Below are 112711 nucleotides of genomic sequence, written 5' to 3'. Positions count from 1 at the left end.
TCAGTCGGCTGGCTTAACGGCGCTTGGCCATGGCTTCGATAAAACGGTCGAACAGCGGCGCCACATCGGCTGGGCCGGGGCTCGCTTCGGGGTGACCCTGGAAGCTGAAGGCGTCCTTGTCGGTCCGCTCGATACCCTGCAGGGAACCGTCGAACAGCGACTTGTGGATGGCGCGCAGGTTGCTTGGCAGCGTGGCCTCGTCCACGGCAAAACCGTGGTTCTGGCTGGTGATCATCACCACACCAGTTTTCAGGTCCTGCACTGGGTGGTTGGCACCGTGGTGACCGTGACCCATTTTCAGGGTCTTGGCGCCGGAGGCCAGGGCCAGCAGCTGGTGACCGAGGCAGATGCCGAATACAGGGATATCGGTTTCCAGCACGTCCTTGATCGCAGCAATGGCGTAATCGCACGGTTCGGGATCGCCCGGGCCGTTGGACAGGAATACGCCATCGGGATTCAGCGCCAGTACATCGCTAGCTGGAGTCTGCGCCGGCACCACAGTCACACGGCAACCGCGCTCGACCAGCATGCGCAGAATGTTCAACTTAACGCCGTAGTCGTAGGCAACCACGTGATACGGCAGCTCGCTGGCCGGGATTTCCGGGTGGCTGTCGTTTTCCAGGTTCCACACGCTGGAGCGCCATTCATAGCGCTCGGTGCAGCTGACCACTTTGGCCAGGTCCATGCCTTTCAGGCCGGGGAAGCTGCGTGCCAGCTCCAGGGCTTTTTCGTCGGTGGCGTCATCGCCGACCAGAATGCAGCCGTTTTGCGAGCCTTTCTCACGCAGGATGCGTGTCAGGCGGCGGGTATCGATACCGGCGATGGCGACGGTGCCGTTTTCCTTGAGGTATTCATCCAGTGGCTGCTTATTGCGCCAGTTGCTGGAGGTCAGCGGCAGGTCACGGATAATCAGGCCAGCTGCCCATACGCGGTTGGACTCGGCGTCTTCCGGCGTGGTGCCGGTGTTGCCGATGTGCGGATAGGTCAAGGTGACAATCTGCTGGGCATAGGAAGGATCGGTAAGGATTTCCTGATAGCCGGTCATGGCGGTGTTAAAAACCACCTCTCCAATAGTCTGGCCATCGGCACCGATGGCCTCGCCGCGAAAAATACTGCCATCAGCAAGAGCCAAAATGGCAGGTTTAAGGGCTGGCTTACTCAAGAAAACCTCCGAAAATTAAATCGTGAAGCAAACGCAGATTGTAAAAAAGCGGGATGACGTATCGACCGTCACCCCGCTTTTTTATCTGATTCATTCTGCGCAACTTTAGTGGACACACTAAAGCAGAAAGCTTACAGGAAAGTGCCTTTTTGGTCCACCGCCAGTTGCGCTTAAGACCCAGGCAAAAAGCACTCCTGCGACAGAATGCCCCAACTCAACATCAATTCAGCCCCAGAACGTCCTGCATGTCGTACAGACCAGGCTTGCGCTCCTGCAGCCACAAAGCCGCGCGCACCGCGCCTTTGGCGAAGGTCATGCGGCTGGATGCCTTGTGGGTGATTTCCACGCGTTCGCCATCGGCGGCGAACAGCACAGTGTGATCGCCGACCACATCACCGGCGCGCACCGTGGCAAAACCGATGGTTTCGCGCTCGCGAGCGCCGGTCTGGCCTTCGCGACCATAAACGGCGACTTTCTGCAGATCACGCCCCAGGGCATTAGCCACGACTTCACCCATGCGCAAGGCGGTGCCGGACGGCGCATCAACCTTGTGGCGGTGATGGGCTTCGATGATTTCGATATCCACATCACCACCCAGCACCCGCGCCGCAGTGTCGAGCAGTTTCAGGCAGAGGTTGACGCCGACACTGAAGTTGGCGGCAAACACGATGGAAATCTGCTTGCCCGCTTCAGCCAGCAGCTGCTTTTCTTCCGGGGAAAAACCGGTGGTGCCGATCACCATGGACTTACCGGCCTGACGGCAGATTTCCAGGTTTTTCAGGGTCACCGATGGATGGGTGAAGTCGATCAGCACATCGAACTGATCAAGCACCGCAGTCAGATCGCCGGACAGATTGACGCCAATCTTGCCCTGCGCCACCAGCTCACCGACATCCGCCCCGACCAGGCTGCTGTCAGCACGATCAATCGCCGCGCTCAGGCTTGCGCCATCGACTAGCTGCACGGCTTCGATCAGGGTCTTGCCCATGCGCCCGGCGGCGCCCATCACAGCAATACGTTGCATAGCTATCAGCTCCAAGCTGTCGCCACAGGCTGCAGCAGCCGCTCAGCGACCGCGCAGCCTGTCAGCGGGATTTACAGGTCGCCAAAGAAGCGCTTAACGCCTTCGAACCAGCCATTGGCTTTCGGCGAATGCGAGCTGTCGCCTTCCAGGGTCTTGCGGAACTCGTCGAGCAGTTCGCGCTGACGCTTATCCAGGTGCACCGGGGTTTCCACCGCCACCTTGCACATCAGATCGCCTGCACCGCCGCCACGCACGGGCGCCACGCCCTTGCCACGCAGGCGGAACATCTTGCCGGTCTGCGTACCTTCCGGAATTTTCAGCTTGACCCGACCATCCAGGGTCGGCACTTCCAGCTCGCCGCCCAGGGCCGCATCGGCAAAGCTGATTGGCACTTCGCAGTACAGGTGCTTGCCGTCGCGCTGGAAGATCGCGTGCTCGCGCACATTCACCACCACGTACAGGTCGCCCGCCGGGCCGCCCATGGCACCCGCCTCGCCTTCGCCAGACAGACGAATGCGGTCGCCGGTATCGACGCCAGCCGGCACTTTCACCGACAGAGTCTTGTGCTCCTCTACCCGGCCATGGCCGTGGCAGGAGCCGCACGGGTCGGTGATCATCTTGCCGCTGCCGTGGCAGCGCGGGCAGGTCTGCTGCACCGAGAAGAAGCCCTGCTGCATACGCACCTGGCCAATACCGCCACAAGTGGTACAGGTCACCGGCGTGGTGCCCTTCTTCGCGCCCGAGCCATCGCAAGGTTTGCAATTGACCAGCGTCGGTACGCGAATGGTCACCGTAGTGCCACGCACCGCTTCTTCCAGATCCAGCTCCAGGGTGTAGCGCAGGTCACTGCCGCGCTGCGCGCCGCCCCGTTGACCGCCACGACCACCGCCGCCGAAGAAATCACTGAATACATCGCCGAAGATATCGGAGAAGTTCGCCCCGCCCGGGCCGCCACCACCGCCACCCATTTGCGGGTCGACACCGGCGTGGCCGTACTGATCGTAAGCCGAACGTTTGGCCGCATCGGAAAGCACTTCGTAAGCCTCGTTGGCTTCCTTGAACTTCTCTTCGGCGGCTTTATCGTCCGGGTTACGGTCGGGGTGATACTTCATGGCCAGACGGCGGTAGGCTTTTTTCAGCTCCGCTTCGCTGGCGCCGCGCTCGACACCGAGCACCTCATAAAAATCGCGTTTAGCCATAAGTCTTCAACACCTTTAAATCGTCTACTCCAGACACGCCAACGCGGGAGCAAGCTCCCGCGCGGCGGATCATGCCGAACGCGACTCGCGTCACGCCCGGCCAGAGCGGCATAAGCTTGCGCCTATTTATTTGTTGTCTTTGACCTCTTCGAACTCAGCGTCGACCACGTCGTCGCCTGCGTCCTTGGCTTGCTCAGCACCCGGGGCTTGCGCACCTGGCTGCGGCTGCTCGGCGTACATCTTCTGCGCAAGCGGTGCGGTCACTTCAGACAGCGCGGTCATCTTGGCGTCGATTTCAGCCTTGTCGTCGCCCTTGATCGCCACTTCCAGCGCGCTCAATGCGGTTTCAATTGCAGTCTTCTCGTCAGCAGTGGCCTTGTCGCCAGCCTCGGTGATCATCTTGCGGGTGGCGTGCACCAGCTGATCGCCCTGATTGCGTGCGGTCGCCAGCTCTTCGAACTTGCGATCGTCCTCGGCATTGACTTCGGCATCACGCACCATCTGCTGAATTTCTTCTTCAGACAGACCGGAGTTGGCCTTGATCACGATCGACTGAGTCTTGCCGGTGGCCTTGTCTTTCGCGCCGACGTGCAGAATGCCGTTGGCATCGATATCGAAGGTTACTTCGATCTGCGGTACGCCACGCGGAGCTGGCGGAATCTCGGCCAGGTCGAATTTGCCCAGGGACTTGTTACCGCTGGCTTGCTTGCGCTCGCCCTGCAGCACGTGAATGGTCACGGCGCCTTGGTTGTCGTCAGCAGTCGAGAACACTTGCGATTTCTTGGTCGGAATCGTGGTGTTTTTCTCGATCAGCGCAGTCATCACGCCGCCCATGGTTTCGATACCCAAGGTCAGCGGGCTGACGTCGAGCAGCAGCACGTCTTTGACGTCGCCCGACAGTACCGCGCCCTGGATAGCAGCACCCATGGCTACAGCTTCGTCCGGGTTGACGTCTTTACGCGCTTCTTTACCAAAGAAATCGGTTACCAGCTTCTGCACCAGCGGCATGCGGGTCTGACCGCCGACCAGGATCACATCGTTGATCGCGCCGATGTCGATACCGGCGTCTTTCAGCGCGATACGGCAAGGCTCGATGGTGCGCTGCACCAGGTCTTCAACCAGCGACTCCAGCTTGGCGCGGGAAATCTTCACGTTCAGGTGCTTAGGACCGGTGGCGTCTGCAGTGATGTACGGCAGGTTGACGTCGGTCGACTGGCTCGAGGACAGTTCTATCTTGGCTTTCTCAGCGGCTTCTTTCAGGCGCTGCATGGCCAGCGGGTCACCCTTGAGGTTCATGCCGCTTTCTTTCTTGAATTCGTCAACGAGGTAGTCGATCAGACGAATATCGAAGTCTTCACCGCCGAGGAAGGTGTCACCGTTGGTGGCCAACACTTCGAACTGGTGCTCGCCGTCAACTTCAGCAATTTCGATCACGGATACGTCGAAGGTACCGCCACCCAGGTCATAAACGATCACGGTGTGGTCGCCCTTGGCCTTGTCCATGCCATAGGCCAGCGCAGCAGCGGTCGGCTCGTTGATGATGCGTTTTACATCCAGACCAGCAATACGGCCGGCGTCTTTGGTCGCCTGACGCTGGCTGTCGTTGAAGTAGGCCGGCACGGTGATCACCGCTTCGGTCACTGGCTCGCCGAGGTAGTCTTCGGCGGTCTTCTTCATCTTCTTCAGAATTTCAGCCGAGATTTGCGGCGGCGCCATCTTCTGGCCGTTCACTTCAACCCAGGCGTCACCGTTGTCCGCCTTGGCGATCTTGTACGGCACCATTTGGATGTCTTTCTGCACGACGTCTTCTTCAAAACGACGACCGATCAGACGCTTAACCGCATACAGGGTGTTGTGCGGATTGGTCACGGCCTGACGTTTGGCCGACTGGCCGACGAGGATTTCACCGTCGTTGGCATACGCGATGATCGACGGCGTAGTACGCGCGCCTTCAGCGTTTTCGATAACTTTAGCGACACCGTTTTCCAGAACCGAGACGCACGAGTTGGTGGTCCCCAGGTCGATACCAATAATTTTGCCCATCTTCACTCTCCCGAAACTTTGATAATCCCGCCGCTGATCGTTGCCAGCGGCGGTAGCACTAAAACGCTTGACTGTTTAATGGGGGCAGCTCGGCGAATTTCAAGCCTGCTCATCGATCGATGGCGGCGCTTCTACCGGCGCCTTGCTGACCACCACCATGGCGGGGCGCAGCAGACGACCATTGAGCATGTAGCCCTTCTGGAACACTTTAAACACGCTGTTAGGCTCGACGCTGGTGCTTTCCTGCATCGCCATCGCCTGATGGTGCTCGGCGTTGAACGGCGCGCCATGCGGGTCAATGGCTTCCAACTGGTGACGCTTGAGGGTGTCGCCGAACAGCTTGAGCGTCAGCTCCATGCCCTCACGCACTGCCTTGATCGCCTCATCATCCGGATTCGACAGCTCAAGGCCGCGCTCCAGGCTATCCACCACCGGCAACAAGTCGTTGGCGAATTTCTCCAGAGCGAATTTGTGCGCCTTCTCTACATCCTGCTCGGCGCGGCGGCGCACGTTCTGCAGATCGGCAGCCATGCGCAGCGACTGATCCTGCGCAGTAGCCAGTTGCTCTTCCAGCGCTTGCACGCGGGCAACCAGGTCATCGCCCGCAGCCGCTTCGGCAGCTGTTTGTACATCGGGGTTCTGCGTATCCAGGGTCTGTTCGTCAGCCATGCGTCTCTCCTCTTATAAATCCGACGCGAGCCTCAACTCACGTACCTGACCGCTATATGGGGTCAAAAAATCTGGTTTCAAGGACAGCAGACGGATTGTCAGCCCACAAAAAAACACTGTATAAATAACCAGACATGAACTTGGGAGGCCCTCGCCATGCTGGTGCACCTGTCCGTACACAACTACGCCATCGTTGAACACCTTGATCTAGAGCTGGACGCCGGCATGAGCGTAATCAGCGGGGAAACCGGTGCCGGCAAGTCGATCATGCTCGACGCCCTCGGCCTGACCCTGGGTGATCGCGCCGATAGCGGCGTGGTGCGCCCCGGCGCAGACAAGGCGGACATTCTCGCCAGCTTCGACCTGCACGACATCCCCGAAGCCCGCGCCTGGCTGGCCGAGCGTGATCTGGACAATGACGGCCCGTGCATCCTGCGCCGAGTAATCACCGCCGAAGGCCGCTCGCGTGGCTATATCAACGGTTCGCCCTGCCCACAAGGTGACCTCAAGGCCCTGGGCGAGCTGTTAATCGACATCCACAGCCAGCATGAGCACCAATCCCTGCTCAAACCCGACACCCACCGCCGCCTGCTCGACGAATACGCCGGCAGCCAGGAATTGGCGCGCCAGGTGCAGCTCGCCGCGCAGCGTTGGAAGCAGACCAAGAACGAGCTGGAGCGGGTCTCCAGCATCGGCGACGAACAGCGCGCGCGTCATCAACTGCTCAGCTACCAGCTGGAAGAGCTCGACAATCTGGCCCTAGGCGAAGACGAACTGGACAACCTGGAACAGGAACACAAGAACCTGACCAACGCTGAAAGCCTGCTCAGCGCCTGCCGCCTGGTGATTGAGCAATGCAGCGAGAATGACGCCGGCAACGTGCTGTCCGCCCTGACCAGCAGCCTGAATCGCCTCAGCGCTTTCCAGGGCCAACCCGGCGCACTGAGCGAAGCCACCAACCTGCTGGCCAGCGCGCAAATCCAGGTGGAAGAAGCGGTCGGCGAGCTGAACCGTTTTCTCGACCATTTCGACGCCGACCCCGAACGCTTGCAGCAGATGGAAGAACGCCTGGACGCGATCTACACACTGGCGCGCAAGCACCGCATCCAGCCAACAGAGCTGGGCGCCATGCAGCAACAACTGTTCGAGGAACTGGAAAGCCTCAACGCCGACGATCAGGCCGCCGAACGCCTGAGCGACGAACTCGCCGCCTTCGAACGGCACTACCAGGAAAAAGCCGCGGAGCTCAGCACCCTGCGCAACAACGCCGCCAGTCAGCTGGCCAGCGCGGTCGAGCAGGAAATGCAGACCCTGGGCATGCCTGGCGGCCGTTTCAACATCAAGCTCAGCGCCAACAGCAACAGCGAGCCGCACCCCAACGGCCTGGAACAGCTGGAGTTTCTGGTCAGCGCCAACCCTGGCCAACCGTTGAAAGCCCTGGCCAAAGTCGCCTCGGGCGGTGAGCTATCGCGCATCAGCCTGGCGATTCAGGTGATCACCGCACAAACCTCGCGGGTGCCGACGTTGGTATTCGATGAAGTCGACGTCGGCATCGGCGGCCCCACCGCCGAAGTGGTCGGCCAGCTACTGCGCCGCCTCGGTGAACGAGGCCAGGTACTCACCGTCACCCACCTGCCGCAAGTTGCCGCGCAAGGCCACCAGCACCTGTTCGTGCACAAGGTGCGCGAAAGCGATGCCACCCGCACCGCAGTCAGCAAACTGAGCCCGGCACAGCGGGTCGAGGAAATCGCGCGCATGCTCGGCGGCGTCGACCTCACCGAAGAATCCCTGGCCCACGCCCGGCAGATGGTTGGCAGCGCCCAGGCCTGATTGCCCAGGCCGTAGAAAGCACAAAGGCGACCCGAGGGTCGCCTTTGTTATGCCTGCTGCATCAATCAGGTTTTCTTGCGCACATACAGCACAAGATTGTGATCGACCAATTCGAAACCGTGTTCTTTGACGATTTCCTTCTGGCGTTTTTCGATCTCGGCGTCGAAGAACTCGATCACCTCACCAGAGTCGACACAGACCATATGGTCGTGATGGCCGCTGTCCGCCAATTCGAAGACCGCATGACCGCCATCGAAGTTGTGGCGAACCACCAGACCTGCCGCTTCGAACTGGGTCAGTACGCGGTACACGGTGGCCAGACCTACGTCGTCACCCGCCTCCATCAGTGCCTTGTAGACATCTTCAGCACTCATGTGACGCTGACCGGCAGAGTCGAGCATTTGCAGTATCTTGACCCGTGGCAGGGTCACTTTCAGGCCAGCCTTGCGTAGTTCGCTATTTTCAACCATGGTCTGCTTTCTCACGGAAGCGGCTTCGCAGCTTCCTTTATTGCGGGTATGATCCGGGGTTATATTGCCCAGCCAAGATAGTGGAAGTCGCCCACCGATGCAAAAAACCAAACTCCTGCTGACCAGCCTCACCCTTACGGGGCTACTCGCACTCGCCGGTTGTTCATTCCCCGGGGTTTATAAAATCGACATCCAACAGGGCAATGTCGTCACGCAGGACATGATAGACCAGTTGCGCCCGGGAATGACCCGCCGGCAAGTGCGGTTTATCATGGGTAACCCCCTGCTCACTGACACCTTTCACGCCAATCGTTGGGATTATCTGTACAGTATCCAGCCGGGCGGCGGTAAGCGCCTGCAGGAACGCGTCAGCGTGAACTTCAACGCCGATGATCAACTGGTCGGCCTGTCTGGCGACTTTATGCCCGGCGTCAGCCGCGACCAGGCCATCCTGGGCGAAGACAGCGGCGTTACCACCCCGCAAGCCACTCAGCAGCCGCAGGTTGAAGAGAAACCCGCTCCAGGCTCGCTGCTTGAACAGATTCAGCGCGAAGTGGACGATGTGAAAGTCGTACCCGTGCCGACCCCAGAGCCCCTGGAAAGCACACCGCAGTAACATTTGCTGATAAAAAAGCCCGGACATGTCCGGGCTTTTTTATGCCTGCATCTCTGCAAATCACGCTTTCAGCACTTACTGTCCGGCATCTTCTGCCTTGGCTTGCGCCGCTTTGGCCGCACGCTGCTTGCGTACTTCTTTCGGGTCGGCAATCAGCGGACGGTAGATCTCCACCCGTTCACCGTCTTCCAGCACACGCTCATCGGGCTTGCTCACCGCCTTGCCAAAGATCCCCAGCGGACTGTTGTGCAAATCCAGATCGGCAAAGTGCGCCTGCATTCCGGACTGCACCGCCGCCTGCCGCACCGTGGTGCCATAAGGCAGGCTCAGGCGCAGCAGCTTCTGCTTGTCGGCCAGGGCGTAGACCACCTCGACCACGATATTCGGCTTATCCATAGAGTTGTTTAGCCCTTTGGCAGAATGCATCGACCAGGGTATTGGTAGCCTGATTGAACAGTGGCCCGAGGGTCGCCCGCACCAGCGGCCCGGCGTAGTCAAAGGTTAGATCCAGACTGATCTTGCAGGCCTTGTCGCCCAGCGCCTTGAACTCCCAGTGCCCATACAGCTGAGTAAACGGCCCCTCGACCAGGGTCAGCTTGATCATCTCGCCCGGCACTAGCGTGTTGGCCGTGACAAAGCGCTGGCTCAAACCGCCTTTAGCCACCGCAAGGCTGGCGCGCATATGCGTATCGCTTGACTCAAGCACTTCGCTGGCCGAACACCAAGGCAGGAATTGCGGGTAACTGGCCACATCATTGACCAGATCAAACAGCGCCCGCGCCGGGTAAGGCAACAGCGCCGAACGCTGAATATGAGTACTCATAACGCAACCACTTGGCTAAACAGGAGGCAGGCGATCATTTGCTCAGCTCTGCGATAAACACGATCAGCACGCCAATCGGCGCGACCACACGAATCAACCAATACACCACGTTGAACAGCAGCGGGTTTTTCATCGCCAGCTCTTCACGCACCGCCTCACGCTTAAGCACCCAACCGGCGAATATGGCGAATGCCAGGCCGCCGAACGGCAACAGAATGCGACTGGTCAGGTAATCGATGGTGTCGAAGAAATTCCGCCCACCCTCTGCGCCCCACTGAAACAGGTGGAAACCATCCTCACCGAAGACAAAGAACTTCGCTTCAGCCCCCACATTAAAGGACAGCACCGTGCCCATGCCGACCGCCCAGCAGAGGAACGCCAGCACGCTGGTCACCAGCACACGGCTGCGCTTGCTGCGCTCAACCAGGTAGGCCACCGCCGGCTCCAGCATGGAGATCGACGAGGTCCAGGCCGCGATCAGCACCAGAATAAAGAACAGCGTGCCCATCACCTGGCCAAAGGCGATATTGCCGAACGCCACCGGCAGGGTGACAAACATCAGCCCCGGCCCTGCGCCAGGCTCCAGACCACCGGCGAAGACAATCGGAAACAGCGCCATCCCGGCTGTGAGAGCCACCAGAGTATCGAGAATGCCAACGGTCAGAATGGTGCCGCCAATCGAGGCGTTCTTCGGCATATACGAGCCATAAACCATGATCGCGCCCACACCGACACTCAGAGTAAAGAAGGCATGGCCCATGGCGGCCAGCACGCCATCAAGCACGCGGTCCGGCTGGAAATCAAAGAGGAAATGGAAGCCCTGCATAAAGTGCCCAGTGGTCATGCTGTAACCCAGCAGCACTAGTAGCAGCACGAACAGCAGCGGCATCATGATCCGCAGACTGCGCTCAAGGCCGGCCACCACGCCACGGGCGATAACAAAGCCGGTCAGCAGCATAAACAGCGTATGCCACAGGGTCAGCCGCCATGGGTCAGCCGTCAGCGCACTAAACGCCGCGCCAGCCCCTTCGGCACTCACGCCGGCAAACTGCCCGCCGCCCATGCTGAGGATGTAATCCAGCGACCAGCCGGCCACCACGCTATAGAAAGACAGGATCAGCAAGGCGGCAACCATCCCCACCAGCGCCGCCCAGGACCATTTCGGCGAAGCACCCGACTCGATAGCCAGGGTCTTGAGGGTATTCACCGGGCTCTGCCGGCCGCGCCGACCGATCAGGGTTTCGGCGAGCATGATCGGCAAGCCGACCATAAAGATGCACACCAGGTACATCATCACGAAAGCCCCGCCGCCGTACATGCCGGTCATATAGGGGAACTTCCAGATATTACCTAGCCCGACGGCCGAACCGGTCGCCGCCAGAATAAACACCCAACGGCTGGCCCAGGCACCGTGTATCGAAACCTTATCGTTCGCCATGCTCGGCTAGCCCGCTCTATTGAAAAAAGATCGCGCATTGTCGGGGATTCGCCAGGGCGGCTCAAGCGCAGCCGACGCCGCGCAGCACCAGACGCCTGGCAAAGCTGATTTTGCCCTGCCGCACACATAGCGCCCGCGCCAGTGACTCCCTATAATGCGCGCCCTATGGCTAAACAAAAGAAACACCCGCAAGGCACCATCGCGCAAAACAAGAAGGCGATGCACGACTACTTCGTCGAATCCAGGTTCGAGGCAGGCTTGGTCCTGGCTGGCTGGGAAGTAAAAAGTCTGCGCGCCGGCAAGGCCCAGTTGGTCGACAGCTATGTGCTGCTGAAGAACGACGAGGCCTGGCTGATGGGCTGCCACATCACCCCACTGACGGCGGCCAGCACCCATGTGATCGCTGACCCGACGCGCACCCGCAAACTGCTGCTGAATAAACGCGAGCTGGACAAGCTGTTCGGCGCCGTACAGCAGAAAGGCTATGCCTGTGTGGCCATGTCGATTTACTGGAAGGCGCACCTGATCAAGTGCGAGATTGCCCTGGCCAAGGGCAAGAAGGACTTCGACAAACGCCACACCGAGAAAGAACGCGACGCCGACCGCGAAGTGCAGCGCGCTATGCGCAGCAAAGGCAAAGACGAGTAAATCGACTCTGCACTAATGAAAACGCCCCGCAATGCGGGGCGTTTTTGTTACTGCGCTCGACTCAGCGCAACTCGCTAAACGCCAGCTTAACGCCCAAGCCCACCAGCACCGCGCCCATCAAGCGATCAAACCAGTGCCCCATCCGCGCAAAGCCGGCACGCACCCGCTGGTGGCTGAATAGCTGCGCGACCATGCAGAACCACAGCGCCGTGGCCACCGCCAGATAAACGCCGTAGCCCGCCTGCACCGGCAGCGGCGTATGCGGATTGATCACCACGGTAAACAGCGACAGGAAAAACAGCGTGGCCTTGGGGTTCAGACCATTGGTCACAAAACCGGCAACAAAGGCCGCACGCGGCGTGCGCGCACCCTCACCCAGGCTCAACTCGGCGTCGCTCGGGCTGGCCGGCTTGGCCCGCAGCGCCCGAATGCCGATATACAGCAGATAGCCCGCCGCGAGCCACTTCAGAGCGTTGAACAGCACAATCGACTGCGACACGATCAAGCCGATCCCCAGCAGCGAATAGGCCACATGGATAAAAATCCCACAGCCCACACCAATCGCACTGAAGATGCCGGCACGCCGCCCGTGCGCCACACTCTCGCGCACCACAATCGCGAAATCCGGGCCAGGGCTGGCCACAGCCAGCAAGTGGATCAGGGCCACAGCTAAAAACTCGGTCCAGTACATGGGGCGGCTCCGCGACGTCGAAATGATTCTGTTAGGCTCGCCACCTTACTCCCCGCCCAAACCCGCAGGATAGATACAGCTGATGAGTAACAGTCACCGCGCCGTCTTTCTCGACCACAGTTCACTCGACCTGGGCGACCTCGACCTGTCCAGCCTGAGCGGCTGCTTTGCTGACCTGCAGCTGTATCCACACAGCACCCAGGCGCAAACCATCGAACGCCTGCAGGGCGTGCAGGTCGCGATCAGCAACAAGGTGCCGCTGAATGCCGAGGTGTTCGCCGCCTGCCCGGAGCTGAAGCTGGTGTTGGTGGCCGCCACCGGCACCAACCCGATTGACCTGGCCGCCGCCCGCGCCCATGGCGTCAGTGTGAGCAACTGCCAGGGTTACGGCACACCCTCGGTGGCGCAACACACCCTAATGTTGCTTCTTGCCTTGGCCACGCGCCTACCCGATTACCAGCAGGATGTTCGCGCAGGCCGCTGGCAACAGGCGCAACAGTTCTGCCTGCTCGATTACCCGATCGTCGAGCTGCACGGCAAAACCCTCGGCCTTCTGGGTCATGGCGAGCTGGGTGGCGCAGTAGTAAAACTGGCCGAAGCCTTTGGCATGCACGTGCTGCTCGGCCAGCTGCCAGGCCGCCCTGCGCGTGAAGACCGCCTGTCACTGGATGAGTTGCTACCCCAGGTCGATGCACTGACCCTGCATTGCCCGCTGAACAGCGACACCCTGAACATGATTGATGCCCGCGAACTCAGCCTGATGAAGCCCAGCGCCTTTCTGATCAACACCGCCCGCGGCGGCCTGATCAACGAACAGGCCCTGGCCGACGCGCTGCGCGCCGGCCACCTGGGCGGCGCGGCAACCGACGTGCTGACTCAGGAGCCGCCAAAAGACGGCAACCCCTTGCTCGCTGCCGATATTCCAAGGCTGATCATTACCCCGCACAGCGCCTGGGGCAGCCGCGAAGCGCGGCAACGCATCGTCGGCCAGCTCAGTGAAAACGCTTTGGCATTCTTCAACGGCGCGCCTATGCGCGTTGTCAGCTAAGCTACGCGACTTTTTTCGAGGAGCGTTTATGGACCCGCGAAGCGAAGTACTGCTGCGCCAAGCCGATCTATTCAACGGCCCGCTGCTGCTTGCCGGTTTGCCGGCGGATGACCTGCTCGGTCGACTCCCTGAAGCCCACGGCTGGAGCTGGCATGCCGGCGAGCACGCGCTGCTGGACGCCCGTTTCAGCAATCGCTGCCACTTTGGCACCCAGCCTGGCGAACGCGACTTCCAGGCAGCCGTGCTGTTTCTGCCGAAATCCCGCGAGCTGACCGAATACCTGCTCAATGCCCTGGCGGCCCGCCTCGGCGGGCGCGAACTGTTTCTGGTCGGAGAGAAACGCGCCGGCATTGAACGCGCCGCCAAGCAGCTGGCGACCTTTGGCCAAGCACGCAAGCTCGACAGTGCACGGCACTGTCAGCTCTGGCAAGTACGGGTTGAGCACGCACCCGCCACGCCGGATCTGCACAGCCTGGCGCAACGCTATGAACTGGCCCTGGCCGACGGGCCGCTGCAGGTACTCAGCCTGCCAGGGGTATTCAGCCATGGCCGCCTGGACGTTGGCAGCGCGCTGCTGCTTGAACACCTCGATGGCTTGCCAAGCGGGCATATCCTGGATTTCGGCTGTGGAGCCGGCGTGCTTGGCGCGGCGCTGAAACGCCGCTATCCGGACAGCCAGATCACCCTGCTGGACGTGGACGCCTTTGCCGTCGAAAGCAGTCGCCTGACCCTGGCCGCCAATGGCTTGCACGCTGAGGTGATCAATGGCGACGGCATCGATGCCGCGCCCACCGGGCTGAGTGCGATCCTCAGCAACCCGCCCTTTCACCAGGGCGTACATACCCACTACCAGGCCACCGAGCACCTGCTGCGCCAAGCCAGCCAGCACTTGGCCAACAAAGGTGAACTGCGCCTGGTCGCCAACAGCTTTCTAAAATACCCGCCGCTGATCGAACAGCACCTCGGTCCCTGCCAGACCCTGGCCGACGCCAAAGGCTTTCGCATCTACCGCGCCAGCAACAGCTAAACGGGGCTTGCCCTATCACGGATGCGCGGGCAGAATGCGCGCGTCCTAGGGGAGTAGTCTCCCGCGAGCGCCAGCTCGCCCGGCACGCGTCAACATACTTGTTCAGCAGAGCATGGCGCGTGCGACCCAAGGCCCTCTCAGAGAGGCCTGCGGTTTGACAAGACCTATGACACGCACACCTTACCCGGGGCGGGAAGGCTGTACGTGTCATAGCCATGTCGACCCGCCCCTTTAGGAAAGCCTGATGCTCGAATCCCTGTTTGTCCCCACCTTTATCGTTGCCTTGGCCGAAATCGGCGACAAGACGCAGCTGCTCGCTTTGCTGTTGGCCGCGCGCTTTCGCAAACCCTGGCCGATCATCTGCGGCATTGTGGTCGCCACCCTGGCCAACCATTTCGCCGCCGGTGCGATTGGCAACTGGGTTGCCAGCTTCTTCTCCCCCGCCACACTGAGCTGGACGCTCGCCGCCAGCTTTGTTGCCGTAGCGCTGTGGACGTTGATCCCCGACAAACTGGATGACGATGAAAGCTCCAAGTTCAAGCGCTACGGGCCGTTCCTGACGACCTTGATTGCCTTCTTCCTTGCAGAAATGGGCGACAAGACCCAGGTCGCTACGGTGATGCTGGCCGCGCAATACCCGCACTTTATCCTGGTGGTGATCGGCACCACCCTGGGCATGCTGATCGCCAACGTACCAGTTGTTCTGGCGGGCAATTTTGCGGCTGAACGCTTGCCACTGACGCTGATTCGCCGCCTGGCCGCCTGCGCCTTTGCCGCACTGGCCGTGTATGCGGGGTATCAGGCGCTGAAATTCAGCGGGCTGATTTGACATCAAGTTGACGCCAGGGCACTGGCGTTTCGGCCAATACCTCGGCTTCCAGACGGCTGCTACAGTGCGCAACATCCTGCCCACTCAGCCGTCAGGGAGACACCTATGTCACTGGATGATCGGAAAAAACTGGTTCGTCACCATATCGACCTGTCGTGGAACAAAGGCCGCACAGCCCTTGCCGAGCAGCTGCATAGCAAAGACTTTCTCTACAAAAGTTCGTTTATCGGCAGGCCGCTAACCAGCCCGGCATTTGCCCAGATGGTGCAGGACATCCGTCACGCCATGCCGGATCTGCAGGTGGTGGTCGAAGAATGCATCGCTGAGGGCAACAAGGTCGTCACCTGGAGCACCCTGATCGGCACCATCCAGAAGCCAGCGCTCGGCTACCCGCCCAGCGACAAAGTACTGAGCATTTCGGCCATGGCCTTCTGGACCATTACCCCGAGCAATGAAATTCAGGAAATCTGTACCATGTTCGACATGGAAAGCTTCCGCTCGCAACTGGGCCTGGCCACCCAGCCCTTTGCTGCCAAGGCATTGCCCTGAACAAATCACGCTCAACAAAAAGCCCCCAATCGGGGGCTTTTTGTTTACCGCGCTTTAGCGCGCCTGTTCATACAACGGCATCACCTTGGGAATCGCCGCCTGCAGAGAAGCGATTCGGCTGCTCGACGAGGGGTGCGTGCTCATAAACTCAGGCGGTGCACCTTCGCTGGCGGCGGCCATTTTCTGCCACAGGCTGACTGCGGCATTAGGGTTGTAGCCGCCACGGGCGGCCAGTTCCAGGCCGATCAGATCAGCCTCGTTCTCATTGCCGCGACTGTTCGGCAGCATCATGCCGTACTGCACGGCTGCATCGGCCAGGGCCAAACTGTCGGAGCCCAGACCGAGCAAGGCACCCGCGCCTTGCTTCGCCAGCTCGACACCATAGGCCTTGGACATCGCCTCGCGGCTGTGCTCGCGCAGGGCGTGGGCCATTTCGTGGCCCATGATCGCGGCGATCTCATCGTCGGTGAGCTTGAGCTTTTCAATGATCCCGCTGTAGAAAATGATCTTGCCGCCTGGGCCGCAATTGGCGTTCAGCTCAGGGCTCTTGATCAGGTTGACCTCCCACTGCCACTGCGCCGAATCCGGACGGAACAGCGGGGCATGCTTGATCAGGCGATCCGCAATGGTGCGCAGGCGTTTGGCGTTATTGCTGGTTTTATCCAGCACGCCCTTGCTGGACGCCTCGCCGAGGGTCTGCTGATAAGACTGCGCATACATCTGATTGACCTCTTGGGTCGAGAGCATGCTGAACATGTATTGCTTGCGCTCAACACCTACGGCGCCGCCGCTGGTGGTGTTCACCGCCTGGCAAGCGGTCAGTAGGCTGCAGAGCGCCAGGCTGGCCAGACGAAATGGGATATTCATGTCAGTTCTCCTTCACGACAGGGACCGTATGCTAGGCCGTGCATCAGGGCAAAACAACCCGCACAACTTGCGCTATGTCGCACAAGGCTCTTTGCTAGATACAGCGGCGCGCTAATGCTTTGAAGCTACGCTGCCGATAAGCCAGGGACAGGCGCAACTAACACGTTGAGGAGTCCCTATGCGATTCAAGTCGATCCAGTCCTCCGTGGCACTTATGGCGGGGGCCAGCATCCTGGCAGTAGTCGTCGCCCTGGTGCTCTACGCCCTGTTCGCCGGAGCGCGCACCCAGACCCAGGTGCAAGAACGCACCCAAGGCCTCTTAGAGGATGTGATCGACCAACGTCTGAACGCCCTGGCCAAAGCCCAGGTTGGCCAGCTGCAGCGCCAATTTGAACATCCCATGACGGTGGCCAAAGCCCTGGCCACCCTCAACAGCCAGATGGGCAGCACTAATGGCAGCCCAGGCATCAGCCTGACCCGCGAGGAACTGAGCAATCTGGTCGGTGTGTACCTCAAGGCCAACCCAGAACTACTTGACCTCTACATCGGCTGGGAACCCAACGCCTTCGATCAGGACGACGACCTCTACGTCAACCAGAAGGAAAACGGCTATGACCACACCGGCCGCTTTATGGCCTGGTGGTACCGTGATGGCGACCAGCTGAAGCTCGACGCGCTGACCGTGGAGCAGATGGAAGGCCAGGACGTGCAGCCCACCGGAGTGCGCACGGGCGAGTACTACCTGTGCCCCAAGGAAACCGGCAAGCCCTGCGTGATCGACCCGGCCTCCTACGACTTCGGCGGCAAGCAGGTACTGGTCGCGGCCTTCAATGCGCCAATCATGGTCAATGGCCAGTTCCGCGGCGTTGCCGGCAACGACCTGGCCCTGGACTTTATCCAGGAGCGGCTGAACATCGCCAAAGGCGAGCTGTATGACGGCGCCGGCGAGCTTGCCCTGATCGCCTCCAACGGCACTTTGATTGCTGCAACCCAGGACGCGACCCTGGTTGGCCAGCCGGCGAGCAAGGCCATCGACCCCGAACTGTTGAATCAACTCAAACAAAGCAGCAACGACCAGCCGATCAACAAGCTCGACGAACAACGCCAGCTACTGCAATTGCTGCTGCCGTTCCAGGTCGCCGGCACCTCGACACGCTGGACCCTGGCCATTGTATTGCCGACCAGCGCAGTGTTCGCCGACCTGACGGAACTGCAGACCGGCCTCACCAAACAGGCCGAAGCGGACACCCTGGGCATGGCCATGGTCGGCCTGCTGGTTGCAGGCCTTGGCATGCTGGTGATCTGGTTTGTTGGCTACGGCATCGCCCGCCCACTGCGGCAGATGGTCACCATGCTCGACGATATCGCCCAGGGCGACGGCGATTTGACCCGCCGCCTGGAGGTAAACCGCAGCGATGAACTGGGTGATATCGCCAAGGGCTTCAATACCTTTCTCGGCAAGCTGCAAAGCATGATTACCCAGGTGGTCAGCTCGGTGCAGAAAGTCAGCGACTCCTCCGAACACACCGCCGACATCGCTATCCGCACTAACACGGGCGTGCAGAAACAGCTGGCGGAGATCGAACTGGTCGCCACCGCCGTGCATGAAATGACCGCCACCGCCCAGGACGTAGCGCGCAACGCTACCCATGCGGCCGAGGCCGCCAACCATGCGGATCGCGCCGCCAATCAGGGCAAGCAGACGGTGCAGCACACCGCCGAGGCGATTGCCGCCCTGGCGCAGGAAATTGGTCGCGCGGTCACCGTGGTGCAAACCCTGGCCAAGGACAGCGAGAACATCAATGCCATCCTGGTAGCCATTCGCGGGATTGCCGAGCAAACCAACCTGCTCGCGCTCAATGCTGCCATCGAGGCGGCCCGCGCCGGGGAACAGGGCCGTGGTTTTGCCGTGGTGGCCGACGAGGTGCGCAACCTGGCGCAGAAAACCCAGAAGGCCACCGAAGAAATCCAGACCATGATCCAGCAGCTGCAACAGGGCACGCGCGACGTGGTCAAGGTGATGGAGGACAGTCAGGGCAAGACCGAGGTCAGCGTGCAACAGGCCAGCCAAGCCGCCGAGGCACTGGAATCGATCACTCAGGCGGTATCGGTGATCAACGACATGAACACCCAAATCGCCAGCGCCGCCGAGGAGCAAAGTGCGGTGGCCGAGGACATCAACCGCAACGTCACCAATATCGGCCAGGTGGCCAATGAAGTGGCCGGCGGCGCTGACGAAGCCAGCCAGGCCAGTGCCGAACTGACCAAGCTGGCCGAACAGCAGCGTCGGCTGATCAACCAGTTCAGGGTCTGATCTAGTTGCAACAAAAAGGGCGGACTGCCATAACAGTCCGCCCTTTTTCTTGCGCCCTGTTAATGGCCTAGGCCGGCGTCAGGCACTCAGGGGCATCGAGCTTGGGATCATTGATCAGGTTGGCCAGCACCCGCTCGCGCAACGCCGGTTGCGGGCTCGCCAGCAAGGCCTGCAACTCGGCCGCTGGGGTGTCGGCAGCCAACCAGGCAGCCTGGCCCGCCTCATCGAGAATCAGTGGGCGACGCTGACTGGCCGCCGCCTGAGTTACCACCGCAGCACTCAGGTAGACACAACCCTCAACGGGATAGGCTTCCCACAAAGCGGCGAAATACAGCGGTGTGCTCTCACCGGTGAGCCAGTACGGGCGCTTGCGCGCCGTGCCCCGCCACTCGTAAAACCCGTTGGCTGGTAGCAGACCGCGACGCAGGCGAAACGCCTCACGAAACATCGGCTGCTCGGCCAGGGTTTCCGCACGAGCTTGAGCCGGAGTTTTGGTCAGATCAGTCAACCAGGGCGGGGTCAGCCCCCAGCGCGCACGCGTCAGCTGGCGCTCGCCCTCGACGTTGCGCAGCAGCAGCACCTGGCTATTGGGCGAAATGCTCCAGTGCGGTAACTGATCAGCGGGAAAACCGGGAATCGCCGCAAATGCAGGCGTCCAACGGAACAGGGCATAACGTCCACACATGGAAAACTCGATAGCGTTCAGCAGTAAATGCACCGACCAGACGGCCAGCAAGCAGTAAGTCAGGTGCGCCGCCAGACTAGATTTAACAGAGCAGCGAGCCTTGAAAGCTTTCAGGCTCATCCGTCGGCAGCGGCAGCGCGGCATTGTACGCGGCGATCAGCTGTTGTGCGCTGTGCGCCTGGTCATCCTCAACCATCACCCCGAGCAAGCCGCAGGCGGGCAACTCGCCCACAGCACCAGCCAGGTGTTGCCCAGTGAGATAGGCGTCGATCCCCTCACTGGCCAACATCCCCAGCAACAGTTCGCCTTCCATCAGGTCCTGCGGCTCGTAGATTCGCTGCATCAGTCATTCTCCCCGCGCACGTCCAGGCTCCAGTCCTCGCCATCGGTCTGCAGCGAAAACACGATCGGCCGGCAGCACACCGGACAGTCTTCAATGTACTGCTGATCGCCGGCCGACAGGTCCAGCAGCGCCTCAACCTGCTCACCACAATAGGGGCATTGGTAGTCCTGGCTTTCCAGCATCGCTGTCTCCTTGTGACTTGGCGTTATAATCGCCGGTCTATAGCTGGCCCTGCAGTCGCGCACTATCCATTGTCACGCGCAACGACCAGCGCAGTAAGCATCTCCACAGCCACCCACAACAAGAGAGCATGATGGGCGAATTCGATGCCATCCGACCTTACGCCGACGCCGAAGTCCCTGCCGTGCTGGCGCGCCTGCTGGCCGATGATGCGTTTCTCGGCATCCTCACCCAGTTCCGCTTCCCGCGCCTGGCGGCACCTTTAGGCTGGCTGCTTAAACCACTTATAGCCTATCGCCTGCGTCTTGAGTTTCGCGACGTGAGTTCGGTGGCGCAATTGCAGACGCGCATCGAGAGCTATGTCGACCGCACCATTGAGCAGGCGACCGATGGCGTGAGCTATTCCGGCATCGAACACCTGCAGGCCGGCAAGGCCTATCTGTTCCTCGCCAACCACCGCGATATCGTCATGGACCCAGCGTTCGTCAATTACGCGGTGTACCACGCAGGCCTACCAACGCCGCGCATCGCCATCGGCGACAATCTGCTGCAGAAGCCTTTTGTCAGCGACCTGATGCGCCTGAACAAGAGCTTTATCGTGCACCGTTCGATCAGCGGGCGACGCGAGAAGCTGGCGGCTTACCAGCTGCTCTCGGCCTATATCAATCACTCGATCCGCAATGATGGCGAGTCGATCTGGATCGCCCAGGCCGAAGGCCGCGCCAAGGATGGTGATGACCGCACCGATTCGGCGATCCTCAAGATGTTCCATATGAGCCGCAAGGGCGAGCCGTTCGCCGAGGTGATCAACGCCCTGCGCCTGACCCCTGTATCGATCAGCTACGAGTACGACCCCTGCGACCAGGCCAAGGCCCGCGAGCTGTTTATCCGCGCCAGCAGCGGCAGCTACACCAAGGCAGCGGGCGAGGATGACCAGAGCATTGCCCTCGGCATCACCGGTTACAAAGGCCGCGTGCATGTGCACTTCGGCGCGCCGGTCAGCCAGGGGCTGGAGGACAGCAAGCTGCTGGCGGCGGAAATGGATCGGCAGATTCTCACGGGTTATCGGCTGTTTCCCGTGCACTACCTGGCCTATGCCATGTGGGCTGACCGCGACCCGGAGCTGGCCGTGCCCAGCGCTGCCGAACTGTTTCCTGCGGCAGAGCTCAGCACGGCGCAAAGCGAATGGCAGCGACGCCTGGACAACTGCCCGAGCGAGCAGCGGCCCTACCTGATCCTGCAATACGCCAACCCGGTGCGTAACCAGTACCGGATCAAGGCCGGTCTGCCGCTGTAGGCAAAGCGCAGCCCAAAAAAACGGCAGCCATTGGCTGCCGTTTTTTATTGCCCGAGAAACCGAGTTACAGCTGTGTGCTAAGCCAGGACAGCAGCAAGGCCGCCGCCAGGCAGGCATGACCGAAGCGATAAAAGAAGCGGTTCAGGCGCAGCGTCGGCTCACCAAAGGCATAGGCCTCGTCCGCCAGTTCATTCAACTGATTACCGGCCAGCAACCGCGCCAGGGCGCGCTGCTCGCGCATGCGGGTGGCCAGCAACAGCCAGGAGCCGGCCAGTGCAAAGAACAGCGCCAGCCCATTAAGCCACTGCCCAGGCTGACCTTCGATCAGCAACCAGAGCGCTTGCAACGACATGCTCGACCTCAACTTCTATAAGGCTTGCGATCAACGTCGCGCCTGATTATCAGCACACCCGATGCAGTCTCGGGCAGTCCAAATACGGCCGCGGAGTCTACCGAAGGTTGCCGCACTCGCGGCTCGATTCCGACGAATCGCAGCTGCTATGACCAAGCGGTCTAAACACTGTCATCTACGTGAGCTATGGTCTAACACTCGTCCCAACGCCTTGGCCAAAAAGGCTTCGAGCACGGTGACAGGTTTTAATCATCCATGGAGGAACGCACCATGCTGCACGCCCAACCGCAAGACCGCGACTACCTGATCGATTCGCTGGATGACGTGGAAGCCGTCATCGACGGGCTGTCTTTCAATGTGCAAGACGACCACTGGCTGGTCTACTGCGCCATGGGCGGCCACGAGCATTACGCCCTGCCTGATGTCGATACGCTGACCGGCATGAGCATGCCCGAGTTCTATAGCGAAGCTGCCTGAACGGCCGCAAAATGCAGATGTAAAAAAGCCCGGAATAGTCCGGGCTTTTTCATAACTGCGCCGAGGTTTACTGCGCGAGCATTTGGCCGATGGTCGGGTCCTTGAAGGCGCGGGTCAGGGCATCGCTCAACACATCGCTGATCAGTTTGGTGTTGGTCGCCTGATTCGGCGCCATGCCGAAGCGCTGGTTCAGTGACGCGCCGTAACGGCCGCTGTAACGACGGCTGCTGTTTTGCACATCAACGCGGAAGGTCGCGGTCATGTCAGCCTCAGTCACATACAGGCCTTCTTTCGGCGACTGGTATTTCAGCTCAGCCAGAGTCAGGGTCAGCTGCGGCGCGTTGTAGGCGTTGGCGCTTGGGGTAAAGCCGAGCAGACGTACGGCCGCTTCAGCCTGGGCCTGCAGCTTGGGCAGAACGTCCTGGCCGGTCACGCTGATAGCGCTGGTTTCCGGGTAAAGACCACCACGGGTGCCCAGCACGGGCGAAGGACGACCATCGGCCACCCGCACCACCACCGGCTGGCCCTGGCCAACGGCGGTCAGCGGGCTATTGAGTTTGGGTTGTGGGCTGAGTTGTTGCGGGCTGTGGGCACAACCCACCAGAGTAAGGCTGGCAACAGCCACCAGACCAAACAGCAGACGATGCAGCATGCTCAACTCTCCATAAATAAGGGGTAGAAGTGGCGCGCAGTATAACCAGCGCAGTAAATGCCTGACAGCGCTAGGACGTTTATCGCGCCAACAGGTTCCCGTAACGCCCTTGTCATGCGCATCAGGCATAAGACTTTAGTCTTCCCTGTTAGTGAGTGACCCGCCATGTTTTCACTGCGCAGCCTGCTCGCCCCACGTCGTCCGATGCGCTCATTTGCCCTGGTTGATGGGCAAGGCATCTGCCGCGCCCTGCGCCAGTCAGCCCAGGCGCCACAAGGCTCTGGCTGGATTGAGGTGCAACACAGCTGCATGAGCTGGCTCAATCGGCCGCTGCCAGCCGGCGTCAGAACCGTCCAGGTCACGCCATGCCTGCGCGTGCGGCAAACGCTGGCGGCCTGACCAGCGGAAGAAGAAAAGTCACACCAGGCGATCAATTTTCCTGCTTTGCCCTTATAATCGCGCCCCGATTATAAGGACGCCTCCTGTTCGGGCCCTGCCGTCACGCTGATGCACCATTCATCGGCCGCGCCCCAGAGAGTCGCCCACTTCGCGCTGCCTTCCGGCTGCCGCTTTTTCCCACTGTGAAATGCCATGCAGTTGCTGCAATGGTCGCTTCACGTCGTGGAAAAAGTTGGCCCAGGCTGACGCGTTTTGAGGTTCACGACTCCAAAAGAGCGTGAAAAAACGGTTTGGAAAACTTCACAAGAGTGTGGCGAAAATGAACGATCTCGCGGTTGGCATCTGCACCCAGAAGCCTGCTTCCTTCAACCCTGAGCGTCTCGCCGACTGCTGATTGGCTGTGTGCATACATAAGCTGACTAACGTCTATTGAGTGCTGGTTTGCGGAGAAGTGGTAATGGCGCAAAACGATTACGAAACAATGGATGTGGTGCTGGTTGGTGCCGGCATCATGAGTGCGACCCTGGCCGTACTGCTGAAGGAACTCGACCCGGCGATCAAGCTGGAAGTGCTCGAGATGATGGCCTCCGGAGCGATTGAAAGCTCCAACCCGTGGAACAACGCGGGCACCGGCCACGCTGGCCTGTGCGAGCTGAACTACACGCCGGAGTCGGCGGACGGTTCGATCGACATCAAGAAGTCGGTGACCATCAACACCCAGTTCGAAGAATCCAAGCAGTTCTGGGCCTATCTGGTCGAGAAAGGCCGCTTCGGTTCGCCCAAGTCGTTTATCAACCCGGTTCCACACCTGAGCTTCGTTCGTGGCCAGAAAGGTATCGACTACCTGAAGAAGCGCTTTGACGCGCTGACCGTGCACCACGCCTTCGCCGAGATGGAATACACCGAAGACCGCGCCACTATGGCCGAGTGGATGCCGTTGATGCTGCCGGGTCGCGACCCGAACGAGCCGATTGCCGCCACCCGCGTCATGGCCGGTACCGACGTCAACTTCGGCACCCTGACCAAGCACCTGCTCGACCACCTCGGCCAGCAGGCAGACGCCAAAGTCACCTGCAGCCAGAAGGTCGTCGGCCTCAAGCGTAATGCCGATGGCTGGCGCGTCAGCGTCAAGGATCAGCAGAACGGCAGCAGCCGTGAGATCCAGGCCAAGTTTGTCTTCCTCGGCGCCGGTGGCGCGGCACTGCCGCTGCTGCAGATGTCCGGCATTCCGGAAGGTAAAGGCTTTGGCGGCTTCCCGGTCAGCGGCCAGTGGCTGCGTTGCGACAACCCGGAAGTGGTCAAGCAGCACCAGGCCAAGGTCTACAGCCAGGCTGCGGTCGGCTCGCCGCCGATGTCGGTCCCGCATCTGGATACCCGCGTAGTGGATGGCAAGACCTCGCTGCTGTTCGGCCCTTACGCCGGCTTCTCGACCAAGTTCCTGCGTCACGGCTCCTTCCTCGACCTGCCGCTGTCGGTACGCCCGAACAACATCGGGCCGATGCTGGCGGTGGCGCGCGACAACTTCGACCTGACCCGCTACCTGGTCAAGGAAGTGCTGCAGTCCGAAGAACAGCGCCTGGAAACCCTGCGCGGCTTCTACCCTGAAGCCAAAGCCGAAGACTGGCGCCTGGAGATGGCTGGCCAACGTGTGCAGATCATCAAAAAGGACGCGAAGAACGGCGGCATCCTGCAGTTCGGTACCGAACTGGTGGCTGCAGAAGACGGCTCAATCGCCGCCCTGCTCGGCGCCTCGCCAGGTGCCTCGGTCACCGTGTCGATCATGCTCGACCTGATCCAGCGCTGCTTCGGCGCGCAGGTCAAATCAGAGCAGTGGAGCAGCAAGCTGAACGAGATCTTCCCAGCCATGGGCGCCGTTCTCGCCAGCGATGCCGAGCGTTACCGCGAAGTGCAGTCGCGCTCCGATGCGCTCCTGCAGCTGGAACAGACCGTCAGCGCCTAAACCGCGCTGCAATAAAAAACCGCCTCTCTGGGCGGTTTTTTATTGCTTGCCGAACGTGGTCAAGTCAGGCCGATGCAGCCATAGGGCGGAAGCTGAAGTAATGGCGCAGCGCATCGACCATCTCGACATAGTCGCCGGGCGGAGCGACCAGGGCGAAGCCGGAGTCATAGCAGCCAGGGCTGACATCCTCGCGAGACCATTGGCAGGTGGCGGAGAAATCGATGTAGTGCGGCGCATCGTGCCCGGGGATCTTCAGGCGCATGTCAAAACGCGCGCCCACCAGCAGCGGCAGCTGGCTGATCAGCATCAGCCCGTCCAGGGAGACGTTACCGATATAGCCCATGGGCTTGTCGGTGATGCGGTTGAACACCTTCAGGTAGTAGGGCAGCTGATGGCGTTCGATGCTGCGCTGAATATGCTTGGGCATAGTGGCAAATCGCTATAGATGGCCATTGAGTATGGCCTCACTACTGCGCTTAAACCAGTTTCAGGAACAGCGTTCAGACACCCGGCTCTGCAGTTGCTGACGAGCGGTATCGACCTGTTCATCACTGTAATAACTACGCTGCCCATCCGCCTCAGTGCGGTAATAGCTGCGTCCTTCGGGAATCGAGGCCAGTTTTTTGCGCAATTCGCGACACTCCTCGGCACGCTTGGCCTGGTTTTCCGCAGCGACCGCCGAAGCCTGCGCCTGCTCCTCGCGGCGCGCGTCGTAGAAGCGATTGGTGCGTTCTTCGCGCTCACGGGTCAGTTGGTCACGCTCAACCACCTGCGGTTTGACTTCGACCTTTTCGGCCCCTGCCGCCGCAGGGCGCTGGCCGAAATGCACCTGGCCGTTGGCATCGGTCCAGCGATAGATTTCCGCAGCAGCCAACCCGGGCAATAACAACAGGCACAACAAAACGCGCATGGATTCCCTCCCGTAAAGTCTCAGCTTACTGCCGAGTAGAGCCTTCTATGGCCTGTAACGACCAGCGGTCAGGGCTTGACCGGATTGACCTTGACCGCCACATCGACACTGTCATGCCCCAACTGACGCAGGGTATCCATACGCGCGCGAGCGCGGTAGGCGTATTCGCTGGCCGGGTAATGGGTGGTGATGAACTGATAGGTCTGCATCGCATCAACGAACAGCGCCTGACGTTCCAGGCACTGGCCGCGCAACAGGGAGATTTCCGGCTGCATATAACGCCGCGAGCGGCTGTTGCGCTCAGCCTTGGACAGCGACAGGATGGCCGCCTCGCACTCACCACGGTCGTAGGCCTCGTAGGCACTATTGAGGTGATGATCAAAAGAGTAACGGTTGCACCCCGCTACACCCACCACCAGCAGAACAATAAACAGTATGCGCATAAGCCTCTCCTCCGATGAGCAGTGTATCGACTGCTGGGGAAAATTCTGCAGCAACATATCCTCTGATGGGTAATGCCGCCAGCCACTTGGCCAGCGCCCGCACGCCTGACTAGACTGGCGCGCAACGGCCATTGCGCCCAGGAGCTGTCATGTCGTCTTCCTCTCGCCTGCTAGTGCTGCTGTGTACCGCCCTCTTGAGCGCCTGCTCGCCCACCACGCCACTGTTTATTGCGCAGATCACCACCAACGAAGTGGTCGAATACAAGACCCTGAAGAACAACCGCATGCTCGCGGCCATCGAGGATGAAGGCGACCTGCTGACCTACAGCGCCCAGGCCATCCGCGACGCCAAAAGCGAGCAGGCCGAGCAGCTGTACCTCACCGGTTACCGTGACGAGAAGCTCAGCGACGAGGTGCGTGCGATCTCGCTTTATCAGATCGGCTTGCTCTATATGAACCGCTTCAACGAGCAGCGCGACGACAACAAGGCGCTCAACTACTTCTATCAGGTGCTCAACCAGTTCCCCGCCAGCCGCGCCGCCGAACGGGCCGAGGCACGGATTGTGATGATCCGCGAACGGGCAGACGAGCCGGTGCACAAAACCTCGCGCGAGCTGCTCGCGCACTGGAAGCCCAATCAGCAGCTCGACCTTTACAAGCCCAGCCTCGACCCGGACATGACCCTATTGTCGCGCCGCGCTGTGCTGAAAAACCGCGTCGGTGAAGCCGAAGAGTTGTACCTGCTGGCCTTGAGCGACCCCGGTATTACTGCCGATATCAAGGAAAAGGCCCTCTACCAGCTCGGCCTGATGTACCTGGCCCCGGACAACCCGCAGGCCAGCCGCGACAAGGCCATCACCTACCTGCGTCGCCTGCTGGTGCAATACCCCGGCAGCGAGCTGAACAACAAAGCCGCCCGTCATCTGGACCAGGCACTCAATCGCTAGCAGGCCTGCCAAGGTAGTGCAGAGGAACAATGACTACAGCGTTGCGGCATAGTAGCCTCGTGCTCAGATGCAACTCAGGAGTCTGTGCATGACCTTTCGCCGCACCAAAATCGTTGCCACCCTCGGCCCATCCAGCAACAGCCCCGAAGTGCTTGAACAGCTGATCATCGCTGGCCTGGATGTCGCCCGCCTGAACTTCTCCCACGGCTCGCCCGATGAGCACAAAGCCCGCGCCAAGCTGGTGCGCGAACTGGCCGCCAAGCATGGCCGCCACGTTGCCCTGCTCGGCGACCTGCAAGGCCCAAAAATCCGCATCGCCAAATTCGCCAACAAGCGCATCGAACTCAAACTCGGTGACCGCTTCACCTTCTCCACCAGCCACCCGCTGACTGCCGGTACGCAAGACATCGTCGGCATCGACTACCCGGATCTGGTCAAGGATTGCGGCGTCGGTGACGAGCTGCTGCTCGACGACGGCCGCGTGGTGATGCGCGTCGTCAGCGCTACCAGCGATGCCCTGCACTGCGAAGTGATCATCGGCGGCCCGCTGTCCGACCATAAAGGCATCAACCGCCGTGGCGGCGGCCTGACCGCGCCAGCACTGACCGAGAAAGACAAAGCCGATATCAAGCTTGCCGCCGAGATGGAGCTGGATTACCTGGCCGTGTCCTTCCCGCGCGATGCCGACGACATGCATTACGCGCGCAAGCTACGTGATGAAGCAGGCGGCACCGCCTGGCTGGTGGCCAAGATCGAACGCGCCGAAGCAGTAGCCGACGACGAAACCCTCGACGGTCTGATCCGCGCCAGTGACGCGGTGATGGTGGCCCGTGGTGACCTGGGTGTGGAGATCGGCGACGCCGAGCTGTGCGGCATCCAGAAGAAAATCATTCTGCACGCGCGCCGCCACAACAAGGCGGTGATCACAGCGACGCAGATGATGGAGTCGATGATCCAGAACCCGATGCCGACCCGCGCGGAAGTCTCCGACGTGGCCAACGCCGTGCTCGACTACACCGATGCGGTGATGCTCTCGGCGGAAAGCGCCGCCGGCGCCTACCCGCTGGAAGCGGTGCAGGCTATGGCGCGCATCTGCCTGGGCGCGGAAAAGCACCCGACCAGCAAGACCTCCAGCCACCGTATGGGCACCGAGTTCGAGCGCTGCGACGAAAGCATCGCCCTGGCGGCCATGTACACGGCCAACCACTTCCCCGGTGTGAAAGCGATTATCGCGCTGACCGAAAGTGGCTATACCCCGCTGATCATGTCGCGCATCCGTTCTTCTGTGCCTATCTTCGCCTTCTCTCCGCACCGCGAAACCCAGGCCCGCGCGGCCATGTTCCGCGGCGTCTACACCGTGCCGTTCGACCCAGCCGCCTTGCAACCGGCGGAAGTCAGCCAGGCCGCGGTGGACGAGCTGCTCAAGCGCGGCGTGGTGCAGGCCGGTGACTGGGTGATCCTGACCAAGGGCGACAGCTACCACACCATCGGCGGCACCAACACCATGAAGCTGCTGCATGTAGGTGAAGCACTGGTGTAAGAGCCTGTTTATGATCTGCTGCGCGTCGGCCCTGCTGCGTTAAAAACAGGCTCGGAATGCTCATGTACAAAAGTACACTCCGCTTCCTCGCCTGTTTTTGCCTTGCAGGTCTCTAGCTCGCGAGATCGTAAAAAGGCTCTAGGCTACCCAGCGCAACGAAAAAGGCCGCTCAATCGAGCGGCCTTTTTGTTTGCCTCAGGGCATCAGGCGAACTTGCTGAAATCCGGCGTGCGCCGCTGCATAAAGGCAGTCAGCGCTTCGATAGCTTCTGGCGAGCGCAAACGCTGGCCGAACAAGGCGCCCTCCTCCTCGATAACCCTACGCAGTTGCTCGCGATCCGGCGCACGCATCAGGCGTTTGCTGTCAGCCACTGCTGCCGGTGCCAGTTGGTGAAAGCGCATCGCCATTTCCCGAGCCTTGGCCAGGGTTGCCGCGCCGCTATCCAGCGCCTGATTGGCGATGCCCCAGATTGCGGCCTGCTCACCGGTAAAGCTCTGCCCGAGCAGCAGCAGTTCGGCAGCGCGGGCGTGGCCGAGCAAACGCGGCAGGATCAAGCTGGAACCGTATTCAGGACACAGGCCAAGGTTGACGAAGGGCATCTTCAAGGTGGCATCGCGGCTGACATACACCAGGTCGCAGTGCAGCAGCATGGTGGTGCCGATGCCCACCGCCGGTCCGTTGACCGCGGCCACCACTGGTTTGCTGAACTCGAACAGCGCCTGCATAAACTGGAACACTTCACTGTTCAGGCCAGTCGGCGGCGCCTTGATAAAGTCGGCGACATCATTGCCGCTGGTAAAGCAGCTCTCGCCGCCGCTGATCAGCACAGCGCGCACGCTTTTATCCTGATCAGCCTGCACCAGCACTTCAGCCATGCCGCTGTACATGGCGCGGGTCAGGGCATTCTTCTTGTCAGGGCGGTGCATGCGCAGGGTCAACAGCCCTTGTTCACGCTCAACCAGCAGGTGCTCGCTCATCATCAATCCTCACGGCAGGCCACCCGCGAGCTGAGAACCTGAACGGCTAGCGCGCGTGGGGCAAAAAGACGTCAGCGAAAACCTGGCTACGCGGTAAACCCGCCAGATACAGGCGGCGCGCAAAGGTTTCGACGCTGTCGGGGTGGCCGCAGAGTAAGGCGATGGTTTGCCGTGAAACAAGGCGCAGTTCGGCCAAAGCAGCCGGCAACTCGGCCGCAACCAGCAGCTCAACCTGCAGCTGAGGATGGCTGGCCGCCAAAGCCCACAAGGGCTCAGCCAGGTAATGCGCGGACGCATCATGGGCCAGGTGAATAACCCGGATCGCGCCTTGATGATCCTGCCGTAGTGCCTCGCGCAGCACCCCGTACAGCGGCGCCAGCCCGGTACCGGCGGCCATCAGCCAGAGCGGGCGGGTTTGCCAGTCCGGGTCATAGTGCAGCGCCGCACCGCGCAACTCGCCCAAGCGCAGACCGTCGCCGGGCTGAAATGCCCGCGCCGCCGTGGCAAACGCGCCGCCCTGACGGCAATCGATATGAAACTCCAACCAAGGATCATCGCCCGGCACGCTGGCCAAGGAATATGGCCGGGCAATGCCGTCCTCAATCCAGAGTTGCAGGTGCTGGCCGGCGCTGTAGCGCAGCGGCCGCTGTGGGGCCAGCCGCAGGCGCAGCACATCGCTGCTGAGCCAATCACAACTGTGAATAACGGCAGGGGCCGCATCGCGCAGCGGGTCGAACACCTCGATCTGCACATCCTCGACCACCCGACACTGGCAAGCTAAGCGCCAGCCCTGCTCACGCCGCGCAGCGTCCAGGGCTTCCGGTTTGCCATCGAGCAATTCGCCGCCCACGCAACGCACCAGGCAGGCATGGCAACTGCCGGCGCGGCAGCTGTAGGGCACGGCGATGCCGGCAGCCAGCAGGCTGTCCAGCAGGTTACTGGCGGGGGCGACCTCAAGGCAGCGATCAGCGGCCCGTAACTCAGGCATCCACATCCTCCCAGGTCGCCGCGCAACGGTTACGCCCGTCGCGTTTGGCCTGGTACAGCGCCTGGTCGGCACGTTGCAGGGCTTCGTCGAGATCATCGTGCACGGTCAGCAGGGTCATGCCGATGGACACGCTCAGGCTGGCTACTTTCACACCCAGCGGCTCGGCGCGGCTAAAGGCCTCACGCAGGCGCTCGCAACAGGCGGTGAACTGATCGGCTTCGGTATTGGGTAACAACAACACAAATTCCTCACCGCCGTAGCGGGCTACCACATCACCATCGCGCAGGCAGGCGCGGGCGACGGCGGCGAACGTCTGCAGAACCCGATCCCCGGCGGCGTGGCCATGGATATCGTTGATCCGCTTGAAATGATCGAGATCGAGCAGCGCCAAACCATGCTGGCGCCCGTTGCGCAGTCCTTCCAGCTCACGGCTGGCCAGGCGCAGGAAGTGCCGGCGATTACACAGACCGGTCAACTCATCGGTGGCGGCCAGGTCTTCGAGCTGACGCATCATGCCACGCAGCGTGTCCTGATGCGCCTGCAGGGCAAAACGCCGTTGGCGCATACGCTGACGCATGGCCTGGGCGTAACTGGCAAACAGACATAGCCAGACCAGCACCACCGCCAGCACGCACGCCTGCATCAGCGCCACACGCGGTTCGCTCAGCTGCAGGGTATAGGCTTCATACAGGTTCAAGCCGGCAAAGCCAAAGAAGGCAAACAGCGCACAGCGAGCGAACACCCGCGGCGGCAACTGGAACACGCCGAACAGCAGAATCAGCAGATAGATCACCAGCATGCTGCCGCGCCCTTCGCTGAACAGCGACAACAGCACGGTCAGCCAAGCCAATGCCACCAGCACCTGGGGTTCAGTCAGGCTGGGGTCGGCTAAACGCAGATTGAAGTGGGACAGAAACAGCCCGAGAAACACCAACTGGCTAAGTGCAGCCAAGGCGGTGATGCTCAGAGCCGTTAAAGGCGATGCATGAAACAGTCCGGCAAATACGCCAATCCAGCACAACAGCCCGGTCAGCGCATAGGTCGCCACTGCCATGCCGAAACGTTTCAGCAGCAGGCTTTGCAGAGATCGCTGGGTTACCCGCTGGCTACTTAGGCTCATGGGTTTATGGGCTCCGTCCCATGCTGGCATCTAGCCGCCACTGTACCCCTGTGCTCAGACAATGCCTAGGCCGCGCCCAGGTCATTAGTCGGCTCAAATGGCCGATCAGCGACCATGGTCTGGGGCCGTACAGGTGTCCGCCTGACAGCGTGCGCGGTATACTGCCGCGCCTTTTTATCTTGTGCTTTGGCCTTGTCCTTTGACCTTGATAGCCCTGCGCCGGGCCGTGACCCAGCGCTGTTCGAAGTTCCTGCCCTACTCCTACCCCTACAAAAAGGAGCGCCAAGCATGACCGTGATCAAGCAAGACGACCTGATCCAGAGCGTCGCCGACGCCCTGCAGTTCATCTCCTATTACCACCCCGTGGATTTTATCCAGGCCATGCATGAGGCCTACCTGCGCGAAGAGTCCCCCGCCGCGCGCGACTCCATGGCGCAGATCCTGATCAACTCGCGCATGTGCGCCACCGGTCATCGGCCGATCTGCCAGGACACCGGCATCGTCACCGTATTTATCCGCGTCGGCATGGACGTGCGCTGGACCGGCGCCACCATGAGCGTCGACGACATGATCAACGAAGGCGTGCGCCGCGCTTACAACCTGCCGGAAAACGTCCTGCGTGCCTCGATCCTCGCCGACCCAGCAGGCGCACGGAAGAACACCAAGGACAACACCCCGGCCGTAATCCACTACTCCATCGTCCCTGGCGACAAGGTGGAAGTGGACGTCGCCGCCAAAGGCGGCGGCTCCGAGAACAAATCGAAGATGGCCATGCTCAACCCGTCCGACTCGATCGTCGACTGGGTACTGAAAACCGTGCCGGAAATGGGCGCTGGCTGGTGCCCACCGGGCATGCTCGGCATCGGCATCGGCGGCACCGCCGAGAAGGCTGCGGTAATGGCCAAGGAAGTGCTGATGGAGCACATCGACATCCATGAGCTGAAAGCCCGCGGCCCGCAGAACAAGATCGAAGAGATGCGTTTGGAGCTGTTCGACAAGGTCAACCAACTGGGCATCGGCGCCCAGGGCCTGGGCGGCCTGACCACCGTGCTCGACGTGAAGATCATGGATTACCCGACCCACGCCGCTTCCCTGCCGGTGTGCATGATCCCCAACTGCGCCGCCACCCGTCACGCCCACTTCGTGCTGGACGGCAGCGGCCCGGCCGAGCTGGAAGCGCCGGATCTGTCCGCCTACCCGGAAATCGTCTGGGAAGCCGGCCCGAGCGCGCGCCGCGTCGACCTCGACACCCTGACTCCGGAAGACGTGCAGAGCTGGAAACCGGGCGAAACCGTGCTGCTCAACGGCAAGATGCTCACCGGCCGCGACGCCGCGCACAAGCGCATGGTCGATATGCTGAACAAGGGTGAAGAGCTACCGGTCGATCTCAAAGGCCGCTTTATCTATTACGTTGGCCCGGTCGATCCAGTGCGCGAAGAAGTGGTAGGCCCAGCCGGCCCGACCACCGCTACGCGGATGGACAAGTTCACCCGGCAGATCCTCGAAAGCACTGGCCTGCTGGGCATGATCGGTAAATCCGAGCGCGGCCCGATCGCCATCGAAGCGATCAAGGACAACAAGGCCGTGTACCTGATGGCCGTTGGCGGCGCTGCTTACCTGGTCGCCCAGGCGATCAAGAAGTCGCGCGTGGTGGCCTTCGCCGAACTGGGTATGGAAGCCATCTACGAGTTCGACGTGAAAGACATGCCAGTTACCGTGGCGGTCGACACCAAGGGCGAGTCGGTGCATATCACAGGTCCAGCAATCTGGAACAAAAAGATCCACGACAGCCTGGCCGTCGAGATCAAGTAAGCCCTGTGGCAACCCCAACAAACCCGGCCACGTGCCGGGTTTGTTGTTTTTAGCGCTAGCGAACGCAACCTCAGGTTGAGCGGCCAGCCAGGCTGTGAACCACCCGGCAAGCTGCGCATAAATACCAACCATCCATCCCGCAACCCGCCGCCGAGTGAACTCCCCGCGCTCGCCAAGTGTCTGTCTGCTGTCGGCCCGCCGGGTGGATTGCATGGCCATTTGCCCAGCGAGCAGCTGCATAGCGCCACTCCATCCAGAGCGCCTAACTGCTCACGGCAATGCGCCTGGCCGGCCTTTATCGCACCCGCCTGAGGGTTTCGTTTAATTGCCATATGAAGATTGCCCCATGCCCCTATTCCGTCATCGCCCCGCCACCTTTACCCCTTTGCATAACCTGGCTTTCGCGGCCTGCCTGCTGGCAAGCGCCAGCGCCCACGCCGAAGAAAATGCCAGCAGCAACCGTTGGGTCAGCGACAGCCTGAACACCTATGTACGCAGCGGCCCAACCGACGGCTACCGCATCGTCGGCACCCTGGCCTCCGGGCAAAAGGTCACCCTGCTGCGCAGCGATGGTGACTACAGCCAGGTGCGTGGCGAAAACGGCAGCGCCGTATGGATTGCCAACCGCGACCTGCAGGACGTTCCCGGCCAGGCCGAGCGTCTGCCGCAACTGGAACAGAAAGTGGCGGAACTCAGCGCCGAACTGGAAGGCATCAACGACACCTGGAAAACCCGCGTGCAAGGCATGCAAGAAACCCTCGACTCGCGCAAAACCCTGATCGACGAACTGCAAACCGCCCGCTCTTCGCTGGATATCGAACTGAGCCGAGCCAACTCTGAGTTGCGCGAACTGCAAGCGCAGCTAGGCGAGGAAAACCAGCAGGTACTGATGCGCTATATGGCCTACGGCGGCGGCATCGCCGGTGGCGGGCTGCTTGCTGGGTTGATTCTGCCGACCATGCTGCGGGTAAGGCGTAAACGCAATGATCAGTGGGTTTAGAGAAACCTGCGGATATCTGAGACAAGAAGGCTCACGACAGTCTGGCGGTCGAGATTATGTAAACATTGCAGCTAGAACAACCAACCCGGCCTAGTGCCGGGTTGGTTGTATTTCAAGACCGGGAAAGCTGCGCTATAGCTAGGGAGTGTCAGGTACGGCAATCATGCTGCGGGGATAATAAATCCGCTTTCTTAATCAAGAAGATATATCAATCGGTTAGCTCGTTATAAAAAGCAGACTATGCCAATGCGGCCAGATCTTTATTGCTCGCGGTGTGCGTAATGGCATGATGAGCGCATCACTGTGCGGGAAGGAACAATCATGGCGAGGAAGGCGACACCACCGACTGCTGTACAACCCAAGATTTATCTAGATGCAGGGCAGTTGACGCGGGGAATAGAGCGGCTTCAACAGCGAATCGTGGATCTTGATGCATTCGACCTGAATACGATGCGGGGTGGGACCTCACCTGAGCTGCAGGCTCTGGAGCGTAGCATTGAGGATACTTTAGAGCGTTGCTTCGGAAGCAACACAACTGCCGCAAATCGGTACTGCGAAGCGTACAACCTCCACCTTCGTATGCTCATGTGGGTTTCTGGTATGCCCGACCCTGACTACAAAGGAGGCACACAGAAAAAGATTGGTAATGCGAAGGCATTGCTTGGGCAGGCAATCAATGCGCTGAAGGCGGATCTAGAGGATCTTGAACCCAACTCGCCTGTTGCCGCTCCTTCGCGCTCAACCACTCCTGGGGACTCAACCCGAATATTCCTTGTACATGGGCATGACGAGGCCGTTCGTGAAACGGTTGCACGTTTCCTTGAGAAGCTAGGTATTGAGGTGATCATCCTTCATGAGCAGGCCAATGGCGGTCGAACGATAATCGAGAAAATCGAGCATCACTCTGATGTAGGAATGGCTGTGGTACTGCTAACTCCTGATGATGTAGGGGGCAAGGTCGGAGGAGAACTAGAACCCCGCGTTAGGCAGAATGTCCTGCTAGAGCTTGGATATTTCATCGGGGCGCTGGGGCGCAACAAAGTTTGCGCCCTAAAGTCAGGCAATGTGGAGATTCCAACGGACTTTGCAGGCGTGGTTTGGACTCCGATGTCCGGTGAGTGGAGGACAGCTCTCGCTCGTGAGCTAAAAATCGCGGGTTATGAGGTCGATTGGAACAAAGTGATGGGCTAACCCTCGAATCACCGCGAACAGCTCGTAGGTTGGAAATCGTCGCAATACCCATGCTACGAGCTGTTCCAAGCTGAATGTATTAGCCAAATACTAGGCAACCACTCAATCATCCCGCGTCAGCACTTCCAGCAGCTCAATTTCAAAGATCAGATTGGAGTGCGGCTTAATATGCGCGCCGAACTGGCGTTCGCCGTAGCCCAGATGCGACGGCACGAAGAGTTTGCGCTTGCCGCCGACTTTCATACCCATCAGGCCCTGGTCCCAGCCCTTGATCACGCGGCCGGTGCCGATTACGCACTGGAAGGCTTTGCCACGGTCATAGGAAGAGTCGAACTTGCTGCCATCTTCGAGAAATCCGTGGTACTGGGTGGTGATCAGCGCACCTTTGACCACTTCCTTGCCGTCACCCAGTTGAATATCTTCGATCACCAATTCGTTGCTCATTAATCACCTCTTCTAGCAGGCCTGCTCACGGCCGGGTTTGCAGAAAACTCACTCGCCAGCCGGTTCCAGCACCGCCAACAGTTCGGATAGCCGCGCTTCCAGTTGCGCCAGCTCGGTGGCGGCAATCGGCGCCAGCAGCCGCGCTTCGTTGGCCACATGCGCGGTTACCGCGCGGTCGATCAGTTCCAGCCCGGCGGGGGTCAGCTGCACCAGCATGCTGCGTGCGTCGCTGGGGTTGGCTATACGACTGACCCAGCCTGCGGCTTCCAGTTGCTGCAGCTGCCGGGTCATGGTGCCGGAGGTGACCATCAGGGTCGAGAACAGGGTAGTCGGGGCCAGGCGGTAGGGCTCGCCGGAGCGGCGCAAGGTGGCCAGCACGTCAAATTCCCAGGCGGTCAGGCCAAAGCTGCTGAACAGTTTGTCCAGCTCGCGCCGTAGCAGCGATGCACAGCGGCCAAGGCGGCCGATCACACCCATCGGGCTGACATCCAGGTCCGGTCGCTCGCGGTGCCACTGCTGAAGAATTGCATCGACCGCATCCATCTGTCGTTGGACTGCCATTGGCTTACCCCTGAAAATTTATCTTGAATCCAAGACAAGTTACTATTAGCCTCGCATTTTATCTTGAATGCGAGACAAATGCATGGGCCGCTCAGCATCGCGTAGCACCTGGCTGGATGTGTTGATCACCGCCCTGGCGCCGGCCATCTGGGGCTCGACCTATATCGTCACCACCGAGATTCTGCCGCCAGACCTGCCGTTTACCGCCGCGCTGCTGCGCGCCCTGCCCGCCGGCCTGCTGTTGGTGCTGTACAGCCGCTATCTGCCCCGGCGCAGCGAGTGGCCGCGCCTGTTGGTGTTGGCGGCGCTGAATATCGGCTTCTTTCAGGCGCTGCTGTTTGTCGCCGCGTACCGCTTGCCGGGCGGCTTGGCGGCGGTGGTCGGGGCGATTCAACCGCTGCTGGTGATGGGCCTGGTGTGGTCGATGGATCGCCAACGACCGGCGTCCGTGGCGGTCGCCGCCAGTGTGGTGGGTATCGCCGGGATGGCTGCCCTGTTGCTGGCGCCGGGAGCCAGTTGGGACCCGATAGGCATTGCCGCCGCCTCTGTCGGTACCGCTTGCATGGCCAGCGGCACTTACCTGACGCGGCGTTGGCGGCCGACTGTGCCGCTGCTGGCCTTTACCGGCTGGCAGTTGCTGATTGGCGGTCTGTTCCTGCTGCCAGTGGCCTGGCTGATCGACCCACCGCTGCCGCAGCTAAGCCCGTTGCAGTGGCTGGGCTACACCTACCTGTCGTTGTTCGGCGCGTTGCTGGCCTATGTGTTGTGGTTTCGCGGCATTGCCCGGCTGGCGCCGGTGGCGGTGTCGTCCCTGGGTTTGCTCAGCCCGCTGGTGGCGGTGCTGCTCGGCTGGGCATTGCTCGGGCAGAGCATCACTGGCGTGGCGCTGCTGGGGTTGATTGCGGTGCTGGGCAGCATCCTGGCGGTGCAATGGGCCGCAGCGGCGACGCCGGCTGTTGCCGCGCCCCATGTTAAAGTCGCGCGCTGCACAACCACGACGACCCAAGGCGACAACTAGCGATTATGCAAAACCCGGCATTTACTGGCGAACTGGAAGACTGGACCACCCTGAACAGCAGTATCGGCTTCCCCGAGCTGCTGATCGGCAACGGCGCGAGCCTGGCGGTATGGCGCAAGTTCGCCTACTTCTCGCTATTCGACGAGGCGCAGACCACCCGCAATCGCCCGCTTAGCGCGACCGAGCTCAGCGTGTTCCGCGCCCTGGACACCAGCAACTTCGAGCAGGTGCTCAGCGCGTTGAAGAACAGCATCCGGGTTAATGCCGCACTGACCATCAACTCGTCATCGCCGCGCCATCGCTACTTTGCCATCAAGGAAGCGCTGATCCACGCCGTGCGCTCGGTACATATTCCCTGGAGCCAGATGCAGGCCGCCAGCCTGGCGCGGATCAATAGCGCGCTTGGCCAATACCAGACGGTCTATTCCGGCAATTACGACCTGCTCAACTACTGGGCCGTGATGCAGGCCCCAGAGGCGTTTGAAGATATGTTCCGCGGCGCGGATTCAACCTTCGCCCCCGGCGACTGTCAGCGCTTGGGCAATGCCACGCGCATGCTCTACCTGCACGGCGGCATGCACCTGGTGAAGAACATCGACGGCAGCACGCGCATTCTCAACTCATCGGAAAGCACCCTGCTGGCCAGCTTCGCCATCAACCAGCTGGGCGATATTCCGCTGTTCGTCAATGAAGGCAGCAGCGCGGACAAGTTCAAGGCCATCCGCAGTTCTGACTACTTGTCGTTCTGCTACAGCCAGCTGGCGCAGCCCAAGGACAAGCTGTGCATCTTCGGCCACAGCCTGGCCGCGCAGGACCAGCACCTGATCCAGGCCTTGCAGCAAGCCGAACTGAAAACCCTGGCAATATCGATCTACCCGCACAACCCGCTGTTTATCGCCCAGCAGAAGCAGCACTACGCCAGCCTGTTCGCCGAGCAGAATGTCGAGCTGCGCTTCTTCGATGCGCTCAGCCACCCGCTGGGTGACCCTGCACTGCGCATCTCAGCTACAGCTTAAGACTGGATCGCGCGCACCAAGGCCAACTCAGCCGGCGCACGGCGTTGGCTAAGGTAGCGCGTGCAACTGACGCGCAGAAAAGACGCGAAATTCACCACCTCACCGCGATACTCCATCACCTCGTCATACAGCTTGGTGATCAGTTGATTGGTGGTCATGCCGTCGACTTCGGCGATTTCGCGCAGGATGTCCCAGAACTGATTTTCCAGGCGCAGGGTAGTGACCACGCCACGGATGCGCAGCGAGCGGGCACGGGATTCGTAAAGAATCGGATCGGCTTTGACATACAGCTCGCACATAGCGGCTCCTCGACGACAGAGGCCTGCAAGCAGGCCCTCATACATGCGTAGCCCGGATGCAATCCGGGACCCTCATTTATAGACGCTCCCCGGATTGCATCCGGGCTACGGGCTTAAGCACATTACAGCGTGATCTGCGTGCCGAGCAGGCCAAGAAACGCCGCCAGCCAGTTGGGATGCGCCGGCCAGGCCGGAGCAGTGACCAGATTGCCCTGCACATGGGCCTGGTCCACGGCGATATCCATATAACGCCCGCCTGCCAGGGTGACTTCCGGGCCACAGGCCGGATAGGCACTGCATTCACGACCTTTCAGCACGCCAGCAGCAGCGAGCAATTGCGCACCATGGCAGACCGCTGCGATGGGCTTACCAGCCTTGTCGAAGGCCTGCACCAGCGCCAGCACCTGAGCATTCAGGCGCAGGTACTCCGGGGCGCGGCCACCGGGAATCAACAGGGCGTCGTAGTTTTCGGCTTTGACCTGGGCGAAATCGAAGTTGAGGGCAAAGTTGTGACCGGGCTTCTCGCTGTAGGTCTGCTCGCCTTCAAAATCGTGGATGGCGGTGCGCACGCTCTGCCCGGCGGTCTTGTCCGGGCACACCGCGTGCACCTGATGACCGACCATCAGCAGTGCCTGAAACGGCACCATCACTTCGTAGTCTTCGACGTAGTCGCCGACCAGCATGAGAATCTTCTTCGCTGCCATGTGCCTGCTCCCTTCAATGAATTGAGAAGCACAGAGTGTTATCCCGATCCGTCAGGCGCGGGTAATAACCCGGTACTACAGGGCAAAAAGCGAATCAGCGAGGACATGGAGCAAGGCAGGTTGTGGCTGGGCTTCAGCAAGAAGCCCAGCGCGGTGGCTGGATTATTCCAGCACCTCTTCATCACGCAGCAGCACATAGGTGCAGCCGGTGTCGTCTTCCAGGTAGTCGTGCACATAGAACATCACGACTTCCCCCAACCCCGGCTGGGCGGCCACATAGTCACCGATGTCCACGGTGAAATGGCCCTTGGAGCCCGGTTTGGCTTCGCACTCGATACGCGCATTGACGAACAGCTCAGGCGCGCTGTCGCCGAAATAATCTTCACGCTCTGCCGCGTCCCAGTCGGCCGGGGCCTCGAACGGGCCGCAGAACAGCACCTTGGCATCACCCAGATCCACTTCCTCGGCTTCCGGGTCCTGTTCATCTGCGCGGTAGACCGTGCAGTCCTGCGCTTCAGGGTTTTCCAGGATGGCCAGACGGGCCGCCAGTTGTTGCTCAGTATCCATAGGGGGCATAACTATCTCCGAGCGTTTGGCGTCTAAGTTCAGGGCAAATCAAACCTGCAGTCATCCTGCAAGTAGGGCTTCGCAGGCTATGGGCTGATGCGGTTGCAGCGCAAGCAATGAAATGCTCGCGGAACAACGCACAAAAGAATTTGCGACTTAATTTGCCGTTAAGCCTGGACACCGAAACTCGCACCCAAGTTCTCAGATGAGGTTCCTGTTATGGAGCTGCCTTGGGTGTATCACGACACTGCACTTGCACAAATTGGCCGCGAGCAGCCGCTCAGCCTCTATCTGGCCAACGCCACCAGCCCTCGCCGCGCTGGGATTGAAGCCTTTATCGGCGAGCGCTTCGCCGCTCAGCATCAGGCGCGCATCCGCCATTTCATGCCCTGCCTGCTCAGCCTGGAAGACCGCGACGGGCAACTGCTCGGCGCGGTGGGCCTGCGCAGCGCAGCCAGTGGCCCGCTGTTTCTTGAGCGCTACCTGCAGCAACCGGCAGAACAGGTGATTGGCGCCCGGCAGGTGGTGGGTGCGCCACAGCGCACACAACTGGTGGAGGTCGGCAATCTGGCCGCCGGCAGTCCGGGTGCCGCACGCCTGCTGATCGTCGCACTGACCGATCTGCTGGTGGCGCTGGGTTATCGCTGGGTGTGCTTCACCGGCACCTTGGCCCTGCTCAACAGCTTTCAGCGCCTGGGCCTGACGCCTTTGCCGCTGGGCCCGGCAAACCCCGATTGCCTGGGCAATGAACTGGCGGACTGGGGCAGCTACTACGCCAACCAACCGCAGGTAATGGCCGGCGATATCTACGCCGGCCATCAGCGTCTGCTGCAGCTGGGTGCTTACCCGCGCCTGGCCCACCAAGCCTTTTATGCCCTGGAGGACATGCCCGATGTGGCCTGCCGCTGAATTACTCTTCAATCGCCTAGCAGCCCTTGGCGACGCCATCGCTTTGCGTGAAGGCGACAGGCAGCTGAGCTACGCCCAACTGCTAAGCGAGGTCGAGCAGCGCAGTACGCAACTGCTGGCGCTTGGCGCGCAGCGGGTTGCCCTGGCCCTGGATAACGGCATCGACTGGGTACTCTGGGACCTCGCCGCCCTGCATGCCGGGCTGGTCTGCGTGCCCGTGCCGGGATTCTTTTCCAGCAGCCAGCAGACGCATGTCCTCGATAGCGCAGGCATTGACTGCCTGATCGGCCCGGCCAGCCCGCTATTCAACGCACTGGGTTTCAGCGCAAGCGCAGCGGCGATTGCAGTAACCGCTACCACCACTGTGCTGCAACGCCCACGGGCGCAGGTCAGCGCGTTGCCGGTCGGCACCTGCAAAATCACCTACACCTCCGGCACCACCGGGCAACCCAAAGGTGTATGCCTGGATATCGCCACACAACTGGCGGTGGCGCAGAGCCTGGTGCAGGCCAGCGCCAGCTGCGCGGTCGAACGCCACCTGTGCGTCCTGCCGCTGGCCACCCTGCTGGAGAACATTGCCGGGGTCTATGCCCCTCTGCTGGCCGGCGCACGGATTGAATTGATGCCGATGGCGCAGATCGGTCTGCTCGGTGCCAGCCAGTTCGATCTGCCGCGCTTTCTCGGCGCCCTAGCTCAGGCGCAGCCCAATAGCCTGATCCTGCTACCGCAACTGCTGCTGGCGCTGGTCAGCGCCGGCGAAAATCGCCTACCCCTGCCGAGCAGCCTGCGTTTTATCGCCGTCGGCGGTGGCCGCATCGCCAGCCAATTGCTGCAACGTGCCGACGCCCTGGGGCTGCCGGTGTTCGAGGGCTACGGCCTGTCCGAGTGTGCGTCGGTGGTGTGCCTGAACACCCCGGAAAACCGCCGTATCGGCACCGTCGGCCAACCGTTGCCACACCTGCAGGTACGCCTGGCTACAGACGGCGAGGTGATGGTCCAAGGCCCACGCCTGCTTGGTTACCTGGGCGAACCATGCCCTGACGAGGAGTGGCTGGGCACCGGTGATCTGGGCCATTTCGACGGACCATTCCTAGTACTGCACGGGCGCAAGAAACACCAGTTCATCACCGCCTTTGGCCGCAACGTAAACCCGGAATGGGTCGAGGCCGAGTTGGTCCAGCAACTGCCAATCGCCCAGGCCTGGCTGCATGGCGAAGCACTGCCCGGCAACGTTGCCGTGCTAGTGCCGCGCTTCCCGAATACCAGCGACAGCCAACTGGCGGAGGCCGTGGCGACGGCCAACCAAGCCCTGCCCGACTACGCCCGCGTGCACCACTGGCTGCGCGCCGAACAACCTTTCAGCAGTGCCAATGCGCTGGCCACCAGCAATGGCCGCCTGCGGCGTTTAGCCCTGCTTAACCACTACCAGCACGCCATCGAGCAATTGATGGCCACCGAATCCTGCTATGGAGATGCCTGATGAGCTTCTACGAATCCCTGCTTGAACACACCAGCGCTGAACGCAATTACCTGCTCAGTGCGCCGATCATTGCCCAGGCCATGGCTGGCACCGTCAGCCTGAACAGCTACGTGGCCTTTCTCACCGAGGCTTATCACCACGTTAAACACACCGTGCCCTTGCTGATGGCCTGCGGCGCGCGCTTGCCAGAACGGCTGGAGTGGTTGCGCGAAGCTATCGGCGAATACATCGAGGAAGAAACGGGCCACCAGGAATGGGTGCTCAACGATATCGCCGTGTGCGGTGCAGACAAAGAAGCGGTGCGCCACGGCACGCCCAAGCTGCCGACCGAACTGATGGTCAGTTACGTCTACGACCGCATCGCCCGGCACAACCCGGTGAGCTTCTTTGGCATGGTCAATGTGCTGGAAGGCACCAGCATCGCCCTCGCCACCCAGGTCGCTGGGGTGATTCAGGACAAGCTGCAACTGCCTAACAAGGCCTTCAGCTACCTGAGTTCCCACGGCAGCCTGGATCTGGAACATATCGAGTTCTTCAAACGCCTGATGAATCAGCTCGACAACGACGATGACAAAGCTGCCGTGGTGCACACCGCCAAGGTGGTCTATCGCCTGTACGGCGACATATTCCGCAGCCTGCCCCTAAGCGCCTGAGGACTACCGATGAATATTCCTGAATGCCGCGCCGTCATAACCGGCGCCAGTGGCGGAATCGGCCAGGCACTGATCGCCGCTCTACTGCTTGAAGGCGCACACCTGCTGCTGGTTGGCCGCCAAGCCGAAGCGTTGCATGCACTGGCTGAGGCCAACCCCGGCAAGGTCACGGTGGTGGCCGCAGATATCTGCCAACGCAGCGGCCGTGAGGCTGTGGTGGCTGCCGCGCAGCGTTTCGGCGGGATCAACACGCTGATCAATGCTGCGGGGGTCAATCACTTCGGCCTGCTGGAGCAGCATGATGAAACCGCCATCGCCGAGCTGATCGAACTCAACGTCACCGCCACCCTGCAACTGACCCATCGCCTGCTGCCGCTGCTGCGGCAACAGGGCCGGGCCCTGGTGGTCAACCTCGGTTCGACCTTCGGCTCTATCGGTTACCCCGGTTTCAGCACCTACTGCGCCAGCAAGTTCGCCCTGCGCGGCTTCTCCGAAGCGCTGCGCCGCGAGTTGGCCGACACCCAGATCAAGGTTCTCTACTTCGCTCCACGCGCCACCCGCACCAGCATGAACGCAGCCAACGTGGTGGCCATGAATGATGAGCTGAACGTCGCCATGGACGACCCGCACAGCGTGGCCCAGCAGCTGCTGGCGGCCATTCGCCATGAGCGCGAGGAACGCTACCTGGGCTGGCCGGAACAACTCTTTGTGCGCCTCAACAGCCTGCTGCCGCGCCTGGTCGACCAGGCGCTGCGCAAACAACTACCGATTATCCAGCGCTTTGCCCGCAGCAAACCCTAAGAGGACACCCCGATGAAGCTTATCCGTACCGCCGCCTGCACCCTGCTCTGCCTCACCAGCCTGCCCAGCTTTGCCCTCAGCGAACAGGGCCAGGCGCAACTGCAAAACTTGCAGGACCGCTGGGCCGAGATCAATTACCAGTTGCCCAAGGAACAACACGAAAAAGCCTTCGCCAGCCTCAGCGAGCAAGCGCAAAAAGCCGTCGCCGCCGAGCCGAACGCCGCCGAACTGCAGATCTGGAACGGCATCATTCTCAGCACCTACGCCGGTGCTAAAGGCGGCCTGGGTGCCCTCGGCTTGGTCAAGGAGGCCAAGGCCAGCCTGGAACAGGGCCTGGCATTGGACCCCAAGGCGCTGTCCGGCTCGGCCTACACCAGCCTCGGTAGCCTCTACTACCAGGTACCCGGCTGGCCGGTCGGCTTTGGCGATGATGAGAAAGCCGAGGCCATGCTCAAGCAGGCCCTGGCGATCAACCCGGACGGCATCGACCCCAACTACTTTTATGGCGACTACCTGGCCCGCGCCAAACGCTTTGCGGAAGCCAAGACCGCCCTGGAAAAAGCCCTGCTAGCCCCTGCACGGCCCAATCGCCTGTCCGCCGACGCCGGCCGTAAAGAGGAAATTCAGGCGTTGCTGGCCAAGGTCAACGCAGAATTGGAGTAGTCTCGCCTACGCGAGCTTGAATAGGAAAACTTGGGAATCTCTGCATGCGCATTCTGCTGGTCGAAGACGACAAAGCCCTTGGCGAAGGTATTCGCACCGCTCTCAAGCCCGAGGGTTATACCGTCGACTGGGTGCAGGATGGCAGCAGTGCGCTGCATGCCCTGACCAGCGAGAGCTTCGAGCTGGCGATTCTCGACCTTGGCCTGCCGCGCATGGATGGTCTGCAGGTGCTCAAGCACCTGCGCGCCGCCGCCAACCCGGTACCGGTACTGGTGCTGACCGCCCGTGACTCCACCAGCGACCGTATCGCCGGGTTGGATGCTGGTGCCGATGATTACCTGGTCAAACCCTTCGATGTCGCCGAACTCAAGGCACGCCTGCGCGCCCTGCTGCGGCGCAGTTTCAACCGCCCGCAACCGGCGCTGGAATACCGTGGCATCAGCCTCGATCCGGTCAGCCAAGCCGTCAGCTATCAGGGCCAGGCGGTCAACCTGCCACGCAAGGAATTCCTTTTGCTGCACGAACTGCTCGCCCAGCCGGGCCGGGTGATGACCCGCGACAAGCTGCAACAGGCACTCTATGGCTGGGACGAAGAGCTGGAAAGCAACGCCCTGGAAGTGCATGTGCACCACCTGCGCAAAAAATTCTTTCCCGAGCTGATCCGCACCGTGCGCGGCGTCGGCTACCTGGTGGATAAATAACATGCCGAAGTTGTTGCGCTCGATCCGCGCGCGTTTGCTGGTATTGCTGCTGACTTTGTTGAGCGTTTCCCTGGGGCTGATCAGCCACAAGATTTACCGCGATGCCAGCCATGAAGTGGAAGAGCTGTTCGACGCCCAGCTGGCGCAGACCTCGCGCATGCTTATGGGCCTGGTACGCCATGAGCTGTCTGCCGATTCGCGCCGCGATTTGCAGGCGGCACTGGACGAAGCCCTGCTGCTGAAAAACAGCCCGCGCAACCTCGATGGCCTGCTGGGACACGATTACGAGAGCAAGCTGGCCTTCCAGATGCTCGATGACAACGGCGAGCTGGTATTCCAGTCCGCCAGCGCGCCCAAAGGCCTGCTGATGGAGATGATTGCCCAGCTCGGCCTTAACCTACCGGCCGGCGAGCAACCACTGAGCGAACGCCTCAACCGCCTGGCCAAATACCTTAGTGGTTACCACACCCTGACCTTGGGTGCGCACCGCTGGCGGGTGTTTGTGCTGCACGACAACGTTGACCATCACTGGGTACTGGTGGGTGAGCGCGAAGACGTGCGCGGCGAGCTGTCCGGCAAGATTGCCCGGCGCACCCTGCAACCGCTGCTGATTGGCCTGCCGCTGCTGGCCCTGCTGCTCTGGCTGGCCGTGGGGTTTGGTTTGCGCCCGCTGCAGCGCATGGCCGAATCAATCAAGGCGCGCGCACCGGACAACCTCGCGCCGCTGACCTTCGGCCCGCTGCCGCAGGAACTGGAGCCGATGGGCGCCTCGCTTAACCGCCTGCTGATGCAGGTCAACCAGTTGCTGGATCAGGAAAAGCGCTTTATTGCCGACGCCGCCCATGAACTGCGCACGCCATTGGCGGTGCTGCGCATCCACGCGCAGAACGCCCTGGAAGCTCCCGATCCGCAAGACCGCAACGATGCCCTGCGTCAGCTGGGTAGCGGGGTCGAGCGCGCCACTCGGGTGGTGGCGCAACTGCTGACCCTGGCGCGACTGGAACCCAATGTGACGCAACTGGCCATGCGCGAACTGGACCTGCTCGGGTTTGTGCGCAACGAGTTGGCAGAACTGATTCCGCTAGCCCTAGAACGCCATCAGGAGCTCAATCTGGAGGCCGTTGAACCGGCCGATTATCAGCTACTCGCCGATGGCCCAAGCCTCGGCACCTTGCTGCAGAACCTGATCAGCAATGCCGTGCAATACACCCCCGACGGCGGACGCATTCAAGTGCAGCTGGAGGCTCAGGCGGATGCCATCGTGCTGCGCGTGCAGGACAGTGGCCCGGGCGTGGATGAAGCGCTGCGGGAAAAACTCTTCGAGCGTTTCTATCGACTTGGCGACGGTCAGGGCGCGGGGCTGGGCCTGTCCATCGTGCTACGGGTGGTAGAGCTGCACCGCGCCAGCATCAGCCTGAGCGACTCGCCCCTCGGCGGTCTGGAAGTCGCGGTGCGCCTGCCCAGACGCTAACGCGTACTGCCCCGGCGCTGGGCGCGCTCTTCGCGGCGCGCCTGTTGCTGCACCTCGGCCAGTACTTCCTGCACATAGTCGATATGCCGGTTGGACAGCGCGCGGGCGTCTTCGGCACGGCCTTCGATAATGGCCTGGAACAAGGCGCGGTGCTGTTCGATCAGCATGTCGCGGGTTTCATCACGCTGGGCGTACATACCGCCGATATTGGTCACCACGTTGCGTTTGAGCAGGTCGAACAGCCCGCGAATGGTGTGCAGCAGCACGGCGTTGTGGCTGGCCTCGGCAATCGCCAGGTGGAAGTTGGCATCGGCTGCGCCTTCTTCGGCACGGGTCACCTTGCCGCTGCGGCTGTAGCAATCCTGCAGCGTGGCAAAGGCGTCGGTCAGGCGCTGGCGATCCAGTTCGGTGGCACGCTGAGCGGCGTAAAACGCGCAGGAGCCTTCCAGGGTGTGGCGAAATTCCAGCAGGTCGCGCTGGGCTTCGGGGTTGCTTTCCAGCAGGTGCAGCAGCGGGTCACTGAAAGTCGAGCCGAGGGTTTCCGCCACATAGTTGCCACCGCCATGGCGGCTGACCAACAGGCCCTTGGCTGCCAGTTTCTGAATCGCTTCACGCAGTGAGGGCCGCGAGACGCCGAACTGCTCAGACAATACGCGTTCCGCCGGTAGACGTTCGCCGGCCTTGAGCGTGCCTTCGAGGATCATGGTTTCCAGTTGGCTGACGATATCGTCCGACAAACGGCGTTGGCGCACCGATCCCACTTCCATAGCCCGCACTCCATTGGTTTGACCACCTGCCACGGGCCTTTGCGGCCCTCTCCCGGCAAGCCTATCGCCGCCGCCCCGGCCTAGCAAGACGAGCCCTTACGACCAAAGTCGTAAGGCAGCTAATTGACAGGCTAGAGGCCGCACTTTTACCCTGACCGCGCAGTCTTGTAAATTGGTATTACCAATTAACCACACTAAAACAATTCCAAGAATCCTACGAGGTCTCCCCATGCCGGCTCTATTGCTTATATCCGCCGCAGCGCTACAGCCCGATGCGCACCCGCATTCACCCATGCGCATCGCGCAGCGTTAAGGAGAGACCACCATGTCGACAGGTCTTCTTGCCCTACTGGCGTTCTCGCCCATCCTGCTCGCCGCCGTGCTGTTGATCGGTCTGCGCTGGCCGGCCAAACATGCAATGCCCCTGGTTTACCTGCTCACCGCAGGCGTGGCGCTGTTTGCCTGGGACATGAGCTTTAACCGCGTACTGGCCTCCACCGTGCAAGGCTTGCTGATTACCCTTGGGCTGCTGTGGATCATCTTCGGCGCGATCCTGCTGCTTAACACCCTCAAGCATTCCGGCGGCATCACTGCGATTCGCGCCGGCTTTGCCACCATCAGCCCGGACCGGCGCATTCAGGCGATCATCATCGCCTGGCTGTTCGGCTGCTTTATCGAGGGCGCGTCCGGCTTCGGCACGCCCGCTGCCATCGCCGCGCCGCTGCTGGTGGCCATCGGCTTCCCGGCCATGGCCGCAGTGATGCTCGGCATGCTGGTGCAAAGCACGCCGGTGTCCTTCGGCGCGGTGGGTACGCCGATCATCGTTGGGGTCAATACCGGCCTGGACTCAGCCACCATTGGCGCACAGCTGGTTGAGCAAGGTTCGTCCTGGGCGCAGTTTCTGCAGTTGATCACCAGTGAAGTGGCAATCATCCACGCCGTTGTCGGAACCGTGATGCCGCTGATTATGGTGCTGATGCTGACGCGCTTCTTCGGCACAGAGAAAAGCTGGAAAGCCGGTTTTGCAGTGCTGCCATTCGCGATATTCGCCGGCCTGGCGTTCACCATCCCTTACGCGTTGACCGGTGTATTCCTCGGCCCTGAATTTCCTTCTCTGGCCGGTGGTTTGATTGGCCTGGCGATTGTCACCAGCGCCGCGCGCATGGGCTTTCTGCTGCCAAAAACCACCTGGGATTTCGCCCCGGCGGACAAATGGCCAGCCGAATGGCTGGGCACCATCGAGATGAAACTCGACCAACTGACTGCCAAGCCAATGAGCGCCCTGCGTGCATGGCTGCCCTACGTGCTGGTGGGCGCGCTGCTGGTGATCAGCCGGGTATTTCCCGAGGTCAGCGCCGCATTGAAAGCGGTGATGCTGAACTTCCCCGACCTACTCGGCGAAACCGGGATCAGCGCCAACTTCCAGCCGCTGTACCTGCCGGGCGGGATTCTGGTCACCGTGGTCATCGCCACCTTCTTCTTCCACGGCATGAAACTGCGCGAGCTGGGCAGTGCAGTGAAGGAGTCGTCGGGGGTGCTGCTGAGCGCCGGCTTCGTGCTGCTGTTTACCGTGCCGATGGTGCGCATCCTGATCAACTCCGGGGTTAACGCCGCCGAGCTGTCGAGCATGCCGATCCTGATGGCGCGCTGGGTGGCCGATAGTGTGGGCGGCATCTATCCGTTGCTAGCGCCGAGCGTGGGTGCCCTGGGCGCCTTTATTGCCGGTTCCAACACGGTGAGCAATATGATGTTCAGCCAGTTCCAGTTCGGTGTGGCCAGCAGCCTGGGCATCTCCAGCGCGCTGATTGTCGCGGTACAGGCGATTGGCGCCGCCGCCGGCAATATGGTGGCGATCCACAACGTCGTCGCCGCTTCCGCCACGGTTGGCCTGCTGGGCCGTGAAGGCAGCATCCTGCGCAAGACCGTCTGGCCTACCCTGTACTACGTGCTGTTTACCGGCCTGATCGCACTGTTTGCCGTGTATGTGCTGGGCGTTAGCGACCCGCTGATGGCAGGCTGATAACCGCTCGGGCGCGCAAACCGAACTGCGCGCCCGAGCGTTGTAACAACCCTTCTTCTCCACCTGGGTGATTCCATGATCATTTCTGCCTCCACCGACTACCGCGCCGCCGCCCAACGCCGGCTGCCGCCGTTTCTGTTTCATTACATCGACGGCGGCGCCTACGCCGAGCACACGCTCAAACGCAACGTCGCCGACCTGGCGGACATTGCCCTGCGCCAGCGCGTGCTGCGCAATATGTCGGAACTGAGCCTGGAAACCCGCCTGTTCAATGAGACCCTGAGCATGCCGGTGGCCCTGGCCCCGGTCGGCCTGACTGGCATGTACGCCCGTCGCGGTGAAGTGCAGGCCGCCAAGGCCGCCGCTGCCAAGGGCATCCCCTTTACCCTGTCCACCGTTTCGGTGTGCCCGATTGAAGAAGTCGCGCCGGCCATCGACCGGCCGATGTGGTTTCAGCTGTATGTGCTGAAAGACCGTGGCTTTATGAAAAACGCCCTGGAGCGCGCCAAAGCTGCCGGCGTCACCACCCTGGTATTTACCGTCGATATGCCGGTACCTGGCGCGCGCTACCGCGATGCCCATTCCGGCATGAGCGGCCCGAATGCGCCGCTGCGGCGCATGCTGCAAGCCATGACCCACCCACGCTGGGCCTGGGATGTTGGCCTGCTCGGCAAGCCCCATGACCTGGGCAATATCTCCGCCTACCGTGGCAACCCCACCGGTCTGGCTGATTACATCGGCTGGCTGGGCAACAATTTCGACCCCTCGATTTGCTGGAAGGACCTGGAATGGATTCGTGAATTCTGGGACGGCCCGATGGTGATCAAGGGCATTCTCGACCCACAGGATGCCAAGGACGCCGTGAGCTTCGGTGCCGACGGCATCGTCGTCTCCAACCACGGCGGCCGTCAGCTCGACGGTGTGATGTCCAGCGCCCGCGCCCTGCCGGCGATTGCCGATGCAGTGAAAGGCCAGCTGGCGATTCTCGCCGACTCCGGCATCCGCACTGGCCTGGACGTGGTGCGCATGATCGCCCTCGGCGCGGACACGGTGATGCTCGGCCGCGCCTTTATCTACGCCCTGGCCGCCGACGGTGGCGCGGGGGTAAGCAACCTGCTGGAGCTGATCGAGAAGGAAATGCGCGTGGCCATGGTGCTGACCGGGGCCAAATCGATCAGCGAGATTACTGCCGATTCGCTGGTGCGCGAACTGCGCCAAGCCGCGTCCTGACGCTGCACCTGACGCCGTACCGGACTATGGAGCCTGCATGAGCCTGCCTGCCGTTTTTCTCACCGCCGTCGAGCGCCTTATACCTGCTGATCGGCGCTTCGACGACCCGCTGTCGACCCTGGCCTTTGGCACCGATGCCAGCTTCTACCGGCTGATTCCCAAGCTGGTGGTGCGCGTCGAGGCAGAATTAGAGGTGGTCGACTTGCTCAAACTGGCCAGCGCGCATCAGGTGCCGGTGACTTTCCGCGCCGCAGGCACCAGCCTATCGGGGCAGGCCATCAGCGACTCGGTACTGATCGTCCTCGGCGACAACTGGAACGGTCGGGAAGTCCGTGGTCAGGGCAGCCAGATCCGCCTGCAACCGGGCGTAATTGGCGCTCAAGCGAATGCCGTTCTGGCGCCCTTCCAACGCAAGATCGGCCCTGATCCGGCGTCGATCAACGCCTGCAAAATCGGGGGCATCGTCGCCAACAACGCCAGCGGCATGTGCTGCGGCACTGCACAAAACAGCTACCACACCCTAGCCGGCATCCGCCTGGTGCTGGCCGACGGCACAGTGCTGGACACCGAAGACCCGCTTAGCGTCACGCGTTTCTTTTCCACTCATGCGGACCTGCTGACGCAACTGAACGAGCTGGGCAAACAGACCCGTGCAAACAGCGCGCTGGCCGCAAAGATCCGCCACAAATACCGACTGAAAAACACCACCGGCCTGTCGCTCAACGCCCTGGTGGATTTCGATCAGCCGCTGGATATCCTCAGCCACCTGCTGGTGGGCTCCGAAGGCACCCTCGGCTTTATCAGCGCGGTAACCTACAACACCGTGCCCGACCACCCGCACAAGGCCAGCGCCTTGCTGGTGTTCCCCGATGTGGAGAGTTGCTGCCGTGCGGTGACGGCGCTCAAACAGCAGCCGGTATCCGCCGTTGAACTGCTCGACCGGCGCAGCCTGCGCTCGGTGCAGAACAAGCCTGGCATGCCGGAATGGGTCAAGGGGTTGTCGGATAGCGCCTGCGCGTTGTTGATTGAATCGCGCGCTGCCAGCCAGAGCCTGTTGCACGAGCAGCTGCAGCTGATCATGGCCTCCATCGCCGACTTCCCCCTGGAAAAGCAGGTGGATTTCAGCGAAGACCCGAGCGTTTACAACCTGCTGTGGAAGATCCGCAAGGACACCTTCCCCGCCGTTGGCGCGGTGCGCCAGACCGGCACCACGGTGATTATCGAGGACGTGACCTTCCCCATCGAGCAGCTCGCCGAAGGCGTCAACCGCCTGCTCGCGTTATTCGACAAGCACGGCTACGACGAGGCAATCATTTTCGGTCACGCCCTGGAAGGCAACCTGCACTTCGTGTTTACCCAGGCCTTCGAGACGCCCGAGCAGATCGCCCGCTATTCAGCCTTTATGGACGATGTGGCGCAGCTGGTGGCCGTGGAGTTTGGCGGCTCGCTTAAGGCCGAGCACGGCACCGGGCGCAATATGGCCCCTTTCGTCGAGTTGGAATGGGGCTCTGGCGCCTACCAGCTGATGTGGCAGATCAAGCGCCTGCTCGACCCCCAGGGCATTCTCAATCCGGATGTGATCCTCTCCGAGGATCGCGATATCCACCTGAAGAATCTCAAGCCGTTACCGGCCGCCGACGAGATCGTCGACAAGTGCATCGAGTGCGGTTTCTGCGAGCCGGTGTGCCCGTCCAAGGGCCTGACCCTGAGCCCGCGCCAGCGCATCGTGATCTGGCGCGATATCCAGGCGAAAAAACGCGCTGGCATCGACACCTGCGAGCTGGAAGCGGCCTATCAGTACCAGGGCATCGACACCTGCGCCGCCACCGGTTTGTGCGCCCAGCGTTGCCCGGTGGGTATCAATACCGGCGACTTAGTGCGTCAGTTGCGTGGTCGCGACGCCAACAGCCAGCGCAGCGCCGATTGGCTGGCGAGCAACTTCCGCCGCGCCATGCATGGCGCACGCGTGATGCTGCATGTGGCCAACGGCGCACGCATGCTGATGGGCGCCCCCCTGCTCAGCCGCACCTCGGCGGCGCTCAGCAAAGCCAGTCAGGGTCGCGTGCCGCAGTGGACGCCAGCGATGCCGCAACCGCTGCAACGCCTGCAACTGCACCTGCCCGTAATCCATGCCAATGACGATGCACGGCCACGGGTGGTCTACCTGGCCGCCTGCGTATCCCGCGCCATGGGCCCGGCGGCGAGCGATGCCGAGCAAATGTCGCTACTCGACAAGACCCGCGCGCTACTGGAAAAAGGCGGCTTTCAGGTGGTGTTCCCGGCTGACTTGGACAACCTCTGCTGCGGCCAGCCGTTTGCCTCCAAGGGCTACAGCGAGCAGGCCGAACGCAAGAAGCAGGAGCTGATCGACGCGCTGCTCAAGGCCAGCCGTGGCGGCCTCGACCCGATCTACTGCGACACCAGCCCCTGCACCCTACGACTAATGCAGGACGGTCTGGATACACGGCTGAAACTGCATGACCCAGTGAAATTTATCCGTGAGCACCTGCTCGACCGCCTGCACATCACCCCACAGAACAAACCGGTGGCGGTGCACGTCACCTGCAGCACCCAGCATCTGGGCGAGGCGCAGGGCCTGATCGATATCGTCCGCCGCTGTACCTCGGAGGTGGTGATTCCCGAAGGTATCCACTGCTGCGGCTTTGCCGGCGACAAGGGCTTTACCACCCCCGAGCTCAACGACCACGCCCTGCGCAGCCTGAAGTCCGCCGTGCAGTATTGCGAGGAAGGCATCAGCACCAGCCGCACCTGCGAAATCGGCCTGAGCCAGCATGGCGGCATCGATTATCACGGGCTGGTCTATCTGGTTGACCGAGTCAGTAGCGCCAGGCCTTGAGTGACCAACGGCCCAGCCACCGAGTGAGGGCTTTCTATACTGAAAGCCCTACCCCCATCGCTGGAGCCACGCCATGCGCCGCCTTGCCACTTTCCTTGCTACCGCACTCCTCAGCACTTCGCTCTGGGCCATGCATTGCCCGGCGGATATGGCCAAGATCGATGGACTGCTGAAAACCGACCCGCCGAGCGATGCCACCGTACTCGCACAAGTGCAGCAGCTACGCGCCGAAGGCGAAGCCCTGCACAAGGCCGGCAACCACAGCGAATCGGTCAAGGTGCTGGGCGAAGCGTTGCAACTGCTCGAAGCCAGCGAATAGCCCGAACAGCGGCAGGGAAGGCGCGGGTTAAAGCGCCTGCCCTAACAGGCTGAGCGCAACGCGGCGCACCTGAGCCAGGTCAATCGGTTTGGCCAGGCAAGCCTGGGCGCCGCGCCGCCGTGCTTCGGCAAACACCGCCTCATCCGCCGCCGCGCTGATCACCAACACCGGCACCGCCTGCAAACGTGGGTTAAGGCGCATGGCATCCAGCACCTGCATACCGTCGCCATCGGGTAGATCCAGATCGAGCAACAGCAGGGTCGGCGTGCATTGCTCCAGTTCAGCCAGCGCCCGCTGCACCGAGCCGGCGCCACGCACCTCGGCAAATTCACGCAGGGCTTCCTGAACCACCTTGAGACAGGCCGGGTGATCTTCCACACACAGCACCTCGGCCAGCTGCTTGGGTTGCGCTGACACTGAATGCACATCAGCAACCGCCTGCGCTGCCGGTGCCGCAGCGCCAGGCAGGTCGATCCAGAAACGGCTGCCCGTGCCTGCACTGCTGCTAAAACCCATCTCGCCAGCCATCAAGGTGGCCAGCTCACGGCACAGCACCAGGCCGATCCCGGTGCCAGGAATGCTGGAGTTTTCTCGACCCAGGCGCTGGAACGGCTGAAACAGATTGGCCTGCTGCTCGGCCGTCAGCCCTGCGCCATTGTCTTCGACCCACAGCCGAACGCAGTTCGAGCGCACCTCATAGCCCATGCGGATCAGGCCCTGCGGGCTGTTGTACTTGATCGCGTTGGACAGCAGGTTGAGCACCACCTGACGCACCCGGCGCATATCCGCCTGCACATACAAGCCGGCGTCGGCTTCAGCCAGCACTTGCAGCTGCAACTGGCGTTGCTGCACTTCGGGTTGCACCAGCTCGGCGCAGCCATGCAGCAACGCGCCGACTTCCACCGGCTGCAATTTGAGTTGCTGGCGGCGGCTCTCGATGCTCGACAGGTCGAGAATGTCGTCCACCAGTGAGGTCAGATGACGGCTTGCGTTGACGATCTCGCGGGCGTAATCGGCCTCCAGCTTGGCCTCGGGCTTGTCCTGCGCCTCCATCTCGATCAACTGGCCAAAGCCGTAGATCGCATTGAGTGGCGTGCGCAGTTCGTGGCTCATGCTCGACAGAAAGCGGCTCTTGGCCTGGCTTGCAGCCTGAGCGTCCAGGCTAGCGCGGCGCAGGTCTTCCTGCACCTGCTTGAGTCGGGTGATGTCCACATGGGTGCCAGCCACGCGCAGGGCTCGGCCCTCGCTATCGCGCTCCAGCACCTTGCCACGGCTGAGCAGCCAGACGTATTGGCCATGGGCATCGGCGTAGCGGTATTCGGCCTCGAAACGGTCCTCGCCACTGCTGGCGAACAGCTGCCGCAGATGACGAATTCGCTCCAGATCATTGGGGTGCACGCGCTGGTTGAACTCGCTGAAACTCATATTCGCGTAAGGCAGGCCGAAGCGTTTCAGGAAGCGCTCGCTGAGGGTGATGCTCATGCTCTCCGCCTCGACCTCCCAGAGGCTTTCCGTGGTGCTTTCCAGCACCAGCTGGAGAATCCGCTGCGCCTCCACACGCTGCACTTCACTGGCCTGCAACTGCTCGCCGGTGTGCTGCACCGCCTCCGCCATGCTCACCAGTTCGCGAATCTGGCTGTCCGGCGCGGTGGGCTGATAGTTACCCTGCCCCAGCTCGCGCATCATGCCGACAATCCCATCAATCGGCCGCACCAACTGCTCGCTCAAACGCCGCGAGCGCAGCCACATCAGGGCAAAGAACAGCAGGTAGAACAGCGCCAGGCCGACGATCAGCAGGTAGCCGATATGCAGGTAGCGCTCGGCAAGGCGATTGGTCTCGCTGAAGATGTGCTCCTCATCCACCACCAGCAACAGTTGCCAGCCGGTCTGCGGGATCTCGCTCCAGGCAATCAACTGATTGCGACCGCCCAGCACGACTTCCTGCACGTTGCCCTGCCCAGCCGCCATGGCCTGCAACAGCGGCTGCATTTCCGCGCGCTTGGCCAGGCTGAAATCCTCGGGCTTGAGCACCTCGCGACGCACCGCTTCGGCATAGGAGTATTCGGTCAGCTCGCGCAGGCCAAAATCCTCTTCGCCGGCACTCGGCAGGGCCATGATGTTGTGATCGCGGCTGACCAACATGGCATAGCCCTGCCAGGGCACATCCAGTTCGCCGATCTCACCGAGCATCTGCCCGATCGTGATATCCAGGCCTACCACCCCTTCGAGGAAGTCACCGCGATAGACCGGCGCCACTGCCGACATCATCCAGCCCATACCTGCAGGGTCGAGGTAAACATCGGTCCAGGCCACCTTGCGCTCGGGGTTGTGCTTGGCGTCCGCCAGGTAATAGAAGTTGTAATCGGGTATCACCATGTCATGGGGATACTGCTCGGGCGTCATAAAGAAGGGATAGATGCGGTTGTAACTGTCCCAGGTATTGAAATAGGCCGCCGCTACCCGTGGGTTAGCCGCCTGAATCGAACGCATCAATGGGTCGAGCTGCGACAGGCGCAGAGCCTTGGCATGGTCCTGCTGGGCCAGCGGCGTGCTGTTGGCATAAAAGGACGCCGCTCGCCCATCATCACTGCGGCTGTAGAACACGCCGTTTGCAGTCAACGCATGGCGCTGGCGCTCCAGCGCATCGGGCTCAAACCTACGGTTATCCAGAGCATTGAGCGCCGCATCACGGAAGATCTGTACCTGCGCCTCCACCGAACGCAGGCGGCCATCAATCACCTGGCCTTCACGCGCCACCGCCGCAGACAGATCATCCAGCGCGCTCTGCTGCAAATGCTCGATCTGCGCATCGCGAATAGCCGCGTTGCTCAGCAGATACACCGTGATCAACACCGACTCGACCAGAATCAGCGGAATCAGGGCACTCTGCACAAAAGCGCGCCAGATCCACTGACGCAAAGGGTAACGCGACGCGCGCGGCATACGAGGGTCTCATCCAAAAGACATAGCGAATGTGCAGGATGCAATCATAGCCGGCAAGCCCCATTAGCGTCCGCCAGGCAATTGCCGGGTCGACGCTGTGGAACCTTTGGCGTAAACTCGCGTCCCAGTACCAGCAGCAAAAGCTTTGGGGCCGATTAGGATTCGACGCCGGTAGCGAAGCTCTAGGTGCATGCCGACTTGGTAACAGAAGTCGTAAATCCACTGTTGCAACTTTCTATAGTTGCCAATGACGAAAACTACGAGGGCTACGCTCTCGCTGCGTAAGCGGCGCGACTAGTCCTTCTGGTAGCTTCGGCTCCAGCGATCACTAGGGGATGCCTGTAAACCTGAAGTGATTGTCATGCAGAACAGGATCGCCGCGTAGTACGTTGTGGACAAAGCGGCTAAAACTTACACAACTCGTCCAAAGCACCCTGCCCGTCGGGCGGCTGCGGATTAACTCAATAGACACGGCTAAGCATGTAGTACCGAAAGTGGAGAACTGGCGGACGGGGGTTCAAATCCCCCCGGCTCCACCAAATAAACATCTAAAGACGTCCACGGACGTCTTTTTTTGTGCCTGAAATTCTGTAAGTTCGGTGCTTTAAGCGCCCTACCTTCGCGCCTGTTGTTTTTAGACGCAGGTATCTGTATGCCAACCGCAACCGGCACACCCATGCAGCTGCAATCTGATCCGCGCTTCTACTACCTGTCGAACTTTCGCCAAGCCCTGACCTGGCTGCAGGAGCGCTATGCCGATCTGTTGAGCGAGGCGGAGCATGCCTTCGTGCGGCAGTTCTTCTCCATGCACACGCCCGCCCAGGCTCTGCTGGTGCGGATGATCATGCGCAAGGGCAGCCACTTTCGGCTGAGCAAGTTGAGTTACGAGGAAATCGGTTGTGCGCGCCTGGCGGTAACGCCGCTGCTCGACGCCGGCTGGGTGCGGCATGACGCCGAGCTGTCTCTGGAGGAGCTATTCAAGCTGCTGCGCAAGGATGAAGTGCTCCAGTACCTGGCTGGCCACGGCTCACGGAAGTCGCAGAACAAATCCGAGCTACTGGCGCAACTGGCCGAGGCCTGCACAGAGCCGCGCGCCTTTGCGGCCTGGTGTCCTGGCAGTGAGGAACAGATTGTCTCCCTGACCATCGACGCGCTGTGCGAGCGTCTGCGCCTGATGTTCTTCGGCAATCTGCGTCAGGACTGGTCCGAGTTCGTCCTCGCCGAGCTCGGTATCTTCCGCTATGAGCGGGTGGAGCTGACGGCCGACTCGCGAGCCTTTCGCCACCGTGCGGATGTGGACTGCTACCTGCACCTGCAGCGCAGCCGCGAGCAGTTCGAGGCCGGCGAGCCGCTTGCAGATGTGCTGCAGCAGATCAGCGCACTGGCCTGCGACACCCCCTTCCTGGCCGCGCGGCGTAACAAGCTGTTATTCCGCATGGGCCATCAGCTGGAGCGTGAAGCGGATCTGGAAGGTGCGCTGGCGTTCTACACCGACTGCCGTTATGTCGGTGCTCGCCTGCGGCAGATCCGCGTACTGGAGCGCCTGGGCCGTCCCGAACAAGCCTATGAGCTGACGTTGCAGGCCATCCAGGCACCGGAAAATGATGCCGAAGCCCAGGCGGTGGAACGTGCGTTGACGCGGCTGGCCCGTCAGCTCGGGCAACCGCAACCTGGCAAAGCTAAGCCAGTACCGCCGGCACGGATTGATCTGAGTCTGCCAAGGTCTGAGGCGCAGAGTGTCGAGTTTGCCGTCAAAGCTCATCTGCACGAGCCCGACGCACCAGTGCACTACGTCGAAAACAGCCTGATCTGCAGCCTGTTCGGCCTGCTCTGCTGGCAAGCCATCTTCGCGCCGGTGCCGGGGGCGTTCTTCCACCCTTTCCATACCGCCCCGGTTGATCTGTTCAGTGCCGACTTTCATACCCAGCGCGAAGAGCTGTTTGCCAACTGCATGGCGCACCTCGACTCGGATGCCTACAAGCAGGTGATCCGCGACAACTACGCGGCCAAATTCGGCATCCAGTCGCCCTTCGTATTCTGGGCAGCGCTGGATCAGACCTTGCTGGAACAAGCGCTCGACTGCCTGCCCGCCGCGCACCTGCGGGCCTGGTTCAAGCGCCTGCTGCTGGACATCAAAGCCAACCGCGCGGGCATGCCGGACCTGATCCAGTTCTGGCCGGCCGAGCAGCGCTACCGGATGATTGAGGTGAAAGGCCCAGGCGACCGCCTGCAGGACAACCAGCGGCGCTGGCTGGCCTTCTGCGCTGAGCACGGCATGCCGGTGGATGTGTGTTACGTGCAGTGGGCCGACGCGTGAACTATCAGGTCGCGGTGCGCGCGTTGTGCGAATTTACCGCCAAGGTCGGCGACCTCGACTTGCGCTTTACCCCCTCGCCCACCGCCCAGGAAGGCATGACCGGGCACGCCATCGTGGTCGCCAGGCGCGGTCCGACTTACTACGCCGAATTGCCATTGAGTGGCGAATACCAGGGCTTACAGGTACGCGGCCGGGCGGACGGTTACGACCCGGATGAAAACCTGCTGGAGGAGATCAAGACCCACAGGGGCGATATCAGCCGCATTCCGGAAAACCATCGCCTGCTGCACTGGGCCCAGGCCAAGGTCTACGGCTGGCTACTCTGCCAGGAACGCGACATGCCAGAGATCAATCTGGCGGTGGTCTATTTCAACGTCATCACCCAGCATGAAACCGCCTTCCACCTGACGGCCACCGCAGATGAACTGCGCGCATTTTTCGAGCTGCACTGCAGCCGCTATATCCGCTGGGCCGAGTACGAGCGCGAGCATCGCCGCCAGCGCGATGAGGCGCTGGTGCGCCTGCGCTTTCCGCATGCAGAGTTTCGCAGCGGGCAACGCCAGCTGGCCAATCAGGTCTACCGCGCCGCCCGTGATGGCCACTGCTTGATGGCTCAAGCCACCACCGGCATTGGCAAAACCCTCGGCACCCTGTTTCCGCAGCTCAAGGCTTTCCCCGAGCAGCAGCTGGATCGGTTGTTTTTTCTCACGGCGAAAACACCCGGCAGGCGCCTGGCGCTGGATGCATTGGCCACCCTGCGCAGCCAGGAAGAAGCGATGCCGCTGCGGGTGCTGGAGCATGTGGCGCGCGACAAGGCCTGCGAGCACCCCGACAAAGCCTGCCATGGTGACTCCTGCCCGTTGGCCAAAGGTTTTTACGACCGTTTGCCGGCCGCTCGTAAAGCCGCGCTCGAAGGTCAATGGCTGAGTCATGAAAGCGTACGCGCCACCGCCCTGGCGCATCAGATCTGCCCTTATTACCTGAGCCAGGAGCTATGCCGCTGGGCCGATGTGGTGGTCTGCGATTACAACTACTACTTCGATATGGGCGGCCTGCTGTATGGCCTCACCCTGCTCAATGAATGGCGCATCACCCTGCTGGTGGACGAAGCCCACAACCTGATCGAGCGGGCGCGCGGCATGTACACCGCCGAGCTTAATCAGCAGCGTTTTGAAGCAGTACGGCGCATTGCGCCGAGCGTGATGAAGGCCCCGCTGGAGCGCATCAGCCGGCACTGGCGACAGCTGGAGCGCGACCAGGAAGTGGCCTATCAGGTCTACCCCACCGCGCCGGACCTATTCGTCATGACGCTACAAAAGGCGGTCAGTACGCTCACCGATCACTTGAGCGAGCAGCCGGCTGGCAACGCCAGCGAGCTGCTGCACTTCTACCTCGATGCCATGTTGTTCTGCCGCCTGGCCGAGGCTTTTGGTGCGCACTCGCTGTTCGATATCAGCCGCGACGAGAGCAACGGCCAATCGGTATCCACCCTGTGCATCCGCAATATCGTGCCCGCGCCGTTTCTCGCGCCGCGCTTCGACGAGGCGCACAGCTGCACGCTGTTTTCCGCCACCCTGAGCCCGGCAAACTATTACGCCGACCTGCTCGGCCTCCCGGAAGAAACACCCTGGATCGATGTGGAATCGCCCTTCAGCGCCGAGCAGCTGCAGGTTCAAGCGGTCAGCAACCTGTCCACCCGCTACGCCCATCGCGACTACTCGCTAGCCCCCATCGCCGCGCTGATTGCCCGTCAGTACGCGGAAAAACCGGGCAACTACCTGGCCTTCTTCAGCAGTTACACCTACCTGCAAGCGGCACTGCAGGAGCTGCAGATAGCGCACCCACGAATTCCTGTCTGGCAGCAGTCACGGCAAATGGATGAAAGCGAGCGCCAGGCCTTTCTCGATCGTTTCTCCAGCAAGGGCCGTGGCATCGGTTTTGCCGTATTGGGCGGGGCCTTTGGCGAGGGTATCGACCTACCTGGCGACCGCCTGATCGGCGCGTTTATCGCCACCCTCGGCCTGCCGCAAATCAACCCGGTCAATGAAGAGATCAAACAGCGCATGGAGGTGATGTTCGGCAGCAACAACGGCTACGGCTACACCTACCTCTACCCGGGTTTGCAGAAGGTGGTGCAGGCCGCCGGCCGGGTGATTCGCACAGTGCAGGATCAGGGCGTGGTCTATCTGATTGATGACCGTTTCAACCAGCCGGCGATCCGCAAACTACTGCCCAGCTGGTGGAAGGTCGAACGCTGCCGTTTGCCGTTGAGTAAAGACCCAGTTCTCTAGCACTACGCAGCTCACGGGCAATATGGCTTTAACCAGATGCCCGCATTCGCCATCTGCGCGCTTTACATCTTTTTGCTCAGCGCCAGTACTCAGAAGCGCTCATCCAGTATTGCTGGCAAGGTGAGTTCCTTGACGAAGCTGGTGGAAGACAGGCTCAAGGTCATACGCACTATCTGCACGACATCGTGCACGGGAATCAAATGGCCTTCGCCGCGCTGTTCGGCAAGCGCTCGCGGGGTGTCCAGGGCATCCTCGGTATTCAGATAACCCAGGTTCAAACAGGTCACGCCCAGGCGCTGCTGCCTGTAGCCTTCGCGCAGGGCATCGGCGATACCGCGCAGGGCGAATTTAGAGGCACCGAAGGCAACCTCTGGGCGCCCGCTTTGCGACAAGCCGGAGGTCGAACCGGTCAGGATGATTCTTGGGTTAGCGCTGTTGAGCAGCAGCGGCAGCAGCCGTTTGATCAGCACAATGGTCGAGGTGATGTTACAGCTGATGATTTCCTGCAGCTGGCTATCCTGGTCGGCGAGAAAGTCATACGCCGGATCAAAGGCCAATTCTTCCCAGATGCCCAGGTTGTAGATCAGGGTATCCAGCCCTTCCCCCGCCACAGCCTGCTCGATAATCTGCGCAGCCTTTAGCGACTCGCCAAGATTGGCCTCCACCCAGCGCAGCTCAGCACCGGCCTGGTTTACCAGGCTGTCAGGGCGGTAGCGAGAAACACCAATTAACTGATCCCCAGACTGCCCCAAGCCCTCAATCAGTGCCCTACCCAAGCCTTTGCTTGCGCCTACCACCATAACTTTCATCGACTGTCTCCTTGGCCTGCATGCTAACTGCGGGTAGCTATGCAAACAGACCAGGCAGCGCTTAGCAATTGAGCGGAGATTGCCGGTGAGGGCAACACGACCAGTCGTTTAAGGTCAGTAGCGGCCGCGGGTCAGTTATCGCACCGCTGCGCTCAGGCCCCTCTATCGCTGGATGATCGGCGCATGCTGCACCATGAGTTCGGCAACCCATTCAATAAACACGCGCAGCTTGATGCTGATATGCCGGTTCGGCGGAAACGCCACGTACAGCGGCATGGGATCGAGGCGCCATTCCTCAAATAGCGGCAGCAACTCACCCTGCGCCACATGCGGGGCGGACATATAGGCCGGCAGCCACAGAACCCCCATACCAGCCAGCCCCGCCGCCAGGTAGGCGTTACCATCGTCGACCGCCAGCACGTAGCGACCCTGGATATGAATACTCTCCCCGGCGCGGTGCATGGCATACGGCAGGGCTTTACCGGTGCGTGCCCAGAGAAAGCCGACGATATGGTGCTGCGAATCTTCCAGCTCGCGCGGGTGCTCAGGCGTGCCGAGGCGTTGCAGGTAGCTGGGCGCTGCATAAACACCCAGTTGCAGATCGCCAACCCGGCGCGCCATCAGCGATTGATCGGTCAGCTCGCCGCCGCGCACCACGCAGTCAACCTTCTCGCCAATCAGATCGACGATGCGGTCGCTGACGCCCATATCGATCTGGATCTCCGGATAGCGCGCGTGAAATGCCGGCAAGGCAGGCATAAGGATCATTCTGGCCAGCGGGCTGGGCACATCCACCCGCAGTCGGCCGCGGGGCACCGCCGAGGCGCCGGACAGGCTGGTCTCGGCCTCGGCCAGGTCGTCCAGCAGCCTTAACACGCGCTCGTAATAGAGCGCGCCGTCGGCCGTGAGGTTGACCTTGCGCGTGGTGCGGTTGAGCAGCTTGACCCGCAAGCGCGCCTCCAGTTGCTGCACCAGCTGGGTCACGCTGGTTTTGCTTATGTGCAGGGTTTCGGCCGCCTTGGTAAAGCTGCCCGACTCCACCACCCGAGCAAATGCCTGCATCGCATCGAAACGGTCCATTTCCTATCCCAATATCGGCTGGATTATTTGGATTCTACAAACAGTGTTAGCCAGAGTTGCTGGTTTATCGGCCTAACGCAACGCCCTACAGTCTGTTCATCGTTAATAAACCAGGGCGCTACCGCCCCATGATGGAGGTACAGATGAACCAGCGTGATGTGGTATTCCCGCCTGGCCGCCAGGCGCTTTATGAGATCAATCGCTATTCACCGGCGATCCGCAGCAACGGCTTTTTGTTTGTCTCTGGGCAAGTTGGTAGTCGTGAAGACGGCTCTCCCGAACCCGAGTTGGAGGCGCAGGTACGCACCGCATTCACCAACCTGAATGCGATTCTGCACGCTGCCGGCGGCAGCTTTGACGATGTGGTCGAAGTGACCGTGTTTATGGTCGACCCGCAGGCGACGTTCGAAAGGATCTGGAAGGTTGTCCCAGAGTTCTGGGGTAACGCGCCGTACCCGACCATAACTGCCGTCGGCGTGACCTGGTTGTATGGCTTCCAGTTCGAGATCAAGGTAATCGCCAAGCTGCCAGAAGCCAGCAACGACTAATGGCAGCGCGGGGCTGGGTGGTGACACTCAGCCTTGGCGATTAGCCTTGCGCTCAGTCAGGTAGGCGATGACCGCCGCCTGGTCACCAGCAAACTCGATACGCGCCGCTTTGCTCTCGCGCTGGTAGGCGTACATCGGGTCGTAGTATTCGCGCAGCAGCCCGGCAATCCAGTCGCGGTGCAGGTCGACCGCACCGCTATGCTGCTCGTCCAGCGCCGCCTGCATGATGCTCAGCAAGCGCTGGTAGCGTTCACCACCCAGGCGCTTCTGGATATTGCTCAGGCTTTGCAGCAAGCGCTCGGCGTAGAGCCGAAAGCCTTCCTCCTCACCGTGCAGGGCGATAAATTCGGCGCACAGGTTGACCACGTAATCGCGCAGGATGCGCTCGACGCGGTCCTCGAAAGCATCTTCCAGCCACACCAGCGGGTACTGCTGCATGCCCTGATACAGCGCCAGCGGCACGGTGCAGCTGCCGACCATGCGCCCTTCGTCTTCCAGCACAAACTGCTCGGTGCCACGGGCGCGCTGCTTGAGCAGATCAATGGCCAGGCGGTTTTCGAAGTCGATCTGCGCCGGCTGGCCGCTGGCGCGTTTGCCGAAGCTGGAGCCACGGTGGTTGGCATGGCCTTCCAGGTCCAGGCTGTTGTTCAGTTGCACCAACACGTCGGTTTTACCGGTGCCGGTCAGCCCGCCGAGAATGACAAAATCGCACTCGGCCACGGCCTGCTGGGTGGTTTCCAACAGAAAGCTGCGCATCGCTTTGTAGCCGCCGATCACCCGTGGGTAGTCAATACCGGCTTCGGCCAGCCATTGCTGGGTGATCTGCGAGCGCAGGCCACCGCGAAAGCAGTACAGATAGCCATGCGGATTAGCCTTGGCAAACGCCGCCCAGGCCGCAACCCGCTCGGCTTTGACCTGGCCGCTGACCAGTTGGTGACCGAGCGCGATGGCGGCGTCCTGACCATGCTGCTTGTAGCAGGTGCCGACCCGCTGGCGCTCGCTGTCATCCATCAGCGGCAGGTTGAGCACACCGGGGAAGGCGCCCTTGCTGAACTCGACAGGGGCGCGGGCGTCCATCATCGGCAGATCATTGAGGAAGATGTCGCGGTAGTCGGCGGTGTTATCGCGCATCACAGCACCTCTACCGCGTAACGCTGTCGCTCAACCAGGCGGCCAATTGGAGCCAGGTTCAGGCCCAGCTCGGCGGCCACGGTAAGGAACTCCGCTTCACCCTCGGGGGTGACGGCAACCAGCAGACCGCCGCTGGTTTGCGGGTCACACAGCAGATCACGCTGTTCGTCGGTGATGGGCGCAATCTTCTCGCCATAGCTGTCGAAGTTGCGCAGGGTGCCGCCCGGCACGCAGCCCTCAGCCAGGTAGTAGTCGACCCCCGGCAGGCGCGGCACAGCGGCGTAATCGAGCTGGGCAGTGAGATTGGCACCATCAGCCATCTCCACCAAATGACCGAGCAAGCCAAAGCCGGTCACATCGGTCATCGCCGTAACCCCGGCCAGCTTGCCAAAGCGCGAGCCGGGCTTGTTCAGGGTGCACATCCAGTCGCGCGCCAGGCCGACATCCTCGGGGCGCAGCTTGGCCTTCTTCTCGGCAGTGGTAAGAATGCCGATGCCCAGCGGTTTAGAGAGATACAGCTGGCAGCCGGCCGTGGCGGTGTCGTTGCGCTTCATGTGGCGCTTGAGCACCACGCCGGTGACGGCCAAGCCGAAGATCGGCTCCGGGGCGTCGATGGAATGCCCGCCGGCCAGCGGAATCCCCGCCTCATCACACACCGCACGGCCGCCGCGAATCACTTCGCGGGCCACTTCCGGCGGCAGCAGGTTGACCGGCCAGCCGAGAATGGCGATGGCCATCAGCGGATCGCCGCCCATGGCGTAGATGTCGCTGATCGCATTGGTGGCGGCGATGCGGCCGAAATCATAGGGGTCATCGACAATCGGCATAAAGAAGTCGGTGGTCGACACCACCCCGCGCTCGTCGTCCAGGGCATACACCGCCGCATCATCACGCGAGGCATTGCCGACCCACAGCTTGGGGTCGAGGTTCTGCGCGCCGCTGCCGGCGAGAATCACCTCCAGCACTTTCGGCGAAATCTTGCAGCCGCAGCCGGCCCCGTGGCTGTACTGGGTCAAACGGATCGGCTCGCTCATCGGTCAGGCTCTCGGCAAATCGGAAACAGGCGCGGATTCTAACAGGCCGTTGAAAAATGCAGGCAAGACAAGCCGCCGGGCCAGCAATCAATGCGGCAGACATGGTCGTGTTGACCTGTAACTGGCAAAGCTGGCCTTTAGCGCAGTGGCCCCTATAATCGCGCCACGTCGACTACCCTGACTACGCGCAGGCCCGCACATCTGCTGTGCCTGCCATTTCGAATTTTTCCGCTATTGAACCGGAGAATCTTCATGCTCAAACGTACCCTGGCGCTCGCCGCCGGCTTTGCCCTGTCCTTGTCCACCAGCCTGGCTCAAGCCGCAGAAACCCTGCGCGTCAGCGCGATTCCGGACGAAGCACCGACCGAACTGCTGCGCAAATTCAAACCGCTGGGCGCCTACCTGGAGCAGCAACTGGGCATGAAGGTCGAGTTCACCCCGGTCGCCGACTACCCGGCCGTGGTCGAGGCTCTGGCCACAGACCGCCTGGACTTGGCCTGGCTCGGCGGTTTCACCTTCGTGCAGGTGCGTCTGAAAACCGGCAACGCCATTCCGCTGGTACAGCGCGAGCAGGATGCGCAGTTCACCAGCAAGTTCATCACCGCCAACCCGGACGTGACCTCCCTGGCCGACCTCAAGGGCAAAACCTTTGCCTTCGGCTCGGTGTCGTCCACCTCCGGCAGCCTGATGCCGCGTTACTTTATGCTGCAGGACGGCATCAAGCCGGAAAGCCACTTCAGCCGCGTTGGCTACTCTGGCGCGCATGACGCCACTGCTGCCTGGGTGCAGGCCGGCAAGGTCGATGGTGGCGTGCTCAACGCCAGCGTGTGGGACAAGCTGGTTGCCAGTGGCAAGGTCGATAGCAACAAGGTCAAGGTGTTCGCCACCACCCCGACTTACTTCGACTACAACTGGACCGTGCGTGGCACCCTCGACCCGGCGCTGGCCGAGAAAATCAAGGCAGCCTTCCTCGCCCTCAATCCAGCCAACCCAGAGCACAAGGCGATCCTTGATCTGCAGGCCGCCAGCCGCTTTATCGAAACCTCGCCTGAGAACTACAAGGGCATCGAGGACGCCGCGCGCGCCGCTGACCTGCTGAAATGACCCTGCGCCTCTCCGGCGCCAGCCTCAGCCACGGCAACGGAGTCCACGCCCTACGCGGCGTGGATTTGCATATCGCCGCCGGTGAGCGCGTCGCCATCATCGGCCCCTCCGGGGCCGGCAAGTCGAGCCTGCTCAACCTGCTGGCCACTGCGCTGCAACCGAGCAGCGGCGAACTGCAGGTGCTCGGCGCGCAGCCGTGGCAACTGTCCAGTCGCCAGCGTCAACGCCTGCGTGCACGCATCGGCCTGGTGCATCAGGCACCGCCCCTGCCTGCGCGCCAGCGGGTGGTCACGGCGGTGCTGGCCGGCAAGCTTGGCCAGTGGAGCCTGGGCAAGAGCCTGCTGAATCTGCTGCACCCGCTGGATGTCCCTGGCGCACGCCGTGAGCTGGCCAAGCTGGACCTGGCTGACAAGCTGTTCGCCCAGTGTCAGCAGCTTTCCGGTGGTCAGCTGCAGCGCGTTGGCATCGCCCGCGTGCTGTACCAGGCGCCGGAACTGCTGCTGGCCGATGAGCCGGTGTCAGCCATGGACCCGGTGCTGGCCGAGCACACCCTCAACGTGTTGTGTCGGCATGCTGAACAGCATGGCGTGACCCTGGTTGCCAGCCTGCATGCGGTGGAACTGGCCCTGGCGCACTTCCCGCGGATCATCGGCCTGCGCGATGGGCAGATTCTCTTCGACCGCCCTGCTGGCGAAGTCGATCAGGTGCAACTCGACGCCCTGTATGCCAATGAGCAACTGCTCTCGCCGCCCGCGCCCAGCGTGACCTTGAGCCTGCAGATCCCGCGATGCTAAACCGCGACACCCGCGACCCGGCCGCCCTACCCCGTCTGCTGCTCACCCTGCTGGCGCTGGCCCTGTTGTGGCCGGGTATACAGCTCAGCGAGCTGGACCTGGCCGTGCTGCTGCAAGCCGACAGCCAGAACGAGATGGGCCGCTTTGTCGCCGCCTTCTGGCCGCCGACCCATGACGCGGATTTTCTGCAGTTACTGCTCGACGCCACCCTGCAGACCCTGGCCATCGCCACCGCCGGCATGGCCCTGGCGCTGCTATTGGCGATTCCGGCCAGCCTGCTGGCCAGCCGCGCGCTGTCGCTGTCGGCTGCGTCCCGTGGCGGTCGACCAAATCCGCTGGCGCAGTTGCTGCGTTGGCCGGTACGCGGCCTGCTGATCTTCCTGCGCAGCGTGCCGGAAATCGTCTGGGCGCTGCTGTTCGTCCGCGCGGTCGGCCTCGGCCCCACCGCCGGGGTGCTGGCCATCGCCATCACTTACAGCGGCATGCTCGGCAAGGTCTATGCGGAAATCTTCGAGTCGGTCGACCAGCGCCCGGCCCACGCCCTGCTGCAAGCCGGCAGCGGCCGGCTAGCGGCGTTCGTCTACGGCATCCTGCCGAATGCCGCAGCAGAACTGACTTCCTACACGGTGTACCGCTGGGAATGCGCGATTCGCGCTTCGGTGGTGATGGGCTTCGTCGGCGCCGGCGGCCTGGGCCAGCAGATCGACCTGTCGATGCGCATGTTCGCTGGCGGCGAAGTAGCCAGCATGCTGCTGACCTTTCTGCTGCTGGTGTTGCTGGCCGACCAGCTCAGCCGCGTGCTGCGCGGGAGGCTGGCATGAACCGGCTGATCAATCTGTTGTTGCTGCTCGGCATCGGCGCGGCGGTGATCGCCTCGTTCGTTTACCTGGGCATCGACCTGGGCGCACTGATCAGCGGCGACAGCCTGGGCCAGATGGCCGGCTATGTGCAGCGTTTTCTCAGCCCGGACCTGAGCGCCGAGCACCTGTCGGCCATCAGCCATGGCGCAATGGAAACCCTGGCCATGTCGGCCCTCGGCACCTTGCTCGCCGCGGTCTTCGGCCTGTTGCTGGCCTTGCCCGCCGCCGGGCGTTTCGGCTGGCCGCTGCAGAGCGCCGCGCGTTTGCTACTGAATGCCCTGCGCGCGATTCCCGAATTGGTCTGGGCCGCACTGATGGTTCTGGCCGCCGGCCTTGGCCCGAATGCCGGCACCCTGGCACTGGCCCTGCACACCGCTGGCGTACTCGGCCGCCTGTTTGCCGAGGCGCTGGAAAACACCCCAACCGCACCGGCCGAGGCGATTCGCCTGCAGGGCGGCAGCCAGGTCGCGGCGTTCTGCTACGGCACATTGCCCAACCTGTGGCCACAGCTGTTGGCCTACTGCCTGTACCGCTGGGAAAACAATATCCGCATGGCCAGCGTGCTCGGCTTCGTCGGGGCTGGCGGTCTGGGGCAGATGCTCTACGTCAGCCTTAGCCTGTTTCAGGAGGCCCAGGCCAGTACGGTGATCCTGGCCATGTTGCTGCTGGTGTTCGGCGTCGATGCGTTAAGCAGCTGGACTCGGCAGCGCTGGGTGCGGGTGTAGCCTCCAGCGCAGCGCTGCAACCAACCGCAGCGGCCACTGTCCGAGTGCCACGCCACACTGGCGCATACTGCTTCGGCCGTTCTTATTTGAGGGAGGCGTCCTTGCCTGCTGCGTTCTTACGTCACCCGCTGCGCTGGGTCGCCCTGCTGATTGGCGGGCTCGGCCTCGCCGCCTCGGTTATCGCCTGCCCCAGCGGGCAGCAGCAGGTCTGTGCCGGAGTGTGCTTCTGTGCGCCGATCAGCCAGGCCGACATCGACGTGCTGTATGAAGACGTCAGCCAGATAGCCGCCTCAGGCCTTGAGCAAGGGTTGTTACAGGCGCGTCAGCGGGCGGCAGCCGACGGAACCGAATCTGTGCCTCTGCATATCCGCGCCCAACTGGAGGCCTATTTCGATATAGCGGTGCTCGACTCAGCGCGCTTTAGGGTCGACGACGGCGCGGCACTCAACGCCAGCAATGCCCTGCTGCAAAACCCCGACGTGCAAGCGGTAACGCTGATCGACATCATCGTCTTCCGCAACGTTGAAGACGCCCAGCAAAATGTCGCGCTGTGGGCGCATGAACTGCTGCATGTGCAGCAATATCAGCAATGGGGCGTACGCGAATTTACCCGCCGCTACACCCGCGACCACGACGCCATCGAAGCACCTGCATACACGCTGCAGATTGCGGTCGAGCGCGCACTGCGCGATCAGCTGGCAGGCAAAACCAAATAGCGCTATCGATACGCTTGAGCACCTTGCGGCTACACACAGTCGAGTGAATGCAGGGGCACATAACAACGCAGGATTAGATCTGAACAGTCGGCAGGCGGCCGATGTGGAACGGAGCGGGTAGCTCCGTTCCTGCGCCGCCGGGTAGGCGAGCGCAGCGCATCGAAATGCCAGAGGGGAAGAAACGCATCGTACCGGGTGGGTAACCCTCCGTTGCCGGATGTACGACGGGCGCTGCAGTGCAGCATCAGACACCTGGGCAAGGTGCCTGGAGGTGGCGGTAAGCCGGTGTTGCCGACCACCCCGGCCGGCGAACCGGTCAGGGTGGGGTGCTCGTAGAACCGTTTAGCCGATGGTCATCAGGCTGGCGTTGCCGCCCGCTGCTGCGGTGTTGATGCTCAACGCATGTTCAATCAGCAGACGCTCCAGCGGGATATCCGTCTCGCCTTTGTGCAGACCATGCACACCGATAATCGCGCCAGGACGCTGAGCCGCCAGTTGGCAGACTTCGCGCAGCTGATCGGAGTCACCGTGATGCAGGATGGCGTCGAACGTGCTGTCACTTTCGCGCCACTGGCTGAGCACTGTGATGCGTTGCTGCACGGCCTTGGGCAGTGCGGCAAACAGCTCACGGGTCAGCTCGCCTTCCTGCCACAGCACCTGGCAACCCACGGCCAGGGCCGCTGCCAGCTGCACCAGCAGATCACTGCGTTCATCCGCCAGGCACAGCACATGCTCACGCGGCAGCAGGCTGTAGCTGTTGCGCTCACCGGTTGGGCCGTTGAGCATCTGCACGGTGCCGCTCTGCGCCAGCTCGACATACTGCGCGCTCAGGGCACTCAGGCTCGGCTCATGCTTGGCCGCCCAATCCTGTAGCGCCTGAATCACTTTTGCCTGTTCCGCCGGACGCTGGATTTCGCCATTTTCCTGCTGCAGCTGCTTGGCCACCGCGTCCTGCGGACGGGTCGCCAGCAGGCGGTACATATACAGCGGGCCACCGGCTTTCGGGCCAGTGCCGGACAGGCCTTCGCCGCCAAAAGGCTGCACGCCGACCACAGCGCCAACCATGTTGCGGTTTACATACAGGTTGCCGGCCTTGGCGGTGTTGACCACCTGGGCGATGGTTTCGTCGATGCGCGTGTGCACGCCGAGCGTCAGGCCGTAGCCGCTGTCGTTGATCTGCTGCAACAACTTGCCCAGATCAGCACGCTGGTAGCGCACCACGTGCAGCACCGGGCCGAAGATCTCGCGCTGCATCTCATCGAAGCTGTCCAGCTCGATCAGCGTCGGCAGCACAAAGGTGCCGCGTTTGATGTCGTCACCCACGGCGCGGGCGCTCTGGAACACCTTGCGACCTTTCTCGCGCATCTTCTCGATGTGCTGGTCGATATTGTCCTTGGCCTCACTGTCGATCACCGGGCCAATATCAGTGCTCAGGCGCTCCGGGTTGCCCAGGCTGTATTCGGCCATGGCGCCCTTGAGCATGTTGATCACCCGATCCGCCACGTCTTCCTGCACACACAGCACGCGCAGTGCCGAGCAGCGCTGGCCGGCGCTGTCGAAGGCCGAGGCCACGACATCGACCACCACCTGCTCGGTGAGCGCCGAGGAGTCGACGATCATGCTGTTGAGGCCGCCGGTTTCGGCGATCAGCGGAATGGTGCGGCCCTGGGCGTCCAGGCGACCGGCGAGGTTGCGCTGGATGATCCCGGCCACTTCGGTGGAGCCGGTAAACATCACGCCACGCACCCGCTCGTTGCCGATCAGGCCAGCACCGACAGTTTCGCCACGGCCCGGCAGCAGTTGCACGGCGCCGCTCGGCACACCGGCATCAAGCAGAATGCGCACGGCTTGCGCGGCGATCAGCGGCGTTTGCTCGGCCGGCTTGGCCAGCACGGTGTTACCGGCAGCCAGAGCGGCGGCGACCTGACCGCTGAAGATTGCCAGCGGGAAGTTCCACGGGCTGATGCACACCACCGGGCCCAGCGGGCGGTGGCTGTCATTGCTGAAGTGATTGCGTGCCTGCGCCGCGTAGTAGCGCAGGAAGTCCACAGCCTCACGCACTTCGGCAATGGCGTTGGCGAAGGTCTTGCCGGATTCACGCACCAGCAGGCCCATCAGCTGCTGCATTTCCGCTTCCATCTGGTCGGCGGCGCGATCCAGCACGGCGGCGCGCTCGGCCGGCAGAGTCGACTGCCAGATCTGCCCGCTGGACACGGCGCACAGCACGGCGTTGCGCACATCCTGTTCGCTGGCCTCATGCACATGGCCGACGATGTCGCGGTGGTCCGCCGGGTTGCGTACAGGCTGCGCTTCGCTCAACTCAGGCGCTTCACAACCGAGCAGCGGCATGGCTTTGTAGGCATTGTTGGTGCTGCTCAGCAGCGCCGAGGACAGCGAACCGAGGCGGTGTTCGTTGGCCAGGTCGATGCCTTCGGAGTTCAAGCGGGCGTCACCATACAGCGCGCGCGGCAGGGCAATGCGTGGGTGTGGCAGGCCAAGGCCGCCTTCCTGCGTGGCCATTTGCTCGACCTGCAGCACCGGGTCGAGCACCAGTTCCTTGATCGAGATGCTGGTGTCGGCGATGCGGTTGACGAACGAGGTGTTCGCGCCGTTTTCCAGCAGACGACGCACCAGATAAGCCAACAGGGTTTCATGGCTGCCCACCGGGGCGTAGATGCGGCATGGACGGTTCAGCTTGCCATCGGCAACCTTGCCCACTACCTGCTCGTACAGCGGCTCACCCATGCCGTGCAGGCACTGGAACTCGTACTGACCGGGGTAGTAGTTCTGCCCGGCCAGCTGGTAAATGGCCGACAGCGAGTGGGCGTTGTGGGTGGCGAACTGCGGGTAGATGGCTTCCGGCACGGCCAGCAGCTTGCGCGCGCAGGCGATGTAGGAAATGTCGGTGTACGGCTTGCGGGTGTACACCGGGTAACCTTCCAGGCCCTCGACCTGGGCGCGCTTGATCTCGCTGTCCCAGTACGCGCCTTTTACCAGGCGGATCATCAGGCGGTGACGACTGCGCTTGGCCAGGTCGATGACGTAATCGATCACATACGGGCAGCGCTTCTGGTAGGCCTGGATGACAAAGCCGATACCGTTCCAGCCAGTCAGGGCCGGGTCGAAGCACAGGCGCTCAAGCAGATCGAGGGAGATTTCCAGGCGGTCGGCTTCTTCGGCGTCGATGTTCAGACCGATGTCGTAGTGCTTGGCCAGCTTGGTCAAGCCCAGCAGGATCGGGTACAGCTCGTCCATCACGCGGTCGTACTGGGCGCGGCTGTAACGTGGGTGCAGGGCGGAGAGCTTGATTGAAATGCCCGGGCCTTCGTAGATGCCACGGCCGTGAGAGGCCTTGCCGATGGCATGGATGGCCTGCTCATAGGACGCCAGGTAGCGCTTGGCGTCCTCGTCGGTCAGCGCGGCTTCACCGAGCATGTCGTAGGAATAACGGAAGCCCTTGCTTTCCATGTTGGTGGCATTGGCCAGGGCTTCGGCGATGGTTTCACCGGTAACAAACTGCTCGCCCATCAGGCGCATGGACATGTCCACGCCCTTGCGGATCAGCGGCTCGCCGCCCTTGCCGATAATGCGGTTAAGCGAGGTCACCAGGCCGGCTTCGTTGTGCGTGGCCACCAGTTTGCCGGTGATCAGCAGGCCCCAGGAAGCGGCGTTGACGAACATCGACGGGCTGTTGCCGAGGTGCTGACTCCAGTTGCCGTTGCTGATCTTGTCGCGGATCAGCGCGTCACGGGTGGCCTTGTCCGGAATGCGCAGCAGCGCTTCGGCCAGGCACATTAGCGCCACACCTTCCTGCGAGGACAGCGAGAATTCCTGCAGCAAGCCCTGCACCAGGCCCTGACGGCCGCCGGCGTTCTTCTGGTTGCGCAGCTTCTCGGCAATGCCCATGGCCAGCTTGTTGCTCGCCTCGGCCATGTCCTTGGGCAGACGGGCCTGCTCAAGCAGCATTGGCACCGCTTCGGTTTCCGGGCGGCGATACGCGCCGGTGATGGCCGCGCGCAGTACCGATTGCGGGAGGATGCTTTCGGCGAAGTCGAGGAACACCTGCAGGCCCTGCTCGGTAAGCGAATCAACCGACTCTTCACCGGCAACCGCAGCCAGGCCGGAATGCTCGGCCGGGGTCAGACCGCCCTCGATCTGCTCGAGATAGTTGAAGATCGCCTGCTTGATCAGCCAATGCGGCGTGCGGTCAATCGACTGCGCCGCCTGCTTGAGGCGATCACGGGTTGCATCATCGAGCTTTACGCCAAGGGTGGTGGTAGCCATTGGTTTGTCCTGTATGGGCTGGAGCACGGCAAATAATCGCCGGGAGCAGTTTTGGACGTCGCCCCGCGACGGCCCCGAGGGATGGCCGCCATGGGTGGCGGGTCACAAAAAATCTGGCGAGAGATTAAACCTCAGAAGGCGCAAGGTGCAACTAGGTGCAACCAAACGAAATCAAGGTTTCCCAAAGCACTCGACAGCCCTACATCGCGCAGTTTTCTGGCGCAAACCCAGTGCTGGCACGGCTCTAGCGAAAATCGCCTGGCGCACAAGGAAAACGCCCGTTTTAAAAAACCGCACAGCTTCCGACAACAGGTACAACCCAAACGCCAACGAGGTTGCACTACGGCTTTTATTCACGCCTGATCTGAGCAAAGCACAACAGGGCAATATCCGCGCAGTGGCCGACGGACGCGCAACAAAGGGTATGTACAAGCCCGGCGGTAGGACTCAGGCGATGGAGCGGATAGCCGGGCGACACAATGTCGCGCTAAGCTCAGGGCGGGATTCACAAGGAGATGACCATGACTGCCAAGGAAGCGCAATTGACCGAGTTGCTCAGCCTGTCCACGCGCACCCTCACCCACTTGACTGCCGCCATCACCGCCATGTCATTCGAACTGCTCAACACCCAGGACAGCGCAGTGAACGCCACTGCGTGCAAGATGATTGAGCGCATGCTGGCGATCAACAGCGAGCTGGATCAACAGTGGCAATTGCTCGGCCAACTGGCCGGCACGCAGCCAGAGCCCGGCAATGCACTGGAACAGGTGGTGCTACAGAGCCTGGAAACAACCGAAGACGAGCGCTGATTCACGCCCGTTTAGACATCAGCCGAGAAGCCAAGCAGGCAACTAACCGCCTGGGTTAAGAGGTTGCCATCACCAGGCCGCGTAAGCGCGCCTCATTGCTGCGCCACCAGGCCAGCAGCGCGTCACCCGGCATGGGTTTGGCGACAAAGTAGCCCTGCACTTCACCACAGCCCAGATCACGCAGCAGCTGCCAGTCCTGCAGGGTTTCCACCCCTTCGGCGACCACGCCCAGACCCAATTTGCTGGCGATATCCAGGGCGCTTTCCAGCAGGATGCGCAGGTGCAGGCTCTCGCTGGCACCGTTGACGAAGGCGCGGTCAACCTTCAGCTCGGTGCAGGGCACGCGTGACAGCTGCAACATGCAGGAAAACCCGGTGCCGTAGTCATCCACCGACAAGCCAAAGCCTTTCAGACGTAGACGCGCCAGGGTGCCGAGGGTAATGCTGAGGTCGGTCATGATCGCGCTTTCGGTGATTTCCAGAATCACGTACTGCGGCTCGATACCACTGGCCGCCACCCGCGCAATGATCTCGTCGGCCAGCTTGGAATCCGCCAGCGAGCGCGCCGACACGTTGAAGGAAAAACTCAGCGGTAGACCGGCGTCATGCCACTGCCGGCAGTGCGCCAGGGACATGTCGAGCATCTGCAGGGTCATGTCCGAGATGTAATGGCTGCGCTCGATCATATCGACGAACAGCCCCGGTGCCAGCAGGCCATGCACCGGATGCTGCCAACGCACCAATGCCTCCACGCCTTTCAGGCGGCCATTGGCCAGGTTGACCTTGGGTTGGAAGTAGGCAACGAACTCATGCTCACGCAGCGCGCGCTGCACATCCGCTTCAGTCAGCTGCGGCCACAGCGCGCGAGGTGCGGCAAATTGCTCGGCCTGCACCGCCTGCACCGCGAATCGGCTCAGGCTGGCGGCCAGTTGCTCATGGCTGATGGGTTTCTGCAGCACGCCAAGCAGGTGCAGGCCCAGGCTACGGCCCATGCTCTCGACCACATTGAGCAGCACGCTCTCACGCGCACTGGCCACCACCACCGAGTGATTCAGCTCCAGGCGCGCCATCTCGTGCAGCACCTGCACGCCGTCCATGCCAGGCATTTCCAGATCCAGCACGATCACCTGAATCTGTGGGTTGGTTTTCATCTGGGCAATCGCGTCGAAGCCATCCACCGCCTGCAGAATGTCCTCGATACCCATTTCGCTGCACAACTCAGCGGTAAACTGGCGTTGCAGTTCGCTGTCATCAATCACCAGCACATGCTGGGGAAATCTGTTGACTGCCTCTTCCACCTGCTACCTCCAGCTCATCAGTACGTTCGGGATGTCATCCAGCGCGACCACCTGATCGACACCTCCCAATTTGATTGCTTCTTTCGGCATGCCGAACACCACGCAACTGGCTTCATCCTGGGCGTAGGTTCTGGCCCCCGCCTCGTGCAGCTCTTTCAGGCCACGGGCGCCATCGTCGCCCATGCCGGTCATGATCACGGCCAGCACGTTGCGCCCGGCCTGCACAGCGGCCGAGCGGAACAACACATCAACAGAAGGACGGTGACGACTGACCAGCGGACCATCCTTGACCTCAACCTGATACTGACCACCACTGCGTTTGACCAACATATGCTTGCCGCCCGGCGCAATCAGCGCCAGGCCCGGCAGTAGCCGGTCGCCGTTCTGCGCCTCACGCACCTCAATGGCACACAGCGAATCCAGGCGTTCGGCAAAACTGCGGGTGAACTTCTCCGGCATGTGCTGAACGATGGCAATCGCTGGCGCGCTACGCGGCAACTGGCTCAGTACCTGCTCCAGCGCCTGGGTGCCGCCGGTCGAGGTGCCCAACACGACAATCCGCTCACTGGTGCGCTGATTGTGCAGCCCGGCATTCGGCGCACTGACTACGGCATCGGCACTGGCCTTCTCCAGTGTAGGCACTGCTGCGCCACGCACCCGGGCTTTTGCCGCGGTTCGGATGGCGCTGAGCATTTCCTGGGCGCTGTCATGGAGAAAATCACGCAGGCCCATGGTCGGTTTGGTGATCACCTCCACCGCGCCGGCCGATAGCGCCTGCAGGGTAATGGCCGCGCCCTTCTCGGTCAGGGTCGAGCAGATCACCACCGGGGTTGGCCGGGTGGCCATGATCTGGCGCAGAAAGGTGATGCCATCCATCCGCGGCATTTCCACATCGAGCAGGATCACGTCCGGCCACACGGTTTTCATCTTCTGCAGGGCCAGCAGCGGGTCCATCGCTGCGCCAACCACTTCGATGTCCTTGTGCGGCGCCAGCAGCTGCTGCATGACCTCACGCATCACTGCCGAGTCATCGACAATCATCACCTTGATAGCCATTACTGCAGCGCCTCAAGCGGTTCAATACTCAACGCCGCGCCACGGCGCACCCAGACTTCACCGCTGGCCAACTCGAAGCGCAGAAAACGGCAACCCTCACCGCCCAGGTCACGCCCGGCCACCTGCACACCCAGCTCATCCATCAGCGTCTCGACAAAGGCAATATTCTGCGCGCCGATATCGGTACGCAGGTTGGAGCCAGGCTTGCTCAGGCTACGTGCCCCGCCAAACAGCTTGACCTGGGCCTGCTCCAGGCGCAGCGCATGTACGCGCATCTGCTGCTTCAGCCAGACCCAGGCATCCACCCCGTAGCGCCCGTCCAGATCCCGCGCGTGCTCGCTGACGCGGCGCAGGCCGGGCAACTGGAAATGACACATACCGCCCTTGGCAGCCTCGGGGAACCACAGCACGATGGAAACGCAGGGCCCCAGCAGGGTTTCCACGCGCACATCACCACCGCCGAAATACAGCTCGCCGGGTTTAAGAAAGCAGCTGCGGCTCATACCGCCACCTTGCGGTAGATCGACGAGGCAACCATTTCAATCGGCAAGCCGGTGTCATGCAGCGCCTCGGAGTGGCCGACCATCAACCAGCCGCCGGGTTTGAGGCGTTGCACCACGTTGTGCAGCACCCGCTGCTTGGTGTCCTGATCGAAATAGATCAGCACGTTGCGCAGCATGATCAGCTCAAACAGCCCCAGCTCAGGCGCCGGCAGGTTGAGATTGCCCTGACGAAACTCGACCCGCTCACGCAGCCCGCGTTCAACCAGAAAGTAACCCTTGTACTGATCCTTGCCCTTGAGACAGTAGCGTTTGAGGTAATGCGCGGGAATCTTGCTACCGCGCTCCATCAGGTACAGGCCACGCTCGGCGCTCTGCACCACCTGACGGCTGATGTCAGTGCCAAGCACGCTCCAGCCCAGGTGCGGACGTGCCTCGTGCAGCAGCATCGCCAAGGTATAAGCCTCCTCACCGGTGGAGCTGGCTGCACTCCAGGCGCGGAAATCCGCCTGACCGGCACAGGCCGGCAGAATCTTCTGCTGGAGGAAATCGAAGTGCTTGGGCTCGCGGAAGAAATAGGTTTCGTGGGTGGTGATCAGATCAATCGCGATCTCCAGCTCGGCCGTGCCCTGCGCCGAAATCAGATGCTGGTAATAGCGCTGATAGCTGCTCAGCCCCAGCGCCGTCAGGCGTTTGGACAGGCGTCCGCAGATCAGCGGCTTCTTTACCGGTGGCAGCTGAATGCCGACCCGCTCATAGAACAGCGCCTGCAGCTGACGAAACTCCGGCTCGCTCAGCGCAACCTGTGTGCCTGCATTCATTGCCCACCCGCCATCAGCCATAACGCCTCACACTTCGCTCTGTTCAAGGCCGCCCACCAGCTCGGCGAGCTCATCGAGTGACAGCACCTGGGGAATATCCAGCACCACCACAAACTGCTCGTGGTGCTTGAGGATGCCGGCAATAAAATCTGCGCGAATCCGCGCACCAAAGGCCGGGCGGCTTTCCAGTTGATGGCCTTCCACGGCCAGCACTTCGTTGACTGCATCAACGATGATGCCGAGTAGCTGCATGCTGTCGCCCTGCTCGACTTCGACGATCACGATGCAGGTGCGCTTGGCAATCGGCGTGCGCTCACGACCGAAACGTACCGCCAGATCGATCACCGGCACCACCGCGCCGCGCAGGTTGATCACCCCACGCAGGAAGCTCGGCATCAGTGGAATTTCAGTCAGGCCGCCGAACTCGATAATTTCGCGAATATGCTCAATCGGCAGGGCGAACAGCTCCTGGCCCAGGGTCAGGGTCAGAAACTGCTGAGTCAGCGGCGTTTCCACCGGGGCCGCCGCGCGGCCCTGGATATGGGCTGGCAAGGTACTCATGGCAGCCTCCTAGAAGCGGGTAAACGCCGACTCATCGATCTGATCATCGTGCAGATGACGGCGTACCGGCTGCGTCGGCTTGCTCATGGCCGTCGGCCGGTTTCTGCCGGTCGGCGTGCCGGGCATCTGCCGCGCGGCGACTTCGGCCAGCTGGAAGAACTGAATCATTTCCTGCAGCTGCACGGCCTGGCCGCTCATTTCCTCGGAGGTCGAGGACAGCTCTTCGGAAGCCGAAGCATTCACCTGAGTGATCTGCGCCAACTGGCCAACCGCCAGGTTGATCTGCTCCAAGCCGGTGTTCTGCTCACGCGAGGCGGCGGAAATTTCCTGCACCAGATCGGCCGTCTTGCGGATCGACGGCACCATCTGCTCCAGCAGTTGCCCGGCACGTTCGGCCAGGGTCACGCTGTCGCTGGCCACCGAGCCGATTTCCTGCGCGGCCACCTGGCTGCGCTCGGCCAGTTTGCGCACCTCAGCCGCCACCACGGCAAAGCCTTTGCCATGGTCACCGGCGCGCGCGGCTTCAATCGCGGCGTTAAGCGCCAGCAGGTTGGTCTGGTAGGCGATGTCGTCGATGATGCCGATCTTGCCGGCGATCTGCCGCATGGCGTTGACCATCTCACGCACAGCCGCGCCGCCTTCCACCGCATCCTTGGACGACTGGCTGGCCATGCCGTCGGTGACCTTGGCGTTCTCGCTGTTCTGCGCCACGGTGGCGGCAATTTCTTCCACCGAGGCGCTGGTTTCTTCAACGCTGGCGGCCTGTTCGGAGGCGTTCTGGCTCAGCGCCTGGGCCGAAGCCGCGACCTGCTCGGAGGCCGAGGCCAGCGAGTCGGCCGTCATGCGTACATCTCCCATGATCGAACGCAGCTTGAGCACCATTTGCTGCAGGCTATAGAGCATGCTGCTCTGGTCGCCGTCCTTGAGGCGGATATCCACCGTCAGGTCACCGGCCGCCACGCGCTGCAGCGACTCCATCGCCGCATACGGCTCGCCGCCGAGCTGGCGCAGCAGGCTGCGGGTAATCATTACGCCCAGCAGCACAGCCAGCAGCAGGCTCAAAACCATGCAACTGACGGCAACGGTAAACACCAGGCCATAGCGATCATGGGCCAGGTCGTATTCGCTCTTGGCCACCTGCAACTGCACATCGACCAGCTTGCCGAAGCGGTCGGACACCGGGTCGATCTTCTGGTACAGGTCGCTGCTGATAAATTGCTCCAGGGCCAGTTGGTCGCGCCCTTCGAGAATGCGCAGCAGCTTGGCGTTGGCTTCGTCGGCCTCCTTCAACAGTGGCTTGAGCTCATCGACCAATACCTGCTCCTCACCCACCAATCGGGTCGAGGTGAAGTTGTTCCAGCTCTGCTGAATGGCCTCCTCAGCCTTGTTCACGCTGCGCAGCGCCTCCTGCCAGCTAAGGGCGCCGATGCGTACCTTGTGCGTGGTATCGACGATGCTCACCGCGTAGTTGTCAGAAATCACTTTCAGATCACGCAGGGGTACAACCCGGTCGTTGTAAACCGTTTCCATGCCGGCGTTGGATTCGCGCATACCGAAAATTCCCAGCACACCGATCAGCAGCAGAAACAGGATAAGCACCCCTGCGAGCAGGAGCAGGCGGGTCGCCACCGTCATTTTGTCGAACATTTTCTTCTCCCGGCTTTTTATTGAGTCCGTGCCACGGCGGCAGAGCCATCTGCGCGTCGGAGGTTGGCACTGACTGAGTTTTCAGCGGCTGCACTGGCACGCTGAATCAAATGGGCGACATCAAGAATCAGCGCCACACTCCCGTCACCGAGAATGGTGGAGCCACTGAGCACCTTGTTTTGCGCAAAAATCTGTCCCAGGGGTTTGATCACCGCCTGCAGTTCACCGACCAGCTGATCGACAACCACACCCGCGCGGTTACTACCGAACTGCAGCACCACCAGGCTCTCGCGCGCGCCAGCGCTCGGCGGCAGGCCGAACAAGCTGCGCAGGCGCACATAAGGCAAAGGTTCGCCGCGCAGGTTGAGCAGGTCATGCAGCTCGACCTGAGGGCCAAGATCGACACACTCGACCACCTGATCCAGCGGCAGCACGAAGGCTTCATCGGCAACCCGCACCTGGAAGCCGTCGATGATTGCCAGGGTCAGCGGCAAGCGGATGCGCACCGTGGTGCCTTGGCCGAATACGCTGAGCACCTCGACCTCGCCGCGCAGTTTTTCGATATTGCTGCGCACCACATCCATGCCCACGCCACGCCCGGACAGGTTGGTTACCGTCTCGGCGGTGGAGAAACCGGCCTCGAAAATCAGGCGGAACACTTCACTGTCGCTAAGCACTTGGTCGGGCTGCACCAGGCCTTTTTCCAACGCCTTGGCGAGGATGCGTGGACGATCCAGGCCACGGCCGTCGTCGGTCACTTCAATAACGATGCTGCCGGACTCGTGATAGGCATTCAGGCGTAATGCGCCGCGTTGGGTCTTGCCAGCAGCCAGGCGATCGGCCGAGCGCTCGATACCGTGGTCCATGGCATTGCGCACGATATGCATCAGTGGATCGGCAAGCTTTTCCACCATCGACTTGTCCAGTTCGGTGTCCGCGCCGGTGATCAGCAGCTCGATGTCCTTATCCAGCTCCTTGCTGATATCGCGTACTACCCGTGGAAAACGCTGGAACACTTCGCCGATGGCGACCATGCGCAGCGACAGCGAGGCATCGCGAATATGCTCGACCAGGGTAGCCACCGCTTCATTGGCCTCACCCATGGCCGCCGGGCTGCCCTGGCGCAGCGACAGGCTGGCCGCCGCGCCAGCAATGACCAGCTCGCCCACCAGGTTGATCAGCTCATCCAGCTTGCCGACCTCGACCTTGATAAACACCTGCTCGTGCACGCGCTTGTCGTCGGATTGCTTCTGCTTGTTCAGCGCAGCCGATACCAGCGGCGGCGCCACCAGCTGTTCTTCCACCAACAAGGTGCCCAGCGGCGGTGCCGGCTGCGGCGCGGCGGATTGCAGGGCGAGTACGCGCTGCAGTTCGTGGGCGGTCAGTGCGCCGCTCTTGAGCAGGATTTCGCCGAGTTTGCGTGACGACTCGGGCAGGCTGACGATCAGGTTGAGGTACGCCTCGATCTTGCTGTGCGGCGGCAGGATCAGCAGCTGGCTGTCCTCGCGAATAAACTCGAAGGCATCCTCGACTTCCTGCTTGCTGGCCTGGGATTCGAATTCGATCTCGAAACCCAGGTAATTGCTCTCGGCGTCGAAGGTTTCAGCCAGCGGCAGGGTATCGGTCAGGGTATGCAGGTAAACGATACGCCCCAGCTTGCTCAGATAACGCAGAAACGACAGCGGGTCCATGCCGTTGCGCAACACATCGCTATTGGGCCGCAGCGAGATATGCCAGAGGTCACTGCCGACTTCTTCGCCGGTCAACACATCGACCTTGCCGCTCGGCACCTGGGACAGTTGCGTCTGCTCGGGGAGCGGTGACGCGGCGACGGGCGCGGCACCTTGCTCCAGGTATTCATTGAGCTGGCTGATCAGGTGCGCACGCAGCTCGGGGTTGGGGTCGATGGCTTCGCTGCGGTCTTCGACGGCGGTAATCAGGCTGCCGATGTAATCGCCGCAGGTCAGCAGCAGCGAGAGCATGCTGCCATCCAGAGTTTTTTCGCCGTTGCGCACCTGATCAAGCAGGCTTTCCACCACATGGGTGAAGTTGATCAGCGACTCCAGACCAAACAGCCCGGCCGAGCCCTTGATGGTGTGCGCAGCGCGGAAGATGGCATTGACCCGCTCGGCGTTGTAGCCGTCGCTTTCGATTTCCAGCAGCGCATCTTCCATGTCCACCAGCAGTTCGCGGGCTTCCTGGACCAATGCACCACGGGCTTGATCAAGGTTCATGGGCGACCTCCGCGAGCATCCAGCGGGATCACCATGGGGTCGCCAAGTTCGGCCACCAGGTTGAGCAGATCCAGCACCTCACGCACCGCCGGCGAGTGCTGGATAAAAGCCAGGCTGCGGCCCTGGCGCTGGGCTTCGCGCTTGAGCAGCAGGAGGATCTGCACTCCGGTGCTGTCGAAATCCTCGACCGCGCCCAGGTCAATCTCCAGCTGCTTATGGCTGCCTAGCAGGCTGAGCAGTTCATCCTTGAGCTGGACGGCGCTGTAGATATTGAATTCGCCTGCTACTTCGAAGATGTACCGTCCAGTTTCTTCACGACTGTTTATTACGGTCACGGGTACGTCCTCAGGGCAGTATCAGTTTCGACACTGCATCGAGCAGCACCGGCGGCTGAAAGGGCTTGACCACCCAGGCGCGCACGCCGGCGGCCTTGCCTTCGGCCTTCTTCGCCTCACCGGCTTCGGTGGTGAGCATGATCACCGGGGTGAACTTGTAGGCCGGCAACTGCTTGGCCGATTTGACGAAGGTGATGCCGTCCATGTTCGGCATGTTCACGTCCGAGACAATCAGGTTGATCTTGCGACCATCCAGCTTGCTCAGTGCGTCCTTGCCATCACAGGCCTCCAGCACGTCGTAGCCAGCGCCCTTGAGCGCGATGCCGACGACTTGCCGAAAACTGGTCGAGTCATCCACTACCAAGACCGTCTTTCCCATTACTGTGCGTCCCGTGGTTCTGAAGTTGCGTTAGAAGAAGGTGACCGAGGATTGCTCGACGCTGGAAGCACGCTGGCCGCTGTGCACGCGCTGCTGCTCCAGGGTGGTGTAGCTCGACTCCAGACGGCGCAGCCAGTCACGACTGGCCGGCACCACCGGCTCGGCGAGGCTGTCGCGCAGGCGCTGCATGTCCTCGCTGATATGCGAAATGATCTGGCTGACGCGGTCCTGGAACTGCAGGTCAACCAGTACCGCGTTGACCGTCTGCTCGACCTCGCGACTGTTGCCCTGGAGCATCTGCAGGCGCTGCTCCAGCTGCGCCACACCATCGCCCAGCTCGCCGAGCACCTTGCCGACAATACGTTCGGCGGCCTCGATGCCGTCATGGCTGTTGGTGTCCATCTGCTCGGCCCGCGCCACCATGGATTCCATGGAGCGACCCATGATCTGCACCTTCTCGGTGATTTTGGTGCCAGTCTCGCCGGACATCGACGACAGCTTGCGCACCTCATCGGCCACTACCGAGAAACCGCGCCCAGCCTCGCCGGCCCGCGCCGCTTCGATGGCGGCGTTGAGCGCCAGCAGGTTGGTCTGCGAGGCAATCTTGGCGACATCCTCGGCCATGCCGTGCAGCTCGGTGACAAAACGGCTGAGTTCGCGAATCTCCACCAGAAAGCGCTCGCGCTCGCCCTGGGTGTCGTCGAGCATCTTTACCGCCTGCGGTAATTCGACCTGGGCGCTGCGCAGCACCTCGAACACCCCACCACCGTCTTCACCGGCGCCGAGGTCCAGGGCCTGGCTGATCTGCTGGCTCATGCTGATAAATTTCTCGGTCAGGCCGCCAGTGGCACTGGACGTCTGGCCGTTGACCAGTTCGATATGGCGCATCCACAACGGCAACACTGCATCGAGCAGTTCGCGCAGCGCCGTCAGGTTGCTTTGCACCTCATCGAGGGCCAGCGCCGACACCTGCGGTTCAAGCGCCGCTTGCTCCAGCGCCGGGCTGGCGACCAGCAACCACAACCACAGCAGCAGCACCGCGGCGGCCAACAGGCCGTGCCACCAGACGTCAGCCAGCACCAGACAGGCTGCCGGTAACAGCAACACACCAGCCATCAGCCAGGGACGCGAAACGTAAGCAAACAGTCGTGGATGCTTGATCATGGGGATTCTCGGTACTGACGAGGGAGGTTAGCGCTACCCGTGTTACAGCACGACGCCACAGCGCCGCGCTGGAAAAACTATAGGTCAGGCTCAGAGCATCAGCGAACCGACCACGCACTTAACGGCGACAAGCCACCTGATGGCTTACTGCCATCTGCTGCGGTGAGCTTATAAAATTGACGCCAAAAGGCTTATCAGTGATTTACCGGTGGGCGCAGGTAAATCTACCTAGGTAGAAAACGCGGTTTTAGTCGTCCAGCTTGATAATCCCGCGGCGCAGGGCATACATCACCAGGCCGGCGAGGTCGCGAATGGCCAGGCGCTCCATGATCTGCGCACGATGGGTATCCACAGTTTTCACGCTGAGGTTGAGGATAAACGCCACTTCCTTGTTGCTCTTGCCCTTGGCCAGCCAGTACAGCACTTCCTGCTGGCGACTGGTAAGCAGCTCCAGCGGGTCTTCACCGCCGCGCCCGGAGGCCGCATCAATCACCTGCCCGGCCACTCGCGGGCTGAGGTAACGGTGGCCGCCCAGTACCGATTGCAGGGCCAGTTGCAGTTCGATCACTGCGGCATCCTTGAGTAGATAGCCGCTTGCGCCCATCTGCATGGCCTTGAGTACATAGTCGCGGGTGTCGTGCATGGACAGCAGAATCACCGGCAGCTGCGGCCAGCGTGAACGCACCATGGTCAGCGCTTCCAGCCCCGAACAGCGGCGCATGGTCAGGTCGAGCAGCAGCACATCGGGCTGATGGCTTTCGACTAGGGCCTCGACCTGGTCACCATCACTGCCCTCGGCCACCACCTGATAGCCTGCCTCGATCAGCAGCGAGCGAATGCCCGCACGGACCAGTTCGTGATCATCGACCAATACAACCCGCGCAGACATTTACAGACTCCTCAGACGGGGCATACCCCGGTACAACTGGCAGACACCGCTCCCTGGCTTGGCATAGTTATCGTGCAACGCCTGGTAGCCGGCTGACCAGCCCCAAACGCGCGGCGCATTCTGCGTGAGGGCCAACAGCCGAACAATCAGCCAGTTACTGAGGCGAAATGTAGGGCAGATGCGCGCATCGTGCAGGAAACCTTGCCCACAGAACTGAAATAGCAAAGCCACTTCCTAACAGAAAGTGGCTTCGCTCAGTGGCCGCCGCCAGCAAAAGCCGGCGGGCCGCAGTTCGCTTAGTTAGGACGGAAATCCATCAGCAAACGCAGGTAGGAAAGCATGTTCTTGCCGCCAACGGTGCCCTGGTAACCGTGGCTATCGAACTGGCTGCTTTTGAACAGATCGACGCGAAAGCGCGGGTTGGTTTCATAAGTACGCCCCAGAGTCGTGGTCACGCGGCTGTCGAACAGATCGGCGCTGACTTTGACGAACTCGCGCGGTTTGCGCCGGCCAGCGCTGGTGCTGTTGTTCGGGCTGCTGAAAATATCGGTGGAGGCGGTCATCGCCGAGCTGTAGCGCTCGCGGCCGCGCAAGCTGGTCTTGCCGCTGGCGATGACGAACTGGCCGGTTACCGGGCGATAGCGATCACCCGCCGTCAGGTAGCTACCCAGCACGTCATACAAGGCGTAGCTGCTGCCGGTGCCGCGCTCCTTGTTGCGCAGATCGAAAATAAATACGCCGTTTTCACCAACAACCTCCATTTCCACCTGCCCCAGGGTTGCGTTGTTCTGCACCAGCAACGCGGTGTTTTCATCGACGCCGAAGGCAAACGGCACCTGGGTGTGATCTGCCAGGCGCACGATGCGGCCCTGACGGCCGCGCTCGCTGAAGTGGGTATCGAGCAAACCGTAATTGAAGAAGCCAAAACCGCCCTGCATGTCGTAGGACAGGTCATCGCCACCCGGCGAGGTGTACACGCCATAACGCAGGCCGTTATAACTTTCGCCGCCGGTGACCATCGGCCCCTGCACCATGATCGCAGTGCCGGCGCTGGTACCCGCCAATACCGCGCCAGCGTTATGCCGCGCACGAATCGCCGCCAAGGCTGGGCTGTCGGCACGGGTCGCGGTTTGCAGGGTCTGGGTCAGGCGCGACTGGTCGCCGCCACCAAAAAAGAACCCGGTCATGCTGTTGATCTGCGCGACCACCTGCGGGTTACTGTTATTGCTTATTTTGTCCAGATCAATGGGAATCCACTGCGCATCGACAGCGCCGTAGGTCTTCAGCAACTGGGCATAGAACGCACCATTGGCTTTGGAGTTGGCGGCATTGGCCGTACCCGCTGCCGGGTCGGCACTTTCCGGGATCGAAGCAGCGGTAATAACGCCGATTCGCGCCTGGCCGCTGCCACCAGCCAGCTGGATCAGGCGCTGATAGATCGCCGTGTTGTCATCCTTGAGGCCGCCGCCAATCAATATCAGCGGGCCGGCGCTGTAACCGGTGATGGGTAGTAGGGCGAGCAGTAAAGCACTGCAACGCAAAAATGATCTGATCATGGGTATGAGTTCTCCGATGTGCGCTCGGCGCACGCTTGTTGTGAGAGTTGTAAAACGGGAACTGCTGCAGATAACGCCGCATGGCTCTCTGGGTGGCTGACTCCTTCGGCTAATACACCGTGAATTGTTTGAAGTACTGCTTCTCGATGCGCTTGTAGACGCCGTTGCTGAGAATCACGCTGAGCGCTCGGTCCAGCCGCTCACGCAGCACCTGATCGCCCTTGCGCACGGCGATGCCCTGGCCTTTGCCAAAGTGCTTGGGGGCCACCACCTGGTTGCCAACCTGCTCGAACCCCTGGCCCAGGGCCGTGTCGAGAAAGCCGAAATAGCCAGACACCGCGTCATCCAGCACCAGATCGACGTGCCCTGCGCCTAGCGCCTGGTACATGCCCTCGGCTGAGTCAAAGCGCAGCAGCTCGGTGTGCTGCTGGTATTTGTCAGTGAGGAAGCGGTCATAGGTGGTGTCGCGCTGCACACCCAGGCGTTTACCGGAAATGCGCCTGGGGGTGATGATCACCTGGTTGACCAGGCCCTTGCGGGCGAAAAAAAAGGCCGGGGTTTGCGCATATTTGGCGGTGAAGTCGACCAGCTCGGCGCGTTGTGCAGTAATCGACATGGACGCCAGAATCAGGTCCGCACGCTGTTCATTGAGTGCCGGAATCAAATCATCCCAGGCAAATCTGACCAGCTGACAATCTGCCGCCATGGCCTCGCACAGCGCCATACCGATATCGACGTTGAAGCCGCGTAATTGGCCCGCCGCATCGACTTCCTCGAAGGGCGGAAACTGCCCTTCCATGGCGATACGCAGGGGCTGTGCCTGAACGCCGCCTAGCAGCATCACGCCCAGCATAAAGAGGGTTGCTCGTAACATTTCAGTGCCCCTTGCAAGCGCTGCCAGAGAGACAGCCTGGGGTCAGAGGCCAGGCTCCAAAGCCGAGAAAAGAGGCGCCGCACAGGGCGCCTTAAGGCCAAAGGAGCAATGGGAGCTGACCTTGAATAACCAACCGGCCGCTTCACCAGCATGAGCGGCCGGCGACTGCCTTACAGAATGCTCAGCGGGTACTCGATGATCAGACGCACTTCGTCGAGGTCGTTGTCGAACGCAGTGGAGCGATGCGAGGCCTGGCGCAGACGCAGGGACAGGTCCTTGGCGGCACCGGACTGCACCACGTACTTGGCCTCCAAATCACGCTCCCAATGTTTCTCGTCATCACCCGCCCAACCGGCGAAGGCACCATTCGGATCGGCCTTGGTGCCATCGATCTGGTCACCCTTGATATAGCGCGCCATAAAGCTCAGGCCCGGTACGCCGAAGCTCGCCATGTTCAGGTCGTAACGCACCTGCACGGAACGCTCATTGGGGGCGTTGAAGTCGGAGTACTGCACGGAGTTGGCCAGCCAGATCGAGTCGCCACCGATGTAGTCGAAGAACTCATCGCCATTGACCTTCTGGTACGCCAGGCTGAGCTTGTGCGCGCCGAAGCTGTAGGCGGCTTTCAGCGAGTAGGTCAGGGTATCCAGATCACCAGCCAGCGCCTTGCCCTGCTCATCGGTCTTGTAAGCCACCAGATCGAAGTTCAGCGACTGATCGTCAGCCAGTGGGATGGTGTAGTAGACGTTGGCGAAGTACTGACGCCAGATGTCTTCGGCTTCGCTGCCGTAGAGCGCCACACTGAGGTTGTCGGTGAAGTTGTAGGTACCGCCGACGAAATCGACGCTACGCGCTTCCACTTCGGCGTATTCGCTGGTCAGCTCGCCATCGGAATTGCTCGAGTTACGGCGATTGATCGCGGTGAAATGACCTGCCTCAAGGGACAGGTTGTCGATCTCGCTGCTCGACAGCTGAAAGCCGGTGGCAGTCTCAGGCAACAGACGCGAATCGCCAGTGGCGAACACTGGGGCAGTCGGCCGCTGCTCACCGTACTTCAGCTCGGTAGAGGAGATACGCGCCTTGACCGCACCGCCGATATGCCCGGTGTTGTCCTCGATACGGCCATCACTGTCGACCGGCATGATGCCATTGCCACGGCTACCACGGCCGCCGTCCAGCTTGATACCACCATAGGCATATGCATCGGCACCCACGCCGACAGTGCCCTGGGTGAAACCGGACGAGTAGTGCAGCTGCATGCCATGCGCCCACTCATCACGGGTGTTGCGCTGGCTGTTGAGGAAGTTGCGCTGCATGTAGAAATTACGATTGAGCAGCTTCAGGCTGCTGTCTTCGATAAAGCCCTTGGACTCTTGCTGGTCACCGGCGACTGCCAGTTGCGAGCTGGCCGCGGCAACTGCCAGGGCGATCAGGCTCAGTTTTACAACGTTCATGGCTTACTCCATTGGTTTTTTTATTGAACATCTCGAAAATCCGTCGCTGGGCAGCGACGCATTCCTTCCAGCACTGCCGCTAGGCAAACTGCTCCAGCGACAGCTCGGGCGGACACACGCCCTTGCTGATCACCGCCTCCAGGCACAGGGTCGCTGACGACTCCGCCCAGCAAACGAAATAACCCTTGGCCTTCAGGCGCTTGAGCTTGAATGGCCACTCCAGTTCGTGGTTCTGCGGCAACGCCGCAATGCCTTTCGGCAGCTGGATAATCGAGTAGAAACCGGCGCTGGTTTGCACCCGCTGCAACACCTGCAGCGACGGCTGCACGGCAGCCAGCTCGGCGCGCTGCAGCGGCTGCAGGAGTTTTTCCAGGGCGAAGGATTCCAGCCTGCTCAGTTGCATACAGGGACTCATGGTCTTGTCGGTGATTGGGGCGCCGCGGCTACGCGCGGCGCTTGGCGCTTTAACTCAGAGCTTGAGCACGCCGCTAACCTTGGCCAGGGTCTGCGCCACTTCGGCTCGGCTCACCGGAGCATCCGGGTTGAAGCGGCCCTTCTCGGCCTGCAACCAACCCTCGCCCACCGTCAGGCTGGCAGCGTCGGCAAAGGTTTTATCGACGCCAGCGAGATCCGTCAGCGCGGCGGTTTTCGCCAGGCTTATGCCTTGATAGCGCTCGACCAGTGCCTTGCAGGCCAGCGCCCATTCCTTGCGGGTAACCGGCTGATTGCCGGCGAAGGCATCCGCGCTGGTCATCCAGCCATTGGAAAGCACCGCGTTGAGCTGATCACGCATCGGGTCATCTGCGCCGATGTCCGTGAGCTTGGGCAGCGCATCCAGCTTGGGCTCGGCGGCCAGGGTCATCTGCAGGGCGTTGGCCAGCTCCAGGCGGCTGATCGGCCGTTGCGGCTCGAAGGCGTTCTGCCCGTTGAGGGTCATCAGGCCACGGAAGCTCACGGCGCGAATCGCATCGCCCGCCGCGCCGTTGCCGGCATCTTTAGGGGCGCTGCTCGCCGGATCGCCAAGGCTGGCGTTGACCGGGCGAATATCCAGGCGCACACCGTTGACGCTGTAGTTGGTCAGCGAATCGTAGAACTGGCTGTGGGCACTGAAGTCAGCGGTTTTACTGAACTCGAACCGGTAACCGTAGTGGTAGCCGTTGAGCGGGTTGTAGCGGGTCATCAGGCCGATTTGACGGCTCGCGGTGTTATCCGCCAGGCCATAGAGCACCGCGCGGCCAATCGCCGAAACGGCCGACAGATCGGTGATCAGCTGGTTGCCCACCAGGTATTCGTTACCGGCCTCGATGGCGGCTTTGCCTTCGGCGGGCTGCACCTTGCCGCTGGCCAGGTCATAGCGGTCGCCATTGCCGAGCATGGCCAGGCGCACGTTGCTCAACTGGGTGCCGTATACACCGAATGTCTTTTCGGCCTGGCTGGCGTCCATTACGGTCAGGTAGCCCTCACCCAGCACCTGCACCTGGCCCTCGGGGTTTACCCACATGGCGGTGTTGGTATCCAGGCCGAAGCCGCGTGTGGACTTTTGATCGGCAAGGTAAGCAGCCATGCGCGCAGCGCGGCCGGTGCTGGTTTCCTCGATCTGGTCGAGGTGTTGGTCGATGATGCCGCCGCTGAACAGGCCCGAGCCTTTCAGCACCGCAGCGCCGCGCTGATCGGCCTTGCTGGCCACGCCGAAGTCCAGGGTGTCCATGACCACGCCATAGGCGGTGGGCATCTGCGCGCCAAGAATGCTGGCACCGGCGCTGGTACCGGCGACCACGCCGCCCTTGTCATACACCTTGCGCACTGCCTGCATCAGCAGCGACGGGCTGCCATCGGCATTGAACAGCGCGCGGGCGATGCGCGCCTGATCGCCACCGACAAACCACACTGCGCTGGCCTCACTCAGTGGCTTGACCACGGCAGCATCGTTCATGGTTGTCTGGTAGTTGCTCTTGTCGATGCCGACGATGCTGATGCGCTCGGCCGGGATACCCAACGCCACCAACTCGCTCATAAAGCGCTTGCTCGAACCCTGGCTGCCGCTGGCGGTTGGCATGATCACGATGCGCGCTTCTTTCTGCCCACCGGCCAGTTCGATGAACTTGGCATACACCGGCGCATTGCTCGCGCGCAGCATGCCGCCGACGGCCAATAGATGACCTTCAGCCAGGGCTGCAGAGCTTGCACAGGAAAGGATCAGGGCGGCCGCCGCCACGCGTTTGTTCAGCTGCTTTTTCATTCTTATTGCTCTTGTTATGAGAATTCGTGCGAGCCGGTGTTCCGGTCCCGTCAGCGCCTCCCTGCAGCAGGTAAAACACCGCGCCAGCCCTGGCCTTCGACAGTGAATTTAAATTTTCACAATCTTGTTTCGTGAAATTTTATATACCAACAGGAAAACCTGTTCAACCCTTTAGCGCCGCCATCTGGCCGCTGCAACGACGCCAAAAAAATCTTCACCAGCAGCTATGCACCGCGCTAGAGCGGCTTGAGCCATTTGTCCGACAAAACGCATTTGACACAAATATTTCTAATAAGTAGCTTTATGAAAATAAACATGTCACAGCTATCTACATTGAAACCCCAGGCCTGGCCCATTGGCCCGACCTAAACGAACAGAAGCCCACAAGGCTTCAGGTTGTACGCCGCGCCATCTGGCGAGGCCATTGCTGCAGGCAGTACCTGCTGATCACAGGCCCAGGCATGACGATCAGCGCACACCCAAACCGCCCCATCAAGGAGTCAATAAGATGAACAAGATCGCACTTCTCGGCGCTCTGGCGCTCAGCGCCGTCAGCACATTCAGCGTCGCCAGCCAGGACAACCTGCGCATCGGTATCGAAGCGGCCTACCCGCCCTTCGCCTTCAAAACCCCGGACGGCAAGATCAGCGGTTTCGACTACGACATCGGCAACGCCCTGTGTGCGGAAATGCAGGTGAAATGTGAGTGGGTCGAGCAGGAATTCGACGGTCTGATTCCGTCGCTGAAAGTACGCAAGGTCGACGCGGTGCTGTCGTCCATGTCGATCACCGAAGACCGCCTGAAATCGGTGGATTTCAGCAAAAAGTACTACCACACCCCCGGCAAGCTGGCGATGAAGGCCGGTAGCGAAATCAAGGACCCACTGGTCGACCTCAAAGGCAAGAAAGTCGGCGTACAGCGCGCCTCCACCTACGATCGCTTTGCCTCCGACCAGTTCGAAGCCGCCGGCATTATCGTGGTGCGTTACGCCTCGCAGAACGAAGCCTTCCTTGACCTGGCTTCCGGCCGCCTGGACGCCACCCTGGCGGACATCATCAACATCGATGAAGGCTTTATCAAAACCCCAGCCGGCAAGGGTTTCGCCCTGGTCGGTCCGGACTTCAACGACCCGAAATACTTCGGTAACGGTGCCGGAATCGCCGTACGCAAAGGCGACAGCGAAAACGCTGCGCGCATCAGCGCCGCCATTGATGCGATCCGCGCCAACGGCACGTACCAGGATGTGCAGGCCAAGTACTTCGAGTTCGATATCTACGGCAAGTAAGTACCGCTAATGCCTCATGGGTGCCTCCACTGCGAGGCACCTTTTTCTCGTTGTAGCGCAGGCCATTCGGCCTCTGCGTGAGGAACCCCATCATGCTCCACGGCTACGGCTCGACCATTCTCGAGGGCGCCTGGCTGACCCTCAGTCTGGCCCTGACTTCCATGACCCTGGCAATTGCCCTGGGCCTGCTTGGCGCAGCGTTTCGCCTGTCCCCGTTGAAATGGCTGGCACTGCTCGGCGAAGGCTACGCCACGGTTATTCGTGGCATCCCTGATCTGGTACTGATCCTGCTGATCTTCTACGGCGGCCAGGACCTGGTAAACCGCGTGGCTCCGCTGCTCGGTCATGATCAGTACATCGACATCAATCCCTTTATCGCCGGGGTTTTCACCATGGGCTTTATCTTCGGCGCTTACCTGTCGGAGACCTTTCGCGGCGCCTTTATGGCCATTGCCAAAGGCCAGGGCGAAGCCGGTGCGGCCTACGGTATGAGTGGCATGCAGGTGTTCTGGCGGATTCTGGTGCCGCAGATGATCCGCTTCGCCATCCCCGGCTTTACCAACAACTGGTTGGTGCTGACCAAGGCCACCGCGCTGATTTCCGTGGTGGGCCTGCAGGACATGATGTTCAAGGCCAAGAACGCCGCCGACGCCACCCGCGAACCCTTCACCTTTTTCCTCGCGGTTGCCGCGCTGTACCTGTTGCTCACCACAGTGTCCCTGCTGGCCCTGCGCCTGCTGGAAAAACGCTACTCCGTGGGCGCCCGCCTGGCCGAACTCTAAGCGAGACCTTCTACCGTGCTCGATTTCCAACTGATTGCCGACAGCCTGCCGCTCTACGGCAGCGGCGTACTGGTGACCTTCAAACTGCTGTTTATCGCCCTCGCGCTGGGGCTGGCGCTGGCCATCCCATTGGCGCTGCTGCGCGTGTCGCGCGCGCCCTGGCTTAACGGCCCGGCCTGGCTCTACACCTATGTAATCCGCGGCACGCCGATGCTGGTGCAGCTGTTCCTCATTTATTACGGCCTGGCGCAGTTCGAGGCGGTACGGGAGAGCATGCTGTGGCCGTATTTCTCCAGCGCCACCTTCTGCGCCTGTCTGGCGTTTGCCATCAACACCAGCGCCTATAGCGCGGAAATTCTCGCCGGCAGCCTTAAGGCCACACCCCATGGCGAGATCGAAGCAGCTAGAGCCATGGGCATGTCACGCTTCACCCTGTACCGCAGCATCCTGCTGCCGTCGGCCTTGCGCCGGGCACTGCCGCAGTACAGCAATGAAGTGATCATGATGCTGCACACCACCTCGCTGGCGTCGATCGTCACCCTAATCGATATCACCGGCGCGGCGCGCACCGTCAGCTCGCGCTACTACATGCCATTCGAGGCCTTTATCACCGCTGGGCTGTTCTACCTGGTGCTGACTTTTATCCTGGTGCGCCTGTTCAAGCGGGCCGAAGGCCGCTGGCTGGCGCACCTGGCCCCACGCAAGAGCTGAGGGAAAGCTATGCAACATATTCAGCACCGGCTGCCCTGGAGCACAGCGGGAACGGAACGCCGGCTCTCGGTGTTGCGTTTTGGCAGCGGCCCACGCAAGGCCTATATCCAGGCCTCCCTGCATGCCGATGAATTGCCAGGCATGCGCGTTGCGGTGGAACTCAAACGCCGCCTGCTCGAACTGGAACAACAGGGCCGTCTCAACGGGGTAATTGAGCTGGTGCCGGTGGCCAACCCAATTGGCCTGGGACAGATGTTTCAGGCCACCCACCAGGGCCGCTTCGACCTGGCCAGCGGGCAGAACTTCAACCGCGACTTTCCCGCGCTGGCCGAGCTGATCGCGCCGCAGCTGGAAGGCCGCCTGGGCGACGACGGGCAAGCCAACGTGACGCTGATTCGACGCCTGATGCGCGAGGCCATTGCCGCGCTGCCGCCGGCCAGATCGGAGCTGGAGGGCTTGCGCCGCCTGCTGCTGCAACAGGCCTGCGACGCAGATGTAGTGCTCGACCTGCACTGTGATTTCGAATCGATCATGCTGCTCTATGCCTTGCCGCAACATTGGCCCAGCCTACAGCCATTGGCCGCGCGCCTGCGCGCCGGCGCGGTGTTGCTGGCCGAAGACAGCGGCGGCAACTCCTTCGATGAAGCCTGCGCCGTACCCTGGCTGCGCCTGGCCGAGCGTTACCCGCAGGCGCAGATTCCACTGGCCTGTATGGCTACCACCATCGAGCTGCGCGGCATGGCCGACACCGATCGCACTCAGGCGCAGCACAGTGCCGACGACATTCTCGGTTTTCTCGCCGGCCAAGGTCTGATCAGCGGCGACTGGCCCGCCGCGCCGTTCACCTGTTGTGAAGCCACGCCCTTTGCCGGCGCGCAGTACGCCTACGCGCCGCACCCCGGCGTGGTGAGTTTTCTGCAACCGCTGGGGGCGCGGGTAAAGCTCGGCGACCCGCTGTTCGAGGTGATCGACCCGCTGAGCGATCAGCACTCCGTGGTGCACGCCACAACCTCGGGAATCCTCTACGCCCGCGAACGCCTGCGCTATGCCCAGCCCGGCCTGTGGCTGGCCAAGGTTGCCGGCCAGCACCCGATTCGCCAGGGCCGCCTGCTTACCGACTAACAACAAGAGAATCCGCTGCCATGTACACCTTGCAAATCGACAACCTGCACAAACGCTATGGCACCCATGAAGTGCTCAAGGGCGTGTCCCTGACCGCCAGGGCTGGCGATGTCACCAGCATCATCGGCTCCAGCGGCTCGGGCAAGAGCACCTTCCTGCGCTGCATCAACCTGCTGGAGCAACCGCATAGCGGGCGCATCCTGCTCAATAACGAAGAGCTGAAACTGCAACCGAGCCGCGCCACCGGCGCGCTCAAAGCCAGCGATAGCAAACAGCTGCAACGCATGCGTTCACGCCTGGCCATGGTCTTCCAGCACTTCAACCTGTGGTCGCATATGAGCGCCCTGGATAACGTGATGGAAGCGCCGGTGCATGTACTGGGCATGAGCAAGAAAGAAGCCCGGGAGAAAGCCGAGCACTACCTGGCGAAAGTCGGAGTCGCCCATCGCAAGGACGCCTACCCGGCGCATATGAGCGGCGGTGAGCAGCAGCGCGTGGCCATCGCCCGCGCCCTGGCGATGGAGCCTGAGGTGATGCTGTTTGATGAGCCGACCTCGGCGCTGGACCCGGAGCTGGTCGGCGAGGTACTCAAGGTCATGCAGGATCTGGCGCAGGAAGGCCGCACCATGGTGGTGGTCACCCACGAAATGGGTTTTGCCCGCGAAGTGTCCAACCAGTTGCTGTTCCTTCATCAAGGCCGCGTCGAAGAAAGCGGTTGCCCGCGCGAGGTGCTGGCCCAGCCCAAATCTGAGCGTTTGCAGCAGTTTCTCGCCGGCAGCCTTAAATAGGCGGCGCCTGTAGGCCGACCGCGCGCAATGCCACAGCCGCGGTCGGCTTCAGATACACTTCAGCCGCAACGACCCAGGCCCGCCCCGACCCGGCGCGCACGCCCAATCCTTCAACGTGCTGAAAGCCCATCCATGCCGACCTCTGCCAAGAACGTAACCGTCTACGCCGCCCCGGTGATGCGCAAACTGGCGGAAATCGCCCCGCACCTGCAGCCCTCGCTGCGCAAGGTGGCCGACTTTATCCTGCGCCACCCATTGAAAGCCGCGACCCTGACCATCGAGGAAATGGCGGTGGAAACTGCCACCTCGGCGGCCGCCGTCAACCGCCTGGCCAAAGCCATCGACCTGGGCGGCTATACCGGGCTGAAAGCCGAACTGGTGAGCACCCTGCAGCAGATGGTGTCGCCGGTGGACAAGCTGCGCAACGAACTGGCGCATCGCCCGGACGGCGCTTTCGGCCTGCACGAGCAGGTGCAGATCGCCAGCAGCAACCTGGCCACCGCCGGCGCCAACAACAGCGCGGAAACCTTTGAAGCCTTTGTCAGCTGCCTGATCCAGGCGCGCAAGATCTACATCCTCGGCTTCGGCAACAGCGCCTATATGGCCGGCCTGGCAGCGGCCAACCTGGTGCCGTTCTGCGCCGATGCCACGGCCGTGAGCATGGAAGGCGGCAACGAAAACGCAGCGTACCGCCTGGCGGCCATCACCGAACATGACGTGCTGCTGTCAATCTCCCTGCCGCGCTATTCCCTCGATACGCTGCAACTGTCGCGCTTTGCCAGCGAACGCGGCGCAACCGTGCTGGCGATCACCGACTCGCCCGCCTCGCCGCTGACCACCATCGCCAAACATGCACTGTTTGCCCCAGCCGATCATCCGGTGCTGATCAGCTCCAACACCTCGGTACTGGCGCTGATCGAAGGCCTGGTCGCCGGCGTGATGGCGCGCAACAAGGAAGCCGTGCAACTGGCCGCCGAGCTGACCGAAAGCGTGATGTCCTACCTGCATGTAGCGGGCAGCGACAAGCCGGTGCGCAAGCCGATCAAGCGCCGCACCAGCACCACGCCGCGACAGAGCTAGCAGGCGCACCAACTTAACGCCGAAACTGTCCAGCCGGTCAGTTATCAGTGCATACAGCGTATTTACATTCCCCCGGAAACCACTAGAGTGCGCGCCCGCAGCGCTCTAGTGGTCTCGTCGTGGGCAAATTCAGGACTTGGCCTTGTTCTTGCTCAAGCCTCGACAGCCTGACCACTTAGACAGGTTTAAAACCATAATTCAGCACTTTGGGGAGCACCACTCGATGAACCGTACTCTTTCCTCTCTGGTCCTGGCGGGCGGGCTACTGGCGGGCGGCCAGGCCGTAGCGGGTGACCTGCTGCACTGGCAGAACAACAGCCTGACCTACCTCTATGGCCAGGATTACAAGATCGACCCGGAAATCCAGCAGACCATCACCTTCGAGCACGCCAGTGGCTGGGCTATCGGCGACCTGTTCTTCTTCGTCGACACCATTAAGTACAACACCGACGCCACCAATGGCGCAGGCGACGGCCACACCTTCTACGGTGAGTTCTCGCCGCGCCTGTCGTTCGGCAAGCTGTTCAACAGCAAGCTGGAGTTCGGCCCGATCAAGGATGTGCTGCTGGCCACCACCTACGAATTCGGTGAAGACGATGTCGAGTCCTACCTGATCGGCCCAGGCTTTGACCTGGCGATCCCCGGCTTCGACTACTTCTCGCTGAACTTCTACAACCGCACGACCGATGGCAAGCGCGACGGCGATAACGTCTGGCAGATCACCCCGGTGTGGAGCTACACCATCCCAGTAGGCAAATCCGACATCGTTATCGACGGCTTTATGGACTGGGTGGTGGATAACGACAAGAGCTACCACGCCAACCTGCACTTCAACCCGCAGATCAAATACGACCTGGGTAAAGCCATGAGCTGGGGCGAGAAGCAGCTGTATGTCGGTATCGAATACGACTACTGGAAGGACAAGTACGGCATCGACGACGACAGCTTCCTTGGCGACGAAATCCTCCAGGGCACTGACCAGAACACCGCCAGCCTGCTGGTAAAAGTGCACTTTTGATCCTGCGCTGAAACCCCGCCAGCACCTGTGATTGCAGGCTGGCGGGCATCTCCCGCAACAACCTTTCTCGCGCTAATTTGCCCAGCTGCGGCGTAATCGCCCCGCTCTCGGGGTCTTCTACTCTGTAATTATTCAGCAGTGGAAACCCAGCATGCCCAACGCCCTTCACCGCACACTCGCCCGCGCCCTGCTTGTCAGCCTGCTGCTCACCCTGGCTGCATGCAGCACCCTGACCCCGCGCGACCCATTGCGCATCGAACTGGTCGGTATCGAACCGCTGCCCGGCGAAGGCCTGGAAGCACGCTTCGCGATCAAACTGCGAGTGCAGAACCCCAATGACCGGGCCATCGATTTCGACGGCGTAGACCTGGAGTTGCAGGTTAATCAGCAACCACTGCTCAGTGGCGTCAGTGACCAGCGCGGGCAAGTGCCCCGTTACGGCGAAAGCATCCTGCGCATTCCCGTCAGCCTTTCCGCCTACGCCGCGCTACGCCAGGCCTGGGGCATGGCCGGCTATCAGGACGGCCAGGGCCTGCCCTATGAGCTGCGCGGCAAACTGGCCAACGGCCTGTTCGGCACCTGGCGTTTCAATGACCGTGGCACGCTGAACTGGCCGCAATTGCCCGCGCCCGGCGCAGCGCGATAAAACCCTATACAATATGCGGCCTTTTCTTATCGACCCATCAAGGACTCGCCGTGAGCACGTTGCCGCCCTGCCCCAAATGCAACTCCGAATACACCTACGAAGACGGCGCCCAGCTGGTCTGCCCGGAGTGCGCCCACGAATGGTCGGCCACTGGCGCGAGCGACGCGGCAGATGACGCCAAGGTGATCAAGGATTCAGTGGGCAATGTGCTGCAGGACGGCGACACCGTCACCGTGATCAAAGACCTGAAAGTCAAAGGTTCATCCCTGGTGGTCAAGGTCGGCACCAAGGTCAAGGGCATCCGCCTGTGCGACGGCGACCACGACATCGACTGCAAGATCGACGGCATCGGCGCGATGAAGCTGAAATCTGAGTTCGTGCGCAAAGTCTGAGCACAGCACCTGCCAGAAAAATGCCTCGGCCAACTGCCGGGGCTTTTTTATGCGCGCGAGACACACCAGTAAAACTACCTAGCAATGCACTACAGGCTATTACTGACAACCTAGTCGAACTACCCGCTTTGCAATCCTGGGCTACCCTTCTGGCTACACTAGCGAGCCGGCAAAGCCCACGCATAGGGCATTGCGCGAGGTGTCGCGCGCTACAACGACTTAAACCTTGAACATGTAACTTCAACAATTAAACAGTGGTGCTATAGCCCAAGGCAGATTCGACAATGAGTGTGCGGTCCATTATTCAACATATTGCTATCACCACCCTGCTCTCGCTGTTTTATTCGATTAGCGCCAGTGCGACTCAAGGCCCGGAACCCACCCGCAGCAAAACCCTGCTGGCCCTGCACTGGGTCGATGATCAGGGCGTGCCACGGCAAACCCGCCTCAAGCTTGAAGATTTGGACGCCATGCCGCAGAGCACCCTGACCCTTGAGCTACCGGAAACCTTAGGCATCCAGGGCAGCCACAGCTGGCAAGGCATTAGCCTGCAGGAGCTGCTCAAGCTGAGTGACAGCAGCGGCCAATCGATTCGCCTGCAGGCGCTGAACGGCTATTACGCGACCCTGCCGATCAGCGATGCTGAACAATTCAATCCAGTCCTGGCTTATCGGCGCGACGGGCAGAACTTAACCATCCGCGAGAAGGGCCCGTTTATCCTGATTTACCCATTCAATAAATTTAAGCAACTTGGCCAACAAGTTTATATAAACCGCTCCGTCTGGCAGATCAATGAAATCCATATTGAATAAGACTTATCTGGGCGGATTATTCAAACGACCGACACGTGGCAGTTGGCTGACTGAAGCATTACTGTTGGCCGTTATTCTGATGGCTGCAGCCACACTCTTTGCACTGCGCATTACCCAACTGGAAATGCACACCCTGGCCAAACCCCAGCAGAACCATGACCTGTGGTACGTCACCAATACCGCGCTGGAACTGCACAACCTCGGCCGCGTGGCCCGTAAAGCCTACGCAACCCAAACGCTGCATGAGGCGCGGGACGAACTGGAGGTGCGCCTGGATGTATTGGCCAGCCTGCTCAAACCCGCCGAATTCGCGCCGAAAGTATCGAAAACCATCCTGCACACCCTGCCGCAGGCCCAGCAAACCCTGGGAATGCTTAGCGAGCGCATTGAGTCCTGGAGTTATCGCCTGGCCAACAGCGCCGACCCATCGCAGGTCACCCAGGAGATTGCCAACCAGGTCGACACCCTCTCAGAAAGCCTGCGCCATGTGGTACTCGCCGTGCATATCGCCAGCACCAACGCGCAGGACCAGGCACGCATCAAGCACTACGAACAGTTCGTGCTACTCGCCTGGATTCTGCTGGCCCTGCTGATCGGCATCACCCTGTTGGTGATCAAGCTGATCAGGGACCGGCAAATCATGAAACGCCTGTCCAGCCACCTCGAATCGTTGAACAAACGCCTGGAAATGCGCGTCAACCGCCGCACCCGCCAACTGGCCGAGAGCAAGGCGCTGCTGATGTTTATTCTCGATGCCAGCCCCAGCGAGGCGGCGCTGGTAAATGCCGAATCCGGCGATGTGCTGTTTATCAACAAGACCCTGCTCGACAAGCTGGAACTCAGCTCGCCGCCACCGCAGCTGTTCCTGAAAAGCCTGCTGGTCGCTCCAGAGCAAGGTGAGGCGTTTATCGACGAGCTCGATCAGTACGGCCGCGTCGACAACTGGGAAGCCCAGGTCATGCCGCACAAGCCGTACTGGAGTTCGTTGTCGGCCAAGCTGGTGGAGATCGAAGGCAAGCTCGCCCACCTGCTCTGGGGCTTCGATGTCAGCGAGCACCGCAGCCTGCTCAACCTGCTGGAAACCCAGGCCAACACCGACTCACTGACCAAGCTGTACAACCGGCGCGCGTTTTACAAACTCGGCGAACAGGTGCTGGACGGCTGCAAACGCTATGAACATCCGTGCAGCGTGCTGATGATCGACATCGACCACTTCAAGCAGATCAACGACACCCACGGCCACGCGGTTGGCGATGAGGCCATCTGCAGCCTGAGCCAGACCTTGCGCGACACCCTGCGCGATGCCGATATCATTGGCCGCATGGGCGGCGAAGAGTTTGCCGTGCTGTTGCCGCACACCGACCGGCAACAGGCCCTGGACAGCGCCGAGCGGCTGCGCCAGGCCGTCGCAGCCACCCCGATAAACAGCACCAGTGACACCTTGCATATGACCATTTCAATAGGTGCGGCCGTATTCAACGCGCAACAAAACGCGACCCTGGAGCAGATGTTGATCACAGCTGACAAAGCGCTTTATCAGGCCAAAACCACTGGCCGCAATCGTGTGGAGATTTGATACCGCCATGACAAAGAACTTTTTGATCGTTGATGACAGCATGGTCTCGCGCATGATGACCAAGAGTATCCTCGCCAGCCTGCAACCCGGCTGGACGGTGTTTGAAGCCGCCAGCGGCCAGGCGGCGATCGAGACCTGCCGCGAGCACCCCATCGACCTGATCAGCATGGACCTGAACATGCCAGGCATCAGCGGCCTGGAAGCCGCGACGGTGATCCGTCAGGAGCATCCCGGCATCAAAATTGTCATGCTCACGGCCAATATCCAGTCGGCCATCCAGGAGCAGATCCAAGCCCTTGGCCTGCCCTTTCTGGCCAAACCGATAACCGCCGACAAGGGGCCAGCGCTCTTGCAAGCGCTGGGACAGTGACATGCTCAAACTATCAAGCCTGCAAACGGATGTGCTCTGCGAGATGTTCAACATCGGCATAGGCCGCGCCGCAGCCGCCATGAGCGAAATGCTCCAGGATGAAGTGCTGCTGTGCGTGCCCGAGCTGCACTTTGTCACGGTCAGCGAAGTGACCGAACACCTCGGCAAGAAAAGCGCCTCGATGTACTGCATCCGTCAACCATTCCAGGGCATGTTCTCCGGCAACGCGCTACTGATCTTCCCCGAGGACAAGAGCCTGGAGATGGTCAAAATGCTGATCGGCGACGTACCGCCCGGCACCGAACTGCTACAAATCCAGCGCGACGCCCTGCTGGAGGTCGGCAACGTGGTGCTCAACGCCTGCCTGGCCTCGCTGGCGGAAATGACCAGCACGCCATTTGAATGCAGCATGCCCTCGGTCGACTCCGGCGACACCCGCAAAGTGCTCGGCACCCGCGTGCAGAACCATGTGGTGATGCTGATCCATATCCGCTTTGAGCTGAAAAAACAGGATATCGAAGGCTTCGTGGTCTTCGTGATGAACTCGACCTCCTACGAAGACCTGCTGCAGGCGGTAAACCGCTTTATTGCGACCCTCGGTTAACAGCCAGACGGTTACATAAAGATCCTTAAAACAGCCCATCGCCAGCAACATCTGCCGCGTAATTGGCTAGCATCAATACAGAGCAAATCGCTCGTTCGAGGCGTCCGCCTGGAGGACCTCATGCGTATTGTTGCGCTGTGCCTGACGCTGCTACTGCCATGGGCGGTGCAGGCTGAACCATGGAAGGTGGTGGGCGATGAGCAGTTTGCGCCCTACAGCTTTGTCACCATCGAGGATGACCAGCCGCGCGGGCTGGATGTCGAGTTGGTGGAGGCGGTCATGCAGGAGGCCAAGATTCCCTACAGCCTGCGCTTGTACCCTTGGGAGCGGGTCAAACGCATGATTGATCGCAGCGAAGTGGCCATGGCCTTCCAGTTCGCCGGCACCCCTGAGCGCATGCAGCAATACGAGCTGGTCGGGCCGATTCGCACCGGCTCCACAGTGTTTATGACCTCGCGCAAAACTACCCTCACCGACTGGGCCGAACTCGACGATCTGTCGCCCTATACCATTGGCCAGGTACGCGGCTATGCCTACCAGTCGGACTTCGACAAGGCCGAGTTGTCGCGCGATACCAGCGCGCAGAACCCACGGCAGCTGGTGTCGATGCTGCTGGCCGGGCGCATTGATGTGATAGTCGGCGATCGGGTGCAACTGATGTACTTCGTGCGCGAGCAGCGCGCTGAGCAAAACGTACGCATTCTGCCAAAACCGCTGGTGGAAATGCCGCGCTATGTGGCCTTCGCCAAGGGTGATAGCGCCCGTGCCAAACAGTTCTCGGCAGCGCTGGAGCGTTTAAGACAGGCTGGCACCCTGGATAGCATCCACAAGCGCTGGCACTAAGCCGCGCCTTTTATACCTTTGCTCAGGAGCCATCATGCGCGTCGCCCTTGCGTTATTACTGCTATCAACCACCCTCGCCCTGAGCGCCTGCGGCCTCGGAGAAACAGCGGCAACCGCCAGCCTGCAAGCCGAGCAGGCGGCGCAACTGCAGCAGCAGACTGAACAGCTGAAACAGCAGATCGAAGCGGCCAATGCACAGAGCAATAAGCGCTTGGAAGAAGGCTATTAAATAGAGGCGTAGAAGCTGTTTACGGCCTTGTGAGCTAGAGCCCTGCAAGGCGCTACGTAGTAACAGCCTTCGGCTGGTCAAAACGGCGAGGAAGCGGAGTGTACGGGCTGTACATGAGCATCCGAGCCTGTTTTTAACGCAGCAGGGCCGACGCGCAACAGACCGTAAATAGGTTCTTATTGCACCGGTAGGAAGTTCATAAAGAGCAACCCCTGGGCATAACTCACGCCCATACGCCGGTAGCGCTCATCCAGCACATCGGTGAGCAGATCCAATCGCGCGACTATCTTGCCGAACTCCACGGCATAGCTGAGGTTATGCCCCTCGGCGGAAATCTCGTTAGACAGCAGCCAGGGCTTGCCGCCGGCATCCGTGCGCTGGGCAAGCATCCAACTGGCCTTCTCGAAATTACGTGCGGCGTTATGGATAAACTGCGGGTCCAGCGTGTCGCTCAGGTAGTACTCGGTGCGCCCGCCGTGGGCGGTAATCAGCATGCTCGCCAATGAATAGATAAACGCCCCCACGCGGTCACCCTGGTACTCGGCGCTTAGGGCATAGCTCAGCGCCGCCACATCGGTGCGCCCGCCCAATTGCGGCAGCGGCTGATCGAGCTCAATGGCGCGGTGTACCGCACGCTTGGCGGATTCCACATCAGCCAGGCCAGTTTTGCGCCATTCGCGCGGGTTGCGCAGGTACAGCTTGTCCATCAGACGGTAGAGGCTATTGAGGTTATTGCGCATGCCCAGGGTAGCCATGCGGTCGGCATGACTCTGGAAGAACTCGGTGGGTTTGATCGGGCTGCGGTTGCTGATGATGGTCTGATGGTCTTGCCGGCTCGAACAACCCGCGATGGCCATTACTGCCGCCAACAGCGTCGCCAACAGCGCCCAACGGCGGACTGCCACAGCACTGCCGCCCGACCAGGCGGGGCCCATTTTTAGCCATTGCCAACACTGCACAGTACTCATCAGGGGAGGTCGTCCACTGCGGTGTGATGGGGTAACGCTAGCAACAAAATCCAGATTGGCCAGTTTTCCTCCTGAATACATGACTTTCAGCACAATCAAGCACCTAGCCGCATAAGCTCAGGTGGACTGCCAACAGACCGCCTCACAGGCAAAAGGTTGGCGACCACTTATCAGGGCGCCTTCAAAAGGCCCGTCGCAGAGCGCTTTAATCGGTATGATCCGCAGCTTTTTGGCTGCCGAGTGCCCCATGCCGCGTCTGCTTGTGCTGTTTTGCCTGCTAGTTGCCCTGCCCGCCTTTGCCGATGCCCCGAAAACCTTTAGCGCCGCGAAGAAAATCGCCTGGCGGTTGTATGCCGAACGGCCCAACACCTTCTATTGCCAGTGTGCCTACAGCGGCAACCAGGTCGACCTCGGCAGCTGCGGCTACAGCCCGCGCAAACAGCTGCGCCGTGCCCAGCGCCTGGAATGGGAGCATGTGGTGCCGGCCTGGGTGATCGGCCATCAGCGTCAGTGCTGGCAGAACGGCGGACGCAAGAACTGCACCCGCACAGACGCCACGTTCAAAGCCGCCGAAGCCGACCTGCACAACCTGGTGCCGAGCATCGGCGAGGTAAACGGCGACCGCTCCAACTACGCCCTCGGCATGCTCAGCGACAAACCCACGCAGTACGGCGCCTGCCCGATGGTGGTCAACTTCAAGGCGAAAACCGCCATGCCGCCGGCCCACGCGCGCGGGGCCGCAGCGCGCATCTATCTCTATATGGCCGAGCGTTACCAGCTGCGTCTGTCCAAGCTCGACCGGCGCACCTACGAAGCCTGGAACCGCCAATACCCGATCAGCGAATGGGAGCGCTGGCGCAATCAGCAGGTCGGCTGCGTGATGGGCCACGGCAACCCTTATGTCGGCACCATCGACCTCGGCCGCTGCAGCCCGCTACGCCGCGCCGGCAACCCGCAACGCAACAGCGGCTAAGCACAGACAATTGCCGAGAGAACTCTGCGCGCCGCTATTGACGCTAAACTTCACGCCACGCCAACCCGAGTATTGCCCTATGCCCAGCACCGCCACCCCGAGCGCCGCCCACGCCATTGCCGAAACCCGCGCCTGGGTTGATCGCGCGGTGATCGGCCTAAACCTCTGCCCGTTCGCCAAGGCGGTGCAGATCAAAGGGCAAGTGCGCTATGTGGTGTGCGCCAGCGCCGAACCGGAAGAACTGCTCAGCGCCTTGGTCGACGAGCTGCACGCGCTCGCCAAGTGCGAGCCAAGCGAAACCGACACCACCCTGCTGATCCATCCCACCGCGCTTACCGACTTTCTCGATTTCAATGATTTTCTCGCCGTGGTCGACGATGCCCTCGACGAGCTCGGCTATGCCGGCATCCTGCAAGTGGCCAGCTTCCACCCGCAGTTCCAGTTTGCCGACACCGGCATCAATGATGTCAGCAACGCCACCAACCGCTCGCCCTACCCGACCCTGCATATCCTCCGTGAGGCCAGCATCGACCGCGCCGTGGCCGCCTTTCCCGACCCGGAGGCGATCTTCGAAGCCAATATCCAGACCCTGGAAGACCTCGGCACAGATGGCTGGGCCGCCCTGCAGGCGCAATGCCGCAAAGATGCGCAAAACAGCTAAACCGTAAACGCGTGGCGACCAGAAACACCTGACCGCGCAACAGCCGCACCTATCCCACTCAGCACCCACGCCTATTCAAACGGGCGTGCGGACGCTGTGCGCCCGACGAATGGACGCTATTCCCACCGAGAACCTTGAGAGATTTGCAAGCTGATCAACACAATTAATCGGCGCGACTCAATAAAATCCCACCTCTTTCGAAACTGCCAATACTGGCCGAGTTGATTGCTGAGTAGGGTCACCTCTGCGGCCGGGACGGCAACAACTTTCAAGACCCTCTCGCTGGTCGAGAAACAGATAACACAAGGGATAACGCTATGGCTCGGGTTCGTAAACTGGTGCTGGCAATTGCAGCGGCTTCGGCGCTGTCATCCGGCATGGCGCACGCGCTAGGGCTGGGTGAAGTGACGCTGCAGTCAGAGCTCAATCAACCCTTGGTGGCTGAGATCGAGCTGCTGGAAAGCCGTGGCCTGGACGCCAACGAAGTGATCCCGACCCTGGCATCCCCAGAAGCCTTCAATAAGGCCGGGATTGATCGCCAGTTCTTCCTGACTGACCTGAAGTTCACCCCGCTGATCAAAGCCAATGGCAAGAGCGTTATCCGGGTGACCTCGAATAAGCCGATGCGCGAGCCTTACCTGAACTTCCTGGTGCAGGTGCTCTGGCCAAATGGCCGTTTGCAGCGTGAATACACCTTGCTGCTGGACCCGCCGCTCTACACCGCGCAAAACGTGATCCCTGCCGCCATACAACAGCCGCTAACCGCAGCGCCTTCTGCACCACGCACACAACCATCTGCAGCGCTTACTGCAACTCAGCCGGCATCCCCCGGCGCTGCTGCCACACCGCTGGCAGGCAATGAGTACAAGACCACCGCCAACGACAACCTCTGGGACATTGCCAACCGTGTGCGGGCTGACGGTAGCGTGCAGCAGGCCATGCTGGCGATCCAGGAGCTGAATCCGCAGGCCTTTATCGATAACAACATCAACCGCATGAAAAGCGGTCAGGTGCTGCGCCTACCCGATGCCCAACAAATCAACAGCCGCACGCAAAGCGCCGCCATCGCGCAGGTTAACCAGCAAACCGCCGCCTGGCGTGAGGCGCGCAGTGTTGCCGCCAGCGCCCGTCAGCTGGATGCCAGCAAGCGCAACAACGCAGCCGCTACGCCGGCCACAATTGAACGCCGCGATAACCTGAAACTGGTTGCAGACGGCAGCGATAAGGCGGGCGCCGGCAGTGACAAAGGCAGCGCAGGCAACAAGGCCCTACTTGATCAGTTGGCGATAACTCAGGAAAGCCTCGATTCGACCAATCGTGAAAACGCTGAACTGAGAAGCCGTATTGCCGACCTGCAGAGCCAGCTCGACAAACTGCAGCGCCTGATCCAATTGAAAAATGATCAGATGGCCAAACTACAGGCTTACCTGGCCGCGCAAAATCAGGCTCCAGCGGTAACGCCTGACGTGCCAGCCGCTACCACTGGCCATCAAACACCGGCTATTCCTTAAGCGTCGTTAACGGCCCGATAGCGGCCAAAGCCCATAGCAATGGGCTTTGGCCGAGCTACTTAGCTGCTAGCTGGGGTGCACTTGGCCTGAGCGGCCTCGGGAGTCAGGTTGCGCACCGAGGTGTAGAACAGCTCGCAGGTTTGCAGCTTGTCAGTGACCTGCCATTTCTCGCTGCAGCTGCTCAGCACTGGGCTCGCGTCCTGGTTGGGCTGTTCGCCCATCCGGGCCTGCCAGCAGGCGGCGCTGAGATCCTGCCCCATGACCTTTAAGCCGGCAGCATCGGCTTTCTGCTGATCGCCGTCGTAGTTTTCCGGGTCAGCGGCATACCAGATGTAGCTGGGGTGGTTGGCGCCGAGCACGGCCACTTGCTGCCCAGCGGCAGGGCTGATCTGCGCCAGACCAAGGACATCGACAGAAACCCCGTACTGCTGCTTAACCCAGCTGCGCACCGGGCTGCCAAAGGCCACCATTGGCAGCGTTTGGCCGCCTTCGCCGGCGGTCAACTGCATAACCATCTGCGTCTGGTAGGCGTTGAAATAGCTGTAAACCCCTTCAAGCGCGCTACCGGCGTTGGCAGGCGCGGCAATCGGGGCAATATCGATGATGGTCTGGAAGGCCGGTGTCTGCGCGGCATTGATGCCATTCTGGGTCAGCAGATCAGCCCAACGGTTTGTGGTGCTCGACTCTAGATAGTCCTGCGCCTGGGTCAGCGAGTAATCCGGCGGGAAGTGCAGCAGCTCAACGCTCTTGCGGTTATCCAGCGCCATGCCCAGCGGCAGGAACAACGACCAGTTGTATTGCCACTTACCGTCCTTGTTGAGCAGCTTGGCGCCGGCGTAGGCCAGCTCGCCGGTCTTAAGCAGTTGCTCAAGTGGTTTACCGTAGCCTTCAGGCACCTCGGTGAACTTGGCGTAGAGGTCTTGCTGCTCGCGGTGCACGCTGACCTTGGCGGTGGCGTATCCATCACGCTGCAAGCTCTGACGCAGGTAGTGCTCGGCGGTCTGCTCCAGCGTCCAATCGCGATAGCAGATCACATTGCAGTTGTTGGGATAGGCAAACAAACGGGTGACGCGCTCGGTACTGCCAAGCTTGACCGTGACATCAGCGGCTTGAGCGTGGCAGGCCAACAGACCGGCGACTGCGGCGAGCATAAATCCTTTGCGGCTCAGCATAAGTGACTCCTTGATTGAGAGGGACCTTCTCCGGCTTCAGGCCTGAGGCTGAAGTAAAGAAGCAAAGGCGGCGCAATGGATTATTTTTTTGCTCCGCCAGCCTGCCGATACTGCCAAATATTTCCTCCTTCAGCCCACGCCCTGTTTTACACAGGCTTTACATTGCGCCCTGCAATGCCGCGCAACACTCAGTGTCGAAACTACAAGCCGGGAAAGACCGGTTTGCAGAGGAGTTTCGATCATGCTGTCGCGTATCCCCCTTATCACCGGCCTGGTGGCCAGCCTGGTACTGTTTGCCCAGGCCCCAGCGCAGGCCTCCAACCGTGACGCAGCGATTGCCGGAGCCGTGGTGGGCGCGGTGATTGGCGGCGTTATCGTCAGCCAAAGCCGCCCCGTGCAGGTCTACGCCCCGCCGCCGCGCGAATACTACCCGCCACCACCGGCCTATTACCCGCCACAACGGGTGTACTACGAACGTCAGCCGGTCTACTACCAACCGGCCCCGGTGTATTACGTGCAGGAACGGCCGCGCCACAAACGCTGGCATGGCCACAAACACCGTCGGCACGACGGGCGCGGCCATGGACATGGATATCGCTGGTAAACAAAAAGCCCCGCAATTGCGGGGCTTTTTCTGGATCATCTACGGGGCTAGTTACACCACATTACTCTCGCAGCAAAAATCACTCGCGGATGATGAACAGCTTGGTGACAAACCACTCAGCACCTTTATAGAGATAGCCAAGCGGCCCGTAGATAGTCGCGGGCTTGGCCGGCAACTGCTGGCGCAGCTCAACGGTCAGGGTAGACATCTGAATCTGATCTTTGAGGATGCGCATGCGCGCGTCCATCGAATCGATTTCCGACTGCACGCGGTTAAGCTCACTCTCGATCTGCAGGATGTCTTTCACATCCCTGGCCTTGGCGAGTAGATCCTTGAGGCGATCACGCAGTGCCCGGTTATTGTTCAGGCGTGTCTCCACGTCGACGTACTGCTCGGTGACATCTTCACCTTTGACATGCCGTCTCAGCACATTGCCGCTTTGCTCAACACTCCCCAAAGCCGTCTCGAAGGCATCCTTGGGCACACGGTAAACCAGGCTCTGGCTGTCATCACCGTAATCACTGGTTTCCTCAACATACCCACCCAACGCCAGCATGCGCTCGGTGAGCTGAGCCTTAGCCTTGTCGAGATCGACAACCTCCAGGGTAAAACTGGCGGTCCATACCAGTAACCGCCCAGCCGCCTTGCCCTGCAACTGCGTACCCGGCACTGATGCTTCAGCGGAAGCAGCCGCCCCACCCGGATAATCACCACCGCGCGAAGCGCAGCCCAGCACGCAACCCAACAGCACGCAGAGCACACAGAACTTCCATTGACGCAGATATCGCTTCATCCGTAAGGCCCTCTCTGGCCAGCGCAGTAAACAAGCCGGCGATCATACGGGGCGGGATAGAGCACCGTCATGCGCAACAGATGCGCCCTATTAACTCACCCAGCTATTGGCGATACGGTTTGCGCACGGCCATGGCTATCGCCGATAGAAAAAGTCCCGCAATTGCGGGGCTTTTTATTGGCTATGTCCCAATAGCGTGTTGCAAGGACTAAGCTTTAAGGCAGGCATCCGCTCGTGAGGTCTGTCCGTCATGGATACTCAAGCCTTTCAGCGCTGGCTGGCTCAAGTGAGCCAACTCAGCGGCAAACAGAAATCTGCAC

At 61.3% G+C, this 112711-nt stretch carries 108 protein-coding genes, 1 other RNA gene and 5 pseudogenes; 60 read left to right on the top strand and 54 right to left on the bottom strand.

Going from position 1 to position 112711, the window contains the following annotated elements; translation table 11 throughout:
• Positions 1-13: 13 nt before the first annotated feature.
• The 5 genes from carA to grpE all read right to left on the bottom strand — a co-directional run bounded on the left by carA (position 14) and on the right by grpE (position 6097).
• Positions 14-1162, bottom strand: a complete 1149-nt coding sequence (gene carA, locus Q8O69_RS21270) for a glutamine-hydrolyzing carbamoyl-phosphate synthase small subunit (protein ID WP_305594365.1) — start codon at positions 1160-1162, stop codon at positions 14-16.
• Between the two features lie 220 nt (positions 1163-1382).
• Positions 1383-2186, bottom strand: coding sequence for a 4-hydroxy-tetrahydrodipicolinate reductase (gene dapB, locus Q8O69_RS21265; protein WP_305594363.1), 804 nt, complete (start codon positions 2184-2186; stop codon positions 1383-1385).
• A 71-nt stretch (positions 2187-2257) separates the two neighbouring features.
• Positions 2258-3385 (bottom strand): molecular chaperone DnaJ, encoded by a 1128-nt coding sequence (gene dnaJ / locus Q8O69_RS21260; protein WP_305594361.1) that lies wholly within the window; start codon positions 3383-3385, stop codon positions 2258-2260.
• Positions 3386-3511: 126 nt separating this feature from the next.
• A complete protein-coding gene (gene dnaK / locus Q8O69_RS21255) occupies positions 3512-5428 on the bottom strand; it encodes a molecular chaperone DnaK (protein WP_305594359.1) in 1917 nt (638 codons plus the stop codon).
• 99 nt (positions 5429-5527) lie between these two features.
• Positions 5528-6097 carry a nucleotide exchange factor GrpE gene (gene grpE, locus Q8O69_RS21250; RefSeq protein WP_305594357.1) on the bottom strand — a complete coding sequence of 190 codons (570 nt, stop codon included), beginning with the start codon at positions 6095-6097 and terminating at the stop codon, positions 5528-5530.
• Between the two features lie 156 nt (positions 6098-6253).
• Between grpE and recN the strand changes: the two genes are divergently transcribed.
• A complete protein-coding gene (gene recN, locus Q8O69_RS21245; protein ID WP_275961699.1) occupies positions 6254-7927 on the top strand; it encodes a DNA repair protein RecN in 1674 nt (557 codons plus the stop codon).
• A 65-nt stretch (positions 7928-7992) separates the two neighbouring features.
• On the opposite strand, the gene fur is transcribed toward recN, so the two are convergent.
• Positions 7993-8397, bottom strand: a complete 405-nt coding sequence (gene fur / locus Q8O69_RS21240) for a ferric iron uptake transcriptional regulator (RefSeq protein WP_136665255.1) — start codon at positions 8395-8397, stop codon at positions 7993-7995.
• 97 nt (positions 8398-8494) lie between these two features.
• On the opposite strand from fur, the gene Q8O69_RS21235 reads away from it, so the two are divergent.
• Complete coding sequence (locus tag Q8O69_RS21235; RefSeq protein WP_275961700.1) at positions 8495-9013, top strand: outer membrane protein assembly factor BamE; 519 nt, start codon at positions 8495-8497, stop codon at positions 9011-9013.
• Between the two features lie 75 nt (positions 9014-9088).
• Here Q8O69_RS21235 and Q8O69_RS21230 read toward each other — a convergent pair whose 3' ends face one another.
• From Q8O69_RS21230 to Q8O69_RS21220, 3 genes are read right to left on the bottom strand one after another with little or no spacing between them, the layout of a single operon-like run.
• Positions 9089-9409, bottom strand: a complete 321-nt coding sequence (locus tag Q8O69_RS21230; RefSeq protein ID WP_275961701.1) for an RnfH family protein — start codon at positions 9407-9409, stop codon at positions 9089-9091.
• Positions 9402-9836, bottom strand: coding sequence for a type II toxin-antitoxin system RatA family toxin (locus Q8O69_RS21225; protein WP_305594354.1), 435 nt, complete (start codon positions 9834-9836; stop codon positions 9402-9404). Before Q8O69_RS21225 ends, Q8O69_RS21230 begins: the two co-directional genes overlap by 8 nt.
• Before the next feature lie 34 nt (positions 9837-9870).
• Positions 9871-11274 (bottom strand): sodium-dependent transporter, encoded by a 1404-nt coding sequence (locus Q8O69_RS21220; protein ID WP_305594352.1) that lies wholly within the window; start codon positions 11272-11274, stop codon positions 9871-9873.
• 165 nt (positions 11275-11439) lie between these two features.
• Between Q8O69_RS21220 and smpB the strand changes: the two genes are divergently transcribed.
• The gene (smpB, locus tag Q8O69_RS21215; protein ID WP_090255207.1) at positions 11440-11922 is read left to right on the top strand and encodes an SsrA-binding protein SmpB; all 483 of its coding nucleotides are present in this window, start codon (positions 11440-11442) and stop codon (positions 11920-11922) included.
• A 61-nt stretch (positions 11923-11983) separates the two neighbouring features.
• Here smpB and Q8O69_RS21210 read toward each other — a convergent pair whose 3' ends face one another.
• Positions 11984-12613, bottom strand: a complete 630-nt coding sequence (locus Q8O69_RS21210) for a LysE family translocator (protein ID WP_305594349.1) — start codon at positions 12611-12613, stop codon at positions 11984-11986.
• 82 nt (positions 12614-12695) lie between these two features.
• Between Q8O69_RS21210 and Q8O69_RS21205 the strand changes: the two genes are divergently transcribed.
• The 4 genes from Q8O69_RS21205 (at position 12696) to Q8O69_RS21190 (ending at position 16066) form a co-directional block, all read left to right on the top strand.
• Entirely contained in the window at positions 12696-13661 is a 966-nt protein-coding gene (locus Q8O69_RS21205; protein ID WP_305594347.1) for a 2-hydroxyacid dehydrogenase, read from the top strand.
• Between the two features lie 28 nt (positions 13662-13689).
• Positions 13690-14688, top strand: a complete 999-nt coding sequence (locus tag Q8O69_RS21200) for a class I SAM-dependent methyltransferase (protein ID WP_305594345.1) — start codon at positions 13690-13692, stop codon at positions 14686-14688.
• Between the two features lie 244 nt (positions 14689-14932).
• Complete coding sequence (locus Q8O69_RS21195) at positions 14933-15517, top strand: TMEM165/GDT1 family protein (RefSeq protein ID WP_305594343.1); 585 nt, start codon at positions 14933-14935, stop codon at positions 15515-15517.
• A gap of 105 nt (positions 15518-15622) precedes the next feature.
• Positions 15623-16066 (top strand): ketosteroid isomerase-related protein, encoded by a 444-nt coding sequence (locus Q8O69_RS21190; RefSeq protein ID WP_275961708.1) that lies wholly within the window; start codon positions 15623-15625, stop codon positions 16064-16066.
• Between the two features lie 54 nt (positions 16067-16120).
• On the opposite strand, the gene Q8O69_RS21185 is transcribed toward Q8O69_RS21190, so the two are convergent.
• Complete coding sequence (locus Q8O69_RS21185) at positions 16121-16933, bottom strand: M48 family metallopeptidase (RefSeq protein ID WP_305594341.1); 813 nt, start codon at positions 16931-16933, stop codon at positions 16121-16123.
• A 178-nt stretch (positions 16934-17111) separates the two neighbouring features.
• Here Q8O69_RS21185 and Q8O69_RS22320 point away from each other — a divergent pair.
• A pseudogene (locus tag Q8O69_RS22320) lies at positions 17112-18389 on the top strand (HAMP domain-containing protein); the annotation flags it as partial.
• 15 nt (positions 18390-18404) lie between these two features.
• A complete protein-coding gene (locus tag Q8O69_RS22315; RefSeq protein ID WP_371136218.1) occupies positions 18405-19247 on the top strand; it encodes a methyl-accepting chemotaxis protein in 843 nt (280 codons plus the stop codon).
• Between the two features lie 67 nt (positions 19248-19314).
• Here the strand turns inward: Q8O69_RS22315 and Q8O69_RS21175 are convergent, their stop codons facing one another.
• From Q8O69_RS21175 to Q8O69_RS21165, 3 genes are all read right to left on the bottom strand, one after another.
• Positions 19315-19932, bottom strand: a complete 618-nt coding sequence (locus Q8O69_RS21175; protein ID WP_305594337.1) for an SOS response-associated peptidase — start codon at positions 19930-19932, stop codon at positions 19315-19317.
• Between the two features lie 82 nt (positions 19933-20014).
• The gene (locus Q8O69_RS21170) at positions 20015-20275 is read right to left on the bottom strand and encodes a putative signal transducing protein (protein WP_305594336.1); all 261 of its coding nucleotides are present in this window, start codon (positions 20273-20275) and stop codon (positions 20015-20017) included.
• The gene (locus Q8O69_RS21165; protein WP_090375916.1) at positions 20275-20457 is read right to left on the bottom strand and encodes a CPXCG motif-containing cysteine-rich protein; all 183 of its coding nucleotides are present in this window, start codon (positions 20455-20457) and stop codon (positions 20275-20277) included. The genes Q8O69_RS21170 and Q8O69_RS21165 overlap by 1 nt, the downstream gene beginning before the upstream one ends.
• A gap of 128 nt (positions 20458-20585) precedes the next feature.
• Between Q8O69_RS21165 and Q8O69_RS21160 the strand changes: the two genes are divergently transcribed.
• Positions 20586-21752, top strand: coding sequence for a 1-acyl-sn-glycerol-3-phosphate acyltransferase (locus Q8O69_RS21160; protein WP_305594335.1), 1167 nt, complete (start codon positions 20586-20588; stop codon positions 21750-21752).
• Positions 21753-21816: 64 nt separating this feature from the next.
• Here the strand turns inward: Q8O69_RS21160 and Q8O69_RS21155 are convergent, their stop codons facing one another.
• Positions 21817-22104: a hypothetical protein gene (locus Q8O69_RS21155; protein ID WP_305594334.1), complete on the bottom strand. Its 288-nt coding sequence runs from the start codon at positions 22102-22104 to the stop codon at positions 21817-21819.
• A 270-nt stretch (positions 22105-22374) separates the two neighbouring features.
• On the opposite strand from Q8O69_RS21155, the gene Q8O69_RS21150 reads away from it, so the two are divergent.
• Positions 22375-22581, top strand: a complete 207-nt coding sequence (locus Q8O69_RS21150) for a hypothetical protein (RefSeq protein WP_275961715.1) — start codon at positions 22375-22377, stop codon at positions 22579-22581.
• Positions 22582-22648: 67 nt separating this feature from the next.
• Here Q8O69_RS21150 and Q8O69_RS21145 read toward each other — a convergent pair whose 3' ends face one another.
• Entirely contained in the window at positions 22649-23233 is a 585-nt protein-coding gene (locus Q8O69_RS21145) for a YajG family lipoprotein (RefSeq protein WP_275961716.1), read from the bottom strand.
• Positions 23234-23398: 165 nt separating this feature from the next.
• Between Q8O69_RS21145 and Q8O69_RS21140 the strand changes: the two genes are divergently transcribed.
• Together Q8O69_RS21140 and mqo are read left to right on the top strand one after the other, a co-directional pair.
• Positions 23399-23632 (top strand): hypothetical protein, encoded by a 234-nt coding sequence (locus tag Q8O69_RS21140; protein ID WP_305594333.1) that lies wholly within the window; start codon positions 23399-23401, stop codon positions 23630-23632.
• 457 nt (positions 23633-24089) lie between these two features.
• Positions 24090-25592, top strand: a complete 1503-nt coding sequence (mqo, locus tag Q8O69_RS21135; protein ID WP_305594331.1) for a malate dehydrogenase (quinone) — start codon at positions 24090-24092, stop codon at positions 25590-25592.
• A gap of 64 nt (positions 25593-25656) precedes the next feature.
• Here the strand turns inward: mqo and Q8O69_RS21130 are convergent, their stop codons facing one another.
• The 3 genes from Q8O69_RS21130 to Q8O69_RS21120 all read right to left on the bottom strand — a co-directional run bounded on the left by Q8O69_RS21130 (position 25657) and on the right by Q8O69_RS21120 (position 26945).
• Positions 25657-26019 carry a PilZ domain-containing protein gene (locus tag Q8O69_RS21130; RefSeq protein ID WP_275961719.1) on the bottom strand — a complete coding sequence of 121 codons (363 nt, stop codon included), beginning with the start codon at positions 26017-26019 and terminating at the stop codon, positions 25657-25659.
• 60 nt (positions 26020-26079) lie between these two features.
• A complete protein-coding gene (locus tag Q8O69_RS21125) occupies positions 26080-26502 on the bottom strand; it encodes a DUF4124 domain-containing protein (RefSeq protein ID WP_275961720.1) in 423 nt (140 codons plus the stop codon).
• 68 nt (positions 26503-26570) lie between these two features.
• Positions 26571-26945, bottom strand: coding sequence for a tetratricopeptide repeat protein (locus tag Q8O69_RS21120; RefSeq protein ID WP_305594328.1), 375 nt, complete (start codon positions 26943-26945; stop codon positions 26571-26573).
• A 149-nt stretch (positions 26946-27094) separates the two neighbouring features.
• Here Q8O69_RS21120 and Q8O69_RS21115 point away from each other — a divergent pair, with 149 nt between their 5' ends.
• Positions 27095-27892, top strand: coding sequence for a tetratricopeptide repeat protein (locus Q8O69_RS21115; RefSeq protein WP_305594326.1), 798 nt, complete (start codon positions 27095-27097; stop codon positions 27890-27892).
• A gap of 88 nt (positions 27893-27980) precedes the next feature.
• Complete coding sequence (gene pyk / locus Q8O69_RS21110) at positions 27981-29432, top strand: pyruvate kinase (protein WP_305594324.1); 1452 nt, start codon at positions 27981-27983, stop codon at positions 29430-29432.
• Between the two features lie 203 nt (positions 29433-29635).
• Here pyk and Q8O69_RS21105 read toward each other — a convergent pair whose 3' ends face one another.
• The 3 genes from Q8O69_RS21105 to Q8O69_RS21095 are packed head-to-tail and all read right to left on the bottom strand — an operon-like array spanning position 29636 to position 32517.
• Complete coding sequence (locus Q8O69_RS21105) at positions 29636-30409, bottom strand: enoyl-CoA hydratase (RefSeq protein ID WP_305594322.1); 774 nt, start codon at positions 30407-30409, stop codon at positions 29636-29638.
• Positions 30410-30455: 46 nt separating this feature from the next.
• Positions 30456-31397, bottom strand: coding sequence for an iron-sulfur-binding ferredoxin reductase (locus tag Q8O69_RS21100; protein ID WP_305594320.1), 942 nt, complete (start codon positions 31395-31397; stop codon positions 30456-30458).
• Positions 31390-32517, bottom strand: a complete 1128-nt coding sequence (locus Q8O69_RS21095; protein WP_305594318.1) for a diguanylate cyclase — start codon at positions 32515-32517, stop codon at positions 31390-31392. The genes Q8O69_RS21100 and Q8O69_RS21095 overlap by 8 nt, the downstream gene beginning before the upstream one ends.
• A gap of 288 nt (positions 32518-32805) precedes the next feature.
• Here Q8O69_RS21095 and Q8O69_RS21090 point away from each other — a divergent pair, with 288 nt between their 5' ends.
• The 3 genes from Q8O69_RS21090 to Q8O69_RS21080 all read left to right on the top strand — a co-directional run bounded on the left by Q8O69_RS21090 (position 32806) and on the right by Q8O69_RS21080 (position 36520).
• Positions 32806-34329, top strand: a complete 1524-nt coding sequence (locus tag Q8O69_RS21090; protein WP_305594316.1) for a fumarate hydratase — start codon at positions 32806-32808, stop codon at positions 34327-34329.
• 346 nt (positions 34330-34675) lie between these two features.
• Positions 34676-35329 carry a TIGR04211 family SH3 domain-containing protein gene (locus Q8O69_RS21085; RefSeq protein WP_305594314.1) on the top strand — a complete coding sequence of 218 codons (654 nt, stop codon included), beginning with the start codon at positions 34676-34678 and terminating at the stop codon, positions 35327-35329.
• 321 nt (positions 35330-35650) lie between these two features.
• Positions 35651-36520, top strand: a complete 870-nt coding sequence (locus tag Q8O69_RS21080) for a nucleotide-binding protein (RefSeq protein WP_305594312.1) — start codon at positions 35651-35653, stop codon at positions 36518-36520.
• 102 nt (positions 36521-36622) lie between these two features.
• On the opposite strand, the gene Q8O69_RS21075 is transcribed toward Q8O69_RS21080, so the two are convergent.
• Positions 36623-36964 (bottom strand): FKBP-type peptidyl-prolyl cis-trans isomerase, encoded by a 342-nt coding sequence (locus Q8O69_RS21075; protein ID WP_305594310.1) that lies wholly within the window; start codon positions 36962-36964, stop codon positions 36623-36625.
• Between the two features lie 48 nt (positions 36965-37012).
• On the bottom strand, positions 37013-37525 hold the full coding sequence (locus Q8O69_RS21070) for a MarR family winged helix-turn-helix transcriptional regulator (protein WP_305594308.1): 513 nt from the start codon (positions 37523-37525) through the stop codon (positions 37013-37015).
• Between the two features lie 82 nt (positions 37526-37607).
• Between Q8O69_RS21070 and Q8O69_RS21065 the strand changes: the two genes are divergently transcribed.
• Together Q8O69_RS21065 and Q8O69_RS21060 are read left to right on the top strand one after the other, a co-directional pair.
• Entirely contained in the window at positions 37608-38543 is a 936-nt protein-coding gene (locus tag Q8O69_RS21065) for a DMT family transporter (protein ID WP_305594306.1), read from the top strand.
• Positions 38544-38548: 5 nt separating this feature from the next.
• Entirely contained in the window at positions 38549-39559 is a 1011-nt protein-coding gene (locus tag Q8O69_RS21060) for a DUF4917 family protein (protein WP_305594304.1), read from the top strand.
• On the opposite strand, the gene Q8O69_RS21055 is transcribed toward Q8O69_RS21060, so the two are convergent.
• From Q8O69_RS21055 to Q8O69_RS21045, 3 genes are all read right to left on the bottom strand, one after another.
• On the bottom strand, positions 39556-39858 hold the full coding sequence (locus Q8O69_RS21055) for a ribbon-helix-helix domain-containing protein (protein ID WP_305594302.1): 303 nt from the start codon (positions 39856-39858) through the stop codon (positions 39556-39558). The two genes, Q8O69_RS21060 and Q8O69_RS21055, sit on opposite strands and share 4 nt — an antisense overlap.
• A gap of 122 nt (positions 39859-39980) precedes the next feature.
• A complete protein-coding gene (locus Q8O69_RS21050; RefSeq protein WP_305594300.1) occupies positions 39981-40562 on the bottom strand; it encodes a DJ-1/PfpI family protein in 582 nt (193 codons plus the stop codon).
• A gap of 162 nt (positions 40563-40724) precedes the next feature.
• Complete coding sequence (locus Q8O69_RS21045; RefSeq protein WP_305594298.1) at positions 40725-41138, bottom strand: hypothetical protein; 414 nt, start codon at positions 41136-41138, stop codon at positions 40725-40727.
• Positions 41139-41348: 210 nt separating this feature from the next.
• On the opposite strand from Q8O69_RS21045, the gene Q8O69_RS21040 reads away from it, so the two are divergent.
• Genes Q8O69_RS21040 through Q8O69_RS21010 form a run of 7 tightly spaced genes read left to right on the top strand, consistent with a single transcriptional unit; the run spans position 41349 to position 47807 of the window.
• Positions 41349-42038, top strand: coding sequence for a thermostable hemolysin (locus tag Q8O69_RS21040; protein WP_305594296.1), 690 nt, complete (start codon positions 41349-41351; stop codon positions 42036-42038).
• Positions 42022-43518, top strand: a complete 1497-nt coding sequence (locus Q8O69_RS21035) for an AMP-binding protein (protein WP_305594294.1) — start codon at positions 42022-42024, stop codon at positions 43516-43518. Before Q8O69_RS21040 ends, Q8O69_RS21035 begins: the two co-directional genes overlap by 17 nt.
• On the top strand, positions 43518-44171 hold the full coding sequence (locus Q8O69_RS21030) for a TenA family transcriptional regulator (RefSeq protein ID WP_305594292.1): 654 nt from the start codon (positions 43518-43520) through the stop codon (positions 44169-44171). The genes Q8O69_RS21035 and Q8O69_RS21030 overlap by 1 nt, the downstream gene beginning before the upstream one ends.
• Before the next feature lie 9 nt (positions 44172-44180).
• Positions 44181-44972, top strand: a complete 792-nt coding sequence (locus tag Q8O69_RS21025; protein WP_305594290.1) for an SDR family oxidoreductase — start codon at positions 44181-44183, stop codon at positions 44970-44972.
• Between the two features lie 12 nt (positions 44973-44984).
• Entirely contained in the window at positions 44985-45635 is a 651-nt protein-coding gene (locus Q8O69_RS21020; RefSeq protein ID WP_305594288.1) for a hypothetical protein, read from the top strand.
• A 44-nt stretch (positions 45636-45679) separates the two neighbouring features.
• Positions 45680-46336: a response regulator transcription factor gene (locus Q8O69_RS21015; protein WP_233686537.1), complete on the top strand. Its 657-nt coding sequence runs from the start codon at positions 45680-45682 to the stop codon at positions 46334-46336.
• 1 nt (position 46337) lies between these two features.
• The gene (locus tag Q8O69_RS21010) at positions 46338-47807 is read left to right on the top strand and encodes a HAMP domain-containing sensor histidine kinase (RefSeq protein ID WP_305594285.1); all 1470 of its coding nucleotides are present in this window, start codon (positions 46338-46340) and stop codon (positions 47805-47807) included.
• Here Q8O69_RS21010 and Q8O69_RS21005 read toward each other — a convergent pair.
• On the bottom strand, positions 47804-48574 hold the full coding sequence (locus tag Q8O69_RS21005; RefSeq protein ID WP_305594283.1) for an FCD domain-containing protein: 771 nt from the start codon (positions 48572-48574) through the stop codon (positions 47804-47806). The genes Q8O69_RS21010 and Q8O69_RS21005 overlap by 4 nt on opposite strands.
• Before the next feature lie 325 nt (positions 48575-48899).
• On the opposite strand from Q8O69_RS21005, the gene Q8O69_RS21000 reads away from it, so the two are divergent.
• The 4 genes from Q8O69_RS21000 (at position 48900) to Q8O69_RS20985 (ending at position 55000) form a co-directional block, all read left to right on the top strand.
• Positions 48900-50594, top strand: coding sequence for an L-lactate permease (locus Q8O69_RS21000; RefSeq protein WP_305594281.1), 1695 nt, complete (start codon positions 48900-48902; stop codon positions 50592-50594).
• Between the two features lie 75 nt (positions 50595-50669).
• Complete coding sequence (gene lldD, locus Q8O69_RS20995; protein ID WP_305594279.1) at positions 50670-51824, top strand: FMN-dependent L-lactate dehydrogenase LldD; 1155 nt, start codon at positions 50670-50672, stop codon at positions 51822-51824.
• 37 nt (positions 51825-51861) lie between these two features.
• Positions 51862-54681 carry an FAD-binding and (Fe-S)-binding domain-containing protein gene (locus tag Q8O69_RS20990; RefSeq protein WP_305594277.1) on the top strand — a complete coding sequence of 940 codons (2820 nt, stop codon included), beginning with the start codon at positions 51862-51864 and terminating at the stop codon, positions 54679-54681.
• A gap of 73 nt (positions 54682-54754) precedes the next feature.
• A complete protein-coding gene (locus tag Q8O69_RS20985; protein WP_305594275.1) occupies positions 54755-55000 on the top strand; it encodes a hypothetical protein in 246 nt (81 codons plus the stop codon).
• Positions 55001-55027: 27 nt separating this feature from the next.
• Here the strand turns inward: Q8O69_RS20985 and Q8O69_RS20980 are convergent, their stop codons facing one another.
• A complete protein-coding gene (locus Q8O69_RS20980) occupies positions 55028-57943 on the bottom strand; it encodes an ATP-binding protein (protein ID WP_305594273.1) in 2916 nt (971 codons plus the stop codon).
• 147 nt (positions 57944-58090) lie between these two features.
• Here Q8O69_RS20980 and ssrA point away from each other — a divergent pair.
• From ssrA to Q8O69_RS20965, 3 genes are all read left to right on the top strand, one after another.
• Positions 58091-58482: a transfer-messenger RNA gene (gene ssrA / locus Q8O69_RS20975) on the top strand.
• 113 nt (positions 58483-58595) lie between these two features.
• Positions 58596-60260 (top strand): VRR-NUC domain-containing protein, encoded by a 1665-nt coding sequence (locus Q8O69_RS20970; RefSeq protein ID WP_305594271.1) that lies wholly within the window; start codon positions 58596-58598, stop codon positions 60258-60260.
• Entirely contained in the window at positions 60257-62551 is a 2295-nt protein-coding gene (locus tag Q8O69_RS20965; protein WP_305594269.1) for an ATP-dependent DNA helicase, read from the top strand. The genes Q8O69_RS20970 and Q8O69_RS20965 overlap by 4 nt, the downstream gene beginning before the upstream one ends.
• Before the next feature lie 89 nt (positions 62552-62640).
• Here the strand turns inward: Q8O69_RS20965 and Q8O69_RS20960 are convergent, their stop codons facing one another.
• Both Q8O69_RS20960 and Q8O69_RS20955 read right to left on the bottom strand, forming a co-directional pair.
• Positions 62641-63360, bottom strand: coding sequence for an SDR family oxidoreductase (locus Q8O69_RS20960; RefSeq protein WP_305594267.1), 720 nt, complete (start codon positions 63358-63360; stop codon positions 62641-62643).
• 162 nt (positions 63361-63522) lie between these two features.
• Entirely contained in the window at positions 63523-64440 is a 918-nt protein-coding gene (locus tag Q8O69_RS20955; protein ID WP_305594265.1) for a LysR family transcriptional regulator, read from the bottom strand.
• 143 nt (positions 64441-64583) lie between these two features.
• Here Q8O69_RS20955 and Q8O69_RS20950 point away from each other — a divergent pair, with 143 nt between their 5' ends.
• On the top strand, positions 64584-64988 hold the full coding sequence (locus Q8O69_RS20950) for a RidA family protein (protein WP_305594263.1): 405 nt from the start codon (positions 64584-64586) through the stop codon (positions 64986-64988).
• A 27-nt stretch (positions 64989-65015) separates the two neighbouring features.
• On the opposite strand, the gene mnmH is transcribed toward Q8O69_RS20950, so the two are convergent.
• Both mnmH and selD read right to left on the bottom strand, forming a co-directional pair.
• Complete coding sequence (gene mnmH, locus Q8O69_RS20945; RefSeq protein ID WP_305594261.1) at positions 65016-66119, bottom strand: tRNA 2-selenouridine(34) synthase MnmH; 1104 nt, start codon at positions 66117-66119, stop codon at positions 65016-65018.
• Positions 66119-67153, bottom strand: a complete 1035-nt coding sequence (selD, locus tag Q8O69_RS20940; protein ID WP_305594259.1) for a selenide, water dikinase SelD — start codon at positions 67151-67153, stop codon at positions 66119-66121. Before selD ends, mnmH begins: the two co-directional genes overlap by 1 nt.
• 252 nt (positions 67154-67405) lie before the next feature.
• On the opposite strand from selD, the gene Q8O69_RS20935 reads away from it, so the two are divergent.
• From Q8O69_RS20935 to Q8O69_RS20915, 5 genes are all read left to right on the top strand, one after another.
• Positions 67406-68257: a putative selenate ABC transporter substrate-binding protein gene (locus Q8O69_RS20935; protein ID WP_305594258.1), complete on the top strand. Its 852-nt coding sequence runs from the start codon at positions 67406-67408 to the stop codon at positions 68255-68257.
• The gene (locus Q8O69_RS20930) at positions 68254-69051 is read left to right on the top strand and encodes a phosphonate ABC transporter ATP-binding protein (protein ID WP_305594256.1); all 798 of its coding nucleotides are present in this window, start codon (positions 68254-68256) and stop codon (positions 69049-69051) included. The genes Q8O69_RS20935 and Q8O69_RS20930 overlap by 4 nt, the downstream gene beginning before the upstream one ends.
• Positions 69045-69872, top strand: coding sequence for an ABC transporter permease (locus tag Q8O69_RS20925; protein WP_305594254.1), 828 nt, complete (start codon positions 69045-69047; stop codon positions 69870-69872). The genes Q8O69_RS20930 and Q8O69_RS20925 overlap by 7 nt, the downstream gene beginning before the upstream one ends.
• A complete protein-coding gene (gene phnE, locus Q8O69_RS20920) occupies positions 69869-70636 on the top strand; it encodes a phosphonate ABC transporter, permease protein PhnE (protein ID WP_305594252.1) in 768 nt (255 codons plus the stop codon). Before Q8O69_RS20925 ends, phnE begins: the two co-directional genes overlap by 4 nt.
• Before the next feature lie 101 nt (positions 70637-70737).
• The gene (locus Q8O69_RS20915; RefSeq protein WP_371136211.1) at positions 70738-71352 is read left to right on the top strand and encodes a DUF4157 domain-containing protein; all 615 of its coding nucleotides are present in this window, start codon (positions 70738-70740) and stop codon (positions 71350-71352) included.
• A gap of 342 nt (positions 71353-71694) precedes the next feature.
• Here the strand turns inward: Q8O69_RS20915 and putA are convergent, their stop codons facing one another.
• Positions 71695-75636 (bottom strand): trifunctional transcriptional regulator/proline dehydrogenase/L-glutamate gamma-semialdehyde dehydrogenase, encoded by a 3942-nt coding sequence (gene putA, locus Q8O69_RS20910; RefSeq protein ID WP_305594250.1) that lies wholly within the window; start codon positions 75634-75636, stop codon positions 71695-71697.
• A gap of 521 nt (positions 75637-76157) precedes the next feature.
• Here putA and Q8O69_RS20905 point away from each other — a divergent pair.
• On the top strand, positions 76158-76445 hold the full coding sequence (locus Q8O69_RS20905; RefSeq protein WP_304868437.1) for a hypothetical protein: 288 nt from the start codon (positions 76158-76160) through the stop codon (positions 76443-76445).
• Between the two features lie 55 nt (positions 76446-76500).
• On the opposite strand, the gene Q8O69_RS20900 is transcribed toward Q8O69_RS20905, so the two are convergent.
• From Q8O69_RS20900 to Q8O69_RS20825, 17 genes and pseudogenes are all read right to left on the bottom strand, one after another.
• On the bottom strand, positions 76501-77742 hold the full coding sequence (locus Q8O69_RS20900) for an EAL domain-containing protein (protein WP_305594248.1): 1242 nt from the start codon (positions 77740-77742) through the stop codon (positions 76501-76503).
• Positions 77743-77745: 3 nt separating this feature from the next.
• Positions 77746-78798, bottom strand: a complete 1053-nt coding sequence (locus Q8O69_RS20895; RefSeq protein ID WP_305594246.1) for a chemotaxis response regulator protein-glutamate methylesterase — start codon at positions 78796-78798, stop codon at positions 77746-77748.
• Positions 78798-79301 carry a chemotaxis protein CheD gene (locus tag Q8O69_RS20890; protein ID WP_275961763.1) on the bottom strand — a complete coding sequence of 168 codons (504 nt, stop codon included), beginning with the start codon at positions 79299-79301 and terminating at the stop codon, positions 78798-78800. The genes Q8O69_RS20895 and Q8O69_RS20890 overlap by 1 nt, the downstream gene beginning before the upstream one ends.
• Positions 79298-80119: a protein-glutamate O-methyltransferase CheR gene (locus tag Q8O69_RS20885; protein ID WP_305594244.1), complete on the bottom strand. Its 822-nt coding sequence runs from the start codon at positions 80117-80119 to the stop codon at positions 79298-79300. Before Q8O69_RS20885 ends, Q8O69_RS20890 begins: the two co-directional genes overlap by 4 nt.
• Before the next feature lie 27 nt (positions 80120-80146).
• A complete protein-coding gene (locus Q8O69_RS20880) occupies positions 80147-80680 on the bottom strand; it encodes a chemotaxis protein CheW (protein ID WP_275961765.1) in 534 nt (177 codons plus the stop codon).
• Positions 80681-80829: 149 nt separating this feature from the next.
• Positions 80830-81730 (bottom strand): annotated as a pseudogene (locus Q8O69_RS22310) (methyl-accepting chemotaxis protein); the annotation flags it as partial.
• Between the two features lie 69 nt (positions 81731-81799).
• A pseudogene (locus Q8O69_RS22305) lies at positions 81800-82315 on the bottom strand (MCP four helix bundle domain-containing protein); the annotation flags it as partial.
• 29 nt (positions 82316-82344) lie between these two features.
• Positions 82345-84561, bottom strand: a complete 2217-nt coding sequence (locus Q8O69_RS20870) for a chemotaxis protein CheA (protein ID WP_305594240.1) — start codon at positions 84559-84561, stop codon at positions 82345-82347.
• Entirely contained in the window at positions 84558-84896 is a 339-nt protein-coding gene (locus tag Q8O69_RS20865; RefSeq protein WP_305594238.1) for a lipid asymmetry maintenance protein MlaB, read from the bottom strand. Before Q8O69_RS20865 ends, Q8O69_RS20870 begins: the two co-directional genes overlap by 4 nt.
• A gap of 10 nt (positions 84897-84906) precedes the next feature.
• Positions 84907-85275, bottom strand: coding sequence for a response regulator (locus Q8O69_RS20860; protein ID WP_160078540.1), 369 nt, complete (start codon positions 85273-85275; stop codon positions 84907-84909).
• Between the two features lie 30 nt (positions 85276-85305).
• Positions 85306-85983: a methyl-accepting chemotaxis protein gene (locus tag Q8O69_RS22300; RefSeq protein ID WP_371136217.1), complete on the bottom strand. Its 678-nt coding sequence runs from the start codon at positions 85981-85983 to the stop codon at positions 85306-85308.
• Positions 85984-86686: 703 nt separating this feature from the next.
• Positions 86687-87328 carry a response regulator transcription factor gene (locus Q8O69_RS20850; protein WP_275961770.1) on the bottom strand — a complete coding sequence of 214 codons (642 nt, stop codon included), beginning with the start codon at positions 87326-87328 and terminating at the stop codon, positions 86687-86689.
• 296 nt (positions 87329-87624) lie between these two features.
• Positions 87625-88884 carry a cyanophycinase gene (locus Q8O69_RS20845; RefSeq protein ID WP_305594230.1) on the bottom strand — a complete coding sequence of 420 codons (1260 nt, stop codon included), beginning with the start codon at positions 88882-88884 and terminating at the stop codon, positions 87625-87627.
• 109 nt (positions 88885-88993) lie between these two features.
• The gene (locus tag Q8O69_RS20840; RefSeq protein ID WP_305594228.1) at positions 88994-89758 is read right to left on the bottom strand and encodes a transporter substrate-binding domain-containing protein; all 765 of its coding nucleotides are present in this window, start codon (positions 89756-89758) and stop codon (positions 88994-88996) included.
• A gap of 170 nt (positions 89759-89928) precedes the next feature.
• Entirely contained in the window at positions 89929-91212 is a 1284-nt protein-coding gene (locus Q8O69_RS20835) for an OprD family porin (protein WP_305594226.1), read from the bottom strand.
• Positions 91213-91291: 79 nt separating this feature from the next.
• Positions 91292-91615: a hypothetical protein gene (locus Q8O69_RS20830; RefSeq protein ID WP_305594224.1), complete on the bottom strand. Its 324-nt coding sequence runs from the start codon at positions 91613-91615 to the stop codon at positions 91292-91294.
• A 66-nt stretch (positions 91616-91681) separates the two neighbouring features.
• Positions 91682-93451: a cyanophycinase gene (locus tag Q8O69_RS20825; RefSeq protein ID WP_305594222.1), complete on the bottom strand. Its 1770-nt coding sequence runs from the start codon at positions 93449-93451 to the stop codon at positions 91682-91684.
• A gap of 508 nt (positions 93452-93959) precedes the next feature.
• Between Q8O69_RS20825 and Q8O69_RS20820 the strand changes: the two genes are divergently transcribed.
• The 15 genes from Q8O69_RS20820 (at position 93960) to Q8O69_RS20750 (ending at position 105709) form a co-directional block, all read left to right on the top strand.
• A complete protein-coding gene (locus Q8O69_RS20820; protein WP_305594220.1) occupies positions 93960-94736 on the top strand; it encodes an ABC transporter substrate-binding protein in 777 nt (258 codons plus the stop codon).
• A gap of 92 nt (positions 94737-94828) precedes the next feature.
• The gene (locus Q8O69_RS20815) at positions 94829-95518 is read left to right on the top strand and encodes an ABC transporter permease (protein WP_305594218.1); all 690 of its coding nucleotides are present in this window, start codon (positions 94829-94831) and stop codon (positions 95516-95518) included.
• A gap of 15 nt (positions 95519-95533) precedes the next feature.
• Positions 95534-96229: an ABC transporter permease gene (locus Q8O69_RS20810; protein WP_305594217.1), complete on the top strand. Its 696-nt coding sequence runs from the start codon at positions 95534-95536 to the stop codon at positions 96227-96229.
• Between the two features lie 9 nt (positions 96230-96238).
• Positions 96239-97351 (top strand): succinylglutamate desuccinylase/aspartoacylase family protein, encoded by a 1113-nt coding sequence (locus Q8O69_RS20805; RefSeq protein ID WP_305594216.1) that lies wholly within the window; start codon positions 96239-96241, stop codon positions 97349-97351.
• 20 nt (positions 97352-97371) lie between these two features.
• On the top strand, positions 97372-98139 hold the full coding sequence (locus tag Q8O69_RS20800) for an ABC transporter ATP-binding protein (protein ID WP_305594215.1): 768 nt from the start codon (positions 97372-97374) through the stop codon (positions 98137-98139).
• A 132-nt stretch (positions 98140-98271) separates the two neighbouring features.
• The gene (locus tag Q8O69_RS20795) at positions 98272-99219 is read left to right on the top strand and encodes a MurR/RpiR family transcriptional regulator (RefSeq protein WP_305594214.1); all 948 of its coding nucleotides are present in this window, start codon (positions 98272-98274) and stop codon (positions 99217-99219) included.
• A 223-nt stretch (positions 99220-99442) separates the two neighbouring features.
• Positions 99443-100237, top strand: coding sequence for an outer membrane protein OmpK (locus Q8O69_RS20790; protein ID WP_305594213.1), 795 nt, complete (start codon positions 99443-99445; stop codon positions 100235-100237).
• Positions 100238-100388: 151 nt separating this feature from the next.
• Positions 100389-100883, top strand: a complete 495-nt coding sequence (locus tag Q8O69_RS20785) for an LEA type 2 family protein (protein WP_305594211.1) — start codon at positions 100389-100391, stop codon at positions 100881-100883.
• A 50-nt stretch (positions 100884-100933) separates the two neighbouring features.
• Positions 100934-101275, top strand: coding sequence for a zinc ribbon domain-containing protein YjdM (locus tag Q8O69_RS20780; protein ID WP_304868413.1), 342 nt, complete (start codon positions 100934-100936; stop codon positions 101273-101275).
• A gap of 284 nt (positions 101276-101559) precedes the next feature.
• Positions 101560-102087: an oxidoreductase gene (locus Q8O69_RS20775; protein ID WP_305594209.1), complete on the top strand. Its 528-nt coding sequence runs from the start codon at positions 101560-101562 to the stop codon at positions 102085-102087.
• Positions 102088-102151: 64 nt separating this feature from the next.
• Entirely contained in the window at positions 102152-103663 is a 1512-nt protein-coding gene (locus Q8O69_RS20770) for a GGDEF domain-containing protein (RefSeq protein WP_305594207.1), read from the top strand.
• A gap of 7 nt (positions 103664-103670) precedes the next feature.
• On the top strand, positions 103671-104033 hold the full coding sequence (locus Q8O69_RS20765; protein ID WP_305594205.1) for a response regulator: 363 nt from the start codon (positions 103671-103673) through the stop codon (positions 104031-104033).
• Between the two features lies 1 nt (position 104034).
• Entirely contained in the window at positions 104035-104637 is a 603-nt protein-coding gene (locus Q8O69_RS20760) for a hypothetical protein (RefSeq protein ID WP_275961792.1), read from the top strand.
• Positions 104638-104757: 120 nt separating this feature from the next.
• On the top strand, positions 104758-105480 hold the full coding sequence (locus tag Q8O69_RS20755; RefSeq protein ID WP_305594203.1) for an ABC transporter substrate-binding protein: 723 nt from the start codon (positions 104758-104760) through the stop codon (positions 105478-105480).
• Between the two features lie 34 nt (positions 105481-105514).
• Entirely contained in the window at positions 105515-105709 is a 195-nt protein-coding gene (locus Q8O69_RS20750) for a hypothetical protein (protein ID WP_275961796.1), read from the top strand.
• Positions 105710-105885: 176 nt separating this feature from the next.
• Here the strand turns inward: Q8O69_RS20750 and Q8O69_RS20745 are convergent, their stop codons facing one another.
• Positions 105886-106566, bottom strand: coding sequence for a hypothetical protein (locus Q8O69_RS20745; RefSeq protein ID WP_305594490.1), 681 nt, complete (start codon positions 106564-106566; stop codon positions 105886-105888).
• A gap of 358 nt (positions 106567-106924) precedes the next feature.
• Here Q8O69_RS20745 and Q8O69_RS20740 point away from each other — a divergent pair, with 358 nt between their 5' ends.
• The 3 genes and pseudogenes from Q8O69_RS20740 to Q8O69_RS20730 all read left to right on the top strand — a co-directional run.
• Positions 106925-107650, top strand: a complete 726-nt coding sequence (locus Q8O69_RS20740; RefSeq protein ID WP_305594202.1) for an endonuclease — start codon at positions 106925-106927, stop codon at positions 107648-107650.
• Positions 107651-107729: 79 nt separating this feature from the next.
• A complete protein-coding gene (locus Q8O69_RS20735; RefSeq protein ID WP_305594201.1) occupies positions 107730-108311 on the top strand; it encodes a DUF1415 domain-containing protein in 582 nt (193 codons plus the stop codon).
• 317 nt (positions 108312-108628) lie between these two features.
• Positions 108629-109819: pseudogene (locus Q8O69_RS20730) on the top strand (FimV family protein); the annotation flags it as partial.
• 71 nt (positions 109820-109890) lie between these two features.
• Here the strand turns inward: Q8O69_RS20730 and Q8O69_RS20725 are convergent.
• A pseudogene (locus tag Q8O69_RS20725) lies at positions 109891-110994 on the bottom strand (hypothetical protein); the annotation flags it as partial.
• 241 nt (positions 110995-111235) lie between these two features.
• On the opposite strand from Q8O69_RS20725, the gene Q8O69_RS20720 reads away from it, so the two are divergent.
• A complete protein-coding gene (locus tag Q8O69_RS20720) occupies positions 111236-111598 on the top strand; it encodes a hypothetical protein (RefSeq protein WP_305594200.1) in 363 nt (120 codons plus the stop codon).
• A gap of 79 nt (positions 111599-111677) precedes the next feature.
• On the opposite strand, the gene Q8O69_RS20715 is transcribed toward Q8O69_RS20720, so the two are convergent.
• A complete protein-coding gene (locus tag Q8O69_RS20715) occupies positions 111678-112391 on the bottom strand; it encodes a DUF4349 domain-containing protein (RefSeq protein ID WP_305594198.1) in 714 nt (237 codons plus the stop codon).
• Positions 112392-112711 lie beyond the last annotated feature (320 nt).

The sequence above is a fragment of the Pseudomonas sp. genome (assembly GCF_030690725.1).
GTDB lineage: Bacteria > Pseudomonadota > Gammaproteobacteria > Pseudomonadales > Pseudomonadaceae > Aquipseudomonas.
This window is presented reverse-complemented; position numbering and strand designations above follow the sequence as displayed.

Coding starts and splice junctions, on each gene's coding strand:
- dapB (WP_305594363.1), bottom strand. CDS start 2,186: ATGCAACGTATTGCTGTGATGGGCGCCGCCGGGCGCATGGGCAAGACC.
- dnaJ (WP_305594361.1), bottom strand. CDS start 3,385: ATGGCTAAACGCGATTTTTATGAGGTGCTCGGTGTCGAGCGCGGCGCC.
- dnaK (WP_305594359.1), bottom strand. CDS start 5,428: ATGGGCAAAATTATTGGTATCGACCTGGGGACCACCAACTCGTGCGTC.
- grpE (WP_305594357.1), bottom strand. CDS start 6,097: ATGGCTGACGAACAGACCCTGGATACGCAGAACCCCGATGTACAAACA.
- recN (WP_275961699.1), top strand. CDS start 6,254: ATGCTGGTGCACCTGTCCGTACACAACTACGCCATCGTTGAACACCTT.
- fur (WP_136665255.1), bottom strand. CDS start 8,397: ATGGTTGAAAATAGCGAACTACGCAAGGCTGGCCTGAAAGTGACCCTG.
- Q8O69_RS21235 (WP_275961700.1), top strand. CDS start 8,495: ATGCAAAAAACCAAACTCCTGCTGACCAGCCTCACCCTTACGGGGCTA.
- Q8O69_RS21230 (WP_275961701.1), bottom strand. CDS start 9,409: ATGGATAAGCCGAATATCGTGGTCGAGGTGGTCTACGCCCTGGCCGAC.
- Q8O69_RS21225 (WP_305594354.1), bottom strand. CDS start 9,836: ATGAGTACTCATATTCAGCGTTCGGCGCTGTTGCCTTACCCGGCGCGG.
- Q8O69_RS21220 (WP_305594352.1), bottom strand. CDS start 11,274: ATGGCGAACGATAAGGTTTCGATACACGGTGCCTGGGCCAGCCGTTGG.
- smpB (WP_090255207.1), top strand. CDS start 11,440: ATGGCTAAACAAAAGAAACACCCGCAAGGCACCATCGCGCAAAACAAG.
- Q8O69_RS21210 (WP_305594349.1), bottom strand. CDS start 12,613: ATGTACTGGACCGAGTTTTTAGCTGTGGCCCTGATCCACTTGCTGGCT.
- Q8O69_RS21205 (WP_305594347.1), top strand. CDS start 12,696: ATGAGTAACAGTCACCGCGCCGTCTTTCTCGACCACAGTTCACTCGAC.
- Q8O69_RS21200 (WP_305594345.1), top strand. CDS start 13,690: ATGGACCCGCGAAGCGAAGTACTGCTGCGCCAAGCCGATCTATTCAAC.
- Q8O69_RS21195 (WP_305594343.1), top strand. CDS start 14,933: ATGCTCGAATCCCTGTTTGTCCCCACCTTTATCGTTGCCTTGGCCGAA.
- Q8O69_RS21190 (WP_275961708.1), top strand. CDS start 15,623: ATGTCACTGGATGATCGGAAAAAACTGGTTCGTCACCATATCGACCTG.
- Q8O69_RS21185 (WP_305594341.1), bottom strand. CDS start 16,933: ATGAATATCCCATTTCGTCTGGCCAGCCTGGCGCTCTGCAGCCTACTG.
- Q8O69_RS22315 (WP_371136218.1), top strand. CDS start 18,405: ATGATTACCCAGGTGGTCAGCTCGGTGCAGAAAGTCAGCGACTCCTCC.
- Q8O69_RS21175 (WP_305594337.1), bottom strand. CDS start 19,932: ATGTGTGGACGTTATGCCCTGTTCCGTTGGACGCCTGCATTTGCGGCG.
- Q8O69_RS21170 (WP_305594336.1), bottom strand. CDS start 20,275: ATGCAGCGAATCTACGAGCCGCAGGACCTGATGGAAGGCGAACTGTTG.
- Q8O69_RS21165 (WP_090375916.1), bottom strand. CDS start 20,457: ATGCTGGAAAGCCAGGACTACCAATGCCCCTATTGTGGTGAGCAGGTT.
- Q8O69_RS21160 (WP_305594335.1), top strand. CDS start 20,586: ATGATGGGCGAATTCGATGCCATCCGACCTTACGCCGACGCCGAAGTC.
- Q8O69_RS21155 (WP_305594334.1), bottom strand. CDS start 22,104: ATGTCGTTGCAAGCGCTCTGGTTGCTGATCGAAGGTCAGCCTGGGCAG.
- Q8O69_RS21150 (WP_275961715.1), top strand. CDS start 22,375: ATGCTGCACGCCCAACCGCAAGACCGCGACTACCTGATCGATTCGCTG.
- Q8O69_RS21145 (WP_275961716.1), bottom strand. CDS start 23,233: ATGCTGCATCGTCTGCTGTTTGGTCTGGTGGCTGTTGCCAGCCTTACT.
- Q8O69_RS21140 (WP_305594333.1), top strand. CDS start 23,399: ATGTTTTCACTGCGCAGCCTGCTCGCCCCACGTCGTCCGATGCGCTCA.
- mqo (WP_305594331.1), top strand. CDS start 24,090: ATGGCGCAAAACGATTACGAAACAATGGATGTGGTGCTGGTTGGTGCC.
- Q8O69_RS21130 (WP_275961719.1), bottom strand. CDS start 26,019: ATGCCCAAGCATATTCAGCGCAGCATCGAACGCCATCAGCTGCCCTAC.
- Q8O69_RS21125 (WP_275961720.1), bottom strand. CDS start 26,502: ATGCGCGTTTTGTTGTGCCTGTTGTTATTGCCCGGGTTGGCTGCTGCG.
- Q8O69_RS21120 (WP_305594328.1), bottom strand. CDS start 26,945: ATGCGCATACTGTTTATTGTTCTGCTGGTGGTGGGTGTAGCGGGGTGC.
- Q8O69_RS21115 (WP_305594326.1), top strand. CDS start 27,095: ATGTCGTCTTCCTCTCGCCTGCTAGTGCTGCTGTGTACCGCCCTCTTG.
- pyk (WP_305594324.1), top strand. CDS start 27,981: ATGACCTTTCGCCGCACCAAAATCGTTGCCACCCTCGGCCCATCCAGC.
- Q8O69_RS21105 (WP_305594322.1), bottom strand. CDS start 30,409: ATGAGCGAGCACCTGCTGGTTGAGCGTGAACAAGGGCTGTTGACCCTG.
- Q8O69_RS21100 (WP_305594320.1), bottom strand. CDS start 31,397: ATGCCTGAGTTACGGGCCGCTGATCGCTGCCTTGAGGTCGCCCCCGCC.
- Q8O69_RS21095 (WP_305594318.1), bottom strand. CDS start 32,517: ATGAGCCTAAGTAGCCAGCGGGTAACCCAGCGATCTCTGCAAAGCCTG.
- Q8O69_RS21090 (WP_305594316.1), top strand. CDS start 32,806: ATGACCGTGATCAAGCAAGACGACCTGATCCAGAGCGTCGCCGACGCC.
- Q8O69_RS21085 (WP_305594314.1), top strand. CDS start 34,676: ATGCCCCTATTCCGTCATCGCCCCGCCACCTTTACCCCTTTGCATAAC.
- Q8O69_RS21080 (WP_305594312.1), top strand. CDS start 35,651: ATGGCGAGGAAGGCGACACCACCGACTGCTGTACAACCCAAGATTTAT.
- Q8O69_RS21075 (WP_305594310.1), bottom strand. CDS start 36,964: ATGAGCAACGAATTGGTGATCGAAGATATTCAACTGGGTGACGGCAAG.
- Q8O69_RS21070 (WP_305594308.1), bottom strand. CDS start 37,525: ATGGCAGTCCAACGACAGATGGATGCGGTCGATGCAATTCTTCAGCAG.
- Q8O69_RS21065 (WP_305594306.1), top strand. CDS start 37,608: ATGGGCCGCTCAGCATCGCGTAGCACCTGGCTGGATGTGTTGATCACC.
- Q8O69_RS21060 (WP_305594304.1), top strand. CDS start 38,549: ATGCAAAACCCGGCATTTACTGGCGAACTGGAAGACTGGACCACCCTG.
- Q8O69_RS21055 (WP_305594302.1), bottom strand. CDS start 39,858: ATGTGCGAGCTGTATGTCAAAGCCGATCCGATTCTTTACGAATCCCGT.
- Q8O69_RS21050 (WP_305594300.1), bottom strand. CDS start 40,562: ATGGCAGCGAAGAAGATTCTCATGCTGGTCGGCGACTACGTCGAAGAC.
- Q8O69_RS21045 (WP_305594298.1), bottom strand. CDS start 41,138: ATGCCCCCTATGGATACTGAGCAACAACTGGCGGCCCGTCTGGCCATC.
- Q8O69_RS21040 (WP_305594296.1), top strand. CDS start 41,349: ATGGAGCTGCCTTGGGTGTATCACGACACTGCACTTGCACAAATTGGC.
- Q8O69_RS21035 (WP_305594294.1), top strand. CDS start 42,022: ATGTGGCCTGCCGCTGAATTACTCTTCAATCGCCTAGCAGCCCTTGGC.
- Q8O69_RS21030 (WP_305594292.1), top strand. CDS start 43,518: ATGAGCTTCTACGAATCCCTGCTTGAACACACCAGCGCTGAACGCAAT.
- Q8O69_RS21025 (WP_305594290.1), top strand. CDS start 44,181: ATGAATATTCCTGAATGCCGCGCCGTCATAACCGGCGCCAGTGGCGGA.
- Q8O69_RS21020 (WP_305594288.1), top strand. CDS start 44,985: ATGAAGCTTATCCGTACCGCCGCCTGCACCCTGCTCTGCCTCACCAGC.
- Q8O69_RS21015 (WP_233686537.1), top strand. CDS start 45,680: ATGCGCATTCTGCTGGTCGAAGACGACAAAGCCCTTGGCGAAGGTATT.
- Q8O69_RS21010 (WP_305594285.1), top strand. CDS start 46,338: ATGCCGAAGTTGTTGCGCTCGATCCGCGCGCGTTTGCTGGTATTGCTG.
- Q8O69_RS21005 (WP_305594283.1), bottom strand. CDS start 48,574: ATGGAAGTGGGATCGGTGCGCCAACGCCGTTTGTCGGACGATATCGTC.
- Q8O69_RS21000 (WP_305594281.1), top strand. CDS start 48,900: ATGTCGACAGGTCTTCTTGCCCTACTGGCGTTCTCGCCCATCCTGCTC.
- lldD (WP_305594279.1), top strand. CDS start 50,670: ATGATCATTTCTGCCTCCACCGACTACCGCGCCGCCGCCCAACGCCGG.
- Q8O69_RS20990 (WP_305594277.1), top strand. CDS start 51,862: ATGAGCCTGCCTGCCGTTTTTCTCACCGCCGTCGAGCGCCTTATACCT.
- Q8O69_RS20985 (WP_305594275.1), top strand. CDS start 54,755: ATGCGCCGCCTTGCCACTTTCCTTGCTACCGCACTCCTCAGCACTTCG.
- Q8O69_RS20980 (WP_305594273.1), bottom strand. CDS start 57,943: ATGCCGCGCGCGTCGCGTTACCCTTTGCGTCAGTGGATCTGGCGCGCT.
- Q8O69_RS20970 (WP_305594271.1), top strand. CDS start 58,596: ATGCCAACCGCAACCGGCACACCCATGCAGCTGCAATCTGATCCGCGC.
- Q8O69_RS20960 (WP_305594267.1), bottom strand. CDS start 63,360: ATGAAAGTTATGGTGGTAGGCGCAAGCAAAGGCTTGGGTAGGGCACTG.
- Q8O69_RS20955 (WP_305594265.1), bottom strand. CDS start 64,440: ATGGACCGTTTCGATGCGATGCAGGCATTTGCTCGGGTGGTGGAGTCG.
- Q8O69_RS20950 (WP_305594263.1), top strand. CDS start 64,584: ATGAACCAGCGTGATGTGGTATTCCCGCCTGGCCGCCAGGCGCTTTAT.
- mnmH (WP_305594261.1), bottom strand. CDS start 66,119: ATGCGCGATAACACCGCCGACTACCGCGACATCTTCCTCAATGATCTG.
- selD (WP_305594259.1), bottom strand. CDS start 67,153: ATGAGCGAGCCGATCCGTTTGACCCAGTACAGCCACGGGGCCGGCTGC.
- Q8O69_RS20935 (WP_305594258.1), top strand. CDS start 67,406: ATGCTCAAACGTACCCTGGCGCTCGCCGCCGGCTTTGCCCTGTCCTTG.
- Q8O69_RS20930 (WP_305594256.1), top strand. CDS start 68,254: ATGACCCTGCGCCTCTCCGGCGCCAGCCTCAGCCACGGCAACGGAGTC.
- Q8O69_RS20925 (WP_305594254.1), top strand. CDS start 69,045: ATGCTAAACCGCGACACCCGCGACCCGGCCGCCCTACCCCGTCTGCTG.
- phnE (WP_305594252.1), top strand. CDS start 69,869: ATGAACCGGCTGATCAATCTGTTGTTGCTGCTCGGCATCGGCGCGGCG.
- putA (WP_305594250.1), bottom strand. CDS start 75,636: ATGGCTACCACCACCCTTGGCGTAAAGCTCGATGATGCAACCCGTGAT.
- Q8O69_RS20905 (WP_304868437.1), top strand. CDS start 76,158: ATGACTGCCAAGGAAGCGCAATTGACCGAGTTGCTCAGCCTGTCCACG.
- Q8O69_RS20895 (WP_305594246.1), bottom strand. CDS start 78,798: ATGGCTATCAAGGTGATGATTGTCGATGACTCGGCAGTGATGCGTGAG.
- Q8O69_RS20890 (WP_275961763.1), bottom strand. CDS start 79,301: ATGAGCCGCAGCTGCTTTCTTAAACCCGGCGAGCTGTATTTCGGCGGT.
- Q8O69_RS20885 (WP_305594244.1), bottom strand. CDS start 80,119: ATGAATGCAGGCACACAGGTTGCGCTGAGCGAGCCGGAGTTTCGTCAG.
- Q8O69_RS20880 (WP_275961765.1), bottom strand. CDS start 80,680: ATGAGTACCTTGCCAGCCCATATCCAGGGCCGCGCGGCGGCCCCGGTG.
- Q8O69_RS20870 (WP_305594240.1), bottom strand. CDS start 84,561: ATGAACCTTGATCAAGCCCGTGGTGCATTGGTCCAGGAAGCCCGCGAA.
- Q8O69_RS20860 (WP_160078540.1), bottom strand. CDS start 85,275: ATGGGAAAGACGGTCTTGGTAGTGGATGACTCGACCAGTTTTCGGCAA.
- Q8O69_RS22300 (WP_371136217.1), bottom strand. CDS start 85,983: ATGCTCGACGACACCCAGGGCGAGCGCGAGCGCTTTCTGGTGGAGATT.
- Q8O69_RS20850 (WP_275961770.1), bottom strand. CDS start 87,328: ATGTCTGCGCGGGTTGTATTGGTCGATGATCACGAACTGGTCCGTGCG.
- Q8O69_RS20845 (WP_305594230.1), bottom strand. CDS start 88,884: ATGATCAGATCATTTTTGCGTTGCAGTGCTTTACTGCTCGCCCTACTA.
- Q8O69_RS20840 (WP_305594228.1), bottom strand. CDS start 89,758: ATGTTACGAGCAACCCTCTTTATGCTGGGCGTGATGCTGCTAGGCGGC.
- Q8O69_RS20835 (WP_305594226.1), bottom strand. CDS start 91,212: ATGAACGTTGTAAAACTGAGCCTGATCGCCCTGGCAGTTGCCGCGGCC.
- Q8O69_RS20830 (WP_305594224.1), bottom strand. CDS start 91,615: ATGCAACTGAGCAGGCTGGAATCCTTCGCCCTGGAAAAACTCCTGCAG.
- Q8O69_RS20825 (WP_305594222.1), bottom strand. CDS start 93,451: ATGAAAAAGCAGCTGAACAAACGCGTGGCGGCGGCCGCCCTGATCCTT.
- Q8O69_RS20820 (WP_305594220.1), top strand. CDS start 93,960: ATGAACAAGATCGCACTTCTCGGCGCTCTGGCGCTCAGCGCCGTCAGC.
- Q8O69_RS20815 (WP_305594218.1), top strand. CDS start 94,829: ATGCTCCACGGCTACGGCTCGACCATTCTCGAGGGCGCCTGGCTGACC.
- Q8O69_RS20805 (WP_305594216.1), top strand. CDS start 96,239: ATGCAACATATTCAGCACCGGCTGCCCTGGAGCACAGCGGGAACGGAA.
- Q8O69_RS20800 (WP_305594215.1), top strand. CDS start 97,372: ATGTACACCTTGCAAATCGACAACCTGCACAAACGCTATGGCACCCAT.
- Q8O69_RS20795 (WP_305594214.1), top strand. CDS start 98,272: ATGCCGACCTCTGCCAAGAACGTAACCGTCTACGCCGCCCCGGTGATG.
- Q8O69_RS20790 (WP_305594213.1), top strand. CDS start 99,443: ATGAACCGTACTCTTTCCTCTCTGGTCCTGGCGGGCGGGCTACTGGCG.
- Q8O69_RS20785 (WP_305594211.1), top strand. CDS start 100,389: ATGCCCAACGCCCTTCACCGCACACTCGCCCGCGCCCTGCTTGTCAGC.
- Q8O69_RS20775 (WP_305594209.1), top strand. CDS start 101,560: ATGAGTGTGCGGTCCATTATTCAACATATTGCTATCACCACCCTGCTC.
- Q8O69_RS20765 (WP_305594205.1), top strand. CDS start 103,671: ATGACAAAGAACTTTTTGATCGTTGATGACAGCATGGTCTCGCGCATG.
- Q8O69_RS20760 (WP_275961792.1), top strand. CDS start 104,035: ATGCTCAAACTATCAAGCCTGCAAACGGATGTGCTCTGCGAGATGTTC.
- Q8O69_RS20755 (WP_305594203.1), top strand. CDS start 104,758: ATGCGTATTGTTGCGCTGTGCCTGACGCTGCTACTGCCATGGGCGGTG.
- Q8O69_RS20750 (WP_275961796.1), top strand. CDS start 105,515: ATGCGCGTCGCCCTTGCGTTATTACTGCTATCAACCACCCTCGCCCTG.
- Q8O69_RS20745 (WP_305594490.1), bottom strand. CDS start 106,566: ATGGCCATCGCGGGTTGTTCGAGCCGGCAAGACCATCAGACCATCATC.
- Q8O69_RS20740 (WP_305594202.1), top strand. CDS start 106,925: ATGCCGCGTCTGCTTGTGCTGTTTTGCCTGCTAGTTGCCCTGCCCGCC.
- Q8O69_RS20735 (WP_305594201.1), top strand. CDS start 107,730: ATGCCCAGCACCGCCACCCCGAGCGCCGCCCACGCCATTGCCGAAACC.
- Q8O69_RS20720 (WP_305594200.1), top strand. CDS start 111,236: ATGCTGTCGCGTATCCCCCTTATCACCGGCCTGGTGGCCAGCCTGGTA.
- Q8O69_RS20715 (WP_305594198.1), bottom strand. CDS start 112,391: ATGAAGCGATATCTGCGTCAATGGAAGTTCTGTGTGCTCTGCGTGCTG.